The organism is Burkholderia sp. AU44665, from assembly GCF_030504405.1.
Lineage (GTDB): Bacteria > Pseudomonadota > Gammaproteobacteria > Burkholderiales > Burkholderiaceae > Burkholderia > Burkholderia semiarida.
On sequence record NZ_JAUJRI010000003.1, the window covers coordinates 342192 to 455243 of the forward strand.

General features: G+C 68.6%; 103 protein-coding genes and 1 pseudogene (2 of these 104 running past the window's edge). 53 read left to right on the forward strand and 51 right to left on the reverse strand.

From position 1 onward, the window contains the following. From QZM15_RS10065 to QZM15_RS10090, 6 genes are all read left to right on the forward strand, one after another. Positions 1–623, forward strand: partial view of a peptide ABC transporter substrate-binding protein gene (locus QZM15_RS10065; RefSeq protein WP_059581732.1) — the final stretch only. 994 nt of this gene lie to the left of the window's left edge; only the last 623 of its 1617 coding nucleotides appear in the window; the start codon falls outside the window, past its left edge; it ends in the stop codon at positions 621–623. Positions 624–634: 11 nt separating this feature from the next. After that, entirely contained in the window at positions 635–1573 is a 939-nt protein-coding gene (locus QZM15_RS10070) for an ABC transporter permease subunit (protein ID WP_059581735.1), read from the forward strand. A 13-nt stretch (positions 1574–1586) separates the two neighbouring features. Beyond that, the gene (locus tag QZM15_RS10075; RefSeq protein WP_059644373.1) at positions 1587–2489 is read left to right on the forward strand and encodes an ABC transporter permease; all 903 of its coding nucleotides are present in this window, start codon (positions 1587–1589) and stop codon (positions 2487–2489) included. 2 nt (positions 2490–2491) lie between these two features. Beyond that, positions 2492–3484 (forward strand): ABC transporter ATP-binding protein, encoded by a 993-nt coding sequence (locus QZM15_RS10080; RefSeq protein WP_226288862.1) that lies wholly within the window; start codon positions 2492–2494, stop codon positions 3482–3484. Then, positions 3481–4503 carry an ABC transporter ATP-binding protein gene (locus QZM15_RS10085; RefSeq protein WP_059581742.1) on the forward strand — a complete coding sequence of 341 codons (1023 nt, stop codon included), beginning with the start codon at positions 3481–3483 and terminating at the stop codon, positions 4501–4503. Before QZM15_RS10080 ends, QZM15_RS10085 begins: the two co-directional genes overlap by 4 nt. Before the next feature lie 163 nt (positions 4504–4666). Beyond that, the gene (locus QZM15_RS10090; protein ID WP_124658197.1) at positions 4667–6139 is read left to right on the forward strand and encodes an OprD family porin; all 1473 of its coding nucleotides are present in this window, start codon (positions 4667–4669) and stop codon (positions 6137–6139) included. Positions 6140–6193: 54 nt separating this feature from the next. Here the strand turns inward: QZM15_RS10090 and QZM15_RS10095 are convergent, their stop codons facing one another. From QZM15_RS10095 to QZM15_RS10105, 3 genes are all read right to left on the reverse strand, one after another. Continuing rightward, on the reverse strand, positions 6194–7186 hold the full coding sequence (locus QZM15_RS10095) for a DedA family protein/thiosulfate sulfurtransferase GlpE (protein WP_099318050.1): 993 nt from the start codon (positions 7184–7186) through the stop codon (positions 6194–6196). Positions 7187–7340: 154 nt separating this feature from the next. Then, the gene (locus QZM15_RS10100; protein WP_059581751.1) at positions 7341–7610 is read right to left on the reverse strand and encodes a hypothetical protein; all 270 of its coding nucleotides are present in this window, start codon (positions 7608–7610) and stop codon (positions 7341–7343) included. 277 nt (positions 7611–7887) lie between these two features. Then, complete coding sequence (locus tag QZM15_RS10105; RefSeq protein ID WP_302106302.1) at positions 7888–10233, reverse strand: phosphocholine-specific phospholipase C; 2346 nt, start codon at positions 10231–10233, stop codon at positions 7888–7890. Positions 10234–10703: 470 nt separating this feature from the next. On the opposite strand from QZM15_RS10105, the gene QZM15_RS10110 reads away from it, so the two are divergent. Continuing rightward, on the forward strand, positions 10704–11204 hold the full coding sequence (locus QZM15_RS10110) for a GNAT family N-acetyltransferase (protein ID WP_124658199.1): 501 nt from the start codon (positions 10704–10706) through the stop codon (positions 11202–11204). A gap of 267 nt (positions 11205–11471) precedes the next feature. Further along, on the forward strand, positions 11472–13070 hold the full coding sequence (locus tag QZM15_RS10115) for a thioredoxin family protein (RefSeq protein WP_302106303.1): 1599 nt from the start codon (positions 11472–11474) through the stop codon (positions 13068–13070). Between the two features lie 39 nt (positions 13071–13109). Here QZM15_RS10115 and QZM15_RS10120 read toward each other — a convergent pair whose 3' ends face one another. Together QZM15_RS10120 and QZM15_RS10125 are read right to left on the reverse strand one after the other, a co-directional pair. Beyond that, entirely contained in the window at positions 13110–13361 is a 252-nt protein-coding gene (locus QZM15_RS10120) for a DUF4148 domain-containing protein (protein WP_059582185.1), read from the reverse strand. A 344-nt stretch (positions 13362–13705) separates the two neighbouring features. Beyond that, a complete protein-coding gene (locus tag QZM15_RS10125; protein ID WP_059581760.1) occupies positions 13706–15109 on the reverse strand; it encodes a GntP family permease in 1404 nt (467 codons plus the stop codon). Positions 15110–15436: 327 nt separating this feature from the next. Between QZM15_RS10125 and QZM15_RS10130 the strand changes: the two genes are divergently transcribed. The 5 genes from QZM15_RS10130 (at position 15437) to QZM15_RS10150 (ending at position 21204) form a co-directional block, all read left to right on the forward strand. Beyond that, positions 15437–16924 carry a sigma-54-dependent Fis family transcriptional regulator gene (locus QZM15_RS10130; RefSeq protein WP_060317857.1) on the forward strand — a complete coding sequence of 496 codons (1488 nt, stop codon included), beginning with the start codon at positions 15437–15439 and terminating at the stop codon, positions 16922–16924. A gap of 53 nt (positions 16925–16977) precedes the next feature. Further along, positions 16978–17523 (forward strand): BON domain-containing protein, encoded by a 546-nt coding sequence (locus tag QZM15_RS10135; protein WP_302106304.1) that lies wholly within the window; start codon positions 16978–16980, stop codon positions 17521–17523. A gap of 61 nt (positions 17524–17584) precedes the next feature. Continuing rightward, complete coding sequence (locus QZM15_RS10140) at positions 17585–17857, forward strand: hypothetical protein (RefSeq protein WP_059608900.1); 273 nt, start codon at positions 17585–17587, stop codon at positions 17855–17857. A gap of 102 nt (positions 17858–17959) precedes the next feature. After that, complete coding sequence (locus QZM15_RS10145; RefSeq protein ID WP_059581767.1) at positions 17960–18265, forward strand: H-NS family nucleoid-associated regulatory protein; 306 nt, start codon at positions 17960–17962, stop codon at positions 18263–18265. A 581-nt stretch (positions 18266–18846) separates the two neighbouring features. Continuing rightward, positions 18847–21204 (forward strand): GNAT family N-acetyltransferase, encoded by a 2358-nt coding sequence (locus tag QZM15_RS10150; protein WP_302106305.1) that lies wholly within the window; start codon positions 18847–18849, stop codon positions 21202–21204. Positions 21205–21867: 663 nt separating this feature from the next. Here the strand turns inward: QZM15_RS10150 and QZM15_RS10155 are convergent. Continuing rightward, positions 21868–22419, reverse strand: coding sequence for a hypothetical protein (locus tag QZM15_RS10155; RefSeq protein ID WP_059581772.1), 552 nt, complete (start codon positions 22417–22419; stop codon positions 21868–21870). A 176-nt stretch (positions 22420–22595) separates the two neighbouring features. Beyond that, positions 22596–23417, reverse strand: coding sequence for an IclR family transcriptional regulator (locus QZM15_RS10160; protein WP_059581775.1), 822 nt, complete (start codon positions 23415–23417; stop codon positions 22596–22598). A 659-nt stretch (positions 23418–24076) separates the two neighbouring features. Here QZM15_RS10160 and QZM15_RS10165 point away from each other — a divergent pair. Continuing rightward, entirely contained in the window at positions 24077–24925 is an 849-nt protein-coding gene (locus tag QZM15_RS10165; RefSeq protein ID WP_104013306.1) for an ureidoglycolate lyase, read from the forward strand. 224 nt (positions 24926–25149) lie between these two features. On the opposite strand, the gene QZM15_RS10170 is transcribed toward QZM15_RS10165, so the two are convergent. Beyond that, positions 25150–25533 (reverse strand): VOC family protein, encoded by a 384-nt coding sequence (locus QZM15_RS10170; RefSeq protein ID WP_059581780.1) that lies wholly within the window; start codon positions 25531–25533, stop codon positions 25150–25152. A gap of 275 nt (positions 25534–25808) precedes the next feature. Between QZM15_RS10170 and QZM15_RS10175 the strand changes: the two genes are divergently transcribed. Beyond that, on the forward strand, positions 25809–26438 hold the full coding sequence (locus QZM15_RS10175) for an ABATE domain-containing protein (protein ID WP_226093802.1): 630 nt from the start codon (positions 25809–25811) through the stop codon (positions 26436–26438). A gap of 24 nt (positions 26439–26462) precedes the next feature. Here the strand turns inward: QZM15_RS10175 and prpR are convergent, their stop codons facing one another. After that, entirely contained in the window at positions 26463–28445 is a 1983-nt protein-coding gene (gene prpR, locus QZM15_RS10180; RefSeq protein ID WP_302106306.1) for a propionate catabolism operon regulatory protein PrpR, read from the reverse strand. A gap of 170 nt (positions 28446–28615) precedes the next feature. Between prpR and prpB the strand changes: the two genes are divergently transcribed. The 4 genes from prpB (at position 28616) to prpF (ending at position 34613) form a co-directional block, all read left to right on the forward strand. After that, positions 28616–29509, forward strand: a complete 894-nt coding sequence (prpB, locus tag QZM15_RS10185) for a methylisocitrate lyase (protein WP_059581788.1) — start codon at positions 28616–28618, stop codon at positions 29507–29509. Positions 29510–29548: 39 nt separating this feature from the next. After that, a complete protein-coding gene (gene prpC / locus QZM15_RS10190; protein WP_302106307.1) occupies positions 29549–30721 on the forward strand; it encodes a 2-methylcitrate synthase in 1173 nt (390 codons plus the stop codon). An 82-nt stretch (positions 30722–30803) separates the two neighbouring features. Beyond that, positions 30804–33398, forward strand: a complete 2595-nt coding sequence (acnD, locus tag QZM15_RS10195) for a Fe/S-dependent 2-methylisocitrate dehydratase AcnD (protein ID WP_302106308.1) — start codon at positions 30804–30806, stop codon at positions 33396–33398. Between the two features lie 24 nt (positions 33399–33422). Beyond that, entirely contained in the window at positions 33423–34613 is a 1191-nt protein-coding gene (gene prpF / locus QZM15_RS10200) for a 2-methylaconitate cis-trans isomerase PrpF (protein WP_124860184.1), read from the forward strand. A gap of 58 nt (positions 34614–34671) precedes the next feature. On the opposite strand, the gene QZM15_RS10205 is transcribed toward prpF, so the two are convergent. The 7 genes from QZM15_RS10205 to QZM15_RS10235 all read right to left on the reverse strand — a co-directional run bounded on the left by QZM15_RS10205 (position 34672) and on the right by QZM15_RS10235 (position 42186). Further along, positions 34672–35610, reverse strand: a complete 939-nt coding sequence (locus QZM15_RS10205; RefSeq protein WP_302106309.1) for an alpha/beta hydrolase — start codon at positions 35608–35610, stop codon at positions 34672–34674. A gap of 38 nt (positions 35611–35648) precedes the next feature. Beyond that, on the reverse strand, positions 35649–36803 hold the full coding sequence (locus QZM15_RS10210) for an acyl-CoA dehydrogenase family protein (protein WP_059581800.1): 1155 nt from the start codon (positions 36801–36803) through the stop codon (positions 35649–35651). A gap of 39 nt (positions 36804–36842) precedes the next feature. Continuing rightward, positions 36843–38165: an MFS transporter gene (locus QZM15_RS10215; protein WP_059581803.1), complete on the reverse strand. Its 1323-nt coding sequence runs from the start codon at positions 38163–38165 to the stop codon at positions 36843–36845. A 10-nt stretch (positions 38166–38175) separates the two neighbouring features. Next, positions 38176–39228 (reverse strand): porin, encoded by a 1053-nt coding sequence (locus QZM15_RS10220; protein WP_060011296.1) that lies wholly within the window; start codon positions 39226–39228, stop codon positions 38176–38178. Between the two features lie 80 nt (positions 39229–39308). Then, positions 39309–40106, reverse strand: coding sequence for an enoyl-CoA hydratase/isomerase family protein (locus QZM15_RS10225; RefSeq protein ID WP_081075345.1), 798 nt, complete (start codon positions 40104–40106; stop codon positions 39309–39311). Beyond that, positions 40103–41323: a CaiB/BaiF CoA-transferase family protein gene (locus QZM15_RS10230; RefSeq protein ID WP_302106310.1), complete on the reverse strand. Its 1221-nt coding sequence runs from the start codon at positions 41321–41323 to the stop codon at positions 40103–40105. Before QZM15_RS10230 ends, QZM15_RS10225 begins: the two co-directional genes overlap by 4 nt. A gap of 80 nt (positions 41324–41403) precedes the next feature. Continuing rightward, entirely contained in the window at positions 41404–42186 is a 783-nt protein-coding gene (locus QZM15_RS10235) for a crotonase/enoyl-CoA hydratase family protein (RefSeq protein WP_059581810.1), read from the reverse strand. Positions 42187–42320: 134 nt separating this feature from the next. Between QZM15_RS10235 and QZM15_RS10240 the strand changes: the two genes are divergently transcribed. Beyond that, positions 42321–43085 (forward strand): IclR family transcriptional regulator, encoded by a 765-nt coding sequence (locus QZM15_RS10240; protein ID WP_059581813.1) that lies wholly within the window; start codon positions 42321–42323, stop codon positions 43083–43085. Positions 43086–43210: 125 nt separating this feature from the next. Continuing rightward, entirely contained in the window at positions 43211–44263 is a 1053-nt protein-coding gene (locus QZM15_RS10245; protein ID WP_302106311.1) for a CaiB/BaiF CoA-transferase family protein, read from the forward strand. Positions 44264–44321: 58 nt separating this feature from the next. Here the strand turns inward: QZM15_RS10245 and QZM15_RS10250 are convergent, their stop codons facing one another. Continuing rightward, positions 44322–44765 carry a PaaI family thioesterase gene (locus QZM15_RS10250; protein ID WP_006480333.1) on the reverse strand — a complete coding sequence of 148 codons (444 nt, stop codon included), beginning with the start codon at positions 44763–44765 and terminating at the stop codon, positions 44322–44324. 281 nt (positions 44766–45046) lie between these two features. Here QZM15_RS10250 and QZM15_RS10255 point away from each other — a divergent pair, with 281 nt between their 5' ends. Beyond that, positions 45047–46666, forward strand: coding sequence for a methyl-accepting chemotaxis protein (locus QZM15_RS10255; protein WP_302106312.1), 1620 nt, complete (start codon positions 45047–45049; stop codon positions 46664–46666). Here QZM15_RS10255 and QZM15_RS10260 read toward each other — a convergent pair. Further along, positions 46639–47748: an AGE family epimerase/isomerase gene (locus QZM15_RS10260; RefSeq protein WP_060011226.1), complete on the reverse strand. Its 1110-nt coding sequence runs from the start codon at positions 47746–47748 to the stop codon at positions 46639–46641. The two genes, QZM15_RS10255 and QZM15_RS10260, sit on opposite strands and share 28 nt — an antisense overlap. A gap of 117 nt (positions 47749–47865) precedes the next feature. On the opposite strand from QZM15_RS10260, the gene QZM15_RS10265 reads away from it, so the two are divergent. Continuing rightward, a complete protein-coding gene (locus QZM15_RS10265) occupies positions 47866–48564 on the forward strand; it encodes an MgtC/SapB family protein (RefSeq protein WP_302106313.1) in 699 nt (232 codons plus the stop codon). 124 nt (positions 48565–48688) lie between these two features. Here QZM15_RS10265 and QZM15_RS10270 read toward each other — a convergent pair whose 3' ends face one another. Further along, a complete protein-coding gene (locus QZM15_RS10270) occupies positions 48689–49267 on the reverse strand; it encodes a YbhB/YbcL family Raf kinase inhibitor-like protein (protein WP_059581827.1) in 579 nt (192 codons plus the stop codon). Positions 49268–49584: 317 nt separating this feature from the next. Between QZM15_RS10270 and QZM15_RS10275 the strand changes: the two are divergent. The 4 genes and pseudogenes from QZM15_RS10275 to QZM15_RS10290 all read left to right on the forward strand — a co-directional run. Further along, positions 49585–49707, forward strand: a pseudogene (locus tag QZM15_RS10275) (IS3 family transposase); the annotation flags it as partial. A gap of 199 nt (positions 49708–49906) precedes the next feature. Continuing rightward, positions 49907–51280: a flagellar hook-length control protein FliK gene (locus QZM15_RS10280; protein ID WP_302106366.1), complete on the forward strand. Its 1374-nt coding sequence runs from the start codon at positions 49907–49909 to the stop codon at positions 51278–51280. A gap of 174 nt (positions 51281–51454) precedes the next feature. Then, a complete protein-coding gene (locus QZM15_RS10285) occupies positions 51455–51610 on the forward strand; it encodes a hypothetical protein (RefSeq protein WP_167351646.1) in 156 nt (51 codons plus the stop codon). Positions 51611–51769: 159 nt separating this feature from the next. Next, complete coding sequence (locus tag QZM15_RS10290) at positions 51770–52249, forward strand: GNAT family N-acetyltransferase (RefSeq protein ID WP_302106314.1); 480 nt, start codon at positions 51770–51772, stop codon at positions 52247–52249. A 142-nt stretch (positions 52250–52391) separates the two neighbouring features. On the opposite strand, the gene QZM15_RS10295 is transcribed toward QZM15_RS10290, so the two are convergent. After that, entirely contained in the window at positions 52392–55193 is a 2802-nt protein-coding gene (locus QZM15_RS10295; RefSeq protein WP_302106315.1) for a heavy metal translocating P-type ATPase, read from the reverse strand. Positions 55194–55662: 469 nt separating this feature from the next. On the opposite strand from QZM15_RS10295, the gene QZM15_RS10300 reads away from it, so the two are divergent. Both QZM15_RS10300 and QZM15_RS10305 read left to right on the forward strand, forming a co-directional pair. Then, positions 55663–57099 (forward strand): DUF1254 domain-containing protein, encoded by a 1437-nt coding sequence (locus tag QZM15_RS10300; RefSeq protein WP_302106316.1) that lies wholly within the window; start codon positions 55663–55665, stop codon positions 57097–57099. 151 nt (positions 57100–57250) lie between these two features. Beyond that, positions 57251–61087, forward strand: coding sequence for a DUF748 domain-containing protein (locus tag QZM15_RS10305; protein ID WP_302106317.1), 3837 nt, complete (start codon positions 57251–57253; stop codon positions 61085–61087). A 60-nt stretch (positions 61088–61147) separates the two neighbouring features. On the opposite strand, the gene QZM15_RS10310 is transcribed toward QZM15_RS10305, so the two are convergent. Beyond that, the gene (locus QZM15_RS10310; RefSeq protein WP_011548933.1) at positions 61148–61369 is read right to left on the reverse strand and encodes a hypothetical protein; all 222 of its coding nucleotides are present in this window, start codon (positions 61367–61369) and stop codon (positions 61148–61150) included. A 302-nt stretch (positions 61370–61671) separates the two neighbouring features. On the opposite strand from QZM15_RS10310, the gene QZM15_RS10315 reads away from it, so the two are divergent. Continuing rightward, complete coding sequence (locus QZM15_RS10315; RefSeq protein WP_099318039.1) at positions 61672–61866, forward strand: YqaE/Pmp3 family membrane protein; 195 nt, start codon at positions 61672–61674, stop codon at positions 61864–61866. A gap of 128 nt (positions 61867–61994) precedes the next feature. Here QZM15_RS10315 and QZM15_RS10320 read toward each other — a convergent pair whose 3' ends face one another. The 3 genes from QZM15_RS10320 to QZM15_RS10330 are packed head-to-tail and all read right to left on the reverse strand — an operon-like array spanning position 61995 to position 64604. After that, complete coding sequence (locus QZM15_RS10320; RefSeq protein ID WP_050012191.1) at positions 61995–62174, reverse strand: hypothetical protein; 180 nt, start codon at positions 62172–62174, stop codon at positions 61995–61997. Further along, on the reverse strand, positions 62146–63153 hold the full coding sequence (cydB, locus tag QZM15_RS10325; protein WP_060317393.1) for a cytochrome d ubiquinol oxidase subunit II: 1008 nt from the start codon (positions 63151–63153) through the stop codon (positions 62146–62148). The genes QZM15_RS10320 and cydB overlap by 29 nt, the downstream gene beginning before the upstream one ends. A gap of 29 nt (positions 63154–63182) precedes the next feature. Further along, on the reverse strand, positions 63183–64604 hold the full coding sequence (locus QZM15_RS10330) for a cytochrome ubiquinol oxidase subunit I (RefSeq protein ID WP_099318038.1): 1422 nt from the start codon (positions 64602–64604) through the stop codon (positions 63183–63185). Positions 64605–64991: 387 nt separating this feature from the next. Here QZM15_RS10330 and ltaE point away from each other — a divergent pair, with 387 nt between their 5' ends. Further along, positions 64992–66005, forward strand: a complete 1014-nt coding sequence (gene ltaE / locus QZM15_RS10335) for a low-specificity L-threonine aldolase (protein WP_302106318.1) — start codon at positions 64992–64994, stop codon at positions 66003–66005. A gap of 104 nt (positions 66006–66109) precedes the next feature. Here ltaE and QZM15_RS10340 read toward each other — a convergent pair whose 3' ends face one another. Both QZM15_RS10340 and QZM15_RS10345 read right to left on the reverse strand, forming a co-directional pair. Then, entirely contained in the window at positions 66110–66322 is a 213-nt protein-coding gene (locus tag QZM15_RS10340; protein ID WP_059581851.1) for a DUF1059 domain-containing protein, read from the reverse strand. A gap of 160 nt (positions 66323–66482) precedes the next feature. After that, the gene (locus QZM15_RS10345) at positions 66483–67388 is read right to left on the reverse strand and encodes an HTH-type transcriptional regulator ArgP (protein ID WP_124860213.1); all 906 of its coding nucleotides are present in this window, start codon (positions 67386–67388) and stop codon (positions 66483–66485) included. Between the two features lie 289 nt (positions 67389–67677). On the opposite strand from QZM15_RS10345, the gene QZM15_RS10350 reads away from it, so the two are divergent. Both QZM15_RS10350 and QZM15_RS10355 read left to right on the forward strand, forming a co-directional pair. Then, entirely contained in the window at positions 67678–68748 is a 1071-nt protein-coding gene (locus tag QZM15_RS10350; RefSeq protein WP_060011231.1) for a rhodanese-like domain-containing protein, read from the forward strand. A 127-nt stretch (positions 68749–68875) separates the two neighbouring features. Beyond that, the gene (locus QZM15_RS10355; RefSeq protein WP_059641414.1) at positions 68876–69535 is read left to right on the forward strand and encodes a glutathione S-transferase family protein; all 660 of its coding nucleotides are present in this window, start codon (positions 68876–68878) and stop codon (positions 69533–69535) included. A 102-nt stretch (positions 69536–69637) separates the two neighbouring features. Here QZM15_RS10355 and QZM15_RS10360 read toward each other — a convergent pair whose 3' ends face one another. After that, positions 69638–70330, reverse strand: coding sequence for a phosphatase PAP2 family protein (locus tag QZM15_RS10360; protein ID WP_124860215.1), 693 nt, complete (start codon positions 70328–70330; stop codon positions 69638–69640). 428 nt (positions 70331–70758) lie between these two features. Continuing rightward, positions 70759–71991, reverse strand: coding sequence for an MFS transporter (locus QZM15_RS10365; RefSeq protein WP_059582200.1), 1233 nt, complete (start codon positions 71989–71991; stop codon positions 70759–70761). A 101-nt stretch (positions 71992–72092) separates the two neighbouring features. On the opposite strand from QZM15_RS10365, the gene QZM15_RS10370 reads away from it, so the two are divergent. After that, on the forward strand, positions 72093–73076 hold the full coding sequence (locus QZM15_RS10370) for a LysR family transcriptional regulator (RefSeq protein WP_059581861.1): 984 nt from the start codon (positions 72093–72095) through the stop codon (positions 73074–73076). A 29-nt stretch (positions 73077–73105) separates the two neighbouring features. On the opposite strand, the gene QZM15_RS10375 is transcribed toward QZM15_RS10370, so the two are convergent. The 4 genes from QZM15_RS10375 to QZM15_RS10390 form a co-directional block, all read right to left on the reverse strand. Continuing rightward, positions 73106–73744: a 2-hydroxychromene-2-carboxylate isomerase gene (locus QZM15_RS10375; protein ID WP_060968247.1), complete on the reverse strand. Its 639-nt coding sequence runs from the start codon at positions 73742–73744 to the stop codon at positions 73106–73108. Positions 73745–73850: 106 nt separating this feature from the next. Next, positions 73851–74327, reverse strand: coding sequence for an SRPBCC family protein (locus QZM15_RS10380; protein WP_302106319.1), 477 nt, complete (start codon positions 74325–74327; stop codon positions 73851–73853). Positions 74328–74446: 119 nt separating this feature from the next. After that, positions 74447–74932 (reverse strand): SRPBCC family protein, encoded by a 486-nt coding sequence (locus QZM15_RS10385; RefSeq protein ID WP_059581869.1) that lies wholly within the window; start codon positions 74930–74932, stop codon positions 74447–74449. Further along, complete coding sequence (locus QZM15_RS10390; protein ID WP_059641423.1) at positions 74904–75269, reverse strand: helix-turn-helix transcriptional regulator; 366 nt, start codon at positions 75267–75269, stop codon at positions 74904–74906. The genes QZM15_RS10385 and QZM15_RS10390 overlap by 29 nt, the downstream gene beginning before the upstream one ends. 204 nt (positions 75270–75473) lie before the next feature. Between QZM15_RS10390 and QZM15_RS10395 the strand changes: the two genes are divergently transcribed. Beyond that, complete coding sequence (locus QZM15_RS10395; RefSeq protein ID WP_059581874.1) at positions 75474–76004, forward strand: GNAT family N-acetyltransferase; 531 nt, start codon at positions 75474–75476, stop codon at positions 76002–76004. 268 nt (positions 76005–76272) lie between these two features. Beyond that, positions 76273–76851: a hypothetical protein gene (locus QZM15_RS10400; protein WP_302106320.1), complete on the forward strand. Its 579-nt coding sequence runs from the start codon at positions 76273–76275 to the stop codon at positions 76849–76851. Positions 76852–76897: 46 nt separating this feature from the next. Here QZM15_RS10400 and QZM15_RS10405 read toward each other — a convergent pair whose 3' ends face one another. Then, positions 76898–77482: a TetR/AcrR family transcriptional regulator gene (locus QZM15_RS10405; RefSeq protein ID WP_059641431.1), complete on the reverse strand. Its 585-nt coding sequence runs from the start codon at positions 77480–77482 to the stop codon at positions 76898–76900. A gap of 345 nt (positions 77483–77827) precedes the next feature. On the opposite strand from QZM15_RS10405, the gene QZM15_RS10410 reads away from it, so the two are divergent. After that, the gene (locus QZM15_RS10410) at positions 77828–78532 is read left to right on the forward strand and encodes an SDR family oxidoreductase (RefSeq protein ID WP_059641434.1); all 705 of its coding nucleotides are present in this window, start codon (positions 77828–77830) and stop codon (positions 78530–78532) included. 58 nt (positions 78533–78590) lie between these two features. Here the strand turns inward: QZM15_RS10410 and fabV are convergent, their stop codons facing one another. Beyond that, positions 78591–79793, reverse strand: coding sequence for an enoyl-ACP reductase FabV (gene fabV / locus QZM15_RS10415; RefSeq protein ID WP_059581884.1), 1203 nt, complete (start codon positions 79791–79793; stop codon positions 78591–78593). A 162-nt stretch (positions 79794–79955) separates the two neighbouring features. Between fabV and QZM15_RS10420 the strand changes: the two genes are divergently transcribed. From QZM15_RS10420 to QZM15_RS10445, 6 genes are all read left to right on the forward strand, one after another. Next, the gene (locus QZM15_RS10420; protein WP_011548968.1) at positions 79956–80489 is read left to right on the forward strand and encodes a GbsR/MarR family transcriptional regulator; all 534 of its coding nucleotides are present in this window, start codon (positions 79956–79958) and stop codon (positions 80487–80489) included. A gap of 87 nt (positions 80490–80576) precedes the next feature. Beyond that, positions 80577–81899, forward strand: a complete 1323-nt coding sequence (locus QZM15_RS10425) for an SDR family oxidoreductase (RefSeq protein ID WP_302106321.1) — start codon at positions 80577–80579, stop codon at positions 81897–81899. Next, complete coding sequence (locus tag QZM15_RS10430) at positions 81896–82366, forward strand: DUF2269 domain-containing protein (RefSeq protein WP_059238660.1); 471 nt, start codon at positions 81896–81898, stop codon at positions 82364–82366. Before QZM15_RS10425 ends, QZM15_RS10430 begins: the two co-directional genes overlap by 4 nt. 90 nt (positions 82367–82456) lie before the next feature. Then, positions 82457–83326, forward strand: a complete 870-nt coding sequence (locus tag QZM15_RS10435) for a thiol-disulfide oxidoreductase DCC family protein (protein ID WP_302106322.1) — start codon at positions 82457–82459, stop codon at positions 83324–83326. After that, complete coding sequence (locus tag QZM15_RS10440; protein ID WP_302106323.1) at positions 83323–84822, forward strand: TIGR01777 family oxidoreductase; 1500 nt, start codon at positions 83323–83325, stop codon at positions 84820–84822. The genes QZM15_RS10435 and QZM15_RS10440 overlap by 4 nt, the downstream gene beginning before the upstream one ends. Positions 84823–84893: 71 nt before the next feature. Further along, positions 84894–85517 (forward strand): glutathione S-transferase family protein, encoded by a 624-nt coding sequence (locus QZM15_RS10445; protein WP_059581890.1) that lies wholly within the window; start codon positions 84894–84896, stop codon positions 85515–85517. 81 nt (positions 85518–85598) lie between these two features. On the opposite strand, the gene QZM15_RS10450 is transcribed toward QZM15_RS10445, so the two are convergent. Next, positions 85599–87020 (reverse strand): serine hydrolase, encoded by a 1422-nt coding sequence (locus QZM15_RS10450; protein ID WP_302106324.1) that lies wholly within the window; start codon positions 87018–87020, stop codon positions 85599–85601. A 230-nt stretch (positions 87021–87250) separates the two neighbouring features. Between QZM15_RS10450 and QZM15_RS10455 the strand changes: the two genes are divergently transcribed. The 5 genes from QZM15_RS10455 (at position 87251) to QZM15_RS10475 (ending at position 91409) form a co-directional block, all read left to right on the forward strand. Beyond that, entirely contained in the window at positions 87251–87670 is a 420-nt protein-coding gene (locus QZM15_RS10455) for an HIT family protein (RefSeq protein WP_059581895.1), read from the forward strand. Positions 87671–87923: 253 nt separating this feature from the next. Next, positions 87924–88088: a hypothetical protein gene (locus QZM15_RS10460; RefSeq protein WP_162838116.1), complete on the forward strand. Its 165-nt coding sequence runs from the start codon at positions 87924–87926 to the stop codon at positions 88086–88088. Positions 88089–88244: 156 nt separating this feature from the next. Next, on the forward strand, positions 88245–88904 hold the full coding sequence (locus tag QZM15_RS10465; RefSeq protein ID WP_302106325.1) for an isoprenylcysteine carboxylmethyltransferase family protein: 660 nt from the start codon (positions 88245–88247) through the stop codon (positions 88902–88904). A 378-nt stretch (positions 88905–89282) separates the two neighbouring features. Continuing rightward, on the forward strand, positions 89283–89723 hold the full coding sequence (locus QZM15_RS10470) for a hypothetical protein (RefSeq protein ID WP_059581902.1): 441 nt from the start codon (positions 89283–89285) through the stop codon (positions 89721–89723). A gap of 849 nt (positions 89724–90572) precedes the next feature. Then, positions 90573–91409 (forward strand): bifunctional allantoicase/(S)-ureidoglycine aminohydrolase, encoded by an 837-nt coding sequence (locus QZM15_RS10475; RefSeq protein ID WP_059581905.1) that lies wholly within the window; start codon positions 90573–90575, stop codon positions 91407–91409. A 78-nt stretch (positions 91410–91487) separates the two neighbouring features. Here QZM15_RS10475 and QZM15_RS10480 read toward each other — a convergent pair whose 3' ends face one another. Continuing rightward, positions 91488–91901 (reverse strand): hypothetical protein, encoded by a 414-nt coding sequence (locus tag QZM15_RS10480; RefSeq protein ID WP_059581907.1) that lies wholly within the window; start codon positions 91899–91901, stop codon positions 91488–91490. Positions 91902–92493: 592 nt separating this feature from the next. Then, the gene (locus QZM15_RS10485) at positions 92494–93288 is read right to left on the reverse strand and encodes an aminoglycoside phosphotransferase family protein (protein WP_302106326.1); all 795 of its coding nucleotides are present in this window, start codon (positions 93286–93288) and stop codon (positions 92494–92496) included. 244 nt (positions 93289–93532) lie between these two features. Between QZM15_RS10485 and QZM15_RS10490 the strand changes: the two genes are divergently transcribed. Beyond that, positions 93533–95671, forward strand: coding sequence for a penicillin-binding protein 1A (locus QZM15_RS10490; protein WP_302106327.1), 2139 nt, complete (start codon positions 93533–93535; stop codon positions 95669–95671). Between the two features lie 8 nt (positions 95672–95679). Continuing rightward, the gene (locus tag QZM15_RS10495; protein WP_302106328.1) at positions 95680–96291 is read left to right on the forward strand and encodes a trimeric intracellular cation channel family protein; all 612 of its coding nucleotides are present in this window, start codon (positions 95680–95682) and stop codon (positions 96289–96291) included. Positions 96292–96356: 65 nt separating this feature from the next. Here QZM15_RS10495 and QZM15_RS10500 read toward each other — a convergent pair whose 3' ends face one another. The 9 genes from QZM15_RS10500 to QZM15_RS10540 all read right to left on the reverse strand — a co-directional run bounded on the left by QZM15_RS10500 (position 96357) and on the right by QZM15_RS10540 (position 105432). Next, positions 96357–97187 carry a heme ABC transporter ATP-binding protein gene (locus tag QZM15_RS10500; protein WP_059581923.1) on the reverse strand — a complete coding sequence of 277 codons (831 nt, stop codon included), beginning with the start codon at positions 97185–97187 and terminating at the stop codon, positions 96357–96359. A gap of 19 nt (positions 97188–97206) precedes the next feature. Beyond that, positions 97207–98295 (reverse strand): iron ABC transporter permease, encoded by a 1089-nt coding sequence (locus QZM15_RS10505; RefSeq protein WP_302106329.1) that lies wholly within the window; start codon positions 98293–98295, stop codon positions 97207–97209. 15 nt (positions 98296–98310) lie between these two features. After that, the gene (locus QZM15_RS10510; RefSeq protein WP_060968264.1) at positions 98311–99228 is read right to left on the reverse strand and encodes a hemin ABC transporter substrate-binding protein; all 918 of its coding nucleotides are present in this window, start codon (positions 99226–99228) and stop codon (positions 98311–98313) included. After that, entirely contained in the window at positions 99225–100316 is a 1092-nt protein-coding gene (locus QZM15_RS10515) for a hemin-degrading factor (protein ID WP_059641480.1), read from the reverse strand. Before QZM15_RS10515 ends, QZM15_RS10510 begins: the two co-directional genes overlap by 4 nt. A gap of 49 nt (positions 100317–100365) precedes the next feature. Beyond that, complete coding sequence (locus QZM15_RS10520) at positions 100366–102639, reverse strand: TonB-dependent hemoglobin/transferrin/lactoferrin family receptor (RefSeq protein WP_302106330.1); 2274 nt, start codon at positions 102637–102639, stop codon at positions 100366–100368. A gap of 245 nt (positions 102640–102884) precedes the next feature. Continuing rightward, entirely contained in the window at positions 102885–103112 is a 228-nt protein-coding gene (locus QZM15_RS10525; RefSeq protein ID WP_124658231.1) for a hypothetical protein, read from the reverse strand. A 187-nt stretch (positions 103113–103299) separates the two neighbouring features. Next, complete coding sequence (locus tag QZM15_RS10530; protein WP_059641486.1) at positions 103300–103683, reverse strand: DUF6232 family protein; 384 nt, start codon at positions 103681–103683, stop codon at positions 103300–103302. Positions 103684–103807: 124 nt separating this feature from the next. Then, complete coding sequence (locus QZM15_RS10535; RefSeq protein ID WP_011548992.1) at positions 103808–104068, reverse strand: DUF2866 domain-containing protein; 261 nt, start codon at positions 104066–104068, stop codon at positions 103808–103810. Between the two features lie 206 nt (positions 104069–104274). After that, on the reverse strand, positions 104275–105432 hold the full coding sequence (locus QZM15_RS10540) for a porin (RefSeq protein ID WP_059581942.1): 1158 nt from the start codon (positions 105430–105432) through the stop codon (positions 104275–104277). A gap of 309 nt (positions 105433–105741) precedes the next feature. On the opposite strand from QZM15_RS10540, the gene QZM15_RS10545 reads away from it, so the two are divergent. After that, positions 105742–106548 carry a MetQ/NlpA family ABC transporter substrate-binding protein gene (locus QZM15_RS10545; RefSeq protein WP_059581944.1) on the forward strand — a complete coding sequence of 269 codons (807 nt, stop codon included), beginning with the start codon at positions 105742–105744 and terminating at the stop codon, positions 106546–106548. Between the two features lie 161 nt (positions 106549–106709). Here the strand turns inward: QZM15_RS10545 and QZM15_RS10550 are convergent, their stop codons facing one another. The 4 genes from QZM15_RS10550 to QZM15_RS10565 form a co-directional block, all read right to left on the reverse strand. Next, complete coding sequence (locus QZM15_RS10550) at positions 106710–107825, reverse strand: succinylglutamate desuccinylase/aspartoacylase family protein (protein ID WP_124860238.1); 1116 nt, start codon at positions 107823–107825, stop codon at positions 106710–106712. Between the two features lie 223 nt (positions 107826–108048). Continuing rightward, complete coding sequence (locus tag QZM15_RS10555; protein ID WP_059641491.1) at positions 108049–108831, reverse strand: ABC transporter substrate-binding protein; 783 nt, start codon at positions 108829–108831, stop codon at positions 108049–108051. Positions 108832–109057: 226 nt separating this feature from the next. Then, positions 109058–109978, reverse strand: coding sequence for a LysR family transcriptional regulator (locus QZM15_RS10560; protein ID WP_059581952.1), 921 nt, complete (start codon positions 109976–109978; stop codon positions 109058–109060). 67 nt (positions 109979–110045) lie between these two features. Continuing rightward, complete coding sequence (locus QZM15_RS10565; protein WP_302106331.1) at positions 110046–110993, reverse strand: GlxA family transcriptional regulator; 948 nt, start codon at positions 110991–110993, stop codon at positions 110046–110048. Positions 110994–111100: 107 nt separating this feature from the next. Between QZM15_RS10565 and QZM15_RS10570 the strand changes: the two genes are divergently transcribed. Together QZM15_RS10570 and QZM15_RS10575 are read left to right on the forward strand one after the other, a co-directional pair. Continuing rightward, a complete protein-coding gene (locus tag QZM15_RS10570; RefSeq protein WP_302106332.1) occupies positions 111101–111409 on the forward strand; it encodes a DUF3817 domain-containing protein in 309 nt (102 codons plus the stop codon). Further along, the gene (locus QZM15_RS10575) at positions 111406–111807 is read left to right on the forward strand and encodes a CopD family protein (RefSeq protein ID WP_060317277.1); all 402 of its coding nucleotides are present in this window, start codon (positions 111406–111408) and stop codon (positions 111805–111807) included. Before QZM15_RS10570 ends, QZM15_RS10575 begins: the two co-directional genes overlap by 4 nt. Before the next feature lie 175 nt (positions 111808–111982). Here the strand turns inward: QZM15_RS10575 and QZM15_RS10580 are convergent, their stop codons facing one another. Beyond that, a protein-coding gene (locus QZM15_RS10580) for an NCS2 family permease (RefSeq protein ID WP_059641498.1) crosses the window boundary here: on the reverse strand, positions 111983–113052 show its 3' portion. Its footprint extends 319 nt past the window's final position; the window shows 1070 of its 1389 coding nt (coding positions 320–1389); its start codon lies off the right edge, out of view — the gene reads right to left on this strand; it ends in the stop codon at positions 111983–111985.

Here is a 113052-nt window from a genome sequence, read left to right on the forward strand (position 1 = left end):
AGCCGATGTACGGGCTGATGCCGAACGGCACGAAGGGCGTGCAGCAGCCGTTCACGCCGGAATGGGCGTCGTGGCCGATGGCCAGGCGCGTCGCGGCCGCGAAGGACCTGCTCAAGCAGGCCGGCTACTCGGACGCGAAGCCGCTGTCGTTTACGCTCACGTACAACACCAACGACCTGCACAAGAAGGTCGCGCTGTTCGCCGCGTCGGAGTGGCGCACGAAGCTCGGCATCAACACGAAGCTCGAGAACGTCGAGTTCAAGGTGCTGATGAAGCAGCGGCACGACGGCAAGGTGCAGATCGCGCGTGACGGCTGGTTCGCCGACTACAACGACGCGATGACCTTCTTCGACCTGATCCGCTGCGGCAGCGCGCAGAACACCGTCGGCTACTGCAACAAGCAGGTGGACGCGCTCGTCGAGGAAGGCAACCAGAAGCTCGACGACCAGGCGCGCGCCGCGCTGCTCACGCAGGCGCACGACATGGCGATGAAGGACACGCCGATGGTGCCGCTGTTCCAGTATTCGGCCGACCGTCTCGTGAAGTCGTACGTTGGCGGTTATTCGCTGAAGAACGTGATCGACATGCGCGCCTCGCAGGACATGTACCTGATCAAGCACTGAGCGGAGCGATCATGCTGGCCTACGCATTGAGGCGCACGTTGTGGGCGGTGCCGACGATCCTCGCGGTCATCACCGTCTGCTACCTGCTGCTGCACTTCACGCCCGGCGGCCCGTTCGATACGGAGAAGCAGTTGTCCGCCGCGACGCTCGCGAACCTGAACGCGAAGTACCACCTCGACGAGCCGCTGTGGAAGCAGTACCTGCTGTATCTCGGCTCGCTGCTGCACGGCGATCTCGGCCCGTCGTTCCGTTACGTCGACTGGTCGGTCAACGATCTCGTGAAGAAGGCGCTGCCCGTGAGCCTCGGCGTCGGCGGCGTGTCGATCCCGATCTCGATCGTGCTCGGCGTGCTGCTCGGCACCGTCGCGGCCGTGCGCCGCGACAGCGTGATCGACCGCTTCGTGATGCTGATCGGCAACTTCGGCAACGTCGTGCCGCCGTTCGTGCTCGGCCCCGTGATGGTGTGGATCTTCGCGATCCTGCTGAAGACGTCGGAAGGCAACGGCTGGCTGCCGGCCGGCGGCTGGGGCGACGGCGGCTGGCGGTACCGGCTGCTGCCGATCGCGCTGCTGACACTCATCAACGTGTCGCTGCTCGCGCGCGTGATGCGCGGCTCGATGATCGAGACGCTGTCGAGCAACTACATCCGCACCGCGCGCGCGAAGGGCCTGCCGGGCTCGACCATCGTGCTGCGCCACGCGCTCAAGCCCGCGCTGATGCCGGTCGTGTCGCTGTTCGGCACGGTCTGCATCACGTCGATCACGGCGGCCGTCGTCACCGAATCGGTGTTCGCGCTGCCGGGCCTCGGGCAGCTCGTCGTGAACGGCGCGATCAACCGCGACTACACGCTGGTGCTCGGCCTCGTCGTGCTGACGACCGTCTTCGCGGTGCTGTTCAACCTGCTGGTCGACCTCGCGTACGCGTGGCTCGATCCGCGCATCCGTTATTGAGCGAGGCACAGCGATGACCCCGACCACTCCCGTCGTCGGCCTGCCCGTGCAGACCGATTCGCCGCCGCGTTCGCGCTCGCCGCTCGAGCTGGCGTTCGCACGCTTCCTTCACAACCGTGCGGCCGTGTTCAGCCTCGTGCTGCTCGCGCTGATCACGCTCGCGTGCTTCGTCGGCCCGTGGCTGCTCGCGGCCGATCCCGCCGCGAGCGACTGGGCCTCGATCAGCCTGCCGCCGACCTGGGCGAACCAGCACTGGTTCGGCACCGACGAGCTCGGCCGCGACCTGCTCGTGCGCACGCTGATCGGTGGCCGCGTATCGATCGAGGTCGGCCTGCTCGGCACGCTCGTGTCGGGCCTGTTCGGCGTCGCGTGGGGCGCGACCGCCGGCTTCGCGGGCGGCCGCGTCGACGCCGTGATGATGCGCGTCGTCGACATGATGTACGCGATCCCGTACCTGCTGATCGCGATCCTGATGATGACCCTGTTCGGCCGCTCGTTCATGCTGGTCGTGCTGACCATCAGCGCGTTCTCGTGGATCGACATGGCGCGCGTCGTGCGCGGCCAGACGCTGTCGCTGCGCAACCGCGAGTTCGTCGATGCGGCGCGCGCGATCGGCGTGTCGCCGGCGTCGATCGTGCTGCGCCACGTCGTGCCGAACCTGCTCGGCGTGGTCGTCGTGTACGCGACGGTCTCGGTGCCGAACATCGTGCTCACTGAATCGGTGCTGTCGTTCCTCGGCCTCGGCGTGCAGGAGCCGATGACGAGCTGGGGCGTGCTGATCCAGGACGGCGCGCAGAAACTGGAATCGATGCCGTGGCTGCTGCTGGCCCCGGCCGTCATGCTGTGCGTGACGCTCTACTGCGTGAACTTCGTCGGCGATGGCCTGCGTGACGCGCTCGACCCGAAGGATCGCTGAAGATGGCCGCTCTATTGGAAGTTGAAAACCTCGGCGTGCGCTTCACGCGCAAGGATGCGCCGCCGATCGACGCCGTGAACGGCGTGTCGTTCTCGCTCGAAGCCGGCAAGACGCTCGGCATCGTCGGCGAATCGGGCTCGGGCAAGAGCCAGACCGTGATGGCGCTGCTCGGCCTGCTGGCCGGCAACGGCACGACGACGGGCGCCGCGCGCTACCGCGGCGACAACCTGCTCGACATGGATACGCGCGCGCTGAACGCGGTGCGCGGCGACCGCATCGCGATGATCTTCCAGGATCCGATGACGTCGCTCAATCCGTTCCTGACGATCGAGCGGCAGATGACCGAGACGCTGCAGCTGCATCGCAAGCTGTCGCGCAAGGAAGCGATCAAGCGCGCGATCGAGGCGCTCGAATCGGTGCGCATTCCCGACGCCGCGCGCCGCATCCGCATGTATCCGCACGAGTTCTCGGGCGGCATGCGGCAGCGCGTGATGATCGCGATGGCGCTCTTGTCCGAGCCGGAAATCCTGATCGCCGACGAGCCGACCACCGCGCTCGACGTGACCGTGCAGGCGCAGATCATCGACCTGCTGCGCGAGCTGAACCGCGAGCGCGGCACCGCGATCGTGCTGATCACGCACGACATGGGCGTGGTCGCCGGCCTCGCCGACGACGTGATGGTCATGTACGCGGGCCGCACCGTCGAATACGCGCCGGCCGACTCGATCTTCGCGGCGCCGTCGCATCCGTACACGATCGGCCTGCTCAACGCGCTGCCGCGCCTGACCGATGCGGACGATGCGCCGCTCGTCGCGATTCCCGGCAACCCGCCGATGCCCGGCACCGCGCCGGCCGGCTGCGCGTTCGCGAAGCGCTGCACGTATGCGGAAGAACGCTGCGGCGCCACGCGCCCGGCGCTCGAAACCTATGGCGCCGCGGGCGCGGTGCGCGCGTGCCACCGGCCCGTGGCCGATTTGATCGGAGGTCTGCGATGAGCGTCGATGAACGCCGCCAAGCCGGCGCGACGGACGACACGCTGCTGTCCGTCGACAATCTGAAAGTGCATTTCCGCGTGCCGCTCGGCGGCTATCCGTGGTCGCCGAAGGGCACGCTGCGCGCGGTCGACGGCGTGTCGTTCGACGTGAAGCGCGGCGAGACGGTCGGGCTCGTCGGCGAATCGGGCTGCGGCAAGTCGACGCTCGCGCGCGCGCTGATCGGCCTCGTGCCGATGACGGCCGGCACCGTGAAATGGCGCGGCCAGGCCGTCGCGCCCGATCACCTGCGCGGCACCGCGATGCGGCGCGAAGTGCAGATGATCTTCCAGGATCCGCTCGCGTCGCTCGACCCGCGCATGACGATCGAGCAGGTCGTCGCGGAGCCGCTCGTCACGCATCACGCGGGCCTCGGTCGTACCGAAGTGCGCCGCCGCGTGATCTCGATGCTCGAACGCGTCGGCCTGAACGCGCATCACCTGCTGCGTTATCCGCATGAATTTTCCGGCGGGCAGTGCCAGCGCGTCGGCATTGCGCGCGCGCTGATCAGCGAGCCGAAGCTCGTGATCTGCGACGAACCGGTATCGGCGCTCGACGTGTCGATCCAGGCGCAGATCGTGAACCTGCTGCGCGATCTCCAACGCGAACTGTCGTTGTCCTATCTGTTCGTCGCGCACGACCTGGCGGTGGTGAAGGCCATCAGCCAGCGCGTGCTCGTGATGTATCTCGGCCGCGTGATGGAGTTCGGCACGCGGCATGACGTGTACGGCGTGCCGCAGCACCCGTACACGAAGGCGCTGCTCGATGCGGCGCCGACGCCGGAGCCGGCGCGCGAGCGTGCTCGCCGTCCGATGCTGCTGGCGGGCGAGATGCCCTCGCCGCTCAACCCGCCGTCCGGCTGCGCGTTCCGCACGCGCTGTCCGGTCGCGATCGACGCATGCGCGCGGGACGTGCCGCTGCCGGAAGTGCGGCAGGGGTCGGCGGCGCGCGTCGCATGCATCCGCGCGGGCGCGGCGTGCTGAAGTGACACAGCAAACATAACCAGGGCAGGTCAACAGGGGTAGGTGCGGCGCGAACGATCTTCGCACCGCGGGTACAGGCGCGTCCTTAGCGGGGCTCGCCGGGGGGCTGGGAGCGGATCGCGACCGGCGTGGACGATATCAACACAAGACGAGAATTATTACGATGAAAAAGCAGAAGACGATCGGGACGGCATCGAAGATGCTGCTTGCATGGGGGCTGCCGGCGCTCGCCGGCGTCTCGCTGACGGGCGTCGCGCACGCCGACGACGCGGCGCCCGCGCCGCTGACGGTCGCGCAGGCCGCGCCGGCCGCCGGCTCGGGCGCACCCGTTGCGCAGGCAACGACCCCGAACGCCATTGTCAATGCCGAGGCCACCCAGGCCGTCACGCCGCCCGACGAGCCGTCGGCGCAGTCGAAATCGAACGGCTTCATCGCCGACAGCCATCTCGACTTCCTGTTCCGCAACTATTCGGACATCCTCGACAACAAGGGCGGGCCGCATCGCCATGCGTGGGTCCAGGGCGTGATGGCGAACTTCGAGTCCGGCTATACGGCGGGCCTGATCGGCTTCGGCGTCGACGCATCGCTGTACGCGGGCCTGAAGCTCGACGGCGGCGCCGGCGCGGGCAACATGGTGCACGTGGCGAAGGGCGGCGGCGGGTCGAACCAGCTTGCATGGGCGTATCCGGGCATCTACGACGTGAAGGCGCGCATCTCGAACACGGTGGTCAAGTACGGTCTGCAGGCCGTCGACAACCCGTTCATGGAGCAGCACGACAACCGCGCGCTGCCGCCGACGTTCCTCGGTGCGACGATCGTCAGCAATGAATTCAAGAACGTGATGCTCGAGGCCGGCAGCTTCACGAAGACCGACGCACGCGGCCATACGACGCTCACCAACCTGACGACGCAATACGGCGGCACGCGCGTGAACCGCCTGACCTACGTCGGCGGCACGTGGGACTACTCGCCGAACGGCGAGGTCGCGCTGTACGCGAACCAGGCCGACGACGTGTGGCACCAGTACTACGCGTCGGTGAAGCACAGCATCGGCAGCCCGCAGACGATCAAGTGGACCGGCTTCGGCAACGTCTACTCGACGCACGACACGGGCGACGCGCTGCAGGGCAAGATCAACAACAACGCGTACAGCCTGTCGCTGGCCGCGCAGCACGGCCCGCACGAGCTGCTGGTCGGCTTCCAGCACGTGCTCGGCGACCAGTTCTTCGACTACCTGAACGAAACGAACGGCATCTTCCTGACCAACTCGATGGACGTCGACTACAACGCGCCGCACGAAAAATCGCTGCAGCTGCGTTACACGTTCTACGGCAAGGAAGCGGGCCTGCCCGGCTTCAAGGCGATGGTGTGGGGCGTGACCGGCTGGGGCGCGGACGGCAGCGCGGGCGCGGCGAACGACCCGAGCAAGTCGAGCATCTACTGGAGCAACGGCGCGCCGGTGCAGGGCCGTCACCACGAGTTCGGCTTCATCCCGTCGTACACGTTCCAGAGCGGCAAGCTGAAGAACACGAAGGTCACGTTCATCGCGATGTGGCACAACGGTTCGGCCCACTACTCGGACGCGACGAACACCGAGTACCGTCTGGTCGTGAACCTGCCGCTGCACGCGTTCTGACCGAAGGGGGCGCAAGGCCCCCTGTCTCGCACGGCCGGCCGGCGATCGATGCGATCAGGCCGGCTTGTGCCATCCCGCTACGGAATCGTTCGCGGCGGGCACCTCTTCCACGAGCGACGTTAGCTGGCGGCCCGTATCGCGCCACGCGTCGAGGCCGCCGCGCAATGCGAGCGCATCGGTGAAGCCTGCATCGAGCAGGCGCTTGGCCATCAGCGCGGCCGTCACTTCGTTCGGGCACGAACAATACACGACGAATTTTTGCGTGAGCGGATAGCGCGCGACGATGTCGCCGATCTGGCGCTCGTCGGCGAACTGCGCACCGGGAATCGTGAACGGGTCGAGCTTGCGGTGCTCGGGCGAGCGGACGTCGAGCACGACCGGCGCGGCGGCGTCGCGCAGCAGCATGTCGAGCTCGTCGACGCCGATCCGCGCGTTCGCGAGCTGGCGGATCAGCGCACGGCGGCGCATCCAGCGCACGGCCGCATAGACCGCGAGCAGCGCGACGATGACCAGCAGCACCGCGCGGCCGAGCTGGCTCGCGCCGGCGAACAGCCAGTCGATCTGCCGGTAGAACAGGAGGCCGGCGCCCAGCCCGACGATCGTCCACAGCGCGGCGCCGAGCGCGTCGTAGCCGGCGAACGTGCGGTAGCGCGTGCCGAGCGCGCCGGCCATCGGCACCGACACGAGCGACAACCCCGGAATGAAGCGCGCGACCGCGAGCACGCGCACGCCGTAGCGGCCGAAGAAGCGCTCGGTCTTTTTCACGCAGGTATCGCGCGACAGCGACAGCCGGCAGATCGTCTTCAGCGTCGTGCCGCCGTAACGCCGCCCGGCGACGTACCAGACCGTGTCGCCGACCAGCGCGCCGAGCACCGACAGCGCCACGACCGTCACGAGTTGCGAGCCGATCATGGCCGGATGCATCGCGGACATCGCGCCGAACAGCACGAGCGTCGGCATCGCGGGCACCGGCAGGCCGATGGCCGCCGCGAGCACGTTGGCGAACACGAGAAGCGGCCCGTACTGGGCGACGAGGTCACGGAGCATGACGGCTGGCCGAAAAGGAAACGCGTGGGCAGGAAAGGCGGATGGGCCGATTATCGGCCTTTTTCAACGCAGCGGCGGGAATGATGCAAAGCGCCTCACGGCGGCAGGGGAATGTGGGTGAGCCGGCGCGTTGCACGCGGCTCACCGTCCGGAATCAGGAGGGCGTACGGGCGAGCGACGCGGCGCCGTGGTTTTCGCCGGGCAGCTCGGCGCCGTGCGAGCGGATCGCCGCGATCAGTTCGGCCGGGGTGATCTCGTAGCGAACCTCGCGGTGGATGCCGGGCTTGCGTTCGTCGACCTCGATCAGCAGCACGCTCTTGCCGTCGCCGGTCGCTTCGAGCCGGAGCGAGCGCAGTTCGCGGCCGTCGGCCGCGTCGTGTTCGGTGAGCAGGGTCATTGCCCCGGATGAGCCGGTAGTGCGCATCGAACCTATCCTCGTATCGTATCGTGTCGTGGATGCCGGAGCGGCAAGGATGTCTTTGTTGAATACGGCTTGACGCAGTTTAACGCGAACGGGCCGCGACACGGGGCATTTTCGTGGGCCGGAAATGAGGGCTACACCACCGATCCTTCTGATGTTTGAGCCGCGCCGGGCGGGCGTCTGCGCCGGATCGGCCCCGGCCGGAACCGGTACTCGAACGGCGTTCGCGGCCGCCCCGGCGCGGGCGGCGCGCGCCGCGCCGCGCGTCGCCGCGGTGGCGTCAGAAGCGGTCGGCGAGCCCCATTGCCGGGTCGCTGACCGAGTGGCGGCCGGTTTCGACGCGCCCGGCCACGCGGCGCGAGAAGCTCGCGTCGCTGTCGGCGGTGACGATGAAGTCGTACCAGTAGCCGGTCGAATCGAGCTTCCAGTGCAGCTCGGACTGATCGCCGGCGCGCACCGTGACGGTCCACGTGGTGCCGGTGCCATGGCCGTTGCCCTGACCGTGACCGTTTTCGTCGCCGTGGCCATGACCATGGTCGGCGCTTGCGCCGCGGCCGGACAGCGGCCCGTAGACCTGGTTCGACTTCACCGTGAAGCGCACCGTGCCGCCGCCGTCGTTGCGCAGCCGCAGGTGGAGATTGCCGCTCGCGCCCGCATAGCCGACGCGCACTTCCGGGTGCGGCGCGCGCGCCCCGGCCAGGCGGCTCAGATCGCCGGTGAAGCGGCGGTGATAGCCGTTCGGGCCGAGCACCCACAGGTCATATTTACCGCCGTCGTCCGCGCGCGCGGCCCAGTCGCCATGCAGCGTCTTGCCCGGCTCGACGACGTAGCGCCGCGGCAGCCGGTCGAGGTGCAGCTTGTCGTAGACGTGAAACACGGCGGCCGCGCGGCCGGTGTTCGCGAACTTCAGCGTGACCGTGCCGGCGGCGGCATCGGCGCGCGCGCTCGCGTGCAGCTCGTACGGCAACGCGCGCGACGGGCGCACGCCGGTCGCCTGCGCGGGTAGCGCGGGCGTGGCGGGCGGCACGATCTTCGGCGCGGTTTGCTGCGCGGTGCTCAGCGCGTCGGCCTGGCTTTTCGTCGTGCGGCCCGCGAGCGTCGGCAGCGGCTCGTCGTTCGGCGTGCGGAAGTTGAACGCGCTCGTCAGGTCGCCGCACACCGCGCGGCGGTACGCGCTGATCTGCGGCTCCGCGACGCCGAAGCGCTTCTCGAGGAAGCGCAGCGTCGACGTATGGTCGAACACCTGCGAGTTGACCCAGCCGCCGCGGCTCCACGGCGACACGATCCACATCGGCACGCGCGGGCCCGGGCCGTACGGACGGCCGTCGCTGGCCGGCTGGCTCGACGTGGCCGGCGTGAAGTCGTGGTACTCGACCGCGACGTCGGCGGCCGACAGCGTATGGCCGCCCGCGAGCGTGCCGTCGGTATTGCGCGACGGCACGGCCGGCGACGGCATGTGGTCGAAGAAGCCGTCGTTCTCGTCGTAGTTGACCAGCAGCACGGTCTTGCTCCAGACCTCCGGGTTCGCCGTCAGCGCATCGAGCACGGCCTGCACGTACCAGCCGCCCTGCGCGGGGCTCGACGGCCCCGGGTGCTCGCTGTACGCGGACGGCGGGATGATCCACGACACTTCCGGCAGCTTGCCGTCGCGGATGTCGTCCCGCAACGTTTCGAGAAAGCCGTATGGCATCGTGTTGCCGAACCCCTTCGCGAGCGGGCTCAGCGGATCGTCGATCGCCGGATCGTAGAACGCGCCGGCCGCCGTCACCGGCTGCGTGATGTCGGTCGACGCGACGTACGTGGGCCGGCGCGCGGCCGGCATCTGCTCGATCGCCGCGCGCCAGTGGCGGAAGCTCATCATCTCGTTGCAGCCGAAGTTGTCGATCAGGCTCTGGTAGACCTTCCAGCTCACGCCGGCCTGTTGCAGCCGGTCGGCGTACGTCGTCCAGGTCCAGCCCTGGCTCGACGGGCCGATGTCGTTGCCGCCGTTGAACTGGTTGTTCAGCGCGGCGATCTTCACGCGGCTGCCGTCGGCCGGGCTGATGCCGTTCGGGCCGTTGGTGCCGCTCCAGTAGAACAGGCGGTTCGCGATCGTGCCCGTGTGCATTCCGCAGTGGTAGTGGTCGCACAGCGTGAACGCATCGGCGAGCGCGCGCTGGAACGGCACTTCGGCCGCGTCGTAATAGCCCATCGACAGCGGCGTCTTCGCGTCGGGCCAGTGGTTCATCCGGCCGTGATCCCACGCGGCCTGCGAATCGGCCCACGTGTGCGGCGTGCCGCCCGCGCGCTGCGCGTTGCCCTGGCGCGCGTCGAGGTGATACGGCGTCACGGTCGCGGCGGGCGTCACCTTCGTGTACGACTGGTAGAACACGTCGCGACCGTTCGGCGACGGCACCGCGAAGCGGTCGCCATAGCCGCGCACGCCCTTGAACGTGCCGAAGTAGCTGTCGAACGCGCGGTTCTCCATCATCAGCAGCACGACGTGCTTCACGTCCTGGATGGTTCCCGTTTCGTGGAAGGCGGGAATGGCGAGCGCGCGGCGAATGCTCGGCGGAAACGCGGACAGCGCGGCGGCGGCGAGGCCGGAACCGGCGGTCTGCTGAAGGAATTTGCGGCGTGACGTCATGGCGTTCGGATCCTGTGAAGGTGGGAGCGTTCGTGAGTTCGTCTGGCGGTGCCCGGGTGTCGTCCCGCCACGGGACGGTCCGCGATGCATGCGCGTTCGGGGCGTCGGCCGCGTGTCGCGGCGGTGCGCGCATCGCGGCCGGCGCGGCGCTCAGTCTAGGGAGGCCGCATGACGTCGACGTGATGAAGAAATGACATCGCATGTCGCGAAAGCGACGTTGCATGCACAACGATTCGTTCGAGCGCTTTGCGAGCTTGAAAACGGTAATAAATTACCGATCGCCGAGGGGCGGCCGGTCAGAATTTTCCGGATTCCGCGCGCGCGGCGCGAAGGCGTTTCGTTGCGGATGCAACCTGACGGACACGGCGTGACCCCGTGTTTCAAATGCGTGAAATCGGCTAAGCTCGATGCATTGCCGCGCGCGTGCGCGGTCCGCGCCATCGGCGCGACTTTTCGGACCCGGCCCACCCATGACCGATATCAGGATCCGGCACAGCGAGACGCACGACGTCGACGCGATCCGGCAGATCGCCGCGCACCCCGCGGTGTACATGAATACGTTGCTGCAGCCGTTTCCGTCGCTCGAAAAATGGCAGAAGCGGCTCGACGACATACGCGCGCACGGCGTGCGCCTCGTCGCCGAAATCGACGGCACGGTGGTCGGCCATCTCGGCCTGCGTCCCGAGCCGAATCCCCGCAGGCGGCACGCGGCGGCGCTCGGCATGATGGTCGACGCGGCCCGTCACGGGCATGGCATCGGCGGCCGGCTGCTCGCGGCCGCGATCGATCTCGCGGAGAACTGGCTGAACATCACGCGCGTCGAGCTGACCGTGTTCACCGACAACCGCGCGGCGATCGCGCTCTACGAGAAACACGGTTTCCGCATCGAGGGCGAATCGCCGGATTACGCATTGCGCGACGGCGTGCATGCGTCCGTGTATCACATGGCCCGGATCAGGGCGCGGCAATGAAGGGCCGGCCGTCGCGGACGTGACGGCACGCGCGGCCGTGCAGCCGCGCTGCCGCGCGTCATATTCAATCGAGAATTCGTTCGTTTTCCTTCGGCTGTATCCGTCGTATCGTCGAAAGATTTGCCGGCCGATTCGGCCGGCTTCGCTTCTCCGTATCGATGCCTGCGCGGCGCGGCATGTCGGCCGACTTCATCGTCATCGCTTCACGGCCCTCGTTGCCTGCGCGGCATCGCCCTGAAACCGTCTTTTTCAACGGAATCCGCTTCGATGAAAACCGTTCTCCGCAATCTCACCGCCGCCTGCCTGTTCGCCGCCGCCGGTGCGGCGCTTGCCGCTGCCACGCCCGCGGCCGCGCCGGCGGCGAGCGCATCGCCCGACGGTGCGCATCTGCCGCCCGGCATCGCGTGGCAACACGGCGACGTCGATGCCGCATTCGCGCTCGCGAAGCGCGAGGGCAAGCCGCTGCTGCTGTACTGGGGCGCGGTATGGTGCCCGTCGTGCAACCAGGTGAAGTCGACGATCTTCAGCCAGCAGGCATTCAAGACGCGCTCGTCGTTCTTCGTGCCCGTGTATCTCGACGGCGATACCGAAAGCGCGCAGAAGCTCGGCGAGCGTTTCAAGGTGCACGGCTATCCGACGATGATCCTGTTCCGTCCCGACGGCACCGAAGTGACGCGGCTGCCGGGCGAAGCCGATCTCGACCGCTACATGCAGGCGCTGTCGCTCGGGATGACGGCCGCGCATCCGGTGCGGCAGACGTTGGCCACGGCGCTGAAGAACGGCGCGTCGCTGACGCCGGACGAATGGCGCCTGCTGGCCGACTATTCGTGGGATACCGACGGTGCGCTGCCGGTGCCGGCCGATCGTGTCGCCGAGACGCTGCAGTCGCTCGCGCAACGCGCACGGGCGGCCGGCGCGAAAGCCGAATCGGCGCGCTTCGCATTGAAGTCGGCGGTGGTCGCCGCGTCGGACGACCCGACGCAGGCCGGTGCGCTCGACAAGGCTGCGCTGGCCGATTCGCTGCGCACGGTGCTGCACGATGCCGCGCTGTCGCGCGCCGATTCGGACGTGCTGGTCGCGGCGCCCGCGCGCGTGGTCGCGTATCTCGGCGGCGACGACGCGCAGCGCACCAAGTTGCGCGGCGCATACGACGCGGCGCTGGCGCGCCTGTCGACCGACACCACGCTATCGTCGATCGACCGGCTGATGGCGCTGCACGGCCGCGTGCTGCTCGCGCGCGGTGGCGCGCGCAGCGGCACGGCGCCCGCCGCACCGGCGGCGCTGGCCGACACCGCACGCAAGCAGATCGCCGCGTCGGTGCAGGGCGCGGCGAACGCGTACGAGCGGCAGGCGCTCGTCAGCGAAGGCGCGGACACGCTGACCGACGCCGGCCTGTACGACGAATCGGATGCGTTGCTGAAGGCCGAGCTGCCGCGTTCGTCCACGCCGTACTACTTCATGTCGGGGCTGGCCGCGAACGCGAAGGCGCGCGGCGACAAGGCGGCCGCGCTCGACTGGTATCGCAAGGCGTACGACGCGGCGAGCGGGCCGGCGACGAAGCTGCGCTGGGGCGCGACTTACTTTGCGAATGCGGTGGAACTGGCGCCGAACGATTCGGCGCGCATCGAAGGGATTGCGGCCAGCGTGCTCGCGCAGGCCGACAAGACCCGGGACGCGTTCTACGGCGCGAACCTGCGCGCGCTGACCAAGGTCGTCACGCAGTTGAACCGTTGGCGCGGCAGCGGCGCGCACGATGCGTCGGTCAGATCGGTCGTCAAGCAGTTCGACGGCGTGTGCGGGAAGTTGCCGGCGGGCGATCCGCAGGCAGCGGCGTGCGCGAAGCTGATCCAGCCCGTGAAGGCGTAACGGCGCGTCGACGGATCGTCGAGCGGGCGGGGCGAACGATTACCGGCCCGACTCCGACGATGCGCCGCGGTCGCTGCCGTATCCGGCGTCGTGCTCGCGGGCAATTTTTGCTTCGGCCGATACGATGCTGGCCGGATAGAACCAGTCGCTCGACTGGAAGCCGGCCTGCTTGAGCGCCTTGACTTCGGCGTGGACCTGCGCGCGCGTGAGCGGCTGGTTCGACTGGGCCTGTGCGGCGAACGGGGCCGAGACGGCCAGGGCGATGGCAACGGCTTGGAACAGGCGCTTCATGATCGGGACCTCCGCGATTCCGGTAATTCGCGGCGCTTCGTTCGTCGAAGCGCCGCGCGACGTTGGAACCAGTGTAGGCCGCGGCGGGCCCGGGAAAAATGCGATCGCGCCCAACGCAGTGTTTTGCTGCGGGTAACAATGGGCGCGTAAGGGGCGAGGTCGTGCAATGGCCCCGGGTAGCCGCCACGCGTGTGCAGGCGCGGCGGCGTGAATTTGACCTGATTCGGCGGGCAGGGAAATGAAGTCGGACCGGATGCGCATTCCGGAATTGATTCCGGCGCGCATGCGGTCCGATCTTGAAAGACGGGAAGGCGGGGCACGAAGCGCCGCCCTGATGCCAACGCTTACACGAGCCCCGTCGCGTAGTACACGGCGATCACGAAGAACACGGCGAGCGTCTTGATGACGGTGACCGCGAAGATGTCGCGATACGACTCGCGGTGCGTGAGGCCCGTGACCGCGAGCAGCGTGATGACCGCGCCGTTGTGCGGCAGCGTGTCCATGCCGCCGCTCGCCATCGCGACGACCCGGTGCAGCACGTCCATCGGGATGTTGGCGGCCTGCGCGCCCTTGATGAACAAGTCCGACATCGCGGCGAGCGCGATGCTCATGCCGCCCGACGCCGAGCCCGTGATGCCGGCGAGCGAGCTGACCGACACGGCTGCGTTGACGAGCGGGTTCGGGATGCTCTTCAGCGCATCGCTGACGACGAGGAAGCCCGGCAGCGCGGCGATCACGCCGCCGAAGCCGTATTCCGACGCGGTGTTCATCGCGGCGAGCAGCGCGCCGGCGACGGCGGCCTTCGAGCCGGCCGCGAAGCGGTCGCTGACGCGCTTGAATGCCGTCAGCACCACCAGCACGATACCCAGCAGCAGCGCGGCCTCGACCGACCAGATCGCGACGACGGTCTTGATCGACGTCGTGACCGGCGCGTGCACGCCCGGCAGCACTTCCGGCGCGACCGTGTACGACGCGGCGCCGTACCACTGCGGGATCAGCTTCGTGAACGCGAAGTTCGACACGCCGACGAGGATCAGCGGCAGGATCGCCAGCGCGGGGTGCGGCAGCGCCTTCGCCTCGACGCGTTCCGGTTCGTTGACGAGCGACGTGCCGTAGCCTTCGCCCTTCGCCATTGCCGAACGGCGCCGCCATTCGAGATACGCGAGGCCGACGACGATGATGAACAGCGAGCCGATCGTGCCGAGCGCGGGCGCGGCCCAGGCGGTCGTCTTGAAGAACGTGGTCGGGATGATGTTCTGGATCTGCGGCGTGCCGGGCAGCGAATCCATCGTGAACGAGAACGCGCCGAGGGCGATCGCGCCGGGCATCAGCCGTTTCGGGATGTTGCTCTGGCGATAGAGTTCGGCCGCGAACGGATAGACCGCGAACACCACGACGAACAGCGAGACGCCGCCATAGGTGAGCAGCGCGCACACCGCGACGATCACCGCATTCGCGCGCGAGCGGCCGATGTAGCGGATCGCCGCGTGCACGATCGACTCGGAGAACCCGGACAGCTCGATCACCTTGCCGAACACGGCGCCGAGCATGAAGACCGGGAAATACAGTTTGACGAAGCCGACCATCTTCTCCATGAAGATGCCCGAGAAAACGGGTGCGACGGCGGCGGGTTCGGTCAGGAGCACCGCGCCGAGCGCGGCGATCGGCGCGAACAGGATCACGCTGTAGCCGCGATACGCGGCGAACATCAGGAACGCCAGCGCGGCGAGGACGATCACGAAAGACAAGGGAGTCTCCTAAAAGCTTGGAATGGCTTTGGTTGTTGTTCGATCGCGCGGTGCACCGCGGACCAACTCGGGTTGGTGCAGGTTTCGTGCCATCGGGCGCATTGCGCCGCCGGACATGGGCCCGCCGACGGCCGGCGGGCCCGCGCCGGCGTAAGTCTGACGATTCTACATAAAACGTCTCCATCGGGAGACGTTTCGGCCATCCGGCCGACCCTCGAAATCATGCAGGGCTTTCCCGGACAACGCATTGCGGGGTGTCTCCAGAGTGAGATAATCCGTCTCGTTCCAGAGACAATCTGGCCGACGATACATGGAGACGACGACACGATGATGAACGACTGGGCCCGCCTGCCCGTCAACTACGGCGACGTGCTGCGGCGCGCCGCCGAGTCGCTGTTCCGGACTTTCGAGGATTCGAGTGCGGGCACGGTGGTCGTCGATCGCGAGGCGCGCGTCGTGTGGATGAACGAGCGTTACGCCGCACGCTTCGGTTTCGCCGATCCGCAGCAGGCCGTCGGCCTCGACTGCGAGGCCGTGATTCCGAACAGCCTGATGCGCGAGGTCGTGTCGACCGGGCAGCCGATCCTGCTCGACATCATGGAGACGGGCCGCGAGCCGCTCGTCGTCACGCGCCTGCCGTTGAAGAACGAGGCCGGCGAGACGGTGGGCGCGATCGGCTTCGCGCTGTTCGACCAGTTGAAGACGCTCACGCCAATTTTTTCCCGCTACGCGCAGCTTCAGCAGCAATTGATCGCGACGCAGCGCTCGCTCGCGCAGGCGCGCCGCGCGAAATACACGTTCGCGAGCTTCGTCGGCACGAGCGCCGCGAGCCTCGAGACCAAGCGCCAGGCGCGTCGCGCGGCGCAAGTCGATTCGCCGGTGCTGCTGCTCGGCGAGACGGGCACCGGCAAGGAACTGCTCGCCCACGCGATTCACGCGGCGTCGGCGCGTGCGCTCCAGCCGCTCGTGACCGTCAACGTCGCGGCGATTCCCGACACGCTGCTCGAAACCGAATTCTTCGGTGCGGCGCCCGGCGCGTACACCGGCGCCGATCGCAAGGGGCGCGTCGGCAAGTTCGAGCTGGCCGATCGCGGCACGCTCTTTCTCGACGAGATCGGCGACATGCCGCTGCCGTTGCAGGGCAAGCTGCTGCGCGTGCTGCAGGACAAGGAGTTCGAGCCGGTCGGCTCGAACCGGATCGTGCGGGCGGACGTGCGCATCATCGCCGCCACGTCGGCCGACCTGCCGGCGCTCGTGGCAGCCGGGCGTTTTCGCGCGGATCTCTATTACCGGCTGAACGTGCTGACGATCCATGCGCCGCCGCTGCGCGAACGCGCATCCGACATCGCGGCGCTCGTCTATGCGACGCTCGAGGAACTGGCGGCCCAGCACGGGCGCGCCGCGCACTGCGAGCTGACCGACGATGCATTGCGGATGCTGTGCGCGTATCCGTGGCCGGGCAACGTGCGCGAGTTGCGCAATACGCTCGAACGCGCGCTGATGCTGTCGGACCGTTCGGTGATCGATGCGCGCGCGCTCGCGCCGTTTCTCGGGCCGGTGCGCATCTCGCCGGACGCTGCGGCGCCGGCGCAGCGGATTGCCGCGGTGCCGGCCGAGCAGCGCGCGGGCGACGCGTTGACGACATCCGGTGCGCCGGCCGCTTCGTATGCCGATGCACTGGCGGCGTGGGAGCGCCAGTTCCTGACCGATGCGCTGGCGGCTTGTGACGGGAAGGTCGTTGAAGCGGCCGCGCGCATCGGCATCGGCCGCGCGACGCTGTACAAGAAACTGGCGGCGCTCGGTATCGCCCGGTAAGCCGATCGGCGACGCCGATGCGGCCCGATGTAACGCATCGAACAGGAGTCACGATGAAGCAGATCGGCATCGCGGGGTGGCTGACCATGTTGCTGGCGGGCGCCGCACTCGCGCAGGCCGGCAACACCGACACGCCCGACGCGCCCGACGCGCCCGACGCGCGGCGCAACTGGTACAACGATCCGTTCGTCGCGCTGTCGCGGGACGTGGCCGAATGCCCGTTGCCGCTCGGCCCGTGGATGACGCGCGCGGAGATGACGGACGATGCGCACTACCGCGCCGAACGCGGTACGACCTGCTGGCTCGCCCATCGCTGCACGAAGCCGAACTCGTACATGTATGACGCGTCGATCGCCGATGCGGCGAAGGCGCACTTTGCCGGCTCCGATCGTCTGCGCGGCACGAGCCTGTGGATCACCGTGCAGCGACGTTTCATCTACGTCGAAGGATGCGCGGATACGGCATTCGATCGCCAGGCGCTGCAGCGCGAATTCGAGGCGCTTCCGGACGTCGAGCAGGTTTTCATTCGCATCACCGACGATCCGCGCAAGCGCTTGCCGTACAAGGCGCGCAGGCAACCCGACCGCACGCCGGACTGACGGCCGAACGGCTGCCCATGGCATACTCGCGACATTCAAAAAAAGGTTGACGGGAACAACAATGAAACACATGCTTGCGTCGGTCTGTCGGTGGCCTCGGGCGGCCGTGATGCTGGTTCTGGTTGCCGGGCTCGGCGGGTGCGGTGGCGGTGCTCCGCTGTTCACTTCGGACGGGCGTCCGACCACGCAGGTGCAATGCACCGGCAGCGACTGGAGCAATTGCACGGACAATGCCCGGGCCATGTGCAACGGAGATTTCGACGTGATCCAGCAATCGACGGATGACGCCGTGCGAAATCTTCTCTTCGCATGCAAGAAGAAAAGCGGTTATTGATCCCGAAATGACCGGCTGAGGAGACCACGATCGGGCGAAGCGCTTTTCTGTTTGCTTGAGTCACTTGTTTTTCACGAATAACACTCACGGAGTCCCATCCATATGGCGACCTACAGGCAATTGACCGCGCAGCTCGAACGGCTTCAGCAAAAGATCGACAAGGAACGTGAAAAGGCGATCGCCGACGCGATCGCGACGATCCGCGCGAAAATCGACGAATACGACATCACGCCGGAAGAGCTCGGTTTTCGCCCGGCAGGAGCGGCGGCCGCCGCTGCCGCCGCGAAGCCCAGGCGCACCTTGCCGCCGAAGTACCTGAACCCGAAGACGGGCGAAACCTGGAGTGGCCGCGGGCGGGCGCCGGCATGGCTCGGCAAGAATCGCGGACGTTTCCTGATCAAGGACTGACTCCCGAAAATCCTCACCTTTCGCGTGTCGACCGACGGTGCGAATGGCCATGAGGCCTTCGCACCGTTTTGTTTTTGCGCACGCGTCATGCGATTTTCGCCGACGGATTGAAGTGCAACGCCGCGCAATTAACGGATACCGTTTTGCGAATTTGCCGCGATCCGACTGCATATCGCGGGGAATTTCCGTAAACAACCGCGTAATGGCGCAGCGCACGCGCATTGGCATTGGCCATTTTCGCGGTGCATGCATGACGCGGATTTTCATCACCGTTCGCGTGGTGGCGCGGTATGTCGTGCGATTCCCGAAGATACTCACCATGGCTCCTGTAAATCCTCACCTTTGAGAAAGCGGCTGCAGCGTCGTGCCGCGTTGCGTGCATCGTGCGAGCGGCGCTGCGATGCCGGGCCGCATGTGGTGCAGGCCCATGGTGCGGGCGTTGACGTCCGTCGAATAGTCGGCCGTTCGGCATATAGGCAGTCGCGGGCGCTTCGCCTATGCTTGGAGTTCGCGTCGATCGGCGCATGGCCTGCCCGGCCGCATGCCGATCGTGTCGTCTTTCGTCACCGCAGGGAGCCGATGTGACCGTTCGCCATCTCGATGCGTTGTTCCAGCCCAGGTCCGTTGCGGTCGTCGGCGCGTCATCGCGCGCGGGCAGTATCGGCGCGATGGTGTGGTCGCGCGTGCTCGACGGCGCGTTCCAGGGGCCCGTGTGGCCGGTCAACCCGAAATATCGCGAGCTGGACGGGCATGCAGTCGTCTCCGATGTCGACCGGTTGCCCGCGCCGCCGTCGGTTGCCGTGATCTGCACACCGCCCGCGACCTGGGCCGGCATCGTGCGCAAGCTCGGCGAGCTCGGCACGCGCGTCGCGGTGATCGTCGGCGAGGCGCGCACCGATGCTGATCGCGCCGCGGTCGATCGTACGCTGAAGGCGGCGAAGCCGTTCGTGCTCCGTATCGTCGGGCCCGGCAGCCTGGGCGTGTTGTCGCCCGCGCGGCATGCGCATTTCGGCGCGCCTGCGTATACGGCGCGATCGGGCGGCGTCGCGTGGGTGTCGCAATCGAATGCGTTGACGAACGCGGTGCTTGGCTGGGCCGATGCGCGCGGCCTCGGCTTTTCGCATGTCGTCGCGCTTGGCAGCGAATCCGACGTCGATGCGGGCGACGTACTCGACTATCTGGCAAGCGACCCCGGCACGCGCGCGATCCTGCTCGAACTCGATACCGTGCGCGCGGCGCGCAAGTTCATGTCGGCCGCGCGCGCGGCCGCACGCAACAAGCCGGTGCTCGCGTTGCGCACCGGCCGGGCCGACCCCGGCGACGCGCTGTACACGGCGGCGTTCCAGCGCGCGGGCATGGTGCGCGTCGATGCGCTCGACGATCTGCTCGACGAAATCGAGACGCTCGGCGTTGGCCGTGTCACCGCGCGTGGGGCGGCGACGCTCGTGACGAGCGACGCGGGCGTGGCGAAACTCGCGGTCGATGCGGTGGCCGAGGTGCGCGACGTACTGACAAACTGGTCGCCCGCGGCAACGTCGGCCGTCGCGGCCGCGCTGCCGCATCTCGCGGCACCCGGCAACCCGCTCACGTTGGGCGACGATGCGCGCCCCGAGCATTTTGCCGAGGCGATCAAGGCGCTCGCCCCGTTTCCGCAGACGGGCACGCTGTTCGTCGTTCATTCGACTTCGCACAGCGCGCCGGCCGATCGGGTCGCGCGCACGCTGATCGACTCGCGGCAATACGCGCATCGCGGCATCCTCGCGTGTTTCTTCGGCGCGGTCGACGCAGCGACGCGCGACGCGCTGCACGCGAACGGCATTCCGGTGCATACGACGCCGCAGCGGCTTGCCCGCGCGTATGCGCGTCTCGTCGACTACAACCTCGGGCGCCAGTTGCTGATGCAGACGCCGGAGGGCACGCCGCTGCAGCCGGCCGAGTGCGTGGCATCGGCCCAGGCCGATGCGCGCCGCATGGTCGAAGCCGGCCAGCATGAACTGGCCGGCGAAGCCGCGCTGGCCTGGCTGTCCCGTTTCGGTCTGCAGGGCGAGCAGCCCGACGAGCCGGCCGGCAAGAAAATCGTCGATATCACGGTCGACATGTACGACGATTCGAACTTCGGTCCGGTGTTTCGCTATGCCGTGCCGCCGGCCGATGGCGTATCGGCGCCGTTCGTCGTCTACGGCCTGCCGCCGCTGAACACCGTGCTCGCCCGCGCGGTGATGGAGCGCTCGCCGTATGCGCGCAGCACGCCCGTCGAACCGACGCTCGACGCGCTGACGGCCCTGTCGCAGGCCGTTTGCGACGTGCGTGAAGTCGTGGCGATGTCGGTCACGCTGCGCGTGCTGTCCGACCGCGCATGGGTGATCGCGCCGCGCATCACGCTGGCTTCGGGGCGCAGCCGGCTCGCGATCATGCCGTATCCGCGGCACCTCGAGCAGACGCTCGAGTGGCACGGCGAGACGGTGACGATCCGCCCGATCCGTCCGGAGGACGAAGCCGCGCACAACGAACTGCTCGGTGCGATGACGCCGGAAGATCTGCGGATGCGTTTCTTCGGCGCGGTGCGCAGCTTCGATCATTCGCAGGTGGCGCGCATGACGCAGATCGACTACGACCGCGAGATGGCTTTCATCGTGTCGTTTACCGATGTGTCCGGGCGCGACCACACGCTCGCGGTGGTGCGCGCGGTGGCCGATCCCGACAACGAGACGGCGGAGTTCGCGATCGCGGTGCGGCCCGACCAGAAGGGCAAGGGGCTCGGCCGGCTGATGATGACCCGCATCATCGACTACGCACGCTCGCGCGGCACCGCCTGGATGGTCGGCGAGGCGCTGCGCGAGAATTCGGCGATGATTTCGCTCGCGAAATCGTGCGGTTTCGAGGTGTCGACGACGGAGGAGCCCGGTGTCGTGGGTTTCAGGATGAAGTTGCAGCCGTAGGCGTCAGTCCGCGCCCCGACGCTGAAGGGTGAGCGCATGGCGTCGAGGCAGCAATGTCTTGCTATGCCGGAATTTCGATCAGGAATGCAAAGAAGTCGAAAAATCATCCCGGATGAAGCGCTTGCCAACGTGTCGAGCCTGTCGATCGCGGCGATATCGCGAGGCACGGATGAGGTCGGGAGATGCGTGACAGCGTGCTGCGATATTCGTCTTGCGCCGCCGTTTCAAGCGATGTGCTCGCAAATATTCGCGGCCATATGCCGGCCTCGCGGATTCAAAGCCATCACGAAGGTGAGACAGGTGAGATTTTTCGGGAGCAGTGAGGGAGCTTTTCCGGGACAGCGTGGTGAGCCGATACGGGAGCATTCGGTGAGCTTTCCCGGGAACGGCCGGTGAGCACCTGCGGGAGGTGCTGGTGAGCCTTTCCGGGACGCCTCGGTGAGCACGTGCGGGAGCAATCGGTGAGGACGTTCGGGAGACGTCAGTCGGCGTCTCCGCGCGCCTTGGGTGAGGTTTTCCGGGAGGCGGTGGTGAGCGCTTGCGGGATGTCGAGGTGAGCTTTTTCGGGAGCATGCGAATGCACGGCTCCCGCGGGCGCGGCGCCGGCCGATGCCGGCGTCATGCGCGGGTGCAGGCACGCAGGAAGCGTGCCCGTGATGACATTCACGCGGTGAGTTTCGACGCCGCGTCGTTCACCTGATCGCGCGAAATCGCGAGTTCCTCGAGGTGCGGATCGGCATAGACGGCGCCGGTTTCGCGCTCGAGGCGGGCGATCGTCAGCGCACAGCGCGCGGTGTCTTTCGGCATCGCGATGAAGCGCTTGACCGATTCGCCGGACGTGAACGCATCGAAGAGTGCGCCGCGCACGTCGTCCGGAAGCGTCTTGGTCCACTGGTACGGCTTGCCGTTGAACGTGATCGACGGCGGCAGCGTGCGTTCCTTCTTGGTCGCCGTGATGAGCCCGTACGTACGGGCCGCGTCGCCGATCTGCTCGGGCGAGAAGAGTTCGTCAGGCGTGATGTCGAACTGCTCGATGTAGTTCTCGATCGCCTGCATCGCGGCGGCGCGATCGTCGCGCTTCTTCTGTGCGCGCGCGACGATATCGCGCAGCTCGTCCGCTTCCTCGGGCGTGATCGTGAAGCTTGCCTGCTTCTGCTGAAGTTCGGAGAAACGCTGGAATTCTTGATCGTTCAGAAGTTTGGCCATGACATCCATCGGACACGACGGCCGCGACAACCGGCCGCCGTAGTTTTTGAGAGGGCCGCTATTCTAGCGTAGCGCCGCGGGCGCCCGATGCGACATCGCGCATCGGCCACCGCACGGGCGTCGCGCGCAACCGGAGCCGGCGCCGCTTCGCGTTGCCCGGTGCGCGTGGCCGGCTATCCCGCGCGTCAGCAGGTCTCGGTGCGGCACATCGACAGATGGGCGGCCGTGTCGCGCAGTGCGCCGACGACCACGTCGACGGACGGCGCCATGTGCGCATCGATCCGGCGCATGTACGGGCAGGTCAGCACCGCGATTGCATGGCCGGCCGGCCCGAGGATCGGCACGGTCAGGTCGGTCACGCCGTACGCCTGGCGGCTGTCCTGGCGCAGATAGCCGGACTGCCGGATCGACTGGCACGCAGTCGCGAGCTCCTGTTCGTTCAGCGGCGCCTCGCCCTTGACCTTGCGGTGCTCGGCCAGCATGTGCGCGCGTTGCTCGGCGCCCTGGAACGCCAGCATCATGCGCCCCGACGCCGTATCGGCGAGCCCGACGCGCGAGCCGAGCCGGACCGACACGCCCCACGGCCCGGGCCCGTCCACCTGGGCGATCACGAGCAGGTTGCCGCGATCGTAGACGGACAGGTGGCACGACTGCTCCGCGGCATCGGCGAAGCGCTGCATCGGCGGCAGCGCCTCGGCGATCAGCCGGTTCATCGGCGGATGCCGGTGTGCAAGCGCGAACAGCTTGAGGCTGAGCGTGTAGCGATCGCCGCCGGTCGAACGCATCACGTAGCGGCGCGCGACGAGGCGTTCGAGCATCCGGTAGATTTCGCTCGCGTTACGGCCGAGCTCCTTCGTGATTTCGGTGCGGGTGAGTCCTTCCTTCTGCTCGGACAGGAGTTCGAGAATGTCGAGGCCCTTGTCGAGCGCGGGGGCGCGATAGCGTTCGATAGCGGCCATCGATTCCCGTGCGTCGCAGCCGGGAAGCGGGTCGTTGGTTGTCTGCATTGTCGGTGTGAGGTTGGGGGATTACTCGATCGATTGGCGACGCACGCTGGCCGGTTCTGCACGTGTAGAGGGCGGCCCCGCGGATGGCGATGAAAGCCATCCGTACGAGCTTAGCAATAAACATACAGTGTGCAATGCAGCGTCTTTTTACTGATCATTACCGGAAAAGAACGGATGGGCAAACGTTTCCGATGACAGGGCACCCCGAATAGCCAGTATTCACGCACCGATGGCCGGCGCCATTGCGAATGGCGGCCGAGCCACCGACGCCGGTGCAGCGCGTGCTGCGTCGCAGCGTCTGCGGGTGCACCAATAGTCGGTATCCGTCGCGCGTCATTTCACGGCGCGCGGCCGATGGTACAAAGGGTTGCGGGCCGGCGACGGCGCGGCCGCGCATGCAGCCGGCCGCATGGGGCGGCGTGCGTCGCAAGTGCCGGGCCGTCGTCGCCGATGCACGGACCGGCGGCTGCCCGTTCGATGCGCGCCGTCCTTGCGTATGGCGCCGCGATCGCTGCGCCCGCGCGACCCCCGCGCGTCGACGGCATGCCGCATGCGGCGCCGACGCGCGCAATCGACGATCGACCATCAGTCCGGTGCGCGGCTGCGGAAGGCCGCGCTGGCCGGTATGCTGTCTCATTCGACAACAGAGGTTAAGCACGATGAAACTGCTTCGCTATGGCCCGTCCGGCCAGGAAAAGCCCGGCATCCTCGACGCGGCCGGCCGGATTCGCGACCTGTCCGCACATGTACCGGATCTTGCCGGCGACGTGCTGTCCGACACCGGCCTCGCGCGGCTACGCGCGATCGATCCGGCCACGCTGCCGCTCGTGTCGGGCGAGCCGCGCATCGGCGCGTGCGTCGGGCGCGTCGGCAAGTTCATCGGCATCGGCCTGAACTATGCCGATCACGCGGCCGAAGCCGGGATGCCGGTGCCGAAGGAGCCGGTCGTGTTCGGCAAATGGACGAGTTCGATCTGCGGCCCGAACGACGGCATCGATATCCCGAAGGGCTCGGTGAAGACCGACTGGGAAGTCGAACTCGGCGTCGTGATCGGCGCGACATGCAAGGACGTCGACGAAGCGCGCGCGCTCGATTACGTCGCGGGCTACTGCGTCGTCAACGACGTGTCCGAGCGCGAATGGCAGATCGAACGCGGCGGCCAGTGGGACAAGGGCAAGGGTTTCGACACCTTCGGCCCGATCGGCCCGTGGCTCGTCACGCGCGACGAAGTGCCCGATCCGCAGCGTCTCGACCTGTGGCTCGACGTCGACGGCCATCGTTATCAGAACGGCAACACGCGCACGATGGTATTCACCGTCGCGCAACTGGTCGCGTATCTGTCGACCTGCATGACGCTGCAGCCGGGCGACGTGATCACGACCGGTACGCCGCCGGGCGTCGGCATGGGCGTCAAGCCGTCGCCGGTGTTCCTGAAGGCCGGCCAGACGGTGCGCCTCGGGATCGAAGGGCTCGGCGAACAGTTGCAGCGCACACGCAACGCGCAATAAGCGCGTGCGCGGCGGGCGCTGGCCGGAGGGCGCAACCCGTCCGCGCGTGCCGGTCACGCGCTTCGACATGTCGGCCCGGCCGCCGTCGGTGGCGGCCGCGAACCGAACGACGATGCAGCCAGCGCACGCCCGTTATTAGCGTGAACAGGCCCTAAACCAACGGCCCGATTCCGCGCGATGCGGAATCGGGCCGTTGTCGCTCGTCGGCGTCCGCACGAAGCGGATCAAACGACGTTGTCCAGCTCGCAATGCGCTTCGAGCCGATATCCGTCGGGATCGACGACGAACGCCGCGTAATAGCCGGGGCCGTAGTGCTCGCGCTTGCCGGGCCCGCCGTTGTCCTTGCCACCGTGCTCGAGCGCGGCGCGGTAGAACGCATCGACCTCGGCCGGCGACGCGGCCTTGAACGACAGGTGCATCCCCGACTCGGGATCGGCGGCGACAGGGCGAGCCGCGTGCTGCAACCACAGCTCGGGCTCGGTCGCGCCGTACCCGATGGCGCTGTCGTCGCTATACAGACGCTTGTAGCCGAGTGCGCCGAGCGCGTTGTCGTAGAAGGTGCGGCTGCGGTCGACGTGGGCAACGCCGAATGAAAGGTGATCGATCATCTGTGGCTCCTTGAACGGAAGGGGACGTCAGTGCGGCAGACCTGCTCAAAGGCACCATGCCAGCCGCTTGTAGCGAAGCGCGCCGAGCGTGCTGTCGTCGTACGCGCGGCCGGCCGCGGTGTGGATAACGTCGAACGAAAGGCAATCGATCATCTGTGTCTCCTTGGATTGAAGGGGCGTCAGTGCAATCAACCTGTTTTTAACCACCATGCTGGTTATGTTAGAAATCGCTCGAGCGCTTGTCAACCGGCATGGTGGTTAGATACGATCGCGTCATGAACAAAATGCAACCTTCTGTCGCGACCGACTGCCTGGTCCCGGCGCCGCCCGATACGCTGAGCGTCGATTTCGCGAACACGCTGTACTGGCGCGGCAGCGATCCGCCGACGGAAACCTTCGCCACGATGGACGACCTCCTGGTGTGGTGCCGCGAGCGGGCCGGCGTGCCGGCCTGCCTGACCGACGCATGCCGCGTGCCCGACAAGGAGAAAGACAAGAGCGACGCGCCGCCGATGCTTGCGCGGGCGCTCGCATTGCGCGAGGCGCTGTACCGGCTGTTTCTTGCACAGGCGGAGCAACGCGAGCCGCAGCCCGACGATCTCGCGCTGCTCGGCGGCTTTCTGGCGCAAGCGTCGCCGCGCGTTGCGCTGGCGCGCGTCGATGGCCGCTATGCGTGGCGGGTCGACGCGTCGAGCGCGACGCTCGCGGGGTTGTTGAGCCCGGTGCTGTGGTCTGCGATCGACCTGCTCGGCGGCGCGCGGCTCGCGAAGGTCAAGCGCTGCGCGAACGATGCATGCCAGTGGCTGTTCATCGACGACAGCAAGAACGGCAGCCGCCGCTGGTGCTCGATGTCGTCGTGCGGCAATCGCGCGAAGGCGTATCGCCACTACCACAAGGCCGAATGACGGCGCGGCTGGCGCCGCCCGAACCTATTTCGCCGACAACTTGCGCCACAGCGTCGTCTTGCTGATGCCGAGCATCGCGCAGGCGCGGTCGCGGTCGCCGCCGCACGCGTCGAGCACCGCGCGGATCTCGTCGGCTTCCGCTCGACGACGGCGCGCTTGCAGGGTTTGCGCGTCGTCGGCGTCGGCCGCATCGGGCCGCGCGGCGAACAGCTCGGGCGCGATCGCTTGCAGCGCGCCGGGTGCGAGCGCCGCGCACGGGGCGGCCGGATCGCTTTCGTCGACTTCCTCGGCCAGCTCGACCGCGATCCGCTCGACCACGTTCTGCAGTTCGCGCACGTTGCCCGGCCAGCGGTAGCGCGCGAGCGTCGCCAGCGTCGCGTCGAGCACGCGCAGCGCGTCGTCGGTGTCGCGCACGCGTTCGGCGAGACGCGGCTCGCGCCGCGCGGCCTGCACGAGCAGCGTCGCCGCGAGCGCGGGAATGTCGGCCGCGCGCTCGCGCAGCGGCGGCAGGCCGATGTTCAGGATGTTGAGCCGGTAATAGAGATCCGCGCGGAACGTGCCGGCCTCGACCGCCGCGAGCAGCGGCCGGTGCGTCGCGGCGATCACGCGCACGTCGATGCGGATCGGCTCGGTCGAGCCGAGGCGGATCACCTCACGCTCCTGCAGCACGCGCAGCAGCCGGCTCTGCAACGACGGCGGCATCTCGCCGATCTCATCGAGAAACAGCGTGCCGCGGTGCGCGGCCTCGAACAGGCCGGTCTTGCCGCCGCGCCGCGCGCCGGTGAACGCGCCCTCCTCATAGCCGAACAGCTCGCTTTCGAGCAGCGCTTCCGGAAACGCGCCGCAGTTGACCGCGACGAACGGGTAGCTACGCCGCGCGGACAGCGCATGCAGGCTCTGCGCGATCATTTCCTTGCCGGTGCCGCTTTCGCCGAGCACGAGCACGGTCGCGTCGGATTTCGCGTAGCGGCGCACGAGGTCGCGCACGCGCGTCATCGGCGCCGAGGCGCCGACCACGTCGTCGAGCGCATAGCGCGCGGCGAACTGCTGCGTGGTCGGTTGCGAGCGCAACGCGCGATCGAGCCGTTCGACCGCGCGCGATTCCTGGAACGTCAGCACGCTGCCCGACGTGACGCCGCGATCGACGAGCGGCCCGCGATGCACGACGTAGCGCACGCCGCGCACGGTCGCGAGCGCGTCACCGTCCTCGCCACGGAGCGTGCGCAGCTCGGGCCGCAGGTCGACGAGCGCGCGGCCGACGGCCGCCGCGGGTTCGACTCCGAGCGCCGACGCGAGCCGCTCGTTGATCGCCTCGACGCGGCCGTGCGCATCGAGCGCGACCACGCCGTCGCGCAAGTGCTGCAGCAGCGTGTCGAGCCGCTGGCGGCGAAAAGCCTCGGCGTGCGTCGCATACGCGACTTCGAGCGCTGTTTCGACGGCCTTGCGCACCGACGCATGCGAATACAGGAACACCGCGCCCATGCCGGCGCTGGCCGCGAGATCGGTGACGAGGCCGGGGCCGACGATCGTCTCGATGCCGCGGTCGCGCAGGTCGTGCACGCAGGCTTCCGCTTCCTGCGCGGACTGATATGACGCAAACTGCACGTCGAGGCCGTATGCGGCGACGAAGCGGCGCACTTCGGGCGGCGTTTCGCCGGCGCTGACGAGCGCGATCCGCGCGGCGTCGCGCCGCGCGCGGGCGAGCGCCTGCATCACGTCGAAGCCGGTCGGCGACACGACCACCACCGGCACCTGCGCGCGCGTTTTCAGGAAGCCGCCGTTCGAGCCGGCCGCGACGATCACGTCGGGCCGCGCGGTGCCGGCTTCCGCGATGGCGCTCAGCGCATCTTCATAGGCACGCGCGACGATGCGCACGTCGGCGCGTTCGTCGAATTCGCCGGCGATCTCGCGAAATAGCTCGCGCAGCCGGCTGATGCCCATCGCCCAGATGCGCGGGCGCACCGTGCGGTCGGCCGGGCCGACGGGCTTGGTCGAAGAGAGGTCCATGACGACCGATTATGCGCGTGCGATTTCATTTTTGAAACACCAAATTGCCGAATTGAAATCGACGGCCGATGCAACGCCCACGGCCGTTGCTTAAGAATCAGTGGGTTAGCGACATTCCGCAAGCTGGCCCGGTCCTTGCTGTTATCAGGCATTCCATCAGGAGGCCGTTCATGAGCAATACGCATCTTCAGAGCGCCGGCGCGAAGTTCCGCGCGGCAGTCGCGGCCGAGCAGCCGCTGCAGGTGGTCGGCGCGATCACCGCGTACGCGGCCAAGATGGCGCAGGCCGTCGGCTTCAAGGCCGTGTACCTGTCGGGCGGCGGCGTCGCCGCGAACTCGCTCGGCATCCCCGACCTCGGCATCAGCACGATGGAAGACGTGCTGATCGACGCGACCCGGATCACCAACGCGACCGACCTGCCGCTGCTGGTCGACATCGACACGGGCTGGGGCGGCGCATTCAACATCGCGCGCACGGTCCGCTCGTTCATCAACGCCGGCGTCGCGGCCGTGCACCTCGAGGACCAGGTCGGCCAGAAGCGTTGCGGCCATCGCCCGGGCAAGGAAGTCGTGCCGACCGAGGAAATGGTCGATCGCGTGAAGGCCGCGGTCGATGCGCGTACCGACGACCAGTTCGTGATCATGGCGCGCACCGACGCGGCCGCCGCGGAAGGGATCGACTCGGCGATCGAGCGCGCGGTCGCGTACGTCGAGGCCGGCGCGGACATGATCTTCCCGGAAGCGATGAAGACGCTCGACGACTACCGCCGTTTCAAGGCCGCGGTGAAGGTGCCGATCCTCGCGAACCTGACCGAATTCGGCTCGACGCCGCTGTTCACGCTGGACGAGCTGCGCGAGGCGAACGTCGACATCGCGCTGTACTGCTGCGGCGCGTATCGCGCGATGAACAAGGCCGCGCTGAACTTCTACGAAACGCTGCGCCGCGACGGCACGCAGAAGGCGGTCGTGCCGACGATGCAGACGCGCGCCGAGCTGTACGACTTCCTCGGCTATCACGAATACGAACGCAAGCTCGACGAACTGTTCGCGCAGGGCAGGAAGTAACGCGGCCCGCACCCCCGATACCCATTGGAGAAGGAAAACATGAGCGAGACGAAAGACGCAGCAGCACCGGCCGCCGCAGGCGCATTCAAGCCGAAGAAGTCGGTGGCGCTGTCGGGCGTGACGGCCGGCAACACCGCGCTGTGCACGGTCGGCAAGACCGGCAACGATCTGCACTACCGCGGCTACGACATTCTCGACGTCGCCGAATCGTGCGAATTCGAGGAAATCGCGCACCTGCTCGTGCACGGCACGCTGCCGAATTTGACCGAACTGGCCGCGTACAAGACCAAGCTGCGCGCGCTGCGCGGCCTGCCGAGCGCGCTGAAGGCCGCGCTCGAACAGATCCCGGCGTCGGCCCACCCGATGGACGTGATGCGCACCGGCGTGTCGGTGCTCGGCACCGTGCTGCCGGAGAAGGACGACCACAATCTGCCGGGCGCGCGCGACATCGCCGATCGCCTGATGGCGTCGCTCGGCTCGATGCTGCTGTACTGGTATCACTTCTCGCATAACGGCAAGCGCATCGAGACGGAAACCGACGACGACTCGATCGGCGGCCACTTCCTGCACCTGCTGCACGGCAAGGCGCCGTCGAAGTCGTGGGTCGAGGCGATGCACACGTCGCTGATCCTGTACGCGGAGCACGAATTCAACGCGTCGACGTTCACGGGCCGCGTGATCGCGGGCACGGGCTCGGACATCTACTCGGCGATCACCGGCGCGATCGGCGCGCTGCGCGGGCCGAAGCACGGCGGCGCGAACGAAGTCGCGTACGAGATCCAGAGCCGCTACAGCTCGCCGGACGACGCGGAAGCCGACATCCGCCGCCGCGTCGAGAACAAGGAAGTCGTGATCGGCTTCGGCCACCCCGTCTACACGATCTCCGATCCGCGCAACAAGGTGATCAAGGGCGTCGCGCACAAGCTGTCGAAGGAAGCGGGCGACCTGAAGCTGTACGACATCGCCGAGCGCCTCGAATCGGTGATGTGGGACGCGAAGAGGATGTTCCCGAACCTCGACTGGTTCAGCGCGGTGTCGTATCACATGATGGGCGTGCCGACCGCGATGTTCACGCCGCTGTTCGTGATCTCGCGCACGTCGGGCTGGAGCGCGCACATCATCGAGCAGCGCATCGACAACAAGATCATCCGCCCGAGCGCGAATTACACGGGCCCGGAAGACCTGCAGTTCGTGCCGATCGAGAAGCGCTGAAACGCCCGCCGCGCGCGCCGGCGCCCGTGATGCGGGCGGCCCGCGCGTGCGGCGCGTCATTCCCCGAATTCCGCCCCACATCATGAATACCGCCAACCGCAAACCCCTGCCCGGCACGTCGCTGGACTATTTCGACGCGCGTGCCGCGGTCGATGCGATCGCGCCCGGCGCCTACGACACGCTGCCGTACACGTCGCGCGTGCTCGCCGAAAACCTCGTGCGCCGCTGCGATCCGGCGATCCTCGCCGATTCGCTGAAGCAGATCGTCGAGCGCAAGCGCGAACGCGATTTCCCGTGGTTTCCGGCGCGCGTGGTGTGCCACGACATCCTCGGGCAGACCGCGCTCGTCGATCTCGCCGGCCTGCGCGACGCGATCGCGGACGGCGGCGGCGACCCGGCGAAGGTGAACCCGGTCGTGCCCGTGCAACTGATCGTCGACCACTCGCTCGCCGTCGAATGCGGCGGCTTCGATCCGGACGCGTTCGCGAAAAACCGCGCGATCGAGGATCGCCGCAACGAGGATCGCTTCCACTTCATCGAGTGGACGAAGAAGGCGTTCGAGAACGTCGACGTGATTCCGCCGGGCAACGGCATCATGCACCAGATCAACCTCGAGAAGATGTCGCCGGTGATCCAGGCGCAGGACGGCGTCGCGTACCCGGACACCTGCGTCGGCACCGACAGCCACACGCCGCACGTCGATGCGCTCGGCGTGATCGCGATCGGCGTCGGCGGGCTAGAAGCCGAGAACGTGATGCTCGGCCGCGCGTCGTGGATGCGCCTGCCCGACATCGTCGGCGTCGAGCTGACCGGCAAGCGCCAGCCCGGCATCACCGCGACCGACGTCGTGCTCGCGCTGACCGAGTTCCTGCGCAAGGAGAAGGTGGTCGGCGCGTATCTGGAATTCCGCGGCGAAGGCGCCGCGAGCCTCACGCTCGGCGATCGCGCGACGATCTCCAACATGGCGCCCGAATACGGCGCGACGGCCGCGATGTTCTTCATCGACGGCCAGACGATCGACTACCTGCGCCTCACGGGCCGCAGCGACGAGCAGGTGAAGCTCGTCGAGACGTATGCGAAGGCGGCCGGCCTGTGGGCCGATACGCTCGCGAACGCGCAATACGAGCGCACGCTGACGTTCGACCTGTCGAGCGTCGTGCGCAACATGGCCGGCCCGTCGAACCCGCACAAGCGGCTGCCGACGTCCGATCTCGCCGCGCGCGGCATTGCCGGCCAGTGGGAAGAGAAGCCGGGCGAGATGCCCGACGGCGCGGTGATCATCGCCGCGATCACGAGCTGCACGAACACCAGCAACCCGCGCAACGTGATCGCCGCGGCCTTGCTCGCGCGCAACGCGAACGCGAAGGGCCTCACGCGCAAGCCTTGGGTGAAGAGTTCGCTCGCGCCCGGGTCGAAGGCGGTCGAGCTGTATCTGCGGGAAGCGAACCTGCTGCCGGAACTCGAAAAGCTCGGCTTCGGCATCGTCGCGTTCGCGTGCACGACCTGCAACGGGATGTCGGGCGCGCTCGACCCGAAGATCCAGCAGGAGATCGTCGAGCGCGACCTGTACGCGACGGCCGTGCTGTCCGGCAACCGCAACTTCGACGGCCGTATCCACCCGTATGCGAAGCAGGCGTTCCTCGCGTCGCCGCCGCTCGTCGTCGCGTACGCGATCGCCGGCACGATCCGCTTCGACATCGAGAAGGACGTGCTCGGCCACGACCGGGACGGCCACCCCGTCGCGCTGAAGGACATCTGGCCCACCGACGAGGAGATCGATGCGATCGTCGCGTCGAGCGTGAAGCCCGAGCAGTTCCGCAAGGTCTACGAGCCGATGTTCGCGCGCAGCGCCGACGCCGGCGAGCGCGCGGCGCCGCTGTACGACTGGCGCGCGCAGAGCACGTACATCCGCCGCCCGCCGTACTGGGAAGGCGCGCTTGCCGGCGAGCGCACGTTGAAGGGCATGCGCCCTCTCGCGGTGCTCGGCGACAACATCACGACCGACCACCTGTCGCCGTCGAACGCGATCCTGCCGGACAGCGCGGCCGGCGAATACCTCGCGAAGATGGGCCTGCCGGAAGAAGACTTCAACTCGTACGCGACGCACCGCGGCGACCACCTGACCGCGCAGCGCGCGACCTTCGCGAACCCGACGCTCGTCAACGAGATGGCCGTCGTCGACGGCGTGGTGAAGAAGGGCTCGCTCGCGCGCGTCGAGCCGGACGGCAAGGTCATGCGGATGTGGGAAGCGATCGAGACGTACATGAATCGCAAGCAGCCGCTGATCGTGATCGCCGGCGCCGACTACGGCCAGGGCTCGTCGCGCGACTGGGCCGCGAAGGGCGTGCGGCTCGCGGGCGTCGAGGCGATCGCCGCCGAAGGCTTCGAGCGGATCCACCGCACGAACCTGATCGGGATGGGCGTGCTGCCGCTCGAGTTCAAGCCGGGCACCAACCGGACGACGCTCGGCATCGACGGCACGGAGACCTTCGACGTGATCGGCGAGCGCACGCCGCGCGCCGACCTGACGCTCGTGATTCACCGCAGGAACGGCGAACGTGTCGAGGTGCCGATGACGTGCCGGCTCGATACGGCCGAGGAAGTGTCGATCTACGAAGCGGGCGGCGTGCTGCAGCGTTTCGCGCAGGACTTCCTCGAATCGTCGCAGGCCGCCTGACCGGCGCACATTGGGAACACAGACATGGCTCACATTCCTCAAATCAGGATTCCCGCCACGTACATGCGCGGCGGCACCAGCAAGGGCGTGTTCTTCCGGCTGCAGGATCTGCCGGACGCCGCGCAGGCGCCGGGCGCCGCGCGCGACGCGCTACTGCTGCGCGTGATCGGTAGCCCTGATCCGTACGGCAAGCAGATCGACGGGATGGGCGGCGCGACGTCGTCCACCAGCAAGACGGTGATCGTGTCGAAGAGCACGCGGCCGGGCCACGACGTCGACTACCTGTTCGGGCAGGTCGCGATCGACCGTGCATTCGTCGACTGGACCGGCAACTGCGGCAACCTGTCGGCGGCGGTCGGCCCGTTCGCGATCGCCGGCGGGCTGGTCGACCCGGCGCGCGTGCCGCGCGACGGCGTCGCGACCGTGCGGATCTGGCAGGCGAACATCGGCAAGACGATCGTCGCGCACGTGCCGATCGTGAACGGCGCGGTGCAGGAGACGGGCGACTTCGAGCTGGACGGCGTCACGTTCCCGGCCGCCGAAGTGCAGCTCGAGTTCATGGACCCGGCCGCCGAGGAAGAAGGCGCGGGCGGCTCGATGTTCCCGACCGGCAACCTCGTCGACGATCTCGCGGTGCCGGGCGTCGGCACGCTGAAGGCGACGATGATCAATGCCGGGATTCCGACGATCTTCGTCGAGGCGGAAGCGATCGGCTATACGGGCACCGAGTTGCAGGACGCGATCAACGGCGACGCGAAGGCGCTCGAGAAGTTCGAGACGATCCGCGCGCACGGCGCGTTGCGGATGGGCCTGATCGACACGCTCGACGAAATCGCGACGCGGCAGCACACGCCGAAGATCGCGTTCGTCGCGAAGCCGGCCGACTACGTCGCGTCGAGCGGCAAGCGCGTGAACGCAGGCGACGTCGACCTGCTGGTGCGCGCGATGTCGATGGGCAAGCTGCATCACGCGATGATGGGCACGGCGGCGGTCGCGATCGGCACGGCCGCGGCGATCCCGGGCACGCTCGTCAATCTCGCGGCGGGCGGCGGCGAACGCAATGCGGTGCGCTTCGGCCATCCGTCGGGCACGCTGCGGGTCGGCGCGGAAGCGCGGTTCGAGAACGGGGAGTGGACCGTCACGAAAGCGATCATGAGCCGCAGCGCGCGCGTGCTGATGGAAGGCTGGGTGCGCGTGCCGGGGGATGCGTTCTGATCGTTGCCGTCGGGATCGGCGCGGATGCGGGCGGCTTCGGCCGCCCGCGTCGTCTGGGTCAGCCGTGCAGGAAGCGGCGCAGCGCGTCGTGGCTCAGGCGGCGCGCCGTTTCCGAGATCCGCGCGCCGGGCACGATGTCGAATCCGTGTACGCCGCCGGGCAGCACGTGCAGTTCGGTCGGCACGCCCGCGCGGAGCAGGCGCTGCGCATAGTCGAGGTTTTCGTCGAGGAACAGGTCGAGCGAGCCGACCGACAGGAAGGTGGGCGGCAGGCCGTCGAGCCGCGTGGCGCGCGCGGCCGCCGCGTACGGCGACACGCCATCGATGCCCGGCGCGTGGCCGAGCAGCGCGGTCCAGCCGAACCGGTTGTTGGCCGCATGCCAGATGAATGCGCCGGCATGCGGATGCGGCGTGCGCGTGCAGGTGCGATCGTCGAGCATCGGATAGATCAGGTGCTGGAACGCGAGCCGGAATTCGCCGCGGTCGCGGGCCAGCAGCGCCAGCGCGGCGGCGAGCCCGCCGCCCGCGCTTTCGCCCGCCACGCCGATCCGCGTGGCGTCGATGCCGAGCGTATCGGCGTGACGGAACACCCACGCGAGCGCCGCGTAGCAGTCCTCGATCGCGCCGGGAAACACGGTTTCCGGCGCGAGCCGATAGTCGACCGAGATCAGCGCGCAGCCGAGCTGCGTCACGAGCGACCGGTGCACCGCTTCGAGCTCCTTTGCCGCGCCGCGCACGAAGCCGCCGCCGTGCAGGTGGACGATCGCCGGCAGCGGGCGCACGTGGCCGTCGGGCAGATAGACGAGGACCGGGACGTCCGGGGCGCCGGCGGGGCCGGGCACCGTGCGGCGTTCGAGCGTGCTGCCGGCCGGGTCGGGCGGCGGCAGCGGCAGTACGCGCTGGCGCGACTGCGCGAGGTTGTCGGCGTCGAGCGTGACGGTCGGCCAGGTCTCGAGCAGCGGGCGGATTTCGGGATCGACGAGATGCAGTGTGTTCAACGCAGGGCTCCATCGTGGAAGTGGGCGGCGCACCGCGGTCAGAGCACGCTGCGCGCGACGACCCAGCGGTGCACCTCGGTCGGGCCTTCGAAGATGCGCATCAGCCGCGCTTCGCTGGCCATCTGCTGCAACGGCATTTCCTTCGTCATGCCCATCGCGCCGAGCGTCTGCATCGCATGATCGATGACGGTCGACGCCATTTCGGTCGCGAACACCTTGACCATCGAGATCTGCGTGCGGGCATCCTGCCCGGCATCCACGCGCGCGGCCGCTTCGTAGGTCATCAGGCGGCATGCGTGGATCTGCGTGAGCGCATCGGCGACCCACCACTGGACCGCCTGGCGCTCCTTGAGCGGCACGCCGAAGGTCGTGCGCTGTTTCGCATGGTCGCACAGGAGCGCGACCGCGCGTTCGGCGCGGCCGATGCACCATGCGGCCATCTCCAGCCGCCGGTTCGCGAGCCGGGCCTGCATCGGCGCGAAGCCGGCGCCTTCCCGGCCCAGCAGTTGCGCGGCGGGAATGCGGCAGTCTTCCAGCACGATTTCGTAGGTCGACAGTCCGCCGATCATCGGGATCCGGCGCTCGATGACGAAACCCGGCGTGTCGCGCTCGACGATGAACGCCGACATGCCGCCGCGCTTGCCCTTGCTGCGGTCGGTCAGCGCCATCACGATCGTCCAGTCCGCTTCGGCCGCGTGGCTGATCCAGATCTTCCGGCCGTTCAGCACCCAGCCGTCGCCGTCGCGCACGGCGGTCGTCGACAGCGCGCCCGGATCGGAGCCGGCGCCGGGCTCGGAGATCGCCATCGCGGCACGCGTGGCGCCGCGTGCGTACGGTTCGAGATAGCGCGCGCGTTGCGCATCGTCGGCCGCGTCGCACAGCATCCGCAGGTTCGGCGAATCGGGCGGCAGGATGTACGGGGTGACGGTCGTGCCGATCGCCTCGTTCACGCCGACCATCGCGACGGCCGGCAGGTCCGAGCCGCCCGCGTCGAGCGGCGCGTCGAGTCCCCACAGGCCGAGTTGCCGGGAGCGCTCGTCGAGATGCGCCCGCTCGTCGGCGAGCAGCCCGAAGCGCTGGCCGTCGGCCTCGCGCGCCATCACCGCCGCTTCGAGCGGAATCAGTTCGTCCTTCACGAAACGCGCGACGAGGTCGCGGATCATCCGGTGTTCGAGTTCAAGGTCGAAATTCATGAGGGTGGGGTCCGTACAGAGGAGGAAGAAATCGCACCGTCAGCCGGCGTTCGCGCACGCCGCCGCACGGGCGCGCAGCGTGCCGAGCAACGCGAGCGCGCCGGCCGCCAGCAGCGCGGCATTGAAATAGAGGCCGCCGCGCATCGACCCGGTGGCCGTGTTGAGTACGCCCATCAGGAACGGGCTTGCGAACCCGCCGATCGCGCCGGTCATCGTGATCGCCGCGATCGCGACCGCCATCGAGCGCTTCGGCAGCGCGAGCCCCGGCAGCACCCAGAACGCGGGCAGCGCCGCGGCGTGCGCGGCGACCGCGATGCACAGCGCGATCATCAGGTGCAACGTGCCGGCGCTGCTCGCGAGGCCGGCGAGCGCCGCCGCGCACGCGAGCATCGCGACGGCGCCGTGCTTGCGCCATTCGCGCCGGCGCTCGGTGCGCCAGCCCATCGCGAGCATGCCGACGATGCCGCACAGGTACGGCAGCGCGGACAGCAGCCCGATCTGCATCGCGCCATGGAGGCCGCCGCGATGCAGGATCACGGGCATCCAGAACACGAGCGCGTAGCCTGCGGCCGCGATCGCGAAATTGGCCGCGCACAGCAGCCAGAAATCGCGATGCGCGAGCAACGGCCGCGCCGCGTTCGCGTCCGGCGTACCGGCTTCGGCCCGCGCGTGCGCGGCGCGCAGCGCGGCCTTGTCGGCGTCGGACAACCAGTGTGCGTCGTCCGGTCGGTCGTCGAGAAAGCGCAGCGCGACGAGGCCGAGCGCGCTGCTCGGCAACCCTTCCACGACGAACAGCCATTGCCAGCCGCTCAGGCCGGCCACGCCGTCGAAGTACGACAGGATCGCGCCCGACACCGGGCCGGCGATCAGCCCCGCGAGATACAGCGCGGTCATGAACAGCGCGAACGCCTTGGCGCGCTGCCGCGGCGGATACCACGCGCCGAGATAGAAGAGGATGCCGGGGAAGAAACCGGCCTCGAACACGCCCAGCAGGAAGCGGCACGCGTAGAACTGCGCGGGCGTCGTGACGAACATCGTCGCGGCCGAGCCGAGGCCCCACAGCACCATGATCCGGGCAATCGTCCGGCGCGCGCCGATCCGCGCGAGCCACGCGTTGCTGGGAATCTCGAACGCCATGTAGCCGATGAAGAAGATGCCGGCGCCGAGCCCGTAGACGGCGTCGGAGAAGTGCAGGTCGGCGGCCATCTGTGCGTGCGCGAAGCCGATGTTGATCCGGTCGATGAACGACAGCGTGTAGCAGAGGATCAGGAACGGCAGCAGCCGGCGCGAGATCCGGCGGTAGAGCGCCTGCGTCGCGCCGTCGTCGACGGCGGCCGGACGGGTCGAAAGGGTCGGGGGCATGGGCACTCCGTCAGAAGCGGTGAACGATGCCGAGCGCGAACACCTGCTCGGTGCCGCCTGGTTGCGGTTGCAGGCCGGCGACGACGGTATTGCGGGCGTCGCCGCCGTTCTTCATGTAGAGATAGCGTGCGTAGAGCGAGGTCCGCTTCGACAGAGGATGGTCGTAGCCGACGCCGAGCGCGGTCGCGTCGTTCGCCGAGCCCTTCACGTCGCGGCGCACCACCGACACGAGCACGCGATCGAGCGCGCCGACGTTGATCGACGCGCCGACGCTCGCGGTCGAGAACGCGGGCAGGCGCGCCGCCGTGCCGACGCCGTACAGGAACGCGGCGTACAGCTTGACCCGCGCGAACGCGTAGTTGGTCGCGAACACGTAGTGGCGGGTCGTCGACGGGGCGACGGCCGGCGCGAGGTTGCCGGCCGACGTATCGCCCTGGAAGCCGGCGCCGACGTAGAGGCCGCCGATCCGGTACTGCAGCCCGGCGCCGTAGTTGCGTCCGGCCTGCGTCGACAGTGCGTTCGGCGTCGGAAAGCCGTACGTGGCCATCACACGCAGGCCGTTCCAGTCGGGGCTCAGATACGACGCCGCCTGGTTGAAGCGCGGAATCGGCGGTGTCGTGTTGCTAGTGATCGTGTCCGTCGACGTCGCGAGCAGCGCGAGCGGCGACATCCGTTCGTTGAGTCCGAACGGATCGCCGTCGTACACGACGTAGAACGCGGGCGTGTATTGCCGGCCGAGCCGCAGGTCGCCGTAGCGCGTGTTCTGCAGCGACACGTACGCCTGCCGGTAGAACAGCGTGCCGCCCTGGAACGATCCGTCGGCCGGCGAGAAGCCGCTTTCCAGCACGAATTTCGTCGACGTGCCGCCGCCGAGATCCTCGACGCCCGTCAGTCCGAAGCGGCTCGTCGACGATCCGCCGCCGCTTTGCCGCATGCTCGACAGGCTGCCGATGCGATCGAATTCGACGTAGCTGTCGACGATCCCATAGAGCGTGACCGACGACGCGTGCGCTGGCGTGGCGCACAGCACGCACGCGCCGACCAGGAATGCTTTCCGTTGCATGAAGGTGTCTCCGTCCATGTTTTATTCGCGCCCGCGTTCTGGGAGCGGTGCGCGCGGGGTGTCACGGTGCGGCGCCGGGCTCAGCGTCCCTTGAACACCGGCTTGCGCTTCTCGAGAAACGCGCGGGCGCCCTCGATCCGGTCCTCGCTCGCATAGACGTCGGGGCCGACGTCCAGCCGCAGTGCGGCGGCTACCGGCAGCCCCTGGCTGCGCGTCGCGGTTTCCTTGATGCGGCGGATCGTGAGCGGCGCGTTCGCGGCGATCGTCCGCGCGAGTTCGCGCACGCTGTCGTCGAGCGCGGCGCCGGGCACGACGCGGTTCAGCAGGCCGACGTGCCGCGCTTCGTCCGCGTCGAAGCGGCGGCCCGTGAACAGCAACTCCATCGCGATCGCGTGCGGCAACATGCGCGGCAGCAGCACGCTCGCGAAGTTCGCGCCCATGCCGACCCGTGCTTCGGGCAGCGCGAAGGTCGCGTGATCGGCGGCGATGCGCAGGTCGCACGCGAGGGCGATTTCGCAGCCGCCGCCGATGGCGTGGCCGTTGATGGCCGCGATGGTCGGCTTGCGCAGCTCCAGGATCAGCTCGTGCACGTTGCGCGCGAGCCCGCGCATCGGCTGCATCCCGCGTATTTCGGGGTCGCCGAGATCGACGCCGGCGCTGAACGCGCGTTCGCCCGCGCCGCGGATCACGATGACGCGAATCGACGGGTTGTCGTCGAGCGTGACGAGTTCGTCGCACAGGCGGCGGATCGCTTCGGCGGACAGCGCGTTGGCGACGTGCGGACGATGGATCGTCAGCCACGCGATGCCGTCGGCGTCGTCGCGCAGGATCGACGGGGCATCGTCGCCCGTCGGCGAAGAAACGGGCGGGGCGATCATGACGCGCTCCCGGCGGCGTCCGCCCGCGTGTCGTGCAGCACGCCCGCTTGCCGCAACGCGTCGCGGCGCGCCGCGTCGATCCCGAATGCGTCGAGCACGGCGTCGGTATCGGCGGCGAACGGCCGGGGCGGCCGGCGTATCGATCCCGGCGTGCGGGACAGCTTGGCGGGGATGCCCGCGCCGGTGTACGTATCGGTGTCGACGAACATCGCGTTGCGCGTCGCCTGCGGATGGCCGAACGCATCGGCCACGGTGTTCACCGGCCCCGTCGCGACGCCGGCTTGCATCAGCCGTTCGACGACGTCGTCGGCCTGCAGTTCGGCGGTCAGCTGGCCGAGCAGCGTGTCGAGCGCCTCGCGATGCTCGACGCGCTGCGCATTGGTCGCGAAGCGCGGATCGCGCGCCAGCTCGGGCACGCCGAGCGCGTCGACGAGCCGCGCGAACGTGCGGTTGTTGCCGGCGCCGGTCGCGACCGGCTTGTCCTTGCACGGATAGACGCCGTACGGCGCGATCGCGCCGTACACGTTGCCGGTCGCGACGGGCACGTCGCCGGTCGCCATCCAGCTCGTGCTGACCGGATGCAGCATCGACAGCGCGGTGCTGAACAGGTCGATGTCGACGTGCTGCCCGAGGCCGGAGCGCGTCCGCTCGACGAGCGCGATCAGGATGGTGGAGACGGCGCTCAGGCCGGCCGCGTAATCGACGACGGGAAACGGCACCTTGAGCGGCATGCCGCCCGGCTCGCCGTTGATCGACATGAAGCCGGCGAGGCCTTGCGCGACGGCGTCGTAGCCCGGAAACCGCGCGAGCGGGCCGTCGGTGCCGTACCCGGAAATCGAGCAGTGGACGAGGCGCGGGAAGCGCGCGCGCAGGCAGTCTTCGTAGCCGATGCCCCAGCGTTCGAGCGTCCCCTGCTTGAAGTTGTCGATCAGCACGTCGGCCGTTTCGAGCACGCGGAACAGCACGTCGCGTCCGTCGGGATGCGACAGGTCGAGCGCGAGATTGCGCTTGTTGCGGTTGAGCCCCCAGTAGTAGCTGGAGATGCCGTTCGGCATCACGGGCCCCCAGTCGCGCGTCTCGTCGCCCTGCGGCGGTTCGATCTTGATGACGTCCGCGCCGTGGTCGGCGAGCGTCTGCGCGCAGAACGGCCCCGCATAGACGCGGCTCAGATCCACCACGCGCACGCCTGCGAGCGCGCCTTCGTTGCTGCTGGTCATGACGATGTCTCCTTCGATGTGGATTCGACGGGCCGGCAGGCCGGCATGCGCCGGCTGCACGGCCGCGATGCGTCGCGGGTTCAGCCGCGCGCGGCGAACAGCGCGGTGACGGCCGCGCGATGTTCGGGGCTGGCATGCGCGAACGCCTGGTACGACGCCGACAGGTCGAGCAGCGTGTCGAGGCTCGCGTGGCGGCCTTCGCGCAGCAGCCGCTTGGTCAGACGCAGCGCGGTGCCCGAGTGACGCGCGATGCGGCCGGCCAGTTCGTGCGCATGCGCGAGGAGGTCGCCCTCGGGCACGACGCGCGACACGAGCCCGCAGCGCAGCGCGGCCTGCGCGTCCAGCGCATCGCCGGTGAACGACATTTCGGCGGCGACCGCGGCGCCGACGATCCGTGGCAGGAACCACGCGCCGCCGTCGCCGGGCACGAGACCTAGCGCGATGAAGCTCTCCGCGAAGCGCGCGCGTTCAGCGGCGATGCGGATGTCGCACATGCACGCGAGATCGGTGCCGGCACCGATGGCCGGGCCGTTGACCGCCGCGATGGCCGGTACTTCGAGGTGCTGGAACGCGTGCGCGAGCCGCTGGATGCCGCGGCGATAGCTGGTCCGGATCGCGGCAGGGTCGTGCGGGCCCGCTTCGACGAACGCGCGCATCGCCTTCACGTTGCCGCCCGACGAGAACGTCGTGCCGGCGCCGGTCAGGATCAGCACGCGGATCGATTCGTCGCGGTTCGCTTCGTCGCAGCATTCGGTCAGCGCGTCGATTGCATCGTTATCCGAAATGGCGTTGCGGGTGTCGGGACGGTTCATCGTGACGGTCAGAATCGCGCCCTGCCGTTCACGGATCAAAAAGGCTGCCATGGTGTCTCCGTGTGTTCTGTGCCGCGGGACTTCACGCCGCGGGCCGAAGCCTAGTATCGTCACGACGGTCGGCGGCGGGAAATTCCGTTCCACATACGTGGAAGGCCCGTGCCGGTCGCTGTGGAGAGGGCGGGATGAGCGGAAACGTGGTCAAGAGCGCGGCGCGCGTGTTCGAGGTGCTGGAACTCTTCAGCACCTTGCAGCGGCCGCTGAGCGTGCGCGAGATCGCGACGCGCTGCGGGTATCCGGGGTCGAGCGCGGCGGCGCTGCTGACCAGCATGAAGACGCTCGGCTACCTCGCCTACGACGATGCAACCCATGCGTATGCGCCCACCGCGCGGCTCGTCAATCTCGGCGAAGCGCTGGTCGATTCGGCGGCCGGCAGCCGGCGGCACTGGCATGCGGTCGCGAAGCGGCTGGCGGCGCGCACGCACGAGGCAGTCGTGATCGCGGTGCAGAGCGACCTGTACGTGCAGTACATCGACGCGGTCGAGGGTTCGCACGCGATTCCGGTGCAGTTCTACGCGCCGATCGGCACGCGTCGCGAGATCTGCATGTCGGGCCTCGGCTGGGCGCTGCTGAGCATCCAGCCGGACAGCACGATCCGCCGGCTCGTGTCGCGCAGCATCCGCCGGATCGGGAAGTCGGGCAGGACGATCGACGAGGACGTCGTGCTCGACAAGGTCGAACAGACCCGCCGGCTCGGCTATTCGTATTCGGCGCACACCGTGACGCAGGGCGCCGCGATGATCTCGATGGTGATCGCGGATGGCTGGAACGGGCTGCCGCTGGCGATGGGCGTGGCCGGGCCGGTCGAGCGGATCGACCCGCATCGGGACGCGATCGTGCGCGCGATGCGGGCGGCGCTCGCCGAGCGTGCGGGCGACGGGGTCCGCTAGGGCGAGCGCAAGCCCGTTATTGGCGTGAACAGGCTCTAGCCGCGCGATGCCGACGCGCGCAGGCATTCGCATAGAATCGGAAAATCCCGCCGCCCCTGTCCCGACTGCATTTCAGCGAGGTCGCCATGTCATTGCACGCACCGCTTTCCGGCATCCACGTCGTCGAATTCGAAGGTCTCGGCCCCGGCCCGCTCGCAGGCTGGATGCTCGCCGGAATGGGCGCGCGCATCACGCTTGTCGCGCGTCCGTCCGGCCGCACGAGCGCGCCGGACGCGCTGCGGGCCCGCGACGGCGACCTGCTGCGTGAAGGCAAGACGATCGTCGAACTCGACCTGAAGGCGCCGGCCGGGTGTGACGCCGCGCTCGATCTGATCGCGCAGGCCGATGCGCTGATCGAGGGCTTGCGGCCCGGCGTGATGGAGCGGCTCGGCCTCGGGCCCGACGTTTGCGCGCGCCGCCATCCGACGTTGGTCTACGGGCGCATGACCGGCTGGGGCCAGGATGGACCGCTCGCGGCCGCGGCCGGGCACGATCTGAACTACGTCGCGCTGACCGGGCTGCTGTCGCTGTCCGCGCCGCGCGACGGCCGGCCGGGCGTGCCGCCGACGGTTGTCGGCGATGCGGGCGGCGCGCTCGGGCTTGCTTTCGGGATCGTCTGCGCATTGCTCGACGTGCGCGGCGGCGGGCCGGGCCGCGTGGTCGACGGCGCGATCGTCGACATCGTGTCGATGCTCGGGTCGCTCGCGCTGTGGGCACGCGCGAACGGGCAGCTCGACGGCGCGCAGCCGAGCCTGTTCCACGACGCGCCGTTCTACGACGTGTATCGCTGCGCGGACGGCGAATGCGTGACGATCGGCGCGCTCGAGCCGCCGTTCTATGCGCTGCTGGTCGAACGGCTCGGGCTGACCGACGTCGATCCCGCGTCGCAGTACGACCGGGCGCGCTGGCCCGCGCTGAAGGAGCGTTTCGCGGAGGTATTCGCGCAGCGGCCGTCCGCGCACTGGCGCGCGCTGCTCGAAGGCACCGACGCGTGTTTCGCGCCGGTGCTGAGCGTGGCCGACGCGGCCGTGCATCCGCACAACGCGGCGCGCGGGATCTATCGGACGGATGAGCGCGGGAACGTGCGGGCGAGGGTGGCGCCGCGGTTTTTGCCGTTGGCGGGGGATGACGCGGCCTAGCGGCGCGACTCAGGGGCCAGCCGGCCGCGATATTGCCCGCCGGTTGCTCAGGCCGTTCTCACGCCGTTTCCACCGGCGCATCCGGCATCTTGCCGTCGCCGACCCGATTGATCGTGCCTTGCGCGATCGCGACGAGCCGCTCGTGATCGCCGTCGATGACAAACACGTGGCACTGGCAGGTCGCCTGGTGCCGGCCCGCGTACACGAGCTTCGCGCGGGCGACGAGCGTGCCGTTCACGGCCGGCCGCAGATAGTTGATCTTGTATTCGGCGGTGATCACGCGCGGGCCGAGCACGAGCGCGCCGGCGAAGGTCAGCGCGTTGTCCGCGAGATAGCTGATGACGCCGCCGTGCACGAAACCGTGCTGCTGCCGCAATTCCTCGCGCACCGGCAGACACAGCGACACTTCGTTGTCGCCGATATGCATCAGCTCCGTGCCCAGCAGCATGCTGAACGGCTGCGCGCGCAATGCGCCGCGCGCGTGGTCCGTGATGTCGGTCATCGAATTTCCTTCGAAATGAGTGCCCGCTTGCGCTGAACTCTAGGAAGGGGGTTCCGGATAAGCAAGGAAATTCGTCCGCATTTCGTGCAAATCCCGGTGCGATGCGACGCGATTATTGCGTCGAATACCGAAGATCTCCGCGTTTGCGGGCGATTCGACGCGAATGCGCGAGCGAAGCGCGCGATTGGCCCGCGTTTCCGGCCGTTCCGCCTAAAGTCCGACGAAGAAATGCCGCTAATGCCGGGGCATTGCCTCATCGTCCGCTTTCCAGGAATCCCCCCATGTTCGGAAAAATCAAGCTCGCGTCGGGTCTGCTCGGCGTGTTGACCGTGTTCTGTCTCTTCCTGTTCGCGATCGAAGCGCTCGGTTTCTGGACGCTCGCGTCGACGCGCAGCGGCGTCGACGATCTGTCGAACGTCGCGATCGCGCAGGTCGACGCGGCCAGCCGCGCGACCGAGCAACTGCTCGACGCGCGCATCAACCTGTCGCGCGCCGGCACGCGGATGGTGCGCGGCGGGCCGAAGCCCGAAGACATCATCCGCCACGCCGGCGCATCGCTCGCGGAAGCGGACAAGGCGTTCGCCGTGCTGACGGCCGCGCAGCCGGTCGACGAGACCAACCGCACGCGCGTCGCGGCGCTCACCGAGCGTTATCGCGCGCTGCGCGGCGCGTTGGGCGAACTCGTGCAGTTCCTCGACGCCGACAACATCCAGGCGTTCCTCGACCAGCCGACCCAGGGCTTCCAGGACGCGTACATCGCCGAGCTGCATCGCTTCACCGACTATGGCGGCACGTCGAGCCGCGCGGCGCTCGATACCATTGACGGCGGCATGCTGTGGTTCAAGTCGGTCGGCATCGTGCTGTTGGTGGCGATGCTCGCGGCGAGCGCGGCGATCTACGCGGCCGCGCGGCGCGCGGTCGTCGCGCCGCTGGAGCAGGCCGGCCGCCATTTCGAGCGGATCGCGCAGGGCCGTCTCGACGAAGCCGTGCAGGCGGGCGGCGTGTTCGAGATCGACCGGATGCTGCGCGGCCTCGCCACGATGCAGACAAGCATCGCGGGCACCGTGCGCACGGTGCGCCACGCGTCCGACGCGATCCACCTCGGCGCGGGCGAGATCGCCGGCGGCAACGCCGACCTGTCGGCGCGCACGGGCACGCAGGCCGCGTCGCTCGAGGAAACCGCCGCGAGCATGGAGGAATTGACCGCGACCGTCCGGCAGAACACCGACAGCGCCCGCGCGGCGAGCGCGCTGGCCGACGCGGCGCTCGAAGCGACGAGCCATGGCGGCGGCGTGGTCGACAGCGTGATCGACCGGATGCGCGGCATCGCGCAGAGCTCGGGGCGCATCGCGGAGATCATCTCGGTGATCGACGGCATCGCGTTCCAGACCAACATCCTCGCGCTGAACGCGGCGGTCGAGGCCGCGCGGGCCGGCGAACAGGGGCGCGGCTTCGCGGTGGTCGCGGGCGAAGTGCGCTCGCTCGCGCAGCGCAGCGCGCAATCGGCGAAGGAGATCAAGGCGCTGATCGAGGATTCGGTCGCGCAGATCAATGGCGGCGCGGAGCTCGTCGAGCGCGCCGGTGACGCGATGCGCACGGTGTCGGCTTCGATCACGCGGGTCGTGCAGACGATGTCGGAGATCACGGCGGCGTCGGTCGAGCAGAGCGTCGGGATCGAGCAGGTGAACCAGGCCGTCACGCAGATGGATCAGCTCACGCAGCAGAACGCGGCGCTGGTCGAGCAAGTCGCGGCGGCGGCCGCGTCGCTGAACGACCAGACCGCGCACCTGATGCAGGCGGTGTCGGTGTTCGAACTGGGCGACGGACGCGCCGCACGCGGCGATCGCGCGGCGCCGTCGCTTGCCGCGGCAGGTTACGAACCGGCCGGCAGCGCCGCGTAGGCGGTCGCGAGGTGGTAGGGCGTCGTCGACGGCATGTCGGCGCGCGATACCTGCCCGTCCGCCGTCTTGCACTCGAACCAGCCGCGCGGATGCAGGAAGCGCGCGGCGAACCGCTCGATCTGACGTGCGAGCGGCGCCGACGCCGGCGTGCCGCCGTGCGTCGCGAGCGCGCGCAGGTATTCGGTCTGCGCCCAGATCCGCTGCGTGCCGTCGATGCACGCGCCTTGCGCGTCGAGCGCCGCGCACACGCCGCCCGTCTGCGGATCGACGCCGTATTGCTCGGCGAACGCGAACGCGCGCGACAGCGCGGCGGGGAGCCCGGTCTGCGCGAGCCGCGCACCGGCCGCGTCGACCAGATAGAACCACTCGAACTGATGGCCGGGCTCGAAACGGTTGTCGGCCGCCCCGAGCGGCAGCTCGGCCACGCAGCCCGTTGCCGGATCGACGAACGTGCGCTCGACGGCCTGCGCGGTGCGCGCGAGCGCATCGTCGAACGCGGTGTCGCCGAACGCATCGGCGGCCGCAAGCCACGCTTCGGTCAGGTGCATCAGCGGATTCTGCAGCGCGCCGCTGCCGGATGACGAGAAATCGGCGTGCCGTGCGGCATCGAGCAACGCGTCGCCGTGGCGCGGCGCGAAGCGGTCCTGGATCAGTGCGGCCGTTTCTTCTGCGACCGTACGCGCGGCGGCGTCGCCCGACGCCGCATGCCACGCGGCGCACGCAAATACGATGAATGCGTGCGTATAGAGGTCCTTGGTCGTATCGAGCGGCGCGCCGTGCGCATCGACGCTGTAGATCCAGCCGCCGTGGCGCGGGTCGCGAAAGTGCCGGCACAGCGCGTCGAACAGCGTGGCCGCGTGTGCGGTATCGCCGGCTTGCGCGAACACGAACAGTTGCCTCGCGCACGCCATTGCGCGATAACGGGTCACGGGCAGCGGCGCGTGGGTGGCCGGATCGACGGCCTCGAACGGCAGTTGCAATGCCGGGTCGAACCCTGAACCCCGCCAGATCGGCAAGACGACGTGCGCGAAATGGTGGCGCAGTTGGGCGGCCTGGGCGGAAGCGGAGTCGGAAACGGACATGGTGGGGTTTTGAGCGCTTGGATCGAAACGTGTCGGCGCGGCCCGGAGAATCGGCGCGGCCGGGGCCAAGGATAAAACATTCCGCGCGGCCGGCACCAAAAAAAGGAGATAAATCGAATGCTCAGCAACCTGGAACTCGTGATGCGGCTCGTTCTCGCGGCGGCGCTCGGCAGCGTCATCGGCTTCGAGCGCGAGCGCCTGTCGTGGGCCGCCGGCCTGCGCACGCACATGCTGGTGTGCGTCGGCTCGACGCTGATCATGATCGTGTCGGCGTTCGGTTTCGCCGACGTGCTCGGTACCAGCGACCACGTCGTGCTCGATCCGTCGCGGATCGCCGCGCAGGTCGTGTCGGGCATCGGCTTCCTCGGCGCGGGCTCGATCCTGCTGCGCGGCGAGATCGTACGCGGGCTGACGACGGCCGCGAGCCTGTGGTCGGTCGCCGCGATCGGGCTCGCCGTGGGTGGCGGGCTCTATGTCGCGGCGATTTCCGCGACGATCATCATTTTGATCATCCTGGCCGGCATCAAGCCGCTGGAGCGGCGCTATTTCACGGTGCGGCAGCGGCGCCAGCTCGCGTTGACGGTGGCGAGCGGCACGCTGACGTTCGATTCGCTGCACGCGGCGCTCGGCCCCGACAGTGCGCGCGTGAAGCAGTTCATCGTGCAGCGTGCCGACGACGCGGGCGAGCAGGACGAGGTGCGCATCGCGCTCGCGCGGGTGTCGGAAGGCGAATACAAGGCGATCTGCGACAAGCTGCGCGCGCTGCCGGGCGTCACGCGGTTCGACGGCGGGAATGGGTTGTCGAGTGACGAATAGCGGGCCTATCGGCACGAATGCGCTGGGCGGAGGGAGTCGTCGGTCCGGGGCGTTGGTTGATGCCGTCGAGCGCGACGGCAACCTGGACGTCGCTGGTGGAATGTCGTTGGCGTAATCGCAACCGTCAATCGGTAGTGGAGGCGCGATGATATCGGGCGACGTACTTTGCCTGAGCGATGATTTTCCCGTGCATCTGATAAGCGACGACTGCGGGACTTGCCGCCGGCGCCACGTCGATTTTTTCCACGTTCAGGGCGGACGCCGTCACGACATATCGATGCGATGCACCCTGAGGCGGGCAGGGCCCACCGTATCTGGATTCGCCAAAATCCGTCAATGTCTCGACAGCGCCGCTCGGCATGAGCTTCGGATTGCCGGACGCGCCTTTTTCGATCGACGACTCCGAAGGTGGAATATTGACGATCTCCCAGTGGGTCCAGCCAAGCCCCCCGGTCGGCGCATCGGGGTCGAAGATCGTCACGACGATGCTCTTCGTGCCGCGCGGAACGTGAGCCCACGAAATGCGCGGCGAAACGTTCTGACCGTGACAGCCGAAACCTCCGTACACGTGTTCGTTCGTAAAGTGCCCGCGATGGAGGCCATCGACCGTGATCGTGAACGGCTCCGCGCTGGCTGTCGCCGGGATGAACGCCAATGCCGTTGAGGTGAATAGAATCGCGGACAAAAAAATCCTCGGTCGCATGACGTTGCTCCGTTGAAGGGTGAGAGTTCAGTACAACGGTATCCACGGTATCTTGTGGCGATTCGCGCCGGAAGGCGCATTCGCGAACCACGGTGTTGCCTTGGCTGCAACGTTGTTGGCAGGACTTTCGGTCGATTCGATCGTCACTCGTGCCGGCAAGGTCGAGCGCCCGCATAGACGAGCGCGGCAGCGGTTGGCGCTGAATGAGCGTGCTCGTGCTTTCGAACGAATGGCCACTGCACGGACAAGCGATCGTTTACAAAAAACCGCCGCGAGTCATGTGAACTCGCGGCGGTTCTCCGACAATCGTCAATGCGTACTTGCTACAAGGCATGAAGATCAAGCGGGCCGACCAGGCGTGGGTACTCGACACGACTTACATTCCAATGGCGCGCGGTTTCGCGTATCTGACGGCGGTGATGGACTGGGCGATACGCAAGACGGGTTTGTCGCTTGGTTTGAGCGCTTTGGCTTGTTTGTCGGTTAGCATCGGTTTTGGCCCATCGCGTAGCCCATCGGGGATGACTGGACAGGCTGGATGGAGTCAGAGCAAATTGGATGGGTTGAAGACGCAAGTTATTGATTTGTTGAAGAACAATAGGATTTCACTGGATGTCCCTGGACGATAATCTGGCAGACGTGACCGAATCCGTTTCCACGCCTCGCTCCCGTTCCCGTTCCGCCCGTTCGTCGGCCCGTTCCCGCCCGCGCTCGGCCGCTGCCGCAGGCAGCACGTCCGCCAGGGCGACGGCGCGATCCGGCAGCGCAGCGGCCGGCGACGCGCCGCGCGACGAACGGACGCTCGACCTGTTCGGCGATCCGGTGCTCGAGCCCGGCGAGCGCATGCCGGTTGCGGTGCGCGATGAAGCGATCGTGGAAGCCGATGAGTCGGCCGGCGCCGACGACGGGCGACAGGCCACGCTGGATGGATTCAACCCGCCGGCGGATGCGGCTGCCGCGGGGCTCGGGGAAGCGGAAGGTGCGGCGGTGCCCGATGTGGCGACCGCGGTTGTTTCGACGCCTGAAGGCGGTTTGGCCGCGAACGTCAACGGTACATCTGCAGAGGATCGTGCAACGGAGGCAGTGGATTTGCTTGCCGGCGATCGCGTCGTCACGCAGGTCGATGTGCCGGTGATCGATGGCGCCGCGAAGGCGGAGACGACACTGCAAGCCGCCGATGGCGAGGCGGCGCAGGCGGCGGAATCGCAGGCGACAGACGGCGAAGTCGCGAAGCCTGCGGTCGAGGCGGCAGTCGTCAAATCCCGCGAAGGGAAATCTTCCGGTGATGCCGCGAAGGAACGCCGCGCGTCGTCGGGCGGCAAGCGCCGAGCGGCTACCGGGACCAACGAAGCGGCGGCAACGCAAACCGTAGCGGTTGCAACGAGCGTCGGCTCGAAGCCGGAATCGCTTGAATCGAACCTGCCGCCGCTCGCCGCCGCGCCGGTCGAGCCGCAGACACCGGCACAACCGGCACAACCGGCACGACCGCCCGAACCGGCCATCGCCGCGCATGCTCCGAAGCCCCGCGACATAGCCGCGCAGCCGGACGCTTCGTCGCCGCCGGTCACGCAGCCGGTGGCCTCCGCCGCATCGTTCGTGACCAAGCCATCGTCGGAGCGTGCACAACCGGCCGCGCCGGCCTTCGACCCGGACACGCACCTGCGCCCGCTGACCGACCGGCTCGCCGCGCTGCAATCCGACGTGGATGGCCTGACGGGCGCGGCCGATCGCGAGATGCGCCGCGTCAACCGGCTGCTGCTCGCGCTGGCCGTCGTCGTGCTGGCCGCGCTCGTCGCGCTGGTGCTGCAAACGCGGCAGATCGCGCACCTGAAGCAGGACGCGGCCACGAAGCAGCAGCGGATCGATCGCCTCGCGGCGGATCTGTCGACGCAGCAGGCCACGCTGATGACGCTCGAGGAGCATCACGAAGCGCTCCTGTCGCAAGTCGACCGGCTTCAGCGCAACGCAAATCGCGAGGCGGCCGTCGCGAAGCGAATCCGTCGCACGCGTTAATCCTTCCGACCCTATCCTGTAACCCCGACGGAGCAAGGGTCGCCATTCCGCGACGGCAATCGGCTGTCGTCCACGTGCGGCAAACCGATGCACTCGCTGGCAGAGTTCAGGGAAAACCCTTAGAATGGAGTTCATCTAAGGGAAAACCCTAGCCACATCTGTCAGGAGTCTCACATGAGCTTCATCCTCGCCCTGCTGCAAAAGATCGACGACCTGTTCGTGTCCCCGCACCTGCCGCTCGACGCCGACTACTCGTACGCCGCGCGTCATGCGGAAGCCGAGCGCGTGCGCCGTGCGCACCTCGTGCCGATCGTCGTGTACCGTCGCTGATTCGCTGATTCGCTGATTCGCTGATTCGCTGATTCGCTGATTCGCTGATTCGCTGATTCGGCGCGGCGCCCCTGCCTGCCCGTTTCCACCGCCGCGTCGCGCGCCGGTGCGAGTGTCCCGCTACACTGGAAGTTCGATTCCGTTCACGGCGACCGGGCCATGCTGCAGATGCGGCCGATGACGGCCGGCGAATTCCACGCGTACCGCACGCGAGCCATCGACGGCTACGCGCGCGATCTCGTTTCTTCCGGGCAAAATGCTGTCGAAGACGCGGCCGACCGTGCGCGCGCCTGTTTCGACACGCTGCTGCCGGACGGCCTGCTGACCGCCGGCCAGACCCTCGTCACGCTCATCGACGCCGCCACCGGCGACACGGTGGGCGACCTCTGGTACGCGATCGTGCCCGAAGGGCCGAACCGCACGCTGTTCATCTACGACCTCGACATCGTTCCGTCCCGGCGCCGCGAGGGCTGGGCCACGCGCGCGCTCGACGCGCTCGACGCCGAGGCACGCCGGTACGGCGTCACCGAGATCGGGCTGTCGGTGTTCAATCACAACGCGGCGGCGCGTGCGCTGTATCGCGCGTGTGGGTTCGTGCCGATTACCACGACGTTGATCAAGCCGGTCGTGTCGGGCTGAATCCGTCGGCCCGGGTGCGTCCTCACATGCTGCCGGTTCGGCACGCCGCATAGCCGGCCAACACCGGCACGCTTCTTTATCCTTCCCGTTGGCCAAACGCCAAACGCCCCGTTCGGCCATCCGGCAATCACCGCCTGCCGCCTCAACGCGCGCGGCCTTTCCATCTCCGCAACAGCAACGCGTTGGTCACGACGCTGACGCTGGAAAACGCCATCGCCGCACCCGCGATCACCGGGTTCAGCAACCCGAGCGCCGCGAGCGGCACGCCGACCAGGTTGTAGACGAACGCCCAGAACAGGTTCTGCTGGATCTTGCGATACGTGCGTTTGGAGATGTCGATTGCGTCGGCGACGAGCGCCGGGTCGCCGCGCATCAGCGTGATGCCGGCCGTGTGCATCGCGACGTCGGTGCCGGTCGCCATCGCGATGCCGACATCGGCCGCGGCGAGCGCGGGCGCGTCGTTGATCCCGTCGCCGACCATCGCGACGATCCCGCCGTGCGTGCGCTTCAGTTCCGCGACGACGCGCGCCTTGTCGTCGGGCAGCACCTGCGCGTGCACTTCGCCGATGCCGAGCGCCGCCGCGACGGCCGCCGCGCTGCCGTGGTTGTCGCCCGTCACGAGGGCGCTCGCGACGCCGCGCGCCGCCAGCGCTGCAATCGCGTCCCGGGCGCCCGGCTTCACGGTATCGCCGAATGCGATCAGCGCGAGCACCGCGCGCGGCGCATCGGCACGCATCAGCCACGAGATCGTGTTGCCGGCGCGTTCGAGTTCCGCGGCGCGCGCGTCGAGCGCCGACGGCACCGCGATGCCGAGTTCGTCGCGCCAGCGCGTGCTGCCGAGCGCGAGCCGCTGCCCGCCGACGTGCGCTTCCACGCCGCGCCCGGCCACCGCGCGCGCGTCGGTCGCGACGACCGACGCAGCCGCACCGCCATGTGTGGCCACCTCCGCCTCATGCGCGGAAACCACGGCTCGCGCGAGCGGATGGTCGCTCTGCCGCTGCACGGCCGCGGCGAGCGCGAGCGTTTCGTCGCGCGGCATGCCGACGGCGTCGAACGCCGTCACGGACGGTTTGCCTTCGGTCAGCGTGCCGGTCTTGTCGAACGCGATCACGGTCGTGCGCTGCGCGAGCTCGAGCGCCTGCGCGTCCTTGATCAGCACGCCGTGCCGGGCCGCGACGCCCGTGCCGGCCATGATCGCGGCGGGCGTCGCGAGACCGAGCGCGCACGGACACGCGATCACGAGCACCGCGACCGCGTTGAGGATCGCGGTTTCCATCCCGGCGCCGGCGAGCAGCCAGCCGATGAGCGTCAGCACCGCGATGCCGAGGATCGCAGGCACGAACACCTCGCTGACGCGATCGACGAGCCGCTGGATCGGCGCCTTCTCGGCCTGCGCGGATTCGACGAGGCGGATGATGCGCGCGAGCGTCGTTTCAGCACCGATCGCGGTGGTTTCGACGATGAGCGCGCCTTCGCCGTTGATCGAGCCGGCCGTGACGGCATCGCCGTCGTCCTTCGGCACGGGCAGGCTTTCGCCGGTGATCAGCGATTCGTCGATGTGCGAGCGGCCCGACACGATCCGCCCGTCGACGGGCACGCGCTCGCCGGGCCGGATGCCGACGTGCGTGCCGACGCGCACCTGCGACAGCGGCACGTCGCGTTCGACCCCGTGCTCGACGACGCGCGCGCGGTCGGGGCGCAGCGCGTTCAGCGCGCGGATCGCGTCGGTGGTCTGGCGCTTCGCGCGCGATTCGAGCCACTTGCCGAAGCGCACGAGCGTGACGATGACGGCCGACGCCTCGAAATACAGATGGCCGGGATGCGCGGGATCGCGCAGCAGCATCCACAGGCTCAGCCCGTACGCGGCCGACGTGCCGAGCGCGACCAGCAGGTCCATGTTGCCGGTGCGCGCCTTCACCGCATGCCAGGCCGCGCGGTAGAAGCGCGCGCCGAATCCGAACTGCACGATCGATGCGAGCACGAGCTGGAGCCAGCCGGGCAGCATCAGGTCGATGCCGAACGGCGCGGCGAGCATCGGCGCGACGAGCGGCGCGCTCAGCACGGCGGCCGCGATCATGAGGTTGCGTTCGCGGATCGCTTCGCGGCGCTTGCGTGCGTCGGGGGCCTGCGCGGGGCCGGCCGGTCGTGCATCGGCGCCGATCGTTGCGCCGGCGGGCGAGGTGGCGGGAAGCGATGCACGGTAGCCGGCCGTGGTGACTGCGGCGATCAACGTGGCGGCATCGAGTGCGCCGGCGCCGTGCACCGACGCCCGCTCGGTCGCGAGATTGACCGTCGCGCGCGCGACGCCCGGCACGGCGGCCAGCGCTTTTTCGACGCGGCCGGCGCAGGACGCGCAGGTCATGCCGCCGATGTCGAGTTCGACGTTCGCGGGCGTGGCGGCCGGGACGACGGTGTCCGACACAGCCGGCGTCGCGCCATAGCCGGCCTGCTTCACGGCGTCCGCCAATTGGGTGGCCGAAACGCCGGCCGACGCGTCGACCGTCGCGCGTTCGGTCGCGAGGTTGACCGATGCGCGCGTGACGCCCGGCACCTTCGCGAGCGCCTTCTCGACGCGTGACACGCATGACGCGCAGGTCATCCCGTCGATGTCGAGTTCGATCGTCGCGGCGGCAACCGACGCAGGCGGTGGTGCCGCGTGTAACGCGTTCTCCGACGAAGGCGTGGCCGCGACCGTTTCGGTTACCGCTTCGCGCACGGTTGCGCGATAGCCGGCCTCGCCGATCGCGTCGACGAGCCGGCCGGGATCGACCGCCTCCTGCGCGGTAACCGTCGCCGCATGCGCGTCGAGATCGACCGCCGCATCGACGACGCCCGGCACGGCGGCCAGTGCGCGCTGCACGCGGCCCGTGCAACCGCCGCAATGCATGCCGTCGACGCTCAGCTCGATCGTTTGCAGCGCCGCGGAGGCGAGTGGTTCAGTCATATCGGATTCCCCAAAAGCGCGGTTCGTGCCGCGGATGGTTCCAGTATCAACATTCCCATGATGGTAAGGTCAAGTACCGGCGACGATGCGGCGCAAGTCGATGCACACAGGGTGTCACAACACGGAAAAAGCGATCGCCCGGCTTCCAGACGGACGGCCAGTGCGCGCTGAGGACCAAGCTTGACGCTCGCGAGGCGTTTACGGGCAACTGGCTGAGGGTGCCGGCGTTGTTCCGGATTTTTGCTGAATCCCGTGAAACGTTTCAGATTTTTTGACGGTTCAACTAGCGTTTCACCCGTTATTCGGCATATTGGGGGATGCCCTTAGGCGCTATGATACCGGCCTGACATCAGCGCCCACCGTTACGAAACGTTGCGAAACGGTCATCCGGGCACGCTGGGGTGCCTTGTTCGGGTTCGCGAGACGAACAAGGCGTTGACTGAAAAGAACGATATTCGGCCAGTAATCGATGATTGAAAACCAGCGAGAATCAGTTTCCCTGCGACGCGCGTGCGCGTCGCTGGCGATGGCGGCATTGCTTGCAGGATGCGCGTCGCAACCGGACGCGATCCAGCGGAAAACCGGCTGGATGCGCGCGGAAGTCGCCGACTCCTATATCTATGCGTATCCGCTCGTGCTGATGGACGTCGCGAAGGAAGCGGCGACGGGCGGCGACGGTGCGCAACCGGGGCAGGCGCCGCTCAACACGCTGCGCCACGCGCAGGCGCTGCCGCCGGTCGGCGCGGTCAACCCGCCGCTGCCGGGCGTCGACACGCTCGACTCCACCGGCTGGCTCGACGTCGCCGCCGAACCCGTGATCGTCACGCTACCCGACACGCGCGGCCGCTACTGGGACGCACGCGCGCTCGACATGTGGACGAACGTGCTGTGGTCGTCGTCGAGCGTCGCGGCGCGCGGCCCCCGTGGCGCCGCGCGATCGCAAACGATTGCCTTCGCCGCGAAGGACTGGCAGGGCACATTGCCGAAGGGCGTGCTGCGCGTCGACGTGCCGTCCGCCAATGCGTGGCTCGAAGTGCGGCTGCAGACGAGCGGCGGGCGCGACCTGACCAACGTGAAGAAGCTGCAGCGCGCGATCCGCGTGGTGCCGCTGTCCGTCTACACCGGCGCCGAGCGCGGCGCGTCGGTGGCGGTCCATGCGGGCAGCGCGCCGTCCGAAGCGGTGGGCGGCGGCACGCCGGCCGAGCAGGTGGACGCGCTCGACCCGAAGGCGTTCTTCACGCGCTTCGCGCGGGCGCTGCAGGACAATCCGCCGCCGGCCGACGACGCGCACGCGCAGGAATCGCTCGCCGACATCGGCGTGACGGCCGGCTACCCGGTGCTGTGGACGGGCGACCGTCTCACGGCCGCGACGGCCGGCGTCGCCGAGGCGCGCGCGCGGCTCGCGACGCCGCCGTCGAACCTGCTGAACGCGAACGGCTGGACCTGGATCGGCGACACGGCCGGCAAGTACGGCCAGGACTACGCGCTGCGCGCGTACGCGGCCTACACGCAATTCGGCACCGCGACGCGCGACGACGAAACGCTCGCGATCACCCGCGTCGACAGCGACGGCCATGCGCTGAACGGCGCGAACCGCTACGTGCTGCATTTCGCGCCGGGCACGCTGCCGCCCGTGCGCGCGTTCTGGACGCTCACGCCGTACACGACCAACGGCGCACTGCCCGACGTCGGGTCGGCGCGCCGCTCGCTCGGCGATCGCGACCGGCTGCGCCGCAACCGTGACGGCTCGATCGACGTCGTCGTGTCGGCGTCGCCGGGCGGTACGCATGCGGCGAACTGGCTGCCGGCGCCGCGTACCGATTTCGCGCTCGCGTTGCGCCTGTACGCGCCGAAGCCGCAAGCGAGCGACGGGTCGTGGATGCCGCCCGCCATCGTCCGGAAATGACCGGTTGACCGCCGCCGTTGTTCGACCGGCGGGTGCGGCGGCGGCGCCCGACCGCCGTACCGTCACCTCCTGAGCCTATACTTTCGGGATAGCGTGCGCGGCCGCCCGGTTTTCCGGTGCGGCCCGGCATCCATTCCCGAGGCATTCAAGCATGGCAAGCGCAGACAAAGAAACCTTACCCTCGACCCTCCATGCCCTCGGCGGCGTTGCACGCTCGCGCCGGACCCGGCGTATCGGCATCGGCGTGCTGATCTTCGTCGTTTTATTCGGACTGTTCGGCTTCTTCGCGGCGCCGCCGCTGATCCGCCATGTCGCCGAACAGCAGTTGAGCAAGCAGCTCGACCGGCCGGCCACGATCCAGCGCATCGTACTCAACCCGTACACGCTGAACCTCGAAGCCGAAGGCATCCACCTCGGCGAGCGCGGCGGCCAGGGCGACTTCATCGACATCGGCAAGCTCGTCGTGAGGCCGTCGTGGTCGTCGCTGTTCCGCGGCGCGCCGATCGTCAACGAAATCCGGCTCGATTCGCCGCGCTTTCACGTCGTCCGCTACGACGCGCAGCGCTTCAACTTCACCGATCTGATCGAGAAGTTCTCGTCGCCGTCGCCGACGCCCGACAGCAAGCCGACGCAGTTCTCGGTATCGAACATCCAGGTCAACGACGGCCGGATCGATTTCGACGATCGCCTGCTGAACGAAAAGCACGTCGTCGACCACTGGACGCTCGGCATTCCGTACATCGCGACGCTGGCCTCGAAGACGGACATCTTCGTCGAGCCGAAGCTGCGTGCGCGCTTCGACGGCAGCCCGATCTCGATCGACGGTAAGACCAAGCCGTTCGCGCAGTCGCGCGAATCGGAGATCGCGCTGAAGTTCGACCGGCTCGACGTGCCGAAGCTGATCTCGTACGTGCCGGCGAAGCTGCCGGTGGCCGTGACGAGCGGCCTGTTGAGCAGCAACCTCACGGTCAATTTCGTGATGAGCGGCGAGACGCCCGCGCTGCGCGTATCGGGCACCGTCGACCTGAACGACGCGAAGGTGACCGACCGCGCGTCGGCGCCGCTGTTCGCCGCGCGCGGCGTGCACGTCGCGGCGGCCGGGCTGGAACCACTGCGCAACGCGATGCACTTCGACGAGATCCGGCTCGACCAGCCGGTGGTCGACCTGTCGCGCGACAAGCGGGGCGTGCTGAACGTCGAGAAGCTGGTCGTGCAGCCGGCCGCCGCGCCGAAGGCCGAAACCGGCAAGCCGGCCGCGTCGGCCGCCGCCGTTTCCGCTGGGTCCGGCGCATCCGCCGCGTCCGGTGCCACCGTCGCCGCCGCCAGCGGCGCGAAGGCCGAAGGCGGCGCCGCCGCGAAGGCAGCGCCGCCGCTCGACCTGACGATTCGCCATGTCGCGATCGACGGCGGCACGATCAACGTCGACGACCGCGTGCCGGCGACGCCGACCGCGATCTCGCTGACGAAGCTCGCCGCGACGCTCGACGGCTTCTCGCTGCAGGGCAAGACGCCCGCGAAATACACGCTGTCGACGTCGCTGTCGCGCGGCGGCGACGTGAAGGCCGAAGGCGCGTTCAACCTCGCGGCGAAGCAGGCCGACACGAAGCTGACGGTGGCCGCGCTCGCGCTGCCCGCGCTGCAGCCGTACCTTGGCGAGGCGACGCGCGCGCGCGTGCTCGACGGCACGCTCGGCGCGACCGTCAACGCGAAGACCGACTGGGGCAAGACGCCGCTCGCCGCGGAAGTCGCCGACAGCACGGTCAGCCTGAAATCGTTGAAGATCGCCGCGCCGGACAACAAGGCGCCGGCCATCGTCCTGCCCGACGCAACCGCGAAGATCGCGAAGGTCGACGTCGCCGCGCGCACCGCGGAGATCGCCAGCGTCGACGCGAGCGGGCTCGCGCTCGACGTGAAGCGCCTGAAGGACGGCAAGATCGACCTGGCGGCGCTGGCCGAACCCGCGCAGGCGGCGGTGCCGCCGCGCACGGTCGCGCGCAAGGCGCAGGCCGCCGCGCCGTCGTGGCACTACCGGATCGATGCGCTGAACGTGAAGGACGCTGCGGCGAACTTCACCGACCTGTCGACGCCGCGCCCGGTGAAGCTTGCGATCAAGCCGCTCGACCTGTCGGTGCAGAAGATCAGCGACGACCTGACGAAGCCGTTGCCCGTGCAACTGAAGGCGACGCTGAACCGCAAGGGCGCGCTGAACGTGACGGGCGACGTGACCGCGCAGCCGCTGAAGCTCGGCCTGAAGATCAACGGCAACCGCCTCGACGCGGCCGCGTTCGAGCCGTATTTCGGCAGCGCGCTGAACGCGACGATCGCCAGCGCGCTGCTCAACGCGCAGGGCAACCTGACGTTCGCGCAGGTGAAGGACACGCCGCGCGCGACCTATCGCGGCGACGTCGCGCTGGTCGACGTGCGGATGCTCGACAAGGCGACTTCCGACCCGTTCGCCGGCTGGCGCTCGCTCGCGCTGTCGAACCTGAAGGCGAACTACGACGAGAAGGGCACCGACGTCGACGCCGCGCGCGTGACGTTCTCGAACTTCTACGGCCGCGTGCTGCTCGACGCGCAGGGGCGGCTGAACCTGAAGGACGTCGTCGCGAAGGAGACGGGCCCCGCGCAGTCGCTCACGCGCGACGCGAGCAAGGGCGAACCGGTGCCGCTGTCGCCGGGCGTGACGCCGCCGGCCGCCGCGCAGGCCGCATCGGCCGCGGCCGCGCAGCAGGCGTCCGTGCCGGCCGCCGCGTCGGCGACGGTGGTCGTGAAGGCCGCGCCGCAGCCGCGGAACCCGGTGCGGATGCACTTCGGCGAACTGGTGCTGCAGAACGGCCGCGTCACGTATACGGACAACTTCATCAAGCCGAACTACACGGCGAACCTCGTCGCGATCAAGGGCACGGTCGGTGCGTTCGGCACGGATTCGACGACGTCCGCGCCGGTCGACGTCGCCGCGAACCTCGCGGGCAACGGGCCCATCTCGATCAAGGGCTCGGTGAATCCGCTGATCGAGAAGCCGGCGCTCGACCTCACGGCGACCGCGCACGACATCGAGCTGACCAATCTGACGCCGTATTCGGCGAAGTACGCGGGCTATCCGATCACGAAGGGCAAGCTCAACGTCGATCTGCACTACCAGCTCGCGAACGATCAGCTGTCGGCGAACAACCACATCTTCATCGACCAGTTGACGTTCGGCGACCACATCGAGAACGACACGGCGACGAAGCTGCCGGTGAAGCTCGCGATCTCGCTCTTGAAGAACACGCGCGGCCAGATCGACGTGAACCTGCCGGTGTCGGGTTCGCTGTCGAATCCGGAATTCAGCGTCGGCGGGCTGATCTGGCGCGCGGTGCTGAACCTGATCGCGAAGGCCGTCACGTCGCCGTTCACGCTGCTCGCGAATGCGTTCGGCGGGGGCGGCGGCGAGGATCTCGGCTACGTCGAGTTCGCGCCGGGTTCGTACGTGCTGACCGACGCGCAGGAGAAGAAGCTCGACACGGTCGTGAAGATGCTGACCGAGAAGCCGTCGATCCGCCTCGACCTGATCGGCCGCGTCGATCCGGCGCAGGACACGCCGGGGCTGCGCGACGCGTACGTCGAGCGGCTGGTGCGTCAGCAGAAGCTGAAGGACGTGATCGGCCAGGGCGAAAGCATCGATCCGATGTCGGTGAAGGTCGACAAGGCCGAATACTCGAAATACCTGACGCGCGCGTACAAGGCCGCCGACTTCAAGAAGCCGCGCAACCTCGTCGGCCTGCAGAAGACGCTGCCCGATGCGGACATGAAGCAGGCGCTCGCCGATCACGCGCCCGCCGACGACAACGCGCTGCGTGCGCTCGCGCAGCAGCGCGCGCAGGCCGTGCGCCAGTATCTCGACGGCAAGATCGATTCGAGCCGCATGTTCGTCGTCGCGCCGAAGCTCGACGCGAAGGGCATCTCGGACAAGGGCGCGACGACCCGCGTCGACTTCGGGCTGCAGTAAGCGTTATCGCCAACCGTCATCCGCCGCCGCGCCCCCACCCGTCGGGCGCGGCGGCTTTTTTCAGCGCCCGGCGATCGCCGGTTCGCGCTTGTCCAGCTCCTTCCTCGCGGCCAGCGGCAGACGTGCGTCGTCCCACTGCGTCAGCCATTCGACTTCCTTCGCGGTGAACACCTGTCCGTAGTTGCGCAGCGCGTACTGCAGCGCGTCGACGACGTGATGGCGAATGATTTCGGGGGTACGTGCATCGTCCAGCACGAACCGGAGGGCTTCCAGGGTCGACATACTCGTGCTCCGGGTCAGGGAAAACCTTTTATTACACGCCAATAGTCGCGGGCCAAGCCGAAAAAAAATCCGTCCGCGCGGGGCTGGCCCACGCGAGGGCCGTGGATTGCGACGCCTTCATGGGCGGCGACGGGCATCGCGCTCGTCGCGGTGTCGCGCAGGGGCTGGCCGGTTCGGCGTGGGCGAGGGCATCGGCCCGGCGCTTCGCCCGGCGCGCGTCGTGCCCGGGCTTGAAACGGTGCGCGCAACCGGCCATATTGGCCGGGTATCACCCGTTCAACGACGTACCGAGAGGATCGTTCATGCGCCTTCTGCTTGCCCTGCTGCTCCCGTGGTTCCAGTTCTTCACGATCGGTCGCCCGATCGCGGGGATCATCTGTCTCATCCTTCAAATCACGATCATCGGCTGGCTGCCGGCCGCGATCTGGTCCGTGTATGCGCTGAGCCAGTACAAGACCGATCGCAAGATCGAGGCGGCGTTGCGCGGGCGGCCGTAGGAGGGGGAGGGAAGCGGCGTCGCGTCACCGGCTGGCTGGCGGGATCCGTGGTTGCGAGCCTGCCGGAATCGGGCGTCAACGACAAAACGGCCGCCCCGACCATCGTTCGACCGGGCGGCCGCTCCGGCCTACTTCACCGCAAACAGCGTCAGGTTCATGAAGATCTTGAACGCATAGCCGAGCGTGACGGCGCCGATCACGCCGCCCGCCCACAGAACGACGAACCACATCCAGCCGCGCATCCGCGGCCGCGGCGCGCCGGGCTGGCCGGCAGTGGAATCAGTGGTGGTAGTAATGCTGGTCTTCATGGCGCACCTTGCCTCGGAATACCCAGTAACCCATCGTCGTGTAGGCGATGATGATCGGGAGGATAACCGCTGCGCCGACCAGCGTGAAGGTCTGGCTCGAACGCGGCGCCGCCGCTTCCCAGATCGTCATCGTCTGCGGAATCGCGTACGGGAACAGCGTGACGAGCAGGCCGACGTAGCCGAGCAGCACCAGCGCCAGCGCGAGCACGAACGGCGTCATGTCGTGCCGGCCGCGCACCGCGCGGCGCATCCACACCGCGCACGCGGCCACCAGGAACGGCACCGGCAGCAGACGCCAGAACAGCCCCGAATCGAACCAGCGCTGCGCGATGGCCGGATCCTGCAGCGGCGTCCACAGGCTGACGACCGCGATGAAGCCGAGCAGCACGACGGTCAGCGGCCACACGACGCGATGCAGGCGGCGCTGCAGGTCGCCTTCGGTCTTCGCGACGAGCCAGCAGCAGCCGAGCAGCGCGTACGTGACGATCAGGCCGAGGCCCGTCAGCAGGCTGAACGGCGTGAGCCAGTCGAACGCGCCGCCGGCGTACACGCCGTCCTTCACGTCGATGCCCTGCAGGAACGCGCCGAGCGCGATGCCCTGAAACAGCGTCGCGCCGGCCGAGCCGCCGATGAACGCGAGATCCCACAGCTGCTTCGTGCGTCGCGCCTTCGCGCGGATCTCGAACGACACGCCGCGGAAGATCAGGCACACCAGCATGAAGATCAGCGGCAGATACAGCGCCGACAGCACCGTCGAATAGACGATCGGAAACACCGCGAACAGCCCGGCGCCGCCGAGCACGAGCCACGTCTCGTTGCCGTCCCATACGGGCGCGACGGTGTTCATCATCAGGTCGCGTTCCTTCTCGTCCGGGAAGAACGGGAAGACGATGCCGATGCCGAGGTCGAAGCCGTCGAGCACGACGTACATGAAGAGCCCCAATGCGATGATCGCGGCCCAGATTACGGTGACGTCCATAGGTTTTCTCGTATGCGAATGGGATGGGCTCAGACGGTCTCGATCAGCTCGTCGACGGCCGACATCGGGCGGCGCGCGGTGTGATCGGGGCGCGTATCGGGCAGGTCGTGTTTCGCGTCGTGCTTGACGTCGGGCAGCGCCGGGCCGGCCTTCATCAGCTTCAGCATGTAGTACACGCCGGTGCCGAACACGAGGAAGTACACGATCACGAACGTCATCATCGACAGGCTCACCTGCTGCACCGACAGCGGCGACACGGCCTGCGCGGTGCGCATCACGCCATACACGACCCACGGCTGGCGGCCGGCTTCGGTCGTCACCCAGCCCGCGAGCAGCGACACGAACCCGGTCGGGCCCATCACGAGCGCGAAGCGCTGGAACCACTTCGATTCATACAGGCGGCCGCGGCGGCGCAGCAGCCACGCGAGCGCGGCGAGGCCGATCATCGCGAAGCCGAGGCCGACCATGATCCGGAAGCTCCAGAACACGACCGTCGAATTCGGGCGGTCTTGCGGCGGGAAATCCTTCAGCCCGCGGATCTCGCCGTCCCAGCTGTGCGTGAGGATCAGGCTGCCCAGGTGCGGCACCTTCACCGCGTAGCGGGTCGTTTCGGCCTTCATGTCCGGAATGCCGAACAGGTTGAGCGCGGTGCCGCCCTTCTCGGTTTCCCACAGCCCCTCGATCGCGGCGATCTTCGCGGGCTGATGCTTCAGCGTGTTGATGCCGTGCTGGTCGCCGATCACGGCCTGCAGCGGCGCGAGCACCAGCAGCAGCCACAGCGCCATCGAGAACATCTTCTTCACGCCCTTGTCGCGGCGGCCCTTCAGCAGGTGCCACGCGCCCGTCGCGGCCACCACCAGCGCGGCGACGATGAACGCGGCGATCGCCATGTGGAACAGGCGGTACGGGAACGACGGGTTGAAGATGATCGCGAACCAGTCGGTCGGCACGACGCGGCCGTCGACGATCTCGAAGCCCTGCGGCGTCTGCATCCAGCTGTTCGACGCGAGGATCCAGAACGTCGAGATCAGCGTGCCGATCGCGACCATCAGCGTCGCGCCGAAGTGCGCGCGCGGGCTCACGCGATTCCAGCCGAACAGCATGATGCCGAGGAAGCCGGCCTCGAGGAAGAACGCGGTCATGACCTCGTACATCAGCAGCGGGCCGGTGACGGCGCCGGCGAAGCTCGAGAAGCCCGACCAGTTGGTGCCGAACTGATAGCTCATCACGACGCCGGACACGACGCCCATCCCGAACGCGACCGCGAAGATCTTCGACCAGAACAGGCAGAGGGCTTTGTAGTACTGCTTGCCGGTCTTGAGCCAGCGGTATTCGAGCACGGCGATGAAGCTGGCGAGGCCGATGCTCAGTGCCGGGAAGACGATGTGAAAGGAGACGGTGAACGCGAATTGCAGGCGGGCCAGATCGAGGGCCGAAAATGCGGTGTCCATACCAGTTGACCGAGGCTTGACGATACCCGCCGGCGGGTGCCGACGGACCCCGGCGGACTGGCGTCGGGGTTGGCTGGAGTATGGGCCGCGATGTTGCACCGCGAAATGCGCCAACTCGTCGCAGATGTCCAGCCCGTCGCGCCCGGTTTCGCGGTAAATCTTTGATTCGTATCAAGAAGGCCGTTCGCCGCGCGTGCGGCCGCGGCGTGGCGGTCTGACGCACGTGCGGCAATATGGCGCGTCGCGTCATCGGAACGACGTCGCGCGTCCGGAATCGGCGCGCGCGGCGGCGGCCGGCAGGCGCCGCGCGAATTGCGTACACTCTCAGCTTCGTTTCGGCAGGGCCGGGCGCATCGGTTCCGGCTCGCGTTTACCCAGGGCACAGCGATGATCGATTTACGCAGCGATACCGTGACACGTCCGAGCCAGGCGATGCTGGCCGCAATGACCGCCGCCGAAACCGGCGACGACGTCTGGGGCGACGACCCGACCGTCCTGCGCCTGCAGGCGGTGACGGCCGAGCGGGCCGGCAAGGAAGCCGGCCTGTTCTTCCCGAGCGGCACGCAGAGCAACCTGGCCGCGCTGATGTCGCATTGCGAGCGCGGCGACGAGTACATCGTCGGCCAGCTCGCACACACCTACAAGTACGAAGGCGGCGGCGCGGCCGTGCTCGGGAGCATCCAGCCGCAACCGATCGAGAACGCGCCGGACGGCACGCTGCCGCTCGCGAAGATCGCCGCGGCGATCAAGCCGCTCGACAATCACTTTGCCCGCACGCGCCTGCTCGCGCTCGAAAACACGATCGGCGGCCAGGTGTTGCCGGAAGGCTATGTGCAGGAAGCCGTCGCGTTCGCGCGCGGCCGCGGCTTGTCGACGCACCTCGACGGCGCGCGCGTGTGCAACGCGGCCGTCGCGTCGGGGCGCCCGATCGCCGAGCTGTGCGCGCGGTTCGACACCGTGTCGATCTGCTTCTCGAAAGGGCTCGGTGCGCCGGTCGGCTCGGTGCTGGTCGGCAGCCGTGCGCTGATCGAGCGCGCCCAGCGCTGGCGCAAGGTGCTGGGCGGCGGGATGCGGCAGTCGGGCATTCTCGCGGCGGCGTGCCTGTATGCGCTCGATCACAACGTCGAGCGGCTCGCGGACGATCACGCAAATGCCGCGCATCTCGCGGCCGGCCTCGCGCGCATCGATTCGGTGAAGGTGCTGTCGCATGCGACGAACATGGTGTTCGCGCAATTCCCCGAAGCGGATTGCGCGCCGCTCGAGGCGTGGCTCAAGGAACGCGGCATCCTCACGCAGATGCTGTATGCGTCGCGCTTCGTCACGCACTGCGACGTGTCGCGCGCGGACATCGACACGTTCATCGACGCGGTCGGCGCGTATTTCGCGCAGCGTCGCGCGTGAGGCGGAATGCGCCGGCCGGCGACGGGCCGGCGCGACGTGGCATGACGCAAAACCCCGAGGGACGACGCGGCATGTAGGCGGTCGATCGTTGCCGCGCGGGCGGATTACGCTTGCGACGGCGTGTCGACGGGCGGCGTGCCGTCGTGGAACAGCGATTTCAGTTGCGTGCGCAGTTCGGCGCTGTCGGTGTGCTGGTGTACCGAGACCGCATGTTGCACGGCGGCCTCGAGCAGTTCGTTGTCGGAGTCGGCCGAAATGGCGACCGAGCAATGCATCGCGCTGGGAAACTCGCGGCAATCGATATAGCGGCGGGACATGATGTTCTCCTCACATGAAAGGGAACGGCCGGACCTGGATGATCGGCCGCGCGGCGCGTTCGCGAGGCCGATGGAAAAAGTATAGGCGGCGCGGCCGACTTTTCTCGTCGCAGTGCGCACCGCGACGGCCGTGTCGATCGCCCGCGCGCCGGCCAGCGCGTCACGGCAACGGCGCGAGCAGCCGGCGCGCCGCTTCGACCACCCGCGCGGACAGCGACGCCATCGTCGGCGACTGCACGGTCCACGCGTGCCAGTACAGCGTGACGTCGGTCGGATGCGCGGGCGCGAGATCGACGAGCCCCTGCGCATCGAGCGGCGCGGCGCCGATCAGCGGCTCCGGCACCATCGCGTAGCCGAGCCCGTGCCGTACCGCCGCGAAGTGCGAATGGGTGCCCGGCACGTAGTGGCATGGATACGCGCCTTCGGGCAACCCGAACTTCTCCTTCAGAAACGACGATTGCAGCGTGTCGCGCCGCGAATACGCGACGACGGGCGCGTGGCGCGCACTCGTACGGTTCAGCCCGCGTGGAAACCAGCGCACCGCGAACGCGGCGGCCGCGAGCAGCCGGTAGCGCATCGTGCCGAGCGGCGTCGCGAGGCAGCCGCGCATCGGCTTCGGCTCGGTCGTCACGCAGCCGACCGCCATCCCGCTTTCGAGCAGCGCGAACGTGTGGTCCTGATCCTCGACGATCAGCTCGAACAGGATCCGCTCGCCCGCGAGCACCGACGTCAGCGCGGGCAGGAACCACGTGCCGAGGCTGTCGGCGTTCAGCGCGATCGTCACGGAGATCGGCGATTCGCGCTCGGCAGCGAGCGTGCTGTGGAGGTCGGCCTGCAGCAGCGCGACGCGGCGCAGATGCTGCAGCACGCGCTGCCCGGCCACCGTCGGGCGGCACGGCCGCGTGCGCAGCACGAGCGGCGTGCCGAGGCTCGCTTCCAGCGCGCGGACCCGCTGCGTGACGGCGGACGCCGTCACGTGCAGGCGCACGGCCGCCTGCTCGAAGCTGCCGGTGTCGGCGACGGCCAGCAGCGCGGCGGCCTGCTTCGGATCGATCGTCATCGACATGTCGGGAGCAATTCCTGTGATCGGGGACGAGAACAGGCCGTAGTGTAAGGCAGCGTGCGTTGCCGTCCCGGCGCGGCACGTCGTTCGGCGGTGCGCGATTCGTCGTCGGAATCGGTTGCCGCGCATGGGGCGCGGCGGCGCGGGCATTTTGATCTACGCTGTATGAATGTGCGCGATGCCGCTCGCGCGGCGGCGATGTCGTCGTGCCGGCGCAGGCCCCTGACGACGCCATGCAGTGTGCCGATCCGACTACACCTCACTGAAGAACACGCGACGGAGCAATAAAGCAATGATCTTCCGGCAACTTTTCGACCCGCAGTCGTCGACGTACACGTATCTGCTCGCCGACGGCGCATCGCGCGAAGCGCTGCTGATCGATCCCGTGTTCGAGCAGGTGCGCCGCGACGCGGCGCTGCTCGACGAACTCGGGCTGCGGCTCGTCGCGACCGTCGACACGCACGTGCACGCCGATCACGTGACGGGCGCGTGGCTGCTGAAGCAGCACACGGGCAGCGCGATCGCGATCTCGGCGGCGAGCGGCGCGCAAGGCGCCGACCGCTACCTGAACGACGGCGACCGTTGCGCGTTCGGCGCGCGCTACCTGACCGTGCGCGCGACGCCCGGCCACACGAACGGCTGCATCAGCCTCGTGCTCGACGACGAATCGATGGCGTTCACCGGCGATTGCCTGCTGATCCGCGGCACCGGCCGCACCGACTTCCAGCAGGGCGACCCGCGCGCGCTGTATCGCGCGGTGCACGGCCGGCTCTTCACGCTGCCGGCCGCGTGCCTGCTGTATCCGGCGCACGACTATCGCGGGCTCACGGTGACGAGCGTCGGCGAGGAGCGGCGCTTCAACCCGCGCCTCGGCGGCGATCTCAGCGAAGACGATTTCGCCGGCTACATGCGCAATCTCGGGCTCGCGCATCCGCGCCAGATCGACGTCGCGGTGCCGGCGAACCTGCGGTGCGGCGTGGCCGCGAACGCGCCCGATGCGCAGGCCGCACCCGGCTGGGCGCCGCTCGTCTATACGTTCGCCGGCTTCTGGGAAATCGATCCGCAATGGCTCGAGGATCATCTGCCGGCCGTGCAGGTCGTCGACGTGCGCGAGCCGGACGAATTCACGGGCCCGCTCGGTCATCTGCCCGGCGCGACGCCGATTCCGCTCGGCGAACTGGCCGCGCGCGCCGGCGAAATCGCGCGGGACCGGCCGGTCGTGACCGTGTGCCGGGCCGGTGGGCGCTCCGCGCAGGCGACGGTGATCCTGAAGCAGGCCGGCTTCGATGCGGTCGCGAATCTCGGCGGCGGGATGCTGCGCTGGCGCGCCGAAGGGCGCGTCGTGATGGACGGCCGGTCGTAGCGGCCGAGGCCGGCTCCCTCGAAAAAAAATCCGGACCGGTGTCGAAACGGCCCGGCGCCGTTCGTCGTCCAGGTATCCGATCATGTGGCGCCGCCTGACGCGGCGCCGAAACCCTGAGAGACCCGCGATGATGCCGACGCTTTACGCCCATCCCTTTTCGTCCTACTGCCAGAAGGTGCTGACCGCGCTGTACGAGAACGGCACGCCGTTCGACTATCGCGTGCTTGCGCACGACGATCCGAAGCCGATGCAGGAACTGGCCGCGCTGTGGCCGCTGAAGCGCTTCCCGGTGCTCGTCGACGCGGGCCGCACGGTGATCGAGGCGTCGATCATCATCGAGTATCTCGGCCTGGCCCATCCGGGCCCCGTGCGCCTGCTGCCCGACGATCCGCGCGCCGCGCTCGAGGTGCGGACGATGGACCGCTTCTTCGACAACTACGTGGCGACGCCGCAGCAGAAGGTCGTGTTCGACGCGCTGCGGCCGGAAGCCGAGCGCGATGCGCGCGGGGTGGCCGACGCGCGCGCGATGCTCGATACGTCGTACGCGTGGCTCGACAAGACGATGGCCGATCGCGAATGGGCGGCCGGCGATCATTTCAGCCTCGCCGATTGCGGCGCGGCGCCGTTCCTGTTCTACGCGGACTGGACGCACCGGATCGATCCGGCGTTCGCGAACGTGATCGCGTACCGCAAGCGCCTGCTTGCGCGGCCTTCGTTTGCGCGCGCGGTCGACGAGGCGCGGCCGTATCGTTCGTTCTTTCCGCTCGGCGCGCCCGATCGCGACTGACGGGCGCGGCCGTCGCACGGCGTGCCGCGGCCGCACAGGGCCGGCAGCGCGCGCCGGGGCGACGGAACGACAGCAGCAGCGGCAGCATCGCGCGCCTGCCCGTCACATCGTGCGCGTGGCCGACTGCGCGAGCGTCAGCAGTTCGTCGAACTGCGTGATCAACTCGAAGCACAGCAGGAACGCGAGCGTATAGGCCGGCGCGGGGAAGCGCCGGATCATCTCCAGCACCTGCGGCGCGAAGCGCGAGCGGATCGCGTCGCGCGTCAGCAGCCACGCGATCGCGATGCCGATCGCGGCGCCCGCGATCAGGTCGGTCGGGTAGTGAAAGCCGAGATACGCGCGCGGCAGGCAGATGAATACGACCGAATACAGCAGTGCGACGACGCCGACGCGGCGCGCGATGATGAAGATGCCGGTCGCGATCGCCATCCACAGCATCGCGTGATCGCTCGGAAACGAACTCCATGTCTGCAGGGTCGCCGCGCGCAGTCCGGCCGACGGGAAGTGCAGGTGCAGGTCGGGGTTGTAGATCGGCCGCACGCGGAACGGCAGCACCTGCGCGAGCACGCGGCCGACGGCGAGCGCGACGAGCCCGCTCGCGACGGTGGCGACGACCAGTTCGCGTTGCCGTTCGCGATGCGGGCCGGGCTGGAACCACAGCCAGCACAGCACGGGAACGAGCACGAAGCCCTTGAACGTGTAGAGGCCCGCGATCACGCGGATCGCGTGATTCATCAACGGGCCGAACGTCACGTGGGTGAGGAAGATCTGGATCGTGGTGTCGAAATCGTTCATGTCCTGTGCGACCCGGGCGGACGCGCAGCGCATGACGGGCGGCCGGCTGGATCGAAAAGCGCGCTCGCACGGAGCGCAACGGGGGGCAAGTATGTCACCCGTTATTTCGAAGAAAATGCGAAAAAATACCGGGATTCCCCTGATAAACCGGGGCTGTGTGGTGGGGCCGGATGGGCGAGCGCCGTGTGGTGCGGCAGGGTCGAATCGTCCGACGTTTGCGTGCGGCCATGCACGCGCGCTGGAAAAATATTTTGTTGGACTGGACAATTCGGCAGGACGGTGCGGACCTTGCGCCGAATGAGTGATTGCCGTGCCGGAGTGGCGCGAATCTGCCGGGCGGCGCGGCGTCATGCGTGTGCCGATCAAAAAAATAAAAAAAGCGGGCAAGCCTCATCGGCCTGCCCGCCGGCGTGACGCGATGCGCGGCTTCAGTTGCGCCACACCCGGACGGCGAGCGCGGCCAGCGACGTCACGACGGCCAGCGCGGTCACCGCATTCCAGCCCAGTTGCGCGAGCAACGAACTGCCGATTGCCGCGCCCGCCGCCATCCCGATGAACATGCCGACGAACAGCACCGCGTTGAGACGGCTGCGCGACGCGGGATCGATCCGGTAGACGATCGATTGGTGCGCGATCAGCGTGGCCTGGACGCCGAGATCGAAGCCGATCGTCGCGAGCGCGAGCAGCACGAGCTGCGCATGCGGCGACATCAGCGGCGCGGCGGCCATCGACGCGAACGACACCGTCGCGATCCCGATGCCGATACGCGTGACGCGCTCGGGGCCGTGATGGTCGGCCAGACGCCCGGCGATCGGCGCGGCCAGCGCGCCGGCGGCGCCCGCGAGGCCGAATGCGCCGGCTGCCGCGCTGCCGAGATGGAACGGCGCGCCGTGCAGCATCACCGCGAGCGTCGACCAGAATGCGCTGAACCCGACGGCCAGCAGCCCCTGGGCGAGCGCGGCGCGGCGCAGTGCCGAATGCTCGCGCCACAGCGCGCCGAGCGAGCCGATCAGCGCACGGTACGGCAGCCGCGTGGTCGGCTCGAAGCGCGGCAACCCGCGTGCGGCCACGGCGCCGATCACGGCGACGCTGGCGGCCGCGAGCGCGAACATCGCGCGCCAGCCGGCCGTCTCGGCGATGAATCCGGCCACGACGCGCGACAGCAGGATGCCGAGCAGCAACCCCGTCATCACGGTGCCGACGATGCGGCCGCGATGCGTGTCGTGTGCGAGCGTCGCGGCGGCCGGCACGACGTCCTGCGCCATCGTCGCGGCGAGGCCGATCGCGAAGCTCGCCGCGAGCAGCAGGCCGAGCGACGGCGCGACGGCGGCCAGCAGCAGCGCGACGACCAGCGCGGCGGCCTTCGTCACGATCACGCGGCGCCGGTCGAAGCGGTCGCCGAGCGGCGCGAGCAGCAGGATGCCGAGCGCATAGCCGAGCTGCGTGAGCGTCGGCACGAAGCCGATCGCCCGCGCCGACGCGCCGAGATCGGGCGCGAGCGCGCCGAGCATCGGCTGCGCGTAGTAGAGCGGGGCGACGCCGAGGCCGGCGGCGGCCGCGAGCAGCAGCACGAGCCGGCGATCGGGCATCGAATGGGCAGCCGGGCGGGCCGGGGCATGCGCCACGCGGGGCGCGGCGTCGAGACGGGTCGGGGTGGACATCGCGTACATCCTCGGTTGAAGAAGGGGTTGGACGCGAGTGTGGCGGTACTCGGCGGACGACGGTAGTGCCGCCTTGCGCACATTTGTTATACGCTCCACGAATGACCGAAAAATCTCCTCCCTCTCGCGCTGCTGGCGGATCTCCGCGCGTTCAGACGGTGCCGGTGAACGGTGCGGGCTATCGCTTCGAGCTGATGGAAACCTTCGTGCGCATAGTCGAGGCCGGCAGCCTGTCGGCGGCCGCCGTGCAGCTGCATACCACGCAGCCGACGATCAGCCGCCGGCTGCAGGCGCTGGAAAGTTCGCTCGGCATGCGGCTGCTGCAACGCACGACCCATACGATGCGGCTGACCGTCGACGGCGAGCGGTGCTTCAAGCAGGCGAAGGAGCTGCTGGCGAGCTGGGCGGCGTTCGAGGCCGATTTGCGCGGCGCGCAGGAGGAGCCGGACGGGCTGCTGCGCGTCGCGGTGCCGCACGCGTTCGGGCAGCAGCGTTTCGTTGCGCCGCTCGCGCAGTTCCTGCGCGACTATCCGCGCGTGTCGGTCGAGTGGCTGCTGCAGGACGAGGTGCGCGATTTCGTCGGCAGCGGCATCGATTGCGCGATCCAGGTCGGCGAGCCCACCGATCCCGGCGTGGTCGCGATCCGGCTGACGAAGGTGCCGCGTTTCGTGGTCGCCGCGCCGTCCATACTGAACGGCGCCGACGTGCCGGCCGATCCGGACGCGCTCGCCGCGCTGCCATGGCTCGCGTTGCGCACGTACTACCGCAACGAGCTCGCGCTGACGCATGCGGCCACCGGCGACACGCGGCGCATCGCGATCCGCCCGCGCATCACGACCGCGAACCTGTATGCGCTGCGCAGCGCGGCGCTGCTGGGCGTCGGCGCGTGCGTCGGATCGTCGTGGATGCTCGCCGACGATCTCGCGCGCGGCGATCTCGTGCACCTCGCCCCCGAATGGGAGGCCGCGTCGCTGCCCGTCTACCTGACTTATCCGCATGCGCAGTTCTATCCGTCGCGGCTCGTGCGGTTCGCCGCGATGATGCGCGAGGCCGTGCCGGCGCTCGTCGAAGGGCGCGACGGCTGAAGCAACGCGGCCCGGGTGGCGGTACGCCGTCAGCCCCGCCGGATCCCTTCGGGCAGCGCGCTGATGCGGCGCACTTCAGGCGAATCGAGCCACGCGCGCGACGTCGCGCAGTCGACGAACATGTCGGTCGCGTCCTCGCCCCAGAACAGGTCGCCGTCGAGCACGAAGGTCGGCACGCCGAACACGCCGTCGGCGATCGCGCGATCCGTGTTCGCGCGCAGCGCATCCTTGACCGGCTGGGCTTCGACGGCCGTCACGCCTTCCGGGAAGCCGACGGCTTCGCACAGCGCGGCGAAACCTGCCGGCGTCGACACGTCCTCGCCGTCGCGCCAGATATGCCGGAAGATCCGCTGGATCGCGTCGCGTGAGCCGCCCATCGCGATCGCGAGGCGCAGCGGCTTGATCGGATTGAACGGGTGCGCGGGCGGCATCCGGAACGCAATGCCGAGCTTGTCCGCGCGGTATTGCGCATGCCGATAGGTGAACACGCGTTTGGCCGCGATCTCCGCCGGCGCTTTCTGGCCCCAGTGCGTGAGCAGCGCACCGAGCACGATCGGCCGCGGCTCGAACGCGGCGGCGGGCGGCAACCGGTCGAACTGTTCCTGTTGCAGGTAGGCGAACGGCGAAACGAAATCGAAATACCAGCTGGCGGTGCGCGGGGCGTTCATCGCGGGAGTCTCCTCGGGCGGATCCGGTTGTCGGTTGCACGGCAGTGTCGCACGCGGCGGCGTTTTGCGCCGCAGCACCGCCTTTCGTCACCGGAATGAACGACCGCTAAGCGGTTTCCACCAGCGCCGCGAGCTTCGCCAGCGCCATCTGCCAGCCGGTCTCGTTGTCGGCGGCCGGCACGCCGGGCGGTATGCCGTCGTGCACGGCGTCCACGCGCGTGCCGCCCGCTTCGTCGGACAGCGTGATCGTGATCGTCATCGCGCCGCGCAGCATCGGGTCGTCGGTTTCGAATACGTCGATCTCGACGATCTGCTGGTCGGGCACCAGCGTGACGAAGCGGCCATGATAGGTGTCGGTGCGCGCGGTGGTCTTGCCGGTGCCGGCCGACGGCGCGTCGTAGCTCAGCGACACGCGCAGCGCGCCGCCTTCCCGTGTGTCGTACGCGTGTACGCGGCACGTCATGCCGTCGGGCACTTTCCATTGCTCGACCGCGTGCGGGTCGAGCAACGCGCGATAGACGCGCCCGCGCGGCGCGTTCAGGTGCCGGCTGACCTGGGTCGAATGCGTGTGCATGTGCAACATGTCACCTCCCGCGAAGCGTGCGAGACGGTGCACGCCGGCGCCCGGCGTGTCGTCATGCTTCCTTCAGGAATCCTAGGCGCGGGCGCGGCGGCATGCAATGACCGCACGCGAAGCGGCGTTCAGCGCAGCGTGGCGGCAAAGGCGTCGAGCTGCGTGATGCAGGTGTTCCAGCCCTCGAAAAAGCCGAGCGCTTCGTGGCGCTCGCGCGTCGCGGCGTCGGGGTGCATCACGCGCGCCTCGTAGCGGCTGCCCGCGTCGTCGTCGGCCATCGTGACGATCGCCGTGAAGCCGAGCCACGGCGTCTGCGGCCGCCAGCCGCCCGCGAGCATCGACGTGAACGCGATACGCGATTCCGGCACGATGTCGAGGAAGCAGCCGGGGTTGTCGCTCGTGCCGCCATCGGGGCCGCGCATGAACGTATGGAAGGCGCCGCCCGGCCGCAGGTCGAACGCGCGTACCTCGGTGGTCCATGGTTTCGGGCACCACCATTCCTTCAGCAGTGCCGGGTCGGTCCATGCGCGCCACAGCGCGTGGCGCGGCGCGCGCAACGTGCGCGTGATGACGAGATCATTGGCTTCAGCGGGTTCGACGTGGCTGGCTGACATCTTGCTCCTCCTGGTGACGGCGTTCGACGAATTCGACGAGACGATCGGATCGCGCTTCCCACTGCGCGCGCTGCGCGGCGAGCCATGCCTCGGCCTCGGTCAGCCGGCTGCCGACCAGCGCGCAGGTGCGCGAACGGCCGGCCTTCCGGGTCGCCACGAGGCCGCTGCGCTCGAGCACGGCGAGGTGCTTCATGAACGACGGCAGCGCCATGTCGAACGGCGCGGCCAGCGCGGAGACGGTCCGCTCCCCCTGGCCGAGCGCGCCGACGATCGCGCAGCGCGTCGGATCGGCAAGGGCATGGAACACGTCGCTGATGCCGGGTTGAAAGTTATCCATTTGGCTAAGTGTAGGCGATGTGGCCATCGGTGCAACGACAATTTTCGTCGCGTACGATGATGGGGCGGTAACGCGCGCCGACCGGGCGCCGCGTTGCCTGACGCCTGCCGTCGTCGCGCGTGCCGCGACGCCCGGCCGGCGTCCGTTCCGATTCCGGCCCATGCCGAACCCGCGCGTGCGGCCCACCTGACTACCGGAGAGGGCATGACCGAACCCGTTACCGTTCGCCGCGTCGGCGCAAGCGAAGCGATGGCCTGTGTCGATGCGCTGGCCGACGTGCTGATCGATTGCGTCGAAGGCGGCGCGTCCGTCAGCTTCATGTTGCCGATCGAGCGGGCGACCGCCGTCGCGTTCTGGACGCGTGTGGCCGAGGGCGTCGCGAGCGACGAGCGCATCCTGCTCGTCGCCGAGGATGCGTCCGGCCGGATCGTCGGCACCGTGCAGATCGTGACCGCGCAGCCCGAGAACCAGCCGCATCGCGCGGACATCGCGAAGATGCTCGTGTCGCGGCATGCGCGCCGGCAGGGCGTCGCCGCGCGACTGATGGCGGCGGCCGACGCGGCCGCGCGCGACGCCGGCAAGACCGTGCTCGTGCTCGACACGGTGACGGGAGGCGACGCCGAGCGGCTGTACGAGCGGGCCGGCTGGCAGCGCGTCGGCGTCGTGCCGAACTATGCGTTGATGCCCGACGGCGCGCCGTGCGCGACGACGTATTTCCACAAGCAGCTCGCGTAACGGCCATCGTCATGCATCCGGCCGCGCCGGCGCCGTTGTTCGCCATGCGTGCGGCCGGTGTCGTTGCGCCGATCGCGCCTGCGTGGCTCGCTGCCGGGTGGCGCCGCCGCACGCCGGTGCCGTGGCGGAGCCGGTGTCGCCGATGCGGGCGCGCGTCGCGTGACGGGTGTGGCCTGTGAGAAAAGCGCCACCGCGCGCGGCCCCCGGTCCGATATAGTCGCGTGCACGCAGCAAGACGCCCACCACACGTCACGAAACCGCCGCCTCGATGAAACGCTCCCACGCCGCTTTCGCCCTCACGGGCCTGCTCGTCGCGCTGCCGATCGCCGCGTATGCGCTCGTCAAGCCGCTGCGCGTCGTCGCGCCCGCGCTGATCCCCGGCGTGTCGTGCCCGAGCACCGACATCTGCACGGACGATGTCGCGAGGCTCGGCGAGGCGCGGCAGCTCTATCACGACGGCTACGCGCGCGCGGCGGCGACCGTCGGCGCGTTCCGCGCCGCACCGCGCGTCGTGTTCTGCGCGACCCGCACGTGCGCCGATGCGTTCGGCCTCGGCATGCGCGCGGCGCTGACGCTCGGCGATTTCGGCGTGGTGATCGCGCCGCGCGGCTGGCAGACGTACTTTCTCGCGCACGAGCTGATCCACCACCGGCAGGCCGAAGTACTCGGCAACCTGGCCGTCCTGACCAAACCGCGCTGGCTGATCGAAGGGATGGCGTATTCGCTCAGCGACGATCCGCGCCATCCGCTGGCCGAGCCGTTCGAATCGTGGCGCACGCGGTTCGCCGCGTGGAATGCGGCGCGCGGCGCGCAGCCGCTGTGGGACGCCGCGCGGGCGATCGAATAGCGCGACAAGAACGCGGACGCCGCGCCGGGGCGCGCGCCGCCAGCGCTCAATTCGACGTGGCCGACTCGCCGCGTCGGCTGGTCAGCGTGTCCCGCCCCGCGTCGAGAATCTCGTCGGCCAGCGCCGGATCGGTGCCGGCGATCGCGCGCGACAGCACGAGCGCGCCGACCATCTGGCTGAAGACCGCGAGCGCGTCGCGACGCGTCTGCGCGGGCGTCGCGCCTTCGGCCGCCACCATCCGCTCCAGCCGCTCGAGATACGCGGCGAGGCCGTGCGCATAGCACGCGCGCGCCGCATCGGTCAGCCGCGGCGCATCGCCCGCGAAGCCCGACAGCGGGCAACCGGCCTCGACGTTGTCGCGATGCGCGGGCGACAGATACGCGGCCACCTGCGCGTCGAGACTGCCGGCATTCGGCGAATCCGCGCGGTCGTGCATCGCCTTTTCCATCACTTCGGCGACCAGCGCGTCCTTCGACTTGAAGTGGTTGTAGAAGCCGCCCTGTGTGAAACCGGCTTCCTTCATCAGTTCCGTCAGCCCCACGGCGTCGACGCCGCGCACGCGGAACAGCCGCTCGGCGGCCGCGACGATCGCGCTTCGGTTCTCGGCAGCCTGCTGTCTGGACACGCCCATCGATCTCTCCCTGATTTCCTGTTCGATCGCGTCGATTGAAAAACACAATGGTGATCGCCATTGACATGGCCATGTGGCGAGAACACAATGCACCGCAAAGACAATGGTGATCAACATTGACATCGAGTGTAGCCGACTGGGCGGATCGTGGCAAAGCCACGGCGGGTACACCGGATGGCAACGGGTCAGCGTCTTTGGCGCCGTGGGGCGTGGGTCGCGGCCGGCTTGCCGTCGGCGGCGCGCCGCGGCGCCACGGTTCGACAGGCAACGACAGTCTCGTTTTTACCCGGATCTCACGCGCGGCGAGCCGGCGCGCGGGCGATTCATCACGCGAAAGGACGCATCATGAAAATCGAAGGTGCAGTGGTGTTCATCACGGGCGCGAACCGCGGGCTGGGGCTCGAGTTCGCGAAGCAGGCGCTCGAACGGGGCGCGCGCAAGGTCTATGCGGGCGCGCGCGATCCGGCCAGCGTGACGCTGCCGGGCGTCGTGCCCGTGAAGCTCGACGTGACCGACCCCGCGGCGGTCGCCGCAGCGGCCGAGGCGGCGCGCGACGTCACGCTGCTGATCAACAACGCCGGCATCGCACGGCTCGGCAGCCTGACCGACGAGGGCGCGCCCGACGCATTGCGCGCGCACCTGGAGACCAACGTGTTCGGGATGCTGGCGATGTCGCGCGCGTTCGCGGGCACCCTGGCGGCCCACGGCGGCGGCGCGATCCTGAACATCCTGTCGGTCGCGAGTTGGGTGAACCGGCCGATCCTGTCGAGCTACGGCGTGTCGAAATCGGCCGCATGGGCGTTGACCAACGGGCTGCGCCATTCGCTGCGCGAGCAGCGCACGCAGGTCGTCGGGCTGCATGCCGGCTTCATCGATACCGACCTGACGGCCGGCCTCGACGTGCCGAAAGCAACGCCGGCCGACGTCGTGCGGCAGGCGTACGACGCGATCGAAGCGGGAGCGGAGGAAGTGTCGACCGACGAGTTCACGCGGCAGGTGAAGGCCACGCTGTCGTCGGGCGTCTATCTGGAAGAACCGGCGCCGCGTTGACGCCGCCGGTCGTGCGAACCCGCCGCCCGCGCAGTGAGCGCGGCGGCGGGTCGTGCCGTCAGACCGTGGTGTCGATGATGCCCGGGATCTTCACGTCCGGGTTCACGTCCGCGTCGTAGTCGACCCCGGCGATCTCGAAGCCGAACAGGCGCAGGAACTCGGTCTTGTAGCCCGCGAAGTCCGTCGTCTCGTACAGGTTCTCGTTCGTGACCGTGTCCCACATCGCGACGACCTTCTGCTGCACCTGCGGATCGAGTTCCTTGTAGTCCGCGCGCAGGCGGCCTTCCTCGTCGACATGCGGCGTCGCGCCGTACAGGCTGTCCTTCAGGAGCCCGTACACCTGCTCGATGCAGCCTTCGTGCGTGCCCTTCTCCTTCATCACCTTGAACAGCAGCGACAGGTACAGCGGCATCATCGGGATCGCCGAGCTGGCCTGCGTGACGACCGCCTTCAGCACCGACACGCGGGCGTCGCCGCCGTGCGCGGCCAGCTTGTCGCGGATCGACAGCACCTTCTTGTCGAGATCCTTCTTCGCTTCGCCGATCGAGCCGTTCCAGTAGATGTCGTGCGTGATCTGCTCGCCGAGGTACGTGAACGCCGTGGTCTTCGCGCCGTCGGCCAGCACGCCGGCTTCGGCCAGCGCGTCGATCCACATCTGCCAGTCCTCGCCGCCCATCACCGCGACGGTGCCGTCGATCTCTTCCTGCGTCGCCGGCTCGAGCGACACTTCGCGGATCACTTCCTTGTCGGTGTCGAGGCCGCGGAACGTGACGGCCTTGCCGACCGGCTTGAGCGTCGAGCTGATCGTTTCGCCCGTCTTCGGATGCGTGCGGCGCGGGGCCGCAAGGCTGTAGACGACCAGATCGACCTTGCCGAGATCCTGCTTGATGGTGTCGATCGTGACCTGCTTGACCTTGTCGGAGAATGCGTCGCCGTTGATGCTGCGCGCATACAGCCCCTTTTCGGCGGCGAATTTCTCGAACGCGGCGCTGTTGTACCAGCCGGCCGTGCCCGGCTTCGTCTCGCTGCCGGCGCGCTCGAAGAACACGCCGAGCGTGTCCGCGCCCGAGCCGAATGCGGCCGAGATCCGGGCGGCGAGGCCGTAGCCGGTCGACGCGCCGATCACGAGCACCTTTTTCGGGCCATTGGCGATCGGGCCGTGCGAAGTCACGTAATCGATCTGTTCCTTGACGTTGGCTTCGCAGCCGACCGGATGAGTCGTCACGCAGATGAAGCCACGCACGCGCGGTTTGATGATCATGGGAGAACCTCTAGTCAGAAAGGCGGGGACGGCCTGAAATCGGAAAAATCCCGCGCATTGTAAAGGAAGCGGCCGATCGCGGGCGGGCGCGGCCGGAAGGCGCGCGATCGCCCGGTAATTTCTCTCTTGACAGAAATAACTGAAAAAACTAAATTCCCCACCATGGAACTCACACCGATTGCCGAACGATTCATTCTCCACTGGGGCGAAATGGGCTCGAGGTGGGGCGTCAACCGTACTGTCTCGCAGATTCACGCGTTGCTCTACCTGGCCGGACGGCCGGTGGCAGCAGACGAAATCGCCGAGACGCTGAACGTCGCGCGCTCCAACGTCAGCACGAGCCTGAAGGAGTTGCAGGCGTGGCGGCTCGCGAAGGTCGTGCACGTGCTCGGCGATCGCCGCGACCACTTCGAGACGTCGACCGACATCTGGGAGTTGTTCAAGCTGATCGTCGAAGGGCGGCGGCAGCGCGAGATCGAGCCGACGCTCACGGTGCTGCGCGATTGCCTGACGAGCCCGGAGATCGCGAACGAGAGCCGCGAGACCGAACAGCGCATCCGCGACACGCTGCAGTTCGTCGAGACGCTGACGACCTGGTCGGACGAGATGCTGAGGCTCAAGCCCGATACGCTGATGAAGGCGCTCGGCATCGGTGCGAAGATCAGCCAGACGGTCAGGCGCAAGCCGTCGAAGTAAGCGGTAACGGAGAGCGGGCACGCAGCCCGCTTTTTTCGGAGTTGTTGTTTCTGTCATTACAGAAATAACTGTAAATAGAGGACGAACATGAACGCAGTCTTGCCGTCGACCTGCCCGCCCGAGCGTTCCGGCGCACGCGGCATGACCGTGCTCGTGTGCGGCGCGAACGGCTTCATCGGGCGGGCGCTGTGCGCGCAGCTCGAAGCGGGCGGGCATCGCGTGCTGCGCGGCGTGCGTCACGCGGCCGGCCCGCACGACGTCGCGATGGACTTCGTGCGGGACGTCGATCCGCCAGCATGGCTTGCGCGGCTGAACGGCGTGGACGTGGTGATCAACGCGGTCGGCATGCTGGCGGATCGACGCGGCGCGACGCTCGACGCCGTGCATCGCGCCGCGCCGTGCGCGCTCTTTACCGCATGCTGCCGCGCCGGCGTGCCGCGCGTGATCCAGATCTCGGCGCTCGGCGTCGAGCGCGGCGATACGCGGTACTTCGCGAGCAAGCAGGCGGCCGACCGCTTCCTGCAGACGTTGCCGATCGACTTCCGCATCGTGCGCCCGGCGCTCGTCTACGGGGCGGCCGGCGCATCGGCGCGGTTTTTCCGGATGCTCGCGAGCTTGCCCGTGCACGTCCTGCCGGCGGGCGGCCGTCAGCGGCTGCGCCCGGTGCATGTCGACGATCTCGCCGAAGTCGTGGCGCGGCTCGTGACGGAGCCGGCCGATTCGCCGTCGGCGGCGGGCCGCCGCGTGATCGACGTGGTCGGCAGCGACGAAGTCGAATACCGCGAGATGCTGGCCGGCTACCGCGCCGCGCTCGGATTTCCGCCGGCGGCCCGCGTGACGCTGCCGGGCCCGCTGGTCGGCGCGGCGGCCGTACTGCTCGGCGCGTTGCCGGGCGCGATGCTGACGCGCGACACGTGGACGATGCTGCGCGGCGGCAACACGGGCGATCCGGCGGCCACCACGGCCGTGCTGGGCCGGCCGCCGCGCCGCATCGGCGGGTTCATCGGCGCGGAAGCCGCCGCGCTGCGCCGCGACGCGCTCGCGATGTGGCGGCGTCCGTTGCTGCTGGGCGCGCTCGCGATCGTGTGGATCTGGACGGCGATCGCGAGCGCCTTCATCCATCCGCTGCACGCAAGCCTCGCGCTGCTGGCGCCCGCGCACCTGACGGGGCTGCCCGCGCTGATCGCGCTTTACACCGCCAGCGCGCTGGACTTCGCGCTCGGCATCGCGACCGTCGTCGCGCCGTCGCGGCGCCTGTGGGCCGTGCAGGCGGCGCTGATCGTCGCGTACTCGGCGGTCATCGCGGTCACGATGCCCGGCCTGCTGGCCGAACCGTTCGGCCCCGTGCTCAAGAACGTGCCGATTCTCGCCATCCTGTTGATCCTCTTTTCAGAAGAAGAACGCGCATGAACACCTATCTCGTCATCAAGGCGCTTCACATCCTGTCTTCGGTGCTGCTGGTCGGCACGGGGTTCGGCACCGCGTTCTACCTGTTCTTCGCGAACCGCACGCGATCGGTGCCCGCGATCGCGGCCGTGTCGCGGCTCGTGGTGCGCGCGGACTGGTGGTTCACGACGCCGGCCGTGATCTTCCAGCCGGCGTCCGGGTTGTGGCTCGCGCATACGGCCGGGTGGCCGTGGCATACGCCGTGGCTGCTCGCGTCGATCGTGCTGTACGCGGTCGCCGGCGCGTGCTGGCTGCCGGTCGTGTGGTTGCAGCTCGAACTCGCATCGATGGCGAAGCTCGCGCACGCGAACGGCGACGCCGCGTTGCCGGAGCGCTACTGGCGCTATGCGAAGCGCTGGGAACTGCTCGGTTATCCGGCGTTCTTCGCGATGCTGACCGTGTATTTTCTGATGGTGGTCAAGCCGATGTGAGCCCGTCGCCGTCGTGCGGAAGCGGCGGCGTACGCGGGAAAGCAGTCGATCGATTCATGATGCTTGCGATAACAAAAAGGAGTGCGAAGCATGAATGCCAATGAGCTGGTGCTGTACTTCGACGGGCGATGTCCGTTATGTGTCGCGGAAATCCGGCGTCTCGGCGAGCGCGATGTGCGACACCGGCTGGCGTTCGTCGACATCGCGGAGCCGGGCTTCGATCCGGCGCCGCTGGATGTCGACTTGCCCGCGCTGAATCGCGAGCTGCATGCGCGCTTGCCCAACGGACGCATGCTGACCGGCATCGACGGCATCGCGGCCGCCCATGCGCTGGTTGGGCGTCGCTGGTTCGCCTGGCTGCTTCGCGTGCCGGCGATGCGTGCCGTGTTCGCGCCGCTGTATCGCCGCCTCGCACGCAACCGGTATGCCGTATCGCGCTGGCTCGGGTATCGCGCGCAAGCCTGCTGCGAAGGCGGCGCGTGCAGCACCGGCAGCAACGCCGAAAGCGCGGCGGCGAATCGCCCGCCGCGCGACACTCCGCGCTGCGCCGTCGTGCGCTGGATGTACGCAGCCGCGATCGCGCACCTGCTCGTCGGCGCGGCCATTCCGTGGATTGCCGGCGCATCGTGGCTCGACGCCTATCACCGCGGCATCGAGTGGCATTTCTGGTCGACAGCGGCGCCCGAAGCCGCGCGCGCCCAGCAGGTCTGGTGGATGTCGCTGCTCGGCGCGACGGTACAGTGCGCGGCGGTCTGGATGCTCGCGCTCGTCCATCTCGGCAACCGGTCGAGGAAACGGGAAGTGTGGGGCTGGCTGCTGGCCGGCCTGTTGATCTGGGCGCCGCAGGACATGCTGTTGTCGTGGCAGGCGCAGGTGTGGGGGCACGTGGCGATCGACGTGGCCGCGCTCGTCGCGATGGTGCCGCCGCTGGTCTGGTTGTGGAGGAGGGATACCGCATGAACACGTTGCCTGCTTTCGACTGGGCGCTCAACCTGCTGATCGTGCAGGGCGCGATGGGCGCATTCGATACGCTTTACCACCACGAACTCATGCAAGACCTGCCGCACAGCCCGCGCGCGCGGCTCGAACTGGCGATTCATGCGGTGCGGTCCGTGCTGTACGGCCTCGTGTTCGCATCGATCGCGAACGTCGCGTTTCACGGCGCGTGGGTCGCGGCGCTCGCGATGGTCGTGCTTGTCGAAGTGGGGCTGACCTTGTGGGATTTCGTCATCGAGGACCGAAGCCGCAAGCTGCCCGCGACCGAGCGCGTGCTGCATACGCTGCTGGCCGTCAACGGCGGCGCGTTGTTCGGGATGATCGCGATGCAACTCGCCGTGTGGGCGCACGAGCCGACCGGGCTGCAGCCGATCGACCTCGGCTGGCGCGGCGGATTGCTCAGCCTGTTCGCGGTCGGCGTGACGGTGTCGGGCGTGCGCGACGGGATTGCCGCGTGCCGCATCGCGCCACGCGCGCCGGCTGCCAACCCGTTCGCGGGGCAGCGGCCCTGCAATGTGCTGGTCACTGGCGGGACCGGCTTCATCGGCGAAACGCTCGTGAACCAGTTGCTCGATGCAGGACATACGGTCACGCTGCTGGCGCGCGATCCGTTGCGTGCGGCTTACTTGTTTCAAGGCCGCGTGCGCAGCGTGACGTCCGTCGACCAGTTGCAGCCGCACGAGCGTTTCGACACGGTGATCAATCTCGCCGGCGCGCCGGTGCTGGGCGCACGCTGGAGCAAGCGCCGGCAGGCGGTGCTGCTCGCCAGCCGCGTCGGCGTCACGCAGGCGCTGATGCGCTGGGTCGAGACCGCCGAAGTCAAGCCGCGTACGTGGATCCAGGCGTCGGCGATCGGCTACTACGGCGTGCGGCCGGGCGACGAACGGCTCGACGAGGGCAGCAGTACCGGCACCGGCTTCATGTCCGAGCTGTGCCGGCAGTGGGAGCAGTCCGTGCAACCGCTCGAGCGCCACGGCGTGCGCGCGGTGGTGCTGCGGCTGGGCATCGTGTTCGGCCCGGGCGGCGCGTTGCGCCCGATGCTGCTGCCGCATTACTTCGGGCTCGGCGGACGATTCGGCGACGGCGCGCAGGTGATGAGCTGGATTCACCGCGACGACGTGTTGCGGATCGTCGCGCGCGCGATGTCGAACACGGGCATGCGCGGCGTCTACAACGCGGTCGCCCCGGTGCCGCTGACCCAGCGCGCGTTCGTGCAGATCGTGACGAAGGTGCTGCGCCGCCCCGCGTTTGTGCACGTGCCGGCGGCACCGCTGCGCGCCGCGATGGGCGAGATGGCCGAGCTGCTGCTGGACGGGCAGCGCGTGGTGCCGGCACGGCTGCATCAGGACGGATTCATGTTCCGCTTCCCGACGGCCGAGCACGCGCTGCGCGACCTGACGAATCGGCCGCACACCGGTTTCGCGCCCGCGGCCTGCCGTTTCCCGCGAGGTCGTGTATAACTTCGGCGTGACCGCGTTCGGCGCGTGCCGTGCGCGCCGAACGTTCGCACCCGACCTCACAAGGAGCCTGCATGCTGCAAGTCCTCGGCAAGATTCCGTCCATCAACGTCCGCAAGGTGCTGTGGCTGTGCACCGAACTGAACCTGCCGTTCGAACAGGAAGACTGGGGCGCGGGCTTTCGCACGACCCACGACCCGGCCTATCTCGCGCTGAATCCGAACGCGCTCGTGCCCGTCATCAAGGACGACGACTTCGTGCTCTGGGAGTCGAACACGATCATCCGCTACCTCGCGAACCGCTACGGCGGCGACGCGCTGTATCCGGCCGAGCCGCAGGCGCGTGCGCGCGTCGACCAGTGGATCGACTGGCAGGGCTCGGACCTGAACCGCTCGTGGGTCGGCGCCTTCCTCGGCCTCGTGCGCAAGTCGCCCGATCACCAGGATCCGGACGGCATCGCGCAGTCGATCGCGGGCTGGACGACGCACATGCGCGTGCTGAATGCGCAGCTCGAAAAGACCGGCGCGTACGTGGCCGGCAACACGTTCACGCTCGCGGATATCCCGATCGGCCTGTCGGTGAACCGGTGGTTCGGCACGCCGTTCGAGCATCCGGACCTGCCGGCAGTGTCGCGCTACGTTGAACGGCTCGCGACCCGCGAAGGCTTCAAGCAGTACGCGGGCAGCGCGAATCCGTAATGCGGCGCAGGCAGCGCTTGAAGCGGTGGTATTGCCTTCATCGCCGCTTCACGACCGATTCACCGACGCACCTGCCCGTCGTCACGCACCGGGCGCCGGCACCGCGTCGAGCACGCGCGCGAGAAACGCCTCGTGATTCCACGCGGCTTCCGGCCGCGACAGCCCGAGCCGCACGACCACCAGCTCGCGGCTCGGCACCACGCTGACGAACTGGCCTTCATGGCCGACCGCATGAAACGCGTCGGCCGGCATCGCCCGCGCATGCGGATCGCGATCGTTGAACGGCTCCGGCACCTTGACCCACAGCTGCGCGCCGAATTCCTGCCGCGGTGACTGTGGCGTCGCGCGCGTCAGATAGCGCACCCAGCCTTCGGGCAGCAGCCGCTGCCCGTTCCACACACCGTCCTGCAGCAGAAGCTGCCCGAAGCGCGCCCAGTCGCGGGCGCTCGCATACATGTAGGACGCACTGACGAGTGTGCCGGACGCATCGGGCTCGAACACCGCGCTGCGCATCCCGAGCGGCGCGAACAGCGCGCGGCGCGGAAACGCGAGGTAGTCGGCGTCGTTGCCGACCAGCGCTTCGCGCATCACGCGCGCGACGATCGCGCTCGTGCCGCTCGAGTACGACCACTGCGCGCCGGGCGCCGCGGCAAGCGGCTTCGCCGACGCGAACCGCGCGGTATCGGGCTGCGTGAACAGCATCACGGCGACATCCGACAGCGGATCGTCATAGTCCTCGTTGAATTGCAGGCCGCTCGTCATCCGCAGCAGCTCGTCGAGCGTGATGGCCGCGCGCGGATCGCCGCTGCCGCGCCATTCTGGCAGCAGTGCCGACGCGTCGGGCGACAGCCTGTGCCGCGCGACCAGCGTGCCGACCAGCGCGGCCGTGACGGTCTTCGTCATCGACCAGCCGGGCAGCGGCGTGGCGGCCGTGAAGCCGGGCGCATAGCGTTCGGCGATCACCTGGCCGCGCCACATCACGACGACCGCGCGCGTGCGCCGCGGCCGCGCCGGATCGGGTTCGTCGAACGCGCCGTCGAGCGCGGTCTGCAGCTTGTGCGTGTCGATGCCGGCGGGCGGCGTGGCCGGTGCGGGCGGGTCGGGTTGCGCGGGCGGCGGATCGGGGAGGGCCGGCAGCGCGGCGGGCAAGGTGGCCGCCGCCGCACCGGCCGTGGCCCCGAGCGCGAGCGTGCAGCCGAGCCCGGGCCGGAAGTCGGCTTCGCGTTCGGCGAAGCCGGCGAAGGTCGCCACGGCGCGATGATGGGCGGGATCGAGCGACGGGCGCACCAGTTTCAGCAGCGGATGGACGCCGGCCATGATGTCGACGTCGATCACGGATGCGGCCGGACGGCCCGATACGAACACGCCGGAACACAGCGCCTTGGCCGCATAGCCGGTCGCGATCGGCGCGAGCCGGGACAGCGTGTAGCCCGTATAGCCGATCGCGGCCACGAACACGAGCGCGACACCGCGCAGTATCGGCTTCTTGAGGGGGATCGTCATGCGCGAGCGTCCTCGGTGGCGTGCCGGCCGGCATCGATGCGGCAGTGTCGCAGGTTCGGGCGATGCGGTGCAATCGCTGTCGTGTGACGCATGATGACCGCCGCGTGTCCGACGGCGCGGCCGGCGTCGCGCATCGGGCGAGTTGATATCGGGTCGGCCGTCGGCCGATAATCGTCCGGCATTGCGCTTTGCTCTGCCCGTCCCACTGTCCAACCGAGATCGGAAACGCCATGTCCTACGACAACAACAACCCGTTCGCCAAAATCCTGCGCGGCGAACTGCCGTGCGTGAAGGTCGCCGAAGACGACGCGACGCTCGCGATCATGGACCTGATGCCGCAGGCCGACGGTCACGTGCTCGTGATCCCGAAGGAGCCGGCCGCGCAGATCTTCGAGTTGTCCGGCGACGCGGCCGCGGCCGGCATCCGCATGACGCAGCGCGTCGCGGCGGCGGTGCGCGCGGCGCTCGAGCCGGACGGCGTGTTCATCGGCCAGTTCAACGGCGCGGCAGCCGGCCAGACGGTCCCGCACGTGCACTTCCACGTGATTCCGCGCTGGGAAGGCGTCGAACTGCGGATGCATGCGCGCGAAATCGCCGACGCGGCGACGCTGGAAGCGCTCGCGCAGCGCATTCGCGCGCGCTTCGTGTAACAGCCCGGCCACCGTCGGCGCGGCGCCCGCCCACCGGCCGGCCGCTGCGCCTCCCGAGCCTGTTTCAGCGGTCACACCACGTAACACGTGTAACCGCCCGGGAAACTCGCGCGGCCAGGCCCGGCGCTAGACTGCGCGCATTGTTTCATCGAGCGACAGGAAGGGCGGATCGCCTCTTCGTGCCGGCCGCCGCGTTGTGCTGCGGTGGGGCCTTCGCGAGGTGTCGTTCGTCTTTCGCGCCGGGAATCGAGCCATGTCCAGACTTCTCATCACGCTTGCCCTGATCGGCGGCCTGTCCGGCTGCTACGTCGCGCCGCCGTACGGCTACGCGCCCGCGCCGGCCTACTACGGCTATGCGCCCGCGTACTACGCGCCGCCCGTCACCGTCGGCATCGGCGGCCACTTCCACATCCGCTGATCCGTTGCGGTGCGCCGGCCCGAGCTATACCGGCTCGGCCGGCTGCGGTCGGCCGGCCGATGCACGCGAGTTCGCGCGCCGCATGACGGTGCCGCCCGGCGCGCGGGGCGCGCAGTTCCTATACTTCACAGGAAAGCGCATCCCCGCGAGGCCGTCATGACAGTCACCCCGAAGGTCGTCGTCTTGTCGGGCGTATCCACGCTCGTCTATCTCGGGCTCGCCGTGCTCGGCAGCGGCGGGTTCGCTGCATTCTTCTCGCACCCGCAGCTGATCGTCATCGTCGTCGCGACGTTCGCGATGGCCGTCGCCGCGCTGTTCAGCGAAGGCAACCTGAGCAGCGGCGAGCGCGAAAATCGCGACAACCGTTGGGTGCTCGCGGCCTTCGCGGTAAGCGGCTTCCTGCTCGCGTACCTGCCGGCGCTGACCGACCGGCTCGACGTCTGGACCTTCGGCGGCGAGACGGTGCGCTGGATCGGCGTCGCGCTGTACCTCGTGGGCGGCGGGCTGCGCATGTGGCCCGTGTTCGTGCTCGGCAAGCGCTTCAGCGGGCTCGTCGCGATCCAGCCGGGCCATACGCTCGTGACCGGCGGCATCTACAGCCGCATCCGCAATCCGAGCTATCTCGGCCTCGTCGTCAATTCGCTCGGCTGGGCGCTGGCGTTTCGCTCGGGTGTCGGCGTGTTGCTGGTCGTGCTGACGCTCGTGCCGCTCGTCGCGCGAATCCGCTCGGAAGAGGCGTTGCTGCGGTCGCAATTCGGCGTTGAATACGACGCGTATTGCGCGCGGACGTGGCGATTGCTGCCCGGCGTGTACTGACCCCGCCATCTTCCCCCTGACCGTCGTTCGGGGTGCCCGTTTGCGGCATGTGCCGATGTGTTGCCACGTGTGTCTCGAACGGACGAGCGCGTGCGTGACCGACGTGTCGCAACGCGGGGCCGGACCGTGGTCGGAATCAATACTGGCAACGGTTTCAGCCGGATTCGGCGGGCGCGTTCAACGTCCGTTATTCGACAACAACTTGTTACCAGAATGTCCACGGCAAGGATGCGGGACCGGTGCTATTCTTCGCCGCAAGCTCATTGAAATGAATTGGTCCACGGTTCGGCACAATGCCTGGCCCGATGTCGATCGATTCAGGTCGTCGTACCGAGCGGACCTCGATAACCAGAATTGCGAACAAGGAAGAATACGGGAATGTGGAAGAAAATCGCCCCCACTCTCGTCGTCGCCGTGCTGACCGGCGCGACTGCACTGCCGGCCGTGGCCGGTGACTTGAACAACGCGCTCGGCGGCGCGCTCGGCGGGGTTGCCGGCGCAGCGGTCGGCGGCGCGGTTGGCGGCAGCACGGGCTCCGTCATCGGCGGCGCGATCGGCGGCGGCGCGGGCGGCGCGGTGACGTCGAACCGTCGCGAGCGCACCGGCGCGATCATCGGCGGCGCACTCGGCGGCGGCGCGGGTACCGCGGCAGGCAACGCGATGGGCGGCCGCACGGGCGGCCTGCTGGGCGCGGCGGTCGGCGGCGGCGCCGGCGCGGCGCTCGGCGGCAACCTGTCGCGCAGCTCGTACGATCGCGATCACGGCGACCGCGGCTACCGTCATCACCGCAAGCATCGTCACCACCGCGACTGGGACTGATCGCCGCTGGCGCGGCACGGTGCGCGAGCCGCGCACCGGCGCGTCGCCGGCGTCGACACCCCGACGCGGGCCTCGGCCCGGCACGCTGCCGGGCCGCTTCGCCGGCCAGACCGGCGATCCTCCTCCGGCTTCCTCAGCCGCTGCCATGTGCCCGATCGACGGGCCGGCAATGCTCCTTCCGCCGTTTTTCTCCGTTTCTCGACGACACCCGTTGCCGCATCCGAATGTGCTCGGACAGGGTCGGCCGAATGACATCTGCTTTTCCTTCGACCCGTCGGCTCGTTCCAGCCTGACGTGACGGTCTCCGTGCGGCCCTCGCGCCGCGATCCGCTGCCGCACACGTATGACCTCCTTCGCCGCGCCACGGGTAACGGGATGCATCGAGACCAGCGCGTGTCTCCCCGCGTCGCCGCACCGGCGCATCGCGCGAACATCGCATCCGTCAGGATTTCCCTGATGGTCGGCACACCGCGCAACGCGTCCCCGCCGTGCATTGGGGCGCCGGCGGGTAGTGGGAAATCGAATGGATGGCATCGCAACATTTAATTGGTCGATCGGGATCGACTTCGCTATCGTCGGCGATGCTCGCGTACGGAGTCGAACCGTGCGGCCGTCCGCACCTCGCCTGATCGCGAGCGCCGCGGCGCGGCCGCCGGCCCGACCACACGGGCCGCCGCGTCGCTGAACCGGACGACCCGCCGCGAAGCCTGGCCGACCGATCGAAGGCGCATGCGCTTTCAAGCCACCCCGGCAACGATGTCCCGCCGCCGCACGCGCACTCCACGCGCATGCGAACCGCCCGATGCCGTTTGCGCCTGGGGCCGGACCAACCCATTGCCTGGATGCACTATGTCTAAGACAACGTATTACGCGCCGCATGGCGGCCATCCGCCGCAGACGGATCTGCTGACCGATCGCGCGATGTTCACCGAGGCGTACGCGGTGATCCCGAAGGGAGTGATGCGCGACATCGTCACGAGCTGGCTGCCGTTCTGGACCCACACGCGCCTGTGGGTGATCGCGCGCCCGCTGTCGGGTTTCGCGGAAACCTTCTCGCAGTACATCGTCGAAGTGAATCCGGGCGGCGGCAGCGACAAGCCCGAGCAGGACAAGCACGCCGAAGCCGTGCTGTTCGTCGTCGAAGGCGAAGCCGAGCTGACGCTGCAAGGCAAGCAGCACACGCTGAAGCCGGGCGGCTATGCGTTCATTCCGCCGGGTGCGGACTGGACGCTGCACAACGTCAGCGATGCCGCGGTGCGTTTCCACTGGATCCGCAAGCATTACCAGGCCGTCGACGGCATTCCGCTGCCCGAAGCGTTCGTGACGAACGAGCAGGACGTCGAGCCGATTCCGATGCCGGGCACCAACGGCGCATGGGTGACGACGCGCTTCGTCGACATGAGCGACATGCGTCACGACATGCACGTGAACATCGTGACGTTCGAGCCGGGCGGCGTGATCCCGTTCGCCGAAACGCACGTGATGGAGCATGGCCTGTACGTGCTGGAAGGCAAGGCCGTCTATCGGCTGAACCAGGACTGGGTCGAGGTGGAAGCCGGCGACTTCATGTGGCTGCGTGCGTTCTGCCCGCAGGCGTGCTATTCGGGTGGGCCTGGGCGGTTCCGTTATCTGCTGTACAAGGACGTGAACCGTCACATGAATCTGACGCTGAACCCGGCGCGCTGAAGCGCCGCATACGTCGGACATGAAAGCCCGCCGGCGTATGCCGGCGGGTTTTTTTCGGGGGCTTCGTGGGTTAGCAAGTCAGCGGACAAGCTGTCCGACAACGCGAGCCCACATCGCCCGAAGGCGTCGCGCGCGGTCTTCGAAGAGATATGAGGCCGCAAGCGCCAGGAGACCTGAAATCGCACCCGTCACGATGTGCTCGACATAGGGAATACGGTAGTGACTCGTGTGCGAGTAGGCGTCGCCCAACGTCGTCAGGACGCCGACGACCAGCGCGTTGCCGTATCGATGCGCGTAGAGTTTCGCCACAGGCGTGAAAGTCAGAAGTACAGCCAGGAGCCCTGTCAGGAGACCCGTATGAAAGGCGATGGTCCAGTGGGCAAGGCTCATGACGTTTCCCCAGCTCCCGGGCATGCAGGTCATGCACGCACTGGTCGGCTGCCAGAAACGCTGGACGAAGAGTCTGACGCGATGCTTCCACTCGGTTGACATGATGCGTTTCCGTCGATGTCGTCGCCACGGCCGGCGTCGCCACACATAGACGGAGCGGCTGCGCGCGGTAGGGGCCGGGCAATCACCTGAACATGCGGGAATACTACTCCACGATCAGACGGCCGCTGTTTCGAGCGTGCCCGGACGGCCTCGGAAACTCGATATCGGCGCCACGTCAAAATACTTCGAACGAACACCAGTCGGGCACAAACTGTTCGAAGATAAAAAAATCGTCGATGTATGTTAGCCCACGCCGTTCCAATGACTTCGTGCACTCATCGGCCGCGTCGCCTCCGAAGAACGGGCCAAGCGATATGAGGCTATCGGATTTGTCAAAATATTCCCGAAAATTGAGTTCGTCCATGACCGTCGATAGGTCGACATTCTTGGCTGCTAGCGCAGCCCGCCGGACAACGATTCCGAAATCTCTCGAAACTTTCATCGATAGTGGTCAAAGGCAAGCGGGTACTGAAGATTGTCGGTGATCTACCCCTTATGGCCGAGTGCCTGAAACTGGCCTAATACCAGTAGTCTTCACAGCTTCCCGCCAGAAATCCACGCTACACCATGGTTTCATCGCCGATGCGTATCGCTACAGCCCGAGCGCTCTCGTCGCGAGCATCGCAACCTGCAGCCGCGTGTCGGCCGGCTGGCCGTCTTCCATCAACCACACGGCCGACAGCCCGGCCCACGCGAGAATCCATTGCAGCAGCCGACGCGAGTCAAGCTGCGCGGCATCCGCCACGACCACGACACGCCGCTCGAAACGCACCGGATCGACCGCGATGTCATGCGCAGGATTACAGAACAGGTTCGTGTAATCGAACGTGCGCTCGCCGCGCAGCCCTTTCGGGTCGATCGCGCGCCAGCCGCGATCGCCGAAATGAAGAATGTTGTCGTGGTGAATGTCGCCGTGCAGCACGACTTCGTCGACGGAAGGCTCGGCGAACAACTGGCGAGCGACCGCCGCCGAGCCGCGCAGCGCGTCGTTATCGACATCGTTCGACAGCAGCGCGTAAAACCAGTCATGCAGCGGCACCACCGGCGGTACCTGCGGCGCACGATGCGCATGCAGCCGCGCGACGACGTCGCACGCGATGCGCATCGTGTCGTCATCGTGGCCCGCGGCCGACAACGCGGCGAGCGTCGGCGTCGGCTGCGCGCGCTCGAGCAGGATCGCGTCGCCGTCGTGCTGCCACACCTGCGCGGTGCCTTGCCCGTTCCACCAGGCCATCAGCGCATTGCCGCGCCGCTCTTCGTCGCACGTCGCGACTTTCAGCATCGCGGGCCGCGCGTGCCACACGACCGGCAGCAGGCCGCCGCTCGCGGTCAGGATCGGGCCGCCGTCGGGAACGAGGCCCCACAGGTCGAGGTATCGATCGAACATCCGACGATGGTACAAGCGAACCGGCTCGCGCGCCCGGCACACGTGACCGCAACGGCATGCCGCAAACCCGCATGCACGGTCCGAGCGGCCTCCAAAGCGCTTTCCTAAATAAAATTTAGCCAGCCAAACTTTGGCTAAAGAATGTTCCGGTTTCGCGCCATCCCTTCGACAATGCGCGCCTTTCGTGACCGATCGGCGCGCCGCCCGCGCGCCGGCCGTCGCGGCATTGAAGAAGGAGCCCGACATGACCGATCCCACCGCCCACCCGCCGCCACCGCCCGCGCCGCCAACCGCACCGCCGCGCCGCCGCCGCGTATGGCGCACGCTCGCGGGCGCGCTGCTCGGCCTGACGCTCGCGTGCGCGGGCATCGGCGCGTGGACGATCGATCGCATCTGGACGCAGTTGCCGTCCGTCGAACACCTGGCCGTCTATCGTCCCGCGCTGCCGCTGCGGATCTTCTCGCGCGACGGCGACCTGCTGGCCGAATACGGCGTCGAGCGGCGCGAGTTCGTGCCGCTCGAACGCATCCCGCTGCTGATGCGCCATGCGCTGCTCGCGGCCGAGGACGCGAAGTTCTACGAGCACGGCCCCGTCGATATCGGCGGCCTCGCGCGCGCGACGTTCGCGAACGTCGTCACGGGGCAGCCGGGACAGGGCGGCAGCACGATCACGATGCAGGTCGCGCGGAACTTCTACCTGACGCGCGACAAGGTGCTGAGCCGAAAGCTCGCCGAGATCCTGATGGCGGCCAAGCTCGAACGCGAATACAGCAAGGACAAGCTGCTCGAGCTGTACATGAACGAGATCTATCTGGGCGAGCGCGCGTATGGCTTCGCGGCCGCCGCGCACGTGTACTTCGGCAAGCCGCTCGACGCGCTGAGCGCCGGCGAGGCGGCCGTGCTCGCCGGGCTGCCCAAGGCGCCGTCCGCGTTCAACCCGGTCGTCAACCCGGCGCGCGCGACCGCGCGGCGCAATTACGTGCTCGGCCGCATGCATGCGCTCGGCCAGCTCGACGATGCGGCGTATCGCGCGGCCGTCGACGCGCCGATCGCGCTCGCGACCACGCCGCCGCCCGGCATCGTCGCCGCGCCGTACGTCGCGGAGCGGGCGCGCCGGATGATGGTCGAGCGGTTTCATGACGATGCGTACACGCTGGGCCTCGACGTGACGACGACGATCTCGATGCGCGACCAGCGCGCGGCCGAAGCCGCGCTCGAGCGCACGCTGAGCCGTCAGGCGCGCGCGACGCGCGATACGCGCAACGGGCTCGAAGGCGCGCTCGTGTCGCTCGATGCGGTCACCGGCGACATGCTCGCGCTGGTCGGCGGCGCGGATTTCAATCGCAACGTGTTCGACCATGCGCTGCAGGCGTATCGCCAGCCGGGTTCGAGCTTCAAGCCGTTCGTCTATTCGGCGGCGCTGGAGAAAGGCTACTTCCCCGGCGTGCTCGTCGACGATACGCAGCGCACGCTCACGCATGCAGAAACCGGCGCGCGGCCGTGGCGTCCGCGTAATTTCGCCAACCACTACGAGGGCTTCATCCCGGTGCGGCGCGGGCTCGTGCGCTCGAAGAACCTGGTCGCGGTCAGCCTGATGCAGGCCACCGACGCGCGCTACGTGCAGCAGCACGCAGTGCGCTTCGGCTTCGACGCGCAGCGCAATCCGGCGTCGCTGCCGCTCGCGCTCGGCGCGGGCGCCGTGACGCCGCTCGAACTCGCGAGCGCGTACAGCGTGTTCGCGAACGGCGGCACGCGGATGGAGCCGCGCCTGATCCTGTCGGTGAAGCAGCGTCACGGCGGCGCGATGTACGAGGCGACCGTGCCGGCGGGCGAGCGGGTCGTGTCGGCGCGCAATGCGTTCGTGATGGACAGCATGCTGCGCGACGTCGTGCGGGCCGGCACCGCGCGCGGCGCGCTCGCGCTGCGGCGCGACGACGCGGCCGGCAAGACGGGCACGTCGAACGGGTCGAAGGACGTATGGTTCGCGGGCTACTCGTCGGGCATCGTCGCGGTCGCATGGCTCGGCTACGACACGCCGCGCCCGATGGGGCGCGCGACCGGCGCGACGCTCGCGCTGCCGGTCTGGCTCGACTACATGAAGACGGCCGTCGACGGGCGCACGCCGGTCGATGCGACGCCGCCGCGGGACGTCGTGCTCGTCGACGGCGATTTCGTCTACGCCGAATACACGCGCGGTACGTGCACGGCCGACGTGCCGGCGTATATCCGCAGCCGCTTCGCATGCGGCGGCGCGGCGGCCGTCGATGCGCCGGATGCGTTGGGTGCGCGGGCCGACCACGGCAAGCGCGACGAACCGATGCCCGCCGCCGTCGATGCGGCCGAGCGCGAACGCGTGCTCGACCTGTTCCGGACCGACGACTGACGCGCGCGATGCATACGCTCTACCTGATTGCGATCGTCGCGGAAGCGATGTCGGGGGCGCTGATGGGCATGCGCCGCGGAATGGACCGCTTCGGGCTCGCGCTCGTCGGCGCGGTGACGGCGCTCGGCGGCGGCACGGTGCGCGACGTGCTGCTCGGCCACTATCCGCTCGGCTGGATCGCGCATCCCGAATACCTGGTGATCACGCTCGTCGCGGCGACCGTCGCGTCGTGGGCGGCACGCCATGTCGCGCGGATGAGGGCGCTGTTCGTCACCGTCGATGCGATCGGCCTCGCGGCGTTCACGATCATCGGCTGCGACGTCGGCGCGTCGGCCGGCACGGCGCCGATCATCGTCGTGCTGGCCGGCGCGATCACGGGCGTGTGCGGCGGGATGCTGCGCGATTTGCTCTGCAACGAGATGCCGCTGATCCTGCGCGAGGAACTGTATGCGAGCGTCGCGTTCGTCACGGGCACGCTGTATGTCGGGATGCAGCATGTCGGCATCGACGCGGGGTTCGCGACGCTCGTCGCGCTGGCGGCCGGCTTCTCGATGCGGACGCTCGCGGTGCGACTCGGCTGGAAGATGCGGACCTTCGGCGCGGCGGACGTCGAGCATTGAGCGCGCGCCGGTGCCTGCCGCGCCGGCATTCAGTCCGGCTGCATCACCTGAAAGACGTTCGCTTCCTACGCGGGCACCATCACCGGCGGCGTTCCGTCGCCGGTTTCCACCATCTTCACCGCGAAGCCGTAGCACCGCGCGATATGGGCCGGCGTCATCACGTCGCGTGGTGCGCCATGCGCGACGATCGTGCCGTCGGCGAGCATCGCGATCGTATCCGCATGCCGCGCGGCGAGGTTCGGATCGTGGACGATGGCGAGCACGCCGAGCCGCCATTCGCGCGCGACGGCGCGCACGGTATCGAGCAGGCGGTGCTGGTGCGCGAGATCGAGCGCGGCGGTCGGTTCGTCGAGCAGCAGGTAACGCGGGCCGGTTTCCATCGCGTCGTGGTCCGGCCACAGCTGCGCGAGGACGCGGGCGAACTGCACGCGCGCGAGTTCACCGCCCGACAGCGTCGTGACGTCGCGGCCGACGAGCGCGTCGGCGCCCGCGCGTTCGAGCGCGCGCCACGCGATGTCGCGATCGCGATGCGCGATCACGTGGCGCGCGCCGCCGCGCCGCGCATGCGGATAGCGGCCGAGCAGCACGATTTCGTCGACGCTGAACGGGAACGCCGGCTGCGCGGCCTGCGGCAGCACCGCGCGCAGGCACGCGAGCCGCGGCGCGTCGATGCGCGCGAGCGGTTCGCCGTTCAGCGTGACGTCGCCCGTCACGCGCACGCCGTTCGGTGCGATGCTGCCGGTCAGCTCGCCGGCGAAGGTTTTCAGCAGCGTGCTCTTGCCGGCGCCGTTGCGCCCGAGCAGCGCGGTCACGCGGCCGGGTTCGATCGACAGCGACAGGTCGCGCAGGATCGTATCGTGCCGGCGGGCGACGTCGAGGTGGTGGGCAGTCAGCATGGTCGTCGTGATGAAGGGATTACCCGCCGAGCGCGCCGCGGTTCTTCCACAGCAGCACGAGGAAGAACGGCGCGCCGAGCAGCGCGGTCAGCACGCCGAGCGGAATGTCGGCGGGCGCGGCGACGGTGCGCGCGGCGAGATCGGCCGCGAGCGTCAGCAACGCGCCGAGCAACGCGGCGCCGGGCAGCACGATGCGCTGGTCGGGGCCGCACGCGAGGCGCACGCAATGCGGCGCGACGAGCCCGATGAAGCCGATGACGCCCGCGCAAGACACGAGCGCGCCGACCGCCAGCGCGACCGCGACGAGCACACGCCGCTTCAGCCGCTGCACCGGCACGCCGAGATGCAGCGCTTCGGTTTCGCCGAGCTGCAGCGCGTTCAGCGCGTCGCGTTCGCGTACGAGCAGCCCGCAGCCGAGTGCGACGCATGGCGCGACGGCCGCCAGCGTCGTCCATTGCGCGCCGCCGAGGCTGCCGAGGCTCCAGAAGGTCAGCGAACGCAGCTGGGCGTCGTCGGCGACGAACGTGAGCAGCCCGATCGCCGCGCCGGCCAGCGCATTGATCGCGATGCCGGCGAGCAGCAGCAGCGGCAATGCGAGCCGGCCGCGCGACGCGGCCAGCCGGTAGACGAGCGCCGCGACCGCGAGCCCGCCCGCGAACGCGGCGACCGGCAGCGCGGCCGCGCTCGCGTGCGCGGCGAAGAGCGCGGGCCCGAGCACGATCAGCGTGGTCGCGCCGAGCGCGGCGCCGCTCGACACGCCGACGAGCCCCGGATCGGCGAGCGGATTACGGAACAGCGCCTGCATCGCGGCGCCGGTCGCGCCGAAGCCGCCGCCGACCAGCAGCGCGAGCGCGACGCGCGGCGCGCGGATGTCGAGCAGCACCGCGCGCGCCTGCTGTGCGGCCGCGTCGCCGCTCAGCGCGGCCCAGGCTTGCGCCAGCGGAATGCGGTACGCGCCGACGCACAGCGCGACGACGGACATCGCGGCCACCAGAGCGGCGAGCGCGGCCAGGACGACCGGCGCGAAGCGGCGCGACGTGCCGAGGCGCGCGGCGCCGGTGCGCGCGGCGCGCCTCGGTGCGTTGAAGGGCGAAGCGTGAGCGGGCATCGGGTCGATCCGGAATCAGGCGAGCGCATCGGACAGGCGTCGATGCAGGGTCGTGACGGCGAGCGGCAGGCGCGGGCCGAAGCCGAGCAGGAACAGCGCGTCGAGCGACACGACGCGCCGCGCGCGGCCGGCCGGCGTCGCGCCGAACCCGGGCGTCGCGAGCAACGCGGCGTGACCGCCGACGGCCGCCAGTCCTTCGTCGGTGATCAGCACGACGTCGGGCGCGGCCGCCGCGAGCGCCTCGGTGGTCAGCGGCTTGTAGTGATCGAAGCCCTGCATCGCGTTGCGCGCGCCCGCATAGCGAATCATCGCGTCGGCGGCCGTGCGCTGGCCCGCGACGAGCGCTTGCGCGCCGGTATGGTTCAGCACGAACAGCACACGCGGCGGCTGCGCGCCGCCGGGCACGCGCGCGGCGACCGCGTCGCGCGCGGCCTGCCAGTCGCGATCGAAACGCTGCAGCAGCACGGTGCCGGCGTCGCGCACCTCGAGCGCCTGCGCGACGCCGGTGATCTTCGCGCGCACCGATTCGACGTCGTGGCGCTCGTCGAACGTCGTCACCGCGACGCCCGCGCCTTTCACCTGCGCGATCGCCGTCGGCGGGCCGGCTTCCGCCGAGGCCAGCACGAGATCGGGTCGCAGCGACAGCAGCCCCTCGGCCGACAGCGCGCGCTGGTAGCCGACCTTCGGCAGGCGCTTCGCGGCGTCGGGATACGTGCAGGTCGTGTCGGCGCCGACGAGCCGGTAACGCGGCGTCTCGGCGCCGCCGAGCGCGAATGCGGTTTCCGCGAGCGCGCCGCCGATCACGATCACGCGCTTCGGGGCGGCGGCCGCGACCTGGGCGAGCACGCCGCCGGGCAGCGCGCCGGCGAGCGCACCGGCCGCCGCGCCGGCCAGCAGCGACCGGCGGCGCGGATCGAACGGCCGCGCGCTCACCGCGCGGCCCCGCGTGCGGCCGCCGGCAGCGTCGCGACGAGCGAGCGCCAGTCGTCGCGCTCGACCTTGCCGGGCTTGCGCTCGCCGAACAGCAGCGCGACGTGCTCGCCCTGCCGGTCGAACAGCTCGAGCGACGTGACGATGCCGTCGCTCGTCGGCTTCTTCACGACCCATGCGGCGGCGATCAGGTCTTCTCGCACATGCAGGTTGAAGCCCGGATCGAGGACGTTGATCCACGCGCCGACCTCGCGCACGTTCGCGACGGGGCCCGTATGGATCTGGATCATTCCCGCATTGCCGACGAACACCATGATCGGCTGGCCGCTTTTCGCGGCCTGTTCGAGCACGTGGCGCAACGCATGCGCGGTTTCGACCGGATACGCGTATTGCGGATCGGCGAGACGCAGGGCCTGCAGGCGGCTCACGCCGAAGCGCTGGGTGAGGCCGAAGAACTGGTGCGTGTCGGTCATCGCATCCCACGCGGCGCGAAAGCCTGCGACGTCGATCTCGCTATCGGCGCGCTCGGGCGTTTTCGGCGCGGCGGGCGTGACCTCGAGGCCCGGCTTCTGCGACGGTGCGCGCCAGCGTTCGACGAATGCGTCGTACGCCGCGTGATCGCTGTGCGCGCGCAGATAGACCTTGTGGATCGCATGGCCCTGCGCATCGAAGAACTGCAGGCTTTTCAGCGGGCCGTGCGCGGTCTCGTCGCGCACCGCGAATGCCGACACCCAGTGACGATAGAAGATGCGCAGGTCGATGTCGCCGAGCGCGAGGCCGACCGGGCCGTCGTGGCTCATCTGCGCATATTCGCCATCCTTTTCATGCACGGCCGTGTCGTTGCGCGTGAGCGCCATCACGCGGCCAAGGCGCGGCATTTCCTCGAACATCGCCGGGAAGCGCGCGTCGAGCCGCACGACGTGCTCGCCGACGAACGCGCCGAGCGCCTCGCCTTCGCTGACGCCGAGCGCCTGCGCGACGTCGCGGTTGCGCAACTGGCGCTCGGTCTTGAGCTTGATGAACGCATCGCGCAGCGCGGCGACCGCGCGGGCCGACGTGGCCGGCTGACCGGGAAGGGCGGAATGCATCATGTCGGACTCCTTCGAGTAACGGTTGGGGTGGGTGCGCGGGCAACGCGCATCAGAAATCCACTTTCATGCTGACGGCGACCGTGCGGCCGGGCGACGAATACGCGTCGAGCACTTGCGAATCGGCCGCGATGCCGCGCACGTCCGACCAGTTCCAGTACTTGCGGTCGAACAGGTTGCGGATGCCGATCGTCGCGCTCACGTGCTTGTTGAAGCGGTAGCCGCCGCGCAGGTCGACGACGAACGACGACGGCGGCGTGAAGCATGCCTTGTTCGAACAGTCGGATTTGTCGACGTCCTTGTCGCGTTTGGCGGCCTGGAACAGCAGGTCGGTCTGCACGAACCAGCGTTCGCCCGGTTCATACCGCACGCCGAACACGGCCGAGAACGGGTTCACGGTGTTCAGCGGCTGGCTGGCCGCGCCGTCGTTCTGCGTCGAGCCCTTCGTGAAGGCCATCGCCGTCTTCAGCGTGATGCCGTTAGGCATCGCCCATTCGGCGCGGCCTTCGAGGCCGTGGATGCGCGCATCGGCAAAGTTCACGTACTGGAACACGAACGGGTCGACCGGCCGGCCGCTGCCGGCGATCGTCGTGCGCGAGATGAAGTTGCGGTAGCGGCCGGTGAACGCGGCCGCGCTGTAGCGCACGACGCCGTAGCCGGTGCCGGCCTTGCCGCGCAGGCCGGCTTCGAACGTGTCGCTGGTCTCGGGCTTCAGGTTCGGATTGCCGATCGACGTGTAGCCGTACACGGGGTTCGAGAAACTGCTGTTCACCTGGTCGGGCGTGGGCGCGCGGAAGCCGTGCGCGTACTGCACGTACGGAATGACCGCGGGCGTGATCTCGTAAAGCACGGCGACGCGCGGCGACAGTTCGTTCGCGCTCGTCGACACGGCCTTGCCGGTGAACAGCGGATCGTTTTCGGTGGGGCTCAACCGGTACGTGTCGAAGCGCAGGCCCGGCGTGACGAGCAGGCGGCCGTAGCCGATCTGGTCCTGCACGAACGCGCCGAACAGCGTGTAGTCGGTGTCGGGAAACGCCTTGTTCGGGAACGCTTCGCCGACGCCCGGCACCGTGCCGTCGCGCAGGTTCGTCACGCGCGACAGGCTGCCGTCCACGCCGTAGAGCAGCTTGTGCGCGAGCGGGCCGGTCGCGAAGCCGCTTTCGGCGAACGCGGAGCCGCCGAACGTACGTTCCTTGTACTGGTTGTCGCGCGAACGCGAGGGCTGCCTGCCGCGCGTCTCGAACGCGTACTGGTCCTGCTTCGCGTCCTGGTAGTAGAACTGCACGTGCGCGGTCTGGAACCAGCGGAATGCATCGTCGCGGAAGTCGTAATCGACGCTGAAGCGATTGCGCTCGAGCCGGTCGTGCGTCGTCAGGCCGAGCGTGGCCGGCGCATTGATCGCCGACAGCACGTCGGTGCTCACGCGCCGCTGCACCGTTTCGGCGGTGAACTTGATCGTGTCGCGCGTGGTGGGCGTCAGCACGAGCTTGCCGAGCAGCGATTCCGAATACACGTCCTGCGGGTTCGACGTCGTGCGCAGCGTGCTCGCCGAGTTGTTGCCGCCGCGCGTGTCGACCTCGTGGCCGCGCCGGCCGTCGGCGATGATCATCCCCTGGATGCGGTCGTTGCCGCCCGCGGCCGACACGGTCGCGCCGATGCTGCGGTCGGTCGAGTCGTAGCTCGGCCGGAACGAGAAGTAGTAAGGCTTGTTGTAGACGGACAGCAGGTCGCGCGGGTCCTTCGTGATGAAATTCACCGCGCCGGTCAGGCCGTCGCTGCCGTAGAGCGCCGACGCCGGCCCGCGCAGGATCTCGATGCGCTTGAGCGTGTCGAGATCGGCGTAGTCGCCGCGGCCGGCTTCGAGCGGGCCGAACGAGAACGCGTTCGGCAGGCGGATGCCGTCTTCCATCAACAGCACGCGATTGCCTTCGAGGCCGCGGATGTTGATGCTCGAATCGCCGTCGCGGCCGCCGCCGAGCGCGGCGCTGCCGGGCCGGTACGCGGTGCGGCGCACCGTGATGCCGGGCTCGTAGCGCAGCGCGTCCTTGATGTTGGTGGCCTGCTGCTCTTCGAGATCCTCGTCGGTGATCACCGACACGGACGCCGCCGTGCGGCTCGCCGCGGTGGCGGTGCGGGTGGCCGTGACGGTGACGGGGTCGAGCAGCGCCGCATCGCCGCGCGCGGATGCGGCAGCGGCGGTCAGGACGGTAGAAGGCGGCGTGACGCCTTGCGGCGACGAATCGGCGTAAGCCGTGGCGGCGGACAGGCCGAACGCGCCGAACAGCGCGGCACGGATCGGCCGCCGCGCCAGCATGGAGCAATGCACAGGTGGTCTCCCATTGACGATAACAAGCCCGAAGGCTGGCTGGGTGACGCGTTCACCTGGCTGGCCCGTTTGCGCGCGGCATGCGGCAAACGGCGATTTGAAAGGCAACTGACAACCTTAACAGTGTAAATGAGAATGATTATCAATACAAGGACGCAAAGCGGCTCATGCGAGTGAGCGCTCGCCTGCGCGGCTCGGCCGAGCTCGGGTCGGAAATTTGGGAGAAACCGGGGCGCGAACGCGCTCTAAGCCAGCGCTTCGACGCGAATCAGCAGGTTGCGCGCGTGCGCGACGAACGCGTCGTGCGTTGCGCGATCGCCGTGGCTTTCGATACCGGCCTCTTCGGCGAACGCGATCTGGTCGGTGTAGAGCTCGACGAGCGTACGGCGTGCGTCAGGGGGAAGCGCACGGATCATCGACACGATCAGCAGTTCCTGCGCGCGAAGCATGCCGGACAGCGATTGAGCGTTCATGCTGGCCTCCTCGGACGATGCGGCGGCGAGCCGCTCTTTCCATACTAGGCGCTCGGCGGCGGAGGTGGAGGCGAGGTGCGTGCGTGGCGGCGGCCGGCACGCGATTCCGCGCGAACGCCGCGCGAGCCGACATTCGCCGCGTGCGTGCGGCCGGCGGAAACCGGCACGCAAGCGAATGCGAGGAAAATCAGCCGGCCGTGGTGGCGGACCGCGCATCGCGCACGACCTGCGCGACGCGTTCGACGAACTCGGCGTCGACGCTCGACAGCGCTTCGCGCTTGCCGTCGGGCATCTCGACCATCAGGCGGTAGGTGACGTCCTGCGTGGTCCAGGCGAGATAGCCGACGACGGCGAGCATCACGCCGACCACGAGCGCGGCGCTCGATGCGCCGATGCCGCCCGCGATGGCGATGGCCGCGCCGATCAGCGAGATCAGCGACGGCACGAGACGGTTCTTCGGAATCTTGACGACGTCGACGTGGCGGATGTCACGCAGTGCGAATACCTGCCCGGCGGCCGACAGGCCGTTGCGCGTGACCATGACGCCACGTTCGTTGAATGCGTTTTCCATCATGTGTTGCGTGGACGAAAACGCGCAGCGTAGCAGGTTTCGTTGCCGCGTCAAACGAGACCGACTGCCGCACGATGCCCGCGGCGCGGCCGACTGACGGGAGGCGCAGGGAACGGAAACGCGCTCAGAACTGTAGCCGGCCGTCGCCGTAAAGCCGGCCCGGCACGTGCGACGCGACGACCTCGGCGATTTCTTCGTCGGTCGATTCGGCCGGCACGATCTGGCGCCGCGCGGGCGCGTCGAGATGCATCGTCCATTCGACGAGGCGATACGGGCGGCCCCAGGGGCGCTGCATTTCAACCGAGACGCGGCAGCTCTGGACCGGCAGCGAGTGTTGGCACGTGAGAATCGCGTGCAGATGGCTGAAAACGGTATCTTCGATCATCATGGCCTCCGATCCTGTCTTGTGGGCAATCGATGGCGGCGCCGTCGGCGTTTAAAAAAAAAGCCGCCGATGCTCAGGCGGCCAACAGGGGGGGTGAGAGCATCGTCTCAGCCCAGAATTAAGCGAAACTTAAAAGCCCATAAAAAAGCGCCCCGCGTGGAGCGGGGCGCTTCTTGCCGTCGTGATCCGCGAGTTAAGCGGTTGCTTTAGAACTTGTGACGGATACCGACGCGAGCGGCCAGCTGGTTCGACGAACCCGTGCCCGACGTGTTGAAGTAGCTCGTGCTCGAACCGATCTGCGCCTGCACGTTGTTGCCCGACGCCTTCTGGTAGATCACCAGGCCATACACGTCCGTGCGCTTGCTCAGCGCGTAGTCGAGGCCCACGTTGCCCTGGTTCCAGTGCGCCGAGCTGCCGCTTTGCGTCGCGTTCGTGTACGTGTAGCCCGCTGCCGCCGACAGCGCCGGCGTGAACGCATACTTCACGCCTGCTTCGTATGCGTTGTAGAACGTGCCCGATGCGCCGGCCGCGATCGGGGTGAACTGCGTGCGCGTCCAGAGCAGCCATGCCGTTGCCGGGCCGAAGACGTAGCGGCCGCCGACGCCGTACGTGCGCAGGTCGCGGATGTTCGTCAGCGCGATGTTCGCGATCGACGTCGAGAAGGCCGGCGTCGACTGGCTCGGGAAGCGGATGTCCGTGTATGCCGCGCCGAGAGCGAACGGGCCGTTCGCGTAGTTCAGGCCGAAGCTGTATGCGCGCGACGAGCCGGGCGTCGTCGTGGTGCCCGTCGTCGTCGACGGTGCGCCGGCGAAGTCGGTCGAGTTCGAGAAGCCGTACAACGCGCCGAACGTGAAGCCGGCGTAGTTCGCGCTCTGGAACTTCACCGCGTTGTTGATGCGGCTCGACGTGAGCTGGTCGATGTCGTTCACGTGGTACGCGTAGTTGCCCGCGACCGTGTTGCCGCCCGTCGAGTAGTTCGAGCCGAGGATGTCGGTCGAGAACGAGTACTGGCGGCCGAACGTGACCGTGCCGTATTGCGCCTGGCTCAGGCCGACGTACGCTTGACGGCCGAAGATCGCGCCGCCCTGGCCGATCGTGCCGTTGCCGCTGTTGAAGCCGTTTTCGAGCACGAAAATCGCCTTCAGGCCGCCACCGAGGTCCTCGGTGCCGCGCAGGCCCCAACGGCTGCCCTGGGCCACGCCGTCGTCGTACTTGAACAGCTTGCCGCTGCCGGTAGCGGTCTTGCTGTGGTTCACGTAGCTGATACCGGCATCGATGACGCCGTACAGGGTCACGCTGCTTTGTGCGTGCGCCGTGCCGGCCGTTGCTGCGAGGGCGGCGATGGTCAACAGTTTCTTGTTCAAAGGATTCTCCGAGCGAATGAATGGCGTGTCCAGTTGCGGTTCCGGCGCTCTCTGCGGGCGCTCTCACGGACCGGCGCAACTTTATCGGCGGGCCACGTAATGAATATGACAGCGACTGTCATATGACGAATGTGTGGTGCCGATGCGACACGGAATTCTGCCCGGGTTGCCTGGCGCGGGTTATACCGATTTCGGCTGAGATTCGATCCCGATCCGGAATATGCACATGAAATAAGCTTGGTTTGCGGCGTTCGCGCCCCGTGCCACGATCCGTCCTCCAACACACGACACGGGACAAAGAGGACACCCATGCGACGTTCGATCCTGACCGGCCTCGGCGCACTCGCCGCCGCGCTGGCATTCGCCGCGCCCGGCGCGCACGCCGACCCGCAAACGCTGAAGATCGGCACGATGAGCGGCCCCGACGCGCAAATCTGGACCGAGGTGACGAAGGTCGCCGCGCGCGAAGGCCTTGCGATCAAGGTGATCGAATTCAACGACTACGTGCAGCCGAACGCGGCGCTCGATGCCGGCGATCTCGATGCGAACGGCTTCCAGCACCAGCCGTTCCTCGACAGCCAGATCAAGCAGCGCGGCTACAAGATCGTCAACGTCGGGCTGACCTACACCGCGCCGATGGGCTTCTATTCGAAGAAGCTCAAGTCGCTGAAGGATCTGCCGGTCGGCGCGAAGGTCGGAATCCAGAACGATCCGTCGAACGGCAACCGCGCGCTGTTGCTGTTGCAGAAGTACGGCGTGATCAAGCTGAAGGCCGGCGCCGGCACGAACGGCGTGAACGCGACGCCGCTCGACGTCGCGGAGAATCCGAAGAAGATCAGGATCGTCGAACTCGACGCCGCGCAACTGCCGCGCGCGCTGCCCGATCTCGACGCCGCGTCGATCAACACCGACTACGCGGTGAAGGCGGGGCTCACGCCGGTGAAGGACGCGATCGCGATCGAGGATCTGCGCGGGCCGTACGCGAACCTGATCGCGGTGCGCGCGCAGGACAAGGACAAGCCGTGGGTGAAGAAGCTCGTCGCGGCCTATGAATCGAACGACGTGCGCAAGTTCATCGACCAGAAGTTCGGCGGCGCGATCGTGCCGGCGTTCTGAGCGGCCTTCGCGTATGGCGGCCGGCGGCGCGGTATCGGCCGCCGACGCGCGCTCCGGAAAGCCAATCGCCCGCGCAAGCGGGCGATTTCATTGGTGGATGCGGATGGTGCGCATGCGCGCCGCGGCCCTGCCCGGCCCGGCGGGCGGGCCGGACACTCGGCTCAGGCCGACAGCAGCGAGCCGGTGCGGATCGCGGTCGCGCCGGCGATGCGCGCGACTTCCATGCCGGCCGTCGCGAAGCGCACGACCTGGCGCGCGTACAGCACGCCCGACACGCTGCTCTTCAGCGTGACGACGCGATCGGTCAGCGGATCGACGATGTCGGCCACGGCCTGGCCGGCCTCGATCATCACGCCGACCGGCGTACGGAACACGATCACGCCCGAAACGGGCGCGACGAGCGGGTCGGTGCCCGCGAGCGGCGTGGCCGGATGCGCGAGCGGCGGCAGCGGTGCCGGCGTGCCTTCGACGACGCCGCGCTCGGTCAGGTATTCGACGATCGCCTGGGCATCCTTTTCGGCGAACTCGTACGACACGTCGCGTTCGCTGCGCAGTTCCACCGTGACGGAAATCGCGCCGTTCGGGATCGGGAAGCGGTCGCCGAAGCGGTTGCGCAGATCCGACCAGCAGAAGCTGTGGATTTCGTCGAACGGGTTGCCGACCGAATTCAGCGCGAGCAGCGACGCCTTGGCATCGAGATAGCGCGCCAGCGGCTCGACGTCCGGCCAGAGATCGGGATTCGTGTAGAGGTGCATCACCGCATCGCTGTCGCAGTGCAGGTCGAGCACGATATCGGCGTCGAACGACAGCTTCTGCAGCGCGAGGCGCTGCGAGTCGAGTTCGGTGCGCGGCTTCTGCTCGTCGAGCGCTTCGCGCATCGCGGTGCGCACGACGGCGAGATTGCGCTGCGCGTCGCTCGTGAGGCGGTCTTCCACGCGCGGCAGCACGAGCGCCGCGAGATCGTAGAAATTGCGGTTGAAGTTCTGCATCGAGCCGAGCTCGAAGCGGCCGAGATGATCGCCGAACACGTGTTGCGACAGGCCGATCGGATTGGGCACGGGCACGATGACGATTTCGCCGCGCAGCTTGCCGGCCGTCTCGAGCGCGGCGATCTTGCGGCGCAGCAGCGTGGCGACCAGCATGCCGGGCAACTCGTCCGCGTGCAGCGACGACTGGATGTAGACCTTCTTGCCGCCGCGCGGGCCGTAGTGGAAGCTGGTGATCTGGCGTTCGGTGCCGACGGCGGGGGAAATCAGCGGATGGGTCTGCGTTTGCATGATGAGGGGAGTGCGGCGCAGCCGCGAATGATCCGTGTGCGTGGAAGATCGATTGTACGTTGCCTTCCTCGCCCCCACCAAACCGGCGCCGGAACATCCGGTTTCCCGTTGAGAATCATCGGGTTGGCGCGGAAAAAATAACGTCGTCCGCGCCGGGCGCAAAAAAACGGGCTCCTCGCGGAGCCCGTCGGTGTCGCGCCGAATCGCGCGTCGGTCGGCCGGATTACTTGCCGTAGACGTCGAAATCGAAGTACTTCTTCGCGATCTTGTCGTACGTGCCGTCCTTGCGCATGCCGGCGATCGCGCCGTCGATCTTCGCCTTCAGGTCGGTGTCTTCCTTGCGCAGGCCGATGCCGGCGCCGTTGCCGAGCGTCTTCGGATCGTCGAGATCCTTGCCGGCGAAGTCGAAGTTCGCGCCGCGCGGCGTCTTCAGGAAGCCGATCTCGGCTTGCACCGCGTCCTGCAGCGCGCCGTCGAGACGGCCGGAGATCAGGTCGGCGTAGACCTGGTCCTGGTTCTGGTAAGGCACGACGTTCACGCCCTTCGACGCCCAGTACGTCTTCGCATAGGTTTCCTGGATCGTGCCCTGCTCGACGCCGACCGACTTGCCCTTCAGCGATTCGGCCGTCGGCTGCAGGTTCGCGCCCTTCTTCGTGACGAGGCGCGTCGGCGTGTTGAACAGCTTCGCCGAGAACGCGATCTGTTCGGCGCGCGCCGGCGTCATCGACATCGACGACAGCACGCCGTCGAACTTGCGGGCCTTCAGCGCCGGGATCATCCCGTCGAAGTCGTTCTCGATCCACACGCACTTCGCGTTGATGCGGCGGCAGATCTCGTTGCCGAGATCCACGTCGAAGCCGACCACCTTGCCGTCGGCGCCTTTCGATTCGAAGGGCGGGTAGCTTGCGTCGACGCCGAACCGCACGGTCGACCAGTCCTTCGCGTACGCGCTGCCGGCCGATACGGCGAGCAGGGCCACGGTCACAGCCGCAAGAATCTTTTTCACTCGGTGACTCCTCGTTTTGTTCGATGGGTGCGCGGTTGTGCCGCGCCGTAAGCCTTCGGCCCGCCGCGGCTTCGCGTCGGACAGTCCGTTTCGCCCGCCCGATGGGGGCGCGCGACGTGCGCAAGATTATCAAGACAAAATACCGGCGGGGCGCCTAGGACAAGCCCCGATACCGGGCCCGGCGGCGGCGCGTCGGACGCACCGCCGTTTCACACACAGGAACGATTCAGCCGAGCGTTTCGTTGACCGCGCGCTGCAGGCACGTGACGAAGTGCGACACGGCGGGCGTGGGCAGCAGGTCGCGCCGCGCGATGATCGACAGGTCGAAGCGCGGCATGCTTTCGTCGAGTTCGGCCGTGCGGATGCCGAGCGGCGCGACCATCGCGGCGAGCGGGCGCGTGAAGCAGCCGATCACGTCCGAGCGCGCGACGAGCCCGAGCGTCACCGCGAACGACATCGGCGAGCGCAACAGCCGTTTCGGCAGCGGCAGCCCGTGCGCCTCGAACATCCCGACCATCACGCTGTGCGGGAACTGCTCGGCGCCGACGGTGACGATCCACTCCGCGTCGAGCAATTCCTCTAACCGGCGCGCCTGCGCGAGCGGGTGGCCGTCGCGCATCACGATCGTGAATTCGGTCGACAGCAGCGGCAGTTGCGTGAAATCGCGGTCGAGCGCGGGCACATGGTGCATTGCAGCGATGTCGAGCGTGCCGTTGCGCAACTGCGCGAGCGCATCGGGCACCGTCACTTCCTCCAGATGCAGGCTGACGTTCGGCATCGACTCGCGGAACGCCGTCACCGCGTGCGGCAACGCCGTCAGCGCGATCGACGGCATCGTGCCGACCGCGACGCGGCCCGACATCTCGCCTTTTACCTGCTCGACGGCCTCGACCGTGCGGCGGACGTCGCCGAGCAACTGCTCGGCGCGCGGCAGCAGCGCCTCGCCGCACGCGGTCAGTTCGACGCCGCGCACGCTGCGCGCGAGCAACTCCGCGTTGAGCGCCGTTTCGAGCTCGCGGATCGTGTGCGTGATCGCCGGCTGCGTGACGCCGAGCTCGCGCGCGGCGGCGCGCAGGCTCTTCAGGTGCGCGGCGGAGACGAACGCCTGGAGCTGCGCGATGTTCAGAGGATTGCGGATGCGGGTCATCGGTCGGGTCCGGTTGGCGCGAAAAGGGGGCGGCGGGTTCGGATTCAGGCGGCGATCCGGATGCACGTCACGCGTCGGCGCGTGCGCGGAACGCCTGCCGATAGCGCTGCGGCGACGTGCCGACGATGCGTGAGAAGCGCTCGCGAAACGCGGTGACCGAACCGAACCCGGCTTCCGTCGCCACATGTTCGATCGACAGTTCGGTCATCTCCAGCAACTGCTGTGCATGCCTGACGCGCGCGGTCTGCAGCCATTGCCCGGGCGACGTGCCCGTCTGCTCCTGGAAGCGCCGCGTCAGCGTGCGCACGCTGGTCGACGCCTTGCGCGCGATCGCGTCGAGCGTCAGCGGCTGGCGCAGGTTCGCGTGCAGCCAGTCCATCAGGTCGTGCAGCCCGTCGCCGCCGGCCGGCCATTCGGGCGCGATGAACTGCGCCTGCCCGCCTTCGCGCACGCGCGGCGCCACCGCGCTGCGGGCCGCGTCGACGGCGACGGCCGCGCCATAGTCGGCCTGGATCATGTGCAGGCACAGATCGAGACCGGCCGCCGCGCCGGCCGAGGTCAGGATCCGGCCGTTGTCGACGAACAGCACGTTCGCATCGACGTCGACGTTCGGGTAGCGGCGCGCGAGTTCGGCGGCCGCGAGCCAGTGCGTCGTCGCGCGCAGGCCGTCGAGCAGCCCGGCCTCCGCGAGCACGAACGCGCCGCTGCAGATCGACGCGATCCGGCGCCCGCGCGCGGCCGCCGCGCGCAGCGCATCGAGCACGCGGCGCGACGTGGGCGCGAGCGGGACCGACGTGCCGGGGACCATGATCGTGTCGGCGTCGGCCAGCGCATCGAGGCGAAACGGCGGGCGCAGCTCGAACAGGTCGCCGCTGACGCGCGGCTGCTCGCTGCATACGCGTACACGGTACGCCTGCGCGGCGTTCGGCGCCCGCACGCGCGCGAACGTGTCGCAGGCGACGCCGAGATCGAACGGGACGACATCGGGCAAGGCAAGAACGGCGACCGTATGCATGGCGTTCGCGGCCGTGGCCAGAATCCGTTGAAAGATGTCATTCTAGCCAATGGCTCGAACCGGCACCACACGCGACAATCGCGACGGACCCACCTGGAGCCCTGCCGATGAAACAAGACGATCGCAACGCGTTGCGGAACCTGCAATACCTGTCGCTGCTGGAGGCGACCACGCTCGTCGTGCTGGTGTGCGTGGCTGTGCCGCTCAAGCATCTGGCCGGCTATCCGGTTGCGGTATCGATCATGGGCCCGGTTCACGGCATCGCGTTCGCGATGTACGTGTGGGCGGTGGTCGGCACCGCGTCGAGCGGGTTGTGGAGCAAGGGCGAGGTCGCGCGGCTCGTGCTGTCGGCCGTGGTGCCGTTCGCGGGTCTGGCGAGCGCCGGCTGGATCGCGCGCAGGCGGCACGCGCGATGATTTACCTGGTGCTGAAGGCCGTGCATCTGGTCGCCGTCGTCACGTTCGTCGGCGGGCTGCTGCTGTCGTCCGTCGCGGTCCGTATCGCGAACCTCGCCGTGCATCGCGCGGTGCGGCGCTGGGATCGCACGGTGACGGCGCCCGCGCTCGCGATCGTCTGGATCGCCGGCATCGCGCTCGCGTTGAGCGGTCACTGGTTCGGCGCCGCGTGGCTGTCGGCGAAGCTCGCGCTCGTCGGCGCGCTGTCGGTGCTGCACGGAATCCTGGCCGGCACGCTGCGGCGCATGGAGCGCGACGATCTCGTCGTCGTGCCGGCGCCGTGGCTCGGGCGGACGGCGGGCGCGGTGATCGTCGCGATGGCGCTCGTCGTCGGGCTGGCCGTGATCAAGCCGTTCTGACGGGGCGGGGGGCGCGCCGTTTTCGGGAAGCGCGTCATGCCGCGCCGCACCGGCAAAAAAAAGCCTGGAAACTCGCGTTCCCAGGCCGGCAGACCATCGACGACGATGGTGGAGGAGGCGATCTCGTCCCGATGCGCGCCGCCTTCGTGCCGGCGACGTCGCGCATGGCGTGTGCTCAGATGGCCCAGCCGCCGAGATAGAACGTGACGAGCACGGCCGCGATCAGCACGGTGCCGACGTTGAGCTTGCGGAATTCGCCGCTGGCGAGGCGGCCGATCACGAGCGTCGAGAAGCCGAGCATGATGCCCGTCACGATGTTCGCGGTCAGCACGATGAACACCGCGCACACGAGGCCCGACATCGCGTCGACCATGTCGTCCATGTGCAGCTTGCTCACGCTGCCGAGCATCAGCAGGCCGACGTACATCAGCGCGGGCGCCGTCGCATACGACGGCACGAGGCCCGCGAGCGGCGAGAAGAACATCACGACGAGGAACAGCAGGCCGACCACGGCGGCCGCGAGCCCCGTCTTCGCGCCGGCGGCCACGCCGACGCTCGACTCGATGTAGGCGGCCGCCGGCGCGCCGCCGAGGAAGCCGGAGAAGATCGAGCTGACCGAATCGGCGGTCAGCGCACGGCCGCCGTTGATGATGCGGCCGTTCTCGTCGAGCTGGCCGGCCTGGCCCGCGACCGCGCGGATCGTGCCGGTCGCGTCGAACACCGCGGTCATCACCAGCGCGAGCACGCTCGGCAGCACGGCCATCGACAGCGCGCCCTTGATGTCCATCGCGCCGATCAGCGATGCGTGGCCCGGTGCGCTCAGCGACGGCAGCGCGAAGATGCCGCGGTACTTCACGCCCGGATCGAAGATCAGGCCGAACACCGAGATCGCGATCACGACGAGCAGGATGCCGCCCGGCACGCGGCGCTTTTCGAGGCCGAAGATCGCGGCGAGTCCGATGACCGACATGATGACCGGGAACGCGGTGATCTGGCCGAGCGAGACCGGCAGGCCGGCGCCCGGGTTCTTGATCACGAGGCCGACGTCGTTCGACGCGATCAGCAGCAGGAACAGGCCGATGCCGATGCCCGTGCCGTGCGCGACGCCCGCGGGCAGGTTGCGCAGGATCCACGAACGCACGCCGGTGATCGAGATGCCGGTGAACACGAGGCCCATCAGAAACACGGCGCCGAGCGCGACCGTCGGAGGCAGCCCCTTGCCGAGCACGAGGCCGAACGCGGTGA

Bases quoted from the DNA above. Each gene is read 5' to 3' on its own strand.
- QZM15_RS10070 (WP_059581735.1), top strand. From the start codon at position 635: ATGCTGGCCTACGCATTGAGGCGCACGTTGTGGGCGGTGCCGACGATC.
- QZM15_RS10075 (WP_059644373.1), top strand. From the start codon at position 1,587: ATGACCCCGACCACTCCCGTCGTCGGCCTGCCCGTGCAGACCGATTCG.
- QZM15_RS10080 (WP_226288862.1), top strand. From the start codon at position 2,492: ATGGCCGCTCTATTGGAAGTTGAAAACCTCGGCGTGCGCTTCACGCGC.
- QZM15_RS10085 (WP_059581742.1), top strand. From the start codon at position 3,481: ATGAGCGTCGATGAACGCCGCCAAGCCGGCGCGACGGACGACACGCTG.
- QZM15_RS10090 (WP_124658197.1), top strand. From the start codon at position 4,667: ATGAAAAAGCAGAAGACGATCGGGACGGCATCGAAGATGCTGCTTGCA.
- QZM15_RS10095 (WP_099318050.1), bottom strand. From the start codon at position 7,186: ATGCTCCGTGACCTCGTCGCCCAGTACGGGCCGCTTCTCGTGTTCGCC.
- QZM15_RS10100 (WP_059581751.1), bottom strand. From the start codon at position 7,610: ATGCGCACTACCGGCTCATCCGGGGCAATGACCCTGCTCACCGAACAC.
- QZM15_RS10105 (WP_302106302.1), bottom strand. From the start codon at position 10,233: ATGACGTCACGCCGCAAATTCCTTCAGCAGACCGCCGGTTCCGGCCTC.
- QZM15_RS10110 (WP_124658199.1), top strand. From the start codon at position 10,704: ATGACCGATATCAGGATCCGGCACAGCGAGACGCACGACGTCGACGCG.
- QZM15_RS10115 (WP_302106303.1), top strand. From the start codon at position 11,472: ATGAAAACCGTTCTCCGCAATCTCACCGCCGCCTGCCTGTTCGCCGCC.
- QZM15_RS10120 (WP_059582185.1), bottom strand. From the start codon at position 13,361: ATGAAGCGCCTGTTCCAAGCCGTTGCCATCGCCCTGGCCGTCTCGGCC.
- QZM15_RS10130 (WP_060317857.1), top strand. From the start codon at position 15,437: ATGATGAACGACTGGGCCCGCCTGCCCGTCAACTACGGCGACGTGCTG.
- QZM15_RS10135 (WP_302106304.1), top strand. From the start codon at position 16,978: ATGAAGCAGATCGGCATCGCGGGGTGGCTGACCATGTTGCTGGCGGGC.
- QZM15_RS10140 (WP_059608900.1), top strand. From the start codon at position 17,585: ATGAAACACATGCTTGCGTCGGTCTGTCGGTGGCCTCGGGCGGCCGTG.
- QZM15_RS10145 (WP_059581767.1), top strand. From the start codon at position 17,960: ATGGCGACCTACAGGCAATTGACCGCGCAGCTCGAACGGCTTCAGCAA.
- QZM15_RS10155 (WP_059581772.1), bottom strand. From the start codon at position 22,419: ATGGATGTCATGGCCAAACTTCTGAACGATCAAGAATTCCAGCGTTTC.
- QZM15_RS10160 (WP_059581775.1), bottom strand. From the start codon at position 23,417: ATGCAGACAACCAACGACCCGCTTCCCGGCTGCGACGCACGGGAATCG.
- QZM15_RS10165 (WP_104013306.1), top strand. From the start codon at position 24,077: ATGAAACTGCTTCGCTATGGCCCGTCCGGCCAGGAAAAGCCCGGCATC.
- QZM15_RS10170 (WP_059581780.1), bottom strand. From the start codon at position 25,533: ATGATCGATCACCTTTCATTCGGCGTTGCCCACGTCGACCGCAGCCGC.
- QZM15_RS10175 (WP_226093802.1), top strand. From the start codon at position 25,809: ATGAACAAAATGCAACCTTCTGTCGCGACCGACTGCCTGGTCCCGGCG.
- prpR (WP_302106306.1), bottom strand. From the start codon at position 28,445: ATGGACCTCTCTTCGACCAAGCCCGTCGGCCCGGCCGACCGCACGGTG.
- prpB (WP_059581788.1), top strand. From the start codon at position 28,616: ATGAGCAATACGCATCTTCAGAGCGCCGGCGCGAAGTTCCGCGCGGCA.
- prpC (WP_302106307.1), top strand. From the start codon at position 29,549: ATGAGCGAGACGAAAGACGCAGCAGCACCGGCCGCCGCAGGCGCATTC.
- acnD (WP_302106308.1), top strand. From the start codon at position 30,804: ATGAATACCGCCAACCGCAAACCCCTGCCCGGCACGTCGCTGGACTAT.
- prpF (WP_124860184.1), top strand. From the start codon at position 33,423: ATGGCTCACATTCCTCAAATCAGGATTCCCGCCACGTACATGCGCGGC.
- QZM15_RS10210 (WP_059581800.1), bottom strand. From the start codon at position 36,803: ATGAATTTCGACCTTGAACTCGAACACCGGATGATCCGCGACCTCGTC.
- QZM15_RS10215 (WP_059581803.1), bottom strand. From the start codon at position 38,165: ATGCCCCCGACCCTTTCGACCCGTCCGGCCGCCGTCGACGACGGCGCG.
- QZM15_RS10220 (WP_060011296.1), bottom strand. From the start codon at position 39,228: ATGCAACGGAAAGCATTCCTGGTCGGCGCGTGCGTGCTGTGCGCCACG.
- QZM15_RS10225 (WP_081075345.1), bottom strand. From the start codon at position 40,106: ATGATCGCCCCGCCCGTTTCTTCGCCGACGGGCGACGATGCCCCGTCG.
- QZM15_RS10230 (WP_302106310.1), bottom strand. From the start codon at position 41,323: ATGACCAGCAGCAACGAAGGCGCGCTCGCAGGCGTGCGCGTGGTGGAT.
- QZM15_RS10235 (WP_059581810.1), bottom strand. From the start codon at position 42,186: ATGGCAGCCTTTTTGATCCGTGAACGGCAGGGCGCGATTCTGACCGTC.
- QZM15_RS10240 (WP_059581813.1), top strand. From the start codon at position 42,321: ATGAGCGGAAACGTGGTCAAGAGCGCGGCGCGCGTGTTCGAGGTGCTG.
- QZM15_RS10245 (WP_302106311.1), top strand. From the start codon at position 43,211: ATGTCATTGCACGCACCGCTTTCCGGCATCCACGTCGTCGAATTCGAA.
- QZM15_RS10250 (WP_006480333.1), bottom strand. From the start codon at position 44,765: ATGACCGACATCACGGACCACGCGCGCGGCGCATTGCGCGCGCAGCCG.
- QZM15_RS10255 (WP_302106312.1), top strand. From the start codon at position 45,047: ATGTTCGGAAAAATCAAGCTCGCGTCGGGTCTGCTCGGCGTGTTGACC.
- QZM15_RS10260 (WP_060011226.1), bottom strand. From the start codon at position 47,748: ATGTCCGTTTCCGACTCCGCTTCCGCCCAGGCCGCCCAACTGCGCCAC.
- QZM15_RS10265 (WP_302106313.1), top strand. From the start codon at position 47,866: ATGCTCAGCAACCTGGAACTCGTGATGCGGCTCGTTCTCGCGGCGGCG.
- QZM15_RS10270 (WP_059581827.1), bottom strand. From the start codon at position 49,267: ATGCGACCGAGGATTTTTTTGTCCGCGATTCTATTCACCTCAACGGCA.
- QZM15_RS10285 (WP_167351646.1), top strand. From the start codon at position 51,455: ATGAGCTTCATCCTCGCCCTGCTGCAAAAGATCGACGACCTGTTCGTG.
- QZM15_RS10290 (WP_302106314.1), top strand. From the start codon at position 51,770: ATGCTGCAGATGCGGCCGATGACGGCCGGCGAATTCCACGCGTACCGC.
- QZM15_RS10295 (WP_302106315.1), bottom strand. From the start codon at position 55,193: ATGACTGAACCACTCGCCTCCGCGGCGCTGCAAACGATCGAGCTGAGC.
- QZM15_RS10300 (WP_302106316.1), top strand. From the start codon at position 55,663: ATGATTGAAAACCAGCGAGAATCAGTTTCCCTGCGACGCGCGTGCGCG.
- QZM15_RS10305 (WP_302106317.1), top strand. From the start codon at position 57,251: ATGGCAAGCGCAGACAAAGAAACCTTACCCTCGACCCTCCATGCCCTC.
- QZM15_RS10310 (WP_011548933.1), bottom strand. From the start codon at position 61,369: ATGTCGACCCTGGAAGCCCTCCGGTTCGTGCTGGACGATGCACGTACC.
- QZM15_RS10315 (WP_099318039.1), top strand. From the start codon at position 61,672: ATGCGCCTTCTGCTTGCCCTGCTGCTCCCGTGGTTCCAGTTCTTCACG.
- QZM15_RS10320 (WP_050012191.1), bottom strand. From the start codon at position 62,174: ATGAAGACCAGCATTACTACCACCACTGATTCCACTGCCGGCCAGCCC.
- cydB (WP_060317393.1), bottom strand. From the start codon at position 63,153: ATGGACGTCACCGTAATCTGGGCCGCGATCATCGCATTGGGGCTCTTC.
- QZM15_RS10330 (WP_099318038.1), bottom strand. From the start codon at position 64,604: ATGGACACCGCATTTTCGGCCCTCGATCTGGCCCGCCTGCAATTCGCG.
- ltaE (WP_302106318.1), top strand. From the start codon at position 64,992: ATGATCGATTTACGCAGCGATACCGTGACACGTCCGAGCCAGGCGATG.
- QZM15_RS10340 (WP_059581851.1), bottom strand. From the start codon at position 66,322: ATGTCCCGCCGCTATATCGATTGCCGCGAGTTTCCCAGCGCGATGCAT.
- QZM15_RS10345 (WP_124860213.1), bottom strand. From the start codon at position 67,388: ATGTCGATGACGATCGATCCGAAGCAGGCCGCCGCGCTGCTGGCCGTC.
- QZM15_RS10350 (WP_060011231.1), top strand. From the start codon at position 67,678: ATGATCTTCCGGCAACTTTTCGACCCGCAGTCGTCGACGTACACGTAT.
- QZM15_RS10355 (WP_059641414.1), top strand. From the start codon at position 68,876: ATGATGCCGACGCTTTACGCCCATCCCTTTTCGTCCTACTGCCAGAAG.
- QZM15_RS10360 (WP_124860215.1), bottom strand. From the start codon at position 70,330: ATGAACGATTTCGACACCACGATCCAGATCTTCCTCACCCACGTGACG.
- QZM15_RS10365 (WP_059582200.1), bottom strand. From the start codon at position 71,991: ATGTCCACCCCGACCCGTCTCGACGCCGCGCCCCGCGTGGCGCATGCC.
- QZM15_RS10370 (WP_059581861.1), top strand. From the start codon at position 72,093: ATGACCGAAAAATCTCCTCCCTCTCGCGCTGCTGGCGGATCTCCGCGC.
- QZM15_RS10375 (WP_060968247.1), bottom strand. From the start codon at position 73,744: ATGAACGCCCCGCGCACCGCCAGCTGGTATTTCGATTTCGTTTCGCCG.
- QZM15_RS10380 (WP_302106319.1), bottom strand. From the start codon at position 74,327: ATGTTGCACATGCACACGCATTCGACCCAGGTCAGCCGGCACCTGAAC.
- QZM15_RS10385 (WP_059581869.1), bottom strand. From the start codon at position 74,932: ATGTCAGCCAGCCACGTCGAACCCGCTGAAGCCAATGATCTCGTCATC.
- QZM15_RS10390 (WP_059641423.1), bottom strand. From the start codon at position 75,269: ATGGATAACTTTCAACCCGGCATCAGCGACGTGTTCCATGCCCTTGCC.
- QZM15_RS10395 (WP_059581874.1), top strand. From the start codon at position 75,474: ATGACCGAACCCGTTACCGTTCGCCGCGTCGGCGCAAGCGAAGCGATG.
- QZM15_RS10400 (WP_302106320.1), top strand. From the start codon at position 76,273: ATGAAACGCTCCCACGCCGCTTTCGCCCTCACGGGCCTGCTCGTCGCG.
- QZM15_RS10405 (WP_059641431.1), bottom strand. From the start codon at position 77,482: ATGGGCGTGTCCAGACAGCAGGCTGCCGAGAACCGAAGCGCGATCGTC.
- QZM15_RS10410 (WP_059641434.1), top strand. From the start codon at position 77,828: ATGAAAATCGAAGGTGCAGTGGTGTTCATCACGGGCGCGAACCGCGGG.
- fabV (WP_059581884.1), bottom strand. From the start codon at position 79,793: ATGATCATCAAACCGCGCGTGCGTGGCTTCATCTGCGTGACGACTCAT.
- QZM15_RS10420 (WP_011548968.1), top strand. From the start codon at position 79,956: ATGGAACTCACACCGATTGCCGAACGATTCATTCTCCACTGGGGCGAA.
- QZM15_RS10425 (WP_302106321.1), top strand. From the start codon at position 80,577: ATGAACGCAGTCTTGCCGTCGACCTGCCCGCCCGAGCGTTCCGGCGCA.
- QZM15_RS10430 (WP_059238660.1), top strand. From the start codon at position 81,896: ATGAACACCTATCTCGTCATCAAGGCGCTTCACATCCTGTCTTCGGTG.
- QZM15_RS10435 (WP_302106322.1), top strand. From the start codon at position 82,457: ATGAATGCCAATGAGCTGGTGCTGTACTTCGACGGGCGATGTCCGTTA.
- QZM15_RS10440 (WP_302106323.1), top strand. From the start codon at position 83,323: ATGAACACGTTGCCTGCTTTCGACTGGGCGCTCAACCTGCTGATCGTG.
- QZM15_RS10445 (WP_059581890.1), top strand. From the start codon at position 84,894: ATGCTGCAAGTCCTCGGCAAGATTCCGTCCATCAACGTCCGCAAGGTG.
- QZM15_RS10450 (WP_302106324.1), bottom strand. From the start codon at position 87,020: ATGACGATCCCCCTCAAGAAGCCGATACTGCGCGGTGTCGCGCTCGTG.
- QZM15_RS10455 (WP_059581895.1), top strand. From the start codon at position 87,251: ATGTCCTACGACAACAACAACCCGTTCGCCAAAATCCTGCGCGGCGAA.
- QZM15_RS10460 (WP_162838116.1), top strand. From the start codon at position 87,924: ATGTCCAGACTTCTCATCACGCTTGCCCTGATCGGCGGCCTGTCCGGC.
- QZM15_RS10465 (WP_302106325.1), top strand. From the start codon at position 88,245: ATGACAGTCACCCCGAAGGTCGTCGTCTTGTCGGGCGTATCCACGCTC.
- QZM15_RS10470 (WP_059581902.1), top strand. From the start codon at position 89,283: ATGTGGAAGAAAATCGCCCCCACTCTCGTCGTCGCCGTGCTGACCGGC.
- QZM15_RS10475 (WP_059581905.1), top strand. From the start codon at position 90,573: ATGTCTAAGACAACGTATTACGCGCCGCATGGCGGCCATCCGCCGCAG.
- QZM15_RS10480 (WP_059581907.1), bottom strand. From the start codon at position 91,901: ATGTCAACCGAGTGGAAGCATCGCGTCAGACTCTTCGTCCAGCGTTTC.
- QZM15_RS10485 (WP_302106326.1), bottom strand. From the start codon at position 93,288: ATGTTCGATCGATACCTCGACCTGTGGGGCCTCGTTCCCGACGGCGGC.
- QZM15_RS10490 (WP_302106327.1), top strand. From the start codon at position 93,533: ATGACCGATCCCACCGCCCACCCGCCGCCACCGCCCGCGCCGCCAACC.
- QZM15_RS10495 (WP_302106328.1), top strand. From the start codon at position 95,680: ATGCATACGCTCTACCTGATTGCGATCGTCGCGGAAGCGATGTCGGGG.
- QZM15_RS10500 (WP_059581923.1), bottom strand. From the start codon at position 97,187: ATGCTGACTGCCCACCACCTCGACGTCGCCCGCCGGCACGATACGATC.
- QZM15_RS10505 (WP_302106329.1), bottom strand. From the start codon at position 98,295: ATGCCCGCTCACGCTTCGCCCTTCAACGCACCGAGGCGCGCCGCGCGC.
- QZM15_RS10515 (WP_059641480.1), bottom strand. From the start codon at position 100,316: ATGATGCATTCCGCCCTTCCCGGTCAGCCGGCCACGTCGGCCCGCGCG.
- QZM15_RS10525 (WP_124658231.1), bottom strand. From the start codon at position 103,112: ATGAACGCTCAATCGCTGTCCGGCATGCTTCGCGCGCAGGAACTGCTG.
- QZM15_RS10530 (WP_059641486.1), bottom strand. From the start codon at position 103,683: ATGGAAAACGCATTCAACGAACGTGGCGTCATGGTCACGCGCAACGGC.
- QZM15_RS10535 (WP_011548992.1), bottom strand. From the start codon at position 104,068: ATGATCGAAGATACCGTTTTCAGCCATCTGCACGCGATTCTCACGTGC.
- QZM15_RS10545 (WP_059581944.1), top strand. From the start codon at position 105,742: ATGCGACGTTCGATCCTGACCGGCCTCGGCGCACTCGCCGCCGCGCTG.
- QZM15_RS10550 (WP_124860238.1), bottom strand. From the start codon at position 107,825: ATGCAAACGCAGACCCATCCGCTGATTTCCCCCGCCGTCGGCACCGAA.
- QZM15_RS10560 (WP_059581952.1), bottom strand. From the start codon at position 109,978: ATGACCCGCATCCGCAATCCTCTGAACATCGCGCAGCTCCAGGCGTTC.
- QZM15_RS10565 (WP_302106331.1), bottom strand. From the start codon at position 110,993: ATGCATACGGTCGCCGTTCTTGCCTTGCCCGATGTCGTCCCGTTCGAT.
- QZM15_RS10570 (WP_302106332.1), top strand. From the start codon at position 111,101: ATGAAACAAGACGATCGCAACGCGTTGCGGAACCTGCAATACCTGTCG.
- QZM15_RS10575 (WP_060317277.1), top strand. From the start codon at position 111,406: ATGATTTACCTGGTGCTGAAGGCCGTGCATCTGGTCGCCGTCGTCACG.